The organism is Geobacter sp., assembly GCA_009684525.1.
Lineage (GTDB): Bacteria > Desulfobacterota > Desulfuromonadia > Geobacterales > DSM-12255 > Geoanaerobacter.
This window is the reverse complement of the sequence record WKKR01000001.1, coordinates 865070-980412: the sequence shown is the minus strand read 5'-3', so window position 1 is coordinate 980412 and position 115343 is coordinate 865070. Positions and strand designations below refer to the sequence as shown.

The window sequence follows — 115343 nt, the reverse complement described above, 5'->3', positions numbered from 1 at the left end:
TGATCGGATCAATGGTGCTCGCAGCTGCTCTTACGGGCTGCGGTGGGAGCGGAGGGGAGAGCGACCCGGTCGTAACCCCGGCTGTCATAGCTCCGGCAGCGACTGGGGCTTCGTACGTGGTTTTCGCCTGGAACGACCTTGGCATGCACTGTCTCAACCCGACCTATGACACTGCGGTCATTCTGCCGCCGTACAACACGGTATGGGCGCAGGTGGTCAAACGGGGGAACCCGCCGCAGATCGTTACCGCCGGTTTGACCGTTGAGTACCGGATTCTCAACAACACCGTATCGTCCACCAAGGGGACCTTCGGGCAATTCTGGACATATGTACAGCAACTCTTTGGTGTGACCCTTGCTCCGGATACGGGGCTCAACCTGGAAGACCCCGCGATTCACAACGGGCTCTCCGGCACCATGGTGGCAAAGACCGATCACTTTCAGGTGAATGGCATCCCCGTAACCCCCATTGACGATTCATTGGTCTGGAATCCCTACCAGGTCATCGAGGTTACCGTCAAGGACGGAACCGGCACCACCGTGGCTCAGACGCGGGCAACCGTTCCCACCTCCGATGAAATGAACTGCGCCAAGTGCCATGGCGCCAACCCCTTCCTGAATATCCTCCAAGCGCACGACGCGGATATCGGGACCACGCTGGTAGCCCAGCAGCCGGTCCTCTGTGCCAGTTGCCACGGCAGCCCGGCGCTTGGACAGAGCGGGAGCGGGACCTCGGGCAAATATCTCTCTGAGGCGATTCACGGTTTCCATGCGACCCGTGGCGCAACATGCTACGACTGCCATCCGGGGAATACGACCCAGTGCAACAGGAGTCTTGCCCATACGGCAGCGGACGGAAATTGTTCGAACGTCAGCTGCCATGGCAGTATGGCAACGGTCGCTTCGACGATCACTTCCGGGGCCAGGATACCTTGGCTGAACGAACCCAAGTGCGCCACCTGTCATGTGGGGATTGCGGAAGTGGACACCGGTGCGGTCCTGTACCGGAACGCCATGGGTCACGGGGGGGTCTACTGCGCGAGCTGTCACGGCAGCCCCCATGCCATGGTGCCGTCACGGCAGGCATCGGACAACTACCAGCCGCTTCAGTATCAGAGCGCTGTCCAAACGATCGGCAGTTGCGGCGTCTGCCATGCCGGATCGAAAGGTGCCGGGCTTGGCGAATTTTTGAGCCAACATGGCAGCGGCGGAATTGCCACGGCCTGCAACGTCTGCCACACGGTCGTATCCTCGGTGAATGCGGCTGACTGGCCGCACCAGTATCAATGGCTGAACCGGTAGCGCCAGCAGCTCGCTGACGCCAATGAGACGGGACCCTGATCCGGGCGGGATGTCAACTCGCCTGACGATCAAGGGTCCCGTTTGCATTCGCTCTGGTATCCCGTGGAAAATCCGTAACCCCTGCAGCGTATCGGGCGTATAATTGACGTAAGAGAAACGGCAGCCGTACCGGTGCCATATTGTTGTTGCGGAAGCTGTTCTTCGGTTCTGCAACTTCTGAAAGGAGAACGTCATATGTACGCCATTACCGGAGCAACGGGCAACATAGGAAGCAAGGTAGCCGATATTCTGCTGGACAGGGGTGAGAGGGTGCGGTTGATCGGCAGGGATGCAGGCAGGCTGCAGCGGTTCGTGGATAAAGGGGCCGAGGCGGCGGTGGGGGATCTGAAGGACACGCCGTTTCTGAGCAAGGCCTTTAAGGGTACCACCGCGGTATTCGCCATGATCCCCCCCAACGTGGCGACCGTCTATTTCCGTGCCTACCAGAATGAGGTCGGCACGAGCATTGCCACTGCCATCGTCAACGCCGGGGTCCCCTACGTGGTGAACCTGAGCAGTCAGGGGGCAGATCTTCCCGGAGGTACGGGGCCGATCGTCGGTCTCCGTGACCAGGAGGCCCGACTCAACGGGCTTGAAGGGGTGCATGTCCTTCATCTCCGCTGCACCTTCTTCATGGAGAACCTGCTCGCCCAGGTCCGGTTCATTCTCGAACGGGGCTATGCGGGATTGGCGCTGCGCGGCGACCAGCCGATCGCCATGATCGCCACCAAGGACATCGCGGCACGGGTCGTCAAGCACCTCGTCACACGGGACTATAGCGGCAAGACGGTGAGGGACCTGCTCGGCCAGCGCGATCTCACGCTGAACGGAGCGATCGCCATACTCGGCCGGCGGATCGGCCGGCCCGACCTCAAGTACGTGCAGCTTCCCAGCGAGGAGGCTGCCAGGTGGATGGTGTCGCAGGGGGTCAGTTCCGATGTGAGCAGGCTCTTTGTCGAGATGAGCCGGGGGCTGAACGACGGGATTTTTGCCGTCGGCCTGCAGCGGACCGCTGAAAATACCACACCCACGCGTATCGAGGAGTTTGCCGATACCTTTGCTGCAGCATACGAAGCCGCAACACTGCGGCATGCCGCGTAACCGGAAACCGATCCGGGTTTCCGGCTGTCATGGAAAAGCCCGCGCAAAGCGGGCTTTTCTGTTTCCTGCGAGAGAAAGATGGGCAGTGTTGCCCCGAAGGGGAGGTCGTTCAATCCGCGAAACACTCGTTCAACGCCATGCGGCGGTAGGCAAAGATCTCGGCCAGCCTGCCGGCGACCAGCGGGCTCAAGAGCCTGCCGAACAGCCCAAAGGGGAGCCCATAATGGACCAGGTCCAGCATCTCCGTTCCCGCGGCCGTCTCACGGAAATGGTGCTGGTGGTGCCAGAAACGATAGGGGCCGAACCGCTGCTCGTCCACGAAGAAGTATGGTTCTTCGGCATGGGTGATCTCGGTGACCCATTTCACCGGGATGCCGAGAAAGGGGGTCACGGTGTAGGTGGCGAGCATGCCGGCATGTACCTGGGGCGGCAGCTCCGAGATGATCCGGAATCCGAGGTCGGGTGGGGTGATGAGCGGCAGGTTTTCCGGGGTGGAAAAGAACTCCCAGGCCTGTCTCAGGGATACGGGCAGGAGCTGTTCCTGGCGCAATTCGTAGAGTTTCATGCGGTATTCCCCTTATCTGCCGGAGCAGGCGGTGCGGAGCTGCTCCCTGACCCCGGCCTTGCTGCAATTGTTGCACACTCGTCATCGAACCGAAACATGGCTGCAACCCGCGCCTGGTATCATGGCATCATGGAACAGACAGAGATGACAACGAGCAGGGAGTATCCCATGCGCCTGAAGCTGATGGACGATTACTACGAATGGTATTGCGAGTGGTGCGACACCCGCAACCGGACGGTCTGGGTGCGGGTTCACGAGGACACGGCCAACTGCGCCGCCTGCCAGCGCACCTCGCGTATCACCTGACCCGTCCCGACGCTCCCGGCCCTTGCGGCCTGGCCGGCGTCAGCTCCCCGAATCCTTCTCCAGGGCGCTCTCTATCCTGGTGCAGAGGGTCTTTAACACCTTGATCCGGGCGTAGTTCTTGTCGTTGGCCTCCACCAGGGTCCAGGGGACGATCTCGGTGCTGGTCCGGTCGATCATGTCGCAGACGGCCAGTTCGTACTCCTCCCACTTGTCCCGGTTGCGCCAGTCGTCATCGGTGATCTTGAACCGCTTGAACCCGATCTTTTCCCGCTCCTTGAAGCGCCTGAGCTGCTCGTCCCGGTCGATGGCCAGCCAGAACTTGACCACCACCGTGTAGTGGCGGACCAGTTGCTCCTCGTAGTCGTTGATCTCGCCGTAGGCCCGCATCCAGTCCGCATGGGAGCAGTACCCCTCCACCCGTTCCACCAGCACCCGCCCGTACCAGGAGCGGTCGAAGATGGCGAATCTTCCCCGGTGGGGGAGGTGGCGCCAGAAACGCCAGAGGTAGGGCTGTCGCTGCTCCTCGTCGGTGGGTGCCGCAATCGGGGTGACCCGGTAGAGGCGGGCATCCAGGGCCTGGGTGATGCGGCGGATCGCCCCTCCCTTGCCGGCGGCGTCGTTCCCCTCGAAGATCACCACCACCGAGATTTTCCTGAACTGGGGGTGGCGGGAGAGGCGATTGAGCCGTCCCTGCCACTTTTCCAGCTCTTCCTGGTATTCGCTTTTTTCCAGCCGTTTCGACAGGTCCAGGGTCTGCAGGATGCGCAAACCGTCGATGGCCAGGGTGATCGGCGGGTACGGTTCCTCGCGGACCGGCGCTTCCGGGGCGTCAAGCCGCTGGCGGAGCGCCTGCAGGACCGCCTTGCCGATGGTGAGATAGCGGTAACGGGGGTCGCTCCCCTCGACGATGAGCCAGGGTGCCTCGGGAGAGCTGGTGGCGCGGAGCATCCGCTCGGAAACCTGGTGGAAGCGGTCGTACATCTTGAAGTGCTTCCAGTCCGTATCCGTCACCCGCCAGCTGGTGGAGGGGTCCTTTTCCAGGGACTTGAGACGCTTTTTCTGCTGTTTTTCCGAGAGATGGAGCCAGAATTTGAGGAACAGTGCGCCTTCGTCGCAGAGCATCTTCTCGAAGCGGATGATCCGCTCCAGGTTCTGGTCGAGTTCGGCGTTCTTGATGCTGCCATAGACGTTTTCGATCAGGGGGGAGGAATACCAGGTGCCGATAAAGATGCCGATCTTCCCTTTCGGTGGGAGGTCCCGCCAGTAGCGCCACATGGGGGGGCGTTCCTGTTCCTCGTCGGTCAGCTCGCGGATGGCGTGGGTTTCGATATGGCGGGGGTCCATCCATTCATTGAGGATGTTGACGGTCTCCCCCTTGCCGGCGCAGTCCACCCCGGCGATCAGGATGATGACCGGGAACCGCTGCGACTGCAGCAGGTCGATCTGGGCATCCAGGAGCGCCTCCCGCAGGGGAGGGATCTCCCGCTTGTAGGTAGCCTTGTCGATCTTGTGGCCGAGCTCCGCTGATTCGAACATGTAGCCCTCCATCTGCCGGGGATCTCCGTTGTCGACCACCAGTGTACCACAGTATGGCGGGTCTGCTCGTTTGTCGTCCGTCAGGATGTGGCGCTGCCGGCTCCCTCCGGGACCGCCTCCAGCTCCAGCCCGAGATCGAAGGCGGTCTGGAGGAGGTCTCCCTTGGCCTGACCCCCGAACTGCTCGACCGACAGGTCGTCCCGGCCATGGAGGCGGATCTTGAAGATGTTCCGTTCCAGACGGCACTCAAGGGAGCTGACCGCACAGTTGCGGCGCCGGTCGAGCCCGTCGGCGAGCCTGAGGATACCGCCCAGGCGGGAGACCAGCAGCCGGTCCGCCGGCGAGAGCCGCATGTACTGGTCATGTTTCTTCTTGGGGAGCGATTTGCGGTGGTAGCGGGCCACGTGGGCAATCAGTTCCCGCTCCCGCGGGGTGAAGCCGAAGAGGTCCGCGTGGCGGATCAGGTGGTAGGAATGCTTGTGATGGCTGGAATAGTTGATGAAGTAGCCGACGTCATGGAGGATGGCGGCCGCCTCCAGGATGCGGCGGGCACTGTCGCCGAGTTTGTACGGTTTGGCCAGTCCTGCGAAGATCTCCAGCGACAGCCTGGCCACCTGGAGCGAATGCCGTTCGTCGAAGTGGCAGGATGCGGCAAAATCGAGGATCGACGCCCGCCAGGAGCGGCTCCGCTTCCCTGCGTCAACCAGCTTGTGCCGGTGGAGCCCCTTGAGGATCAGCCCCTCCCTGATGCCCCGCTCGTTGACCCGCAGGAGGTTGGCCTGGGCTATATCCATCAGCTCGTCCACCACCGTTACCCCGGCGATGATGATATCCGCCCGGTCCGGGTTGAGACCGGGGATGGAGCGGAGCTCGCGCGTGTTCTTGCGCAGCAGCATGGCCAGCAGGTGGACCACGTCGGAGCGGAGCAGTTCGTAACCATGGAGCGAGCCGTATTCCTCGCGGCGCGAGGCCATGATCATGGAGCCGATGGCGGTGATGGTGCCGCCTGACCCGATCAGGCCCGCCGTGGGGATCAGTTCGGAGGCAAAGGTGCTCTTGATGGTCTTGCGGATCTGGCGGCGCAGGCGCTGGTGCTCGCGGTCCGTTACCGGGTCGGAGCGGAGAAAGGTTTCGGTCAGGTAGACGGCGCCGAGCTCCAGGGAGGTGATCTCGTCAATGTGGTGGCCGACGGTGGTTACCAGCTCAAGGCTGCCGCCGCCGATATCGACCAGCAACTGCCGCGTCCCTTCCAGCTCGAAGTTGTTGAAGGCGCTGTAGGCGGCCAGTTCGGCCTCCTCCTCGCCGCTGATGACCCTGACGTCGAGCCCGGTCTCTTGCCGGATCGCCTCGATGAACGCGGCCCCGTTGGCTGCCTTGCGGACGGCGCTGGTGGCGACCGCTTCGATGGCGCGGACCCCGAACCCCTCGATGATCTTTTTCAGGCGGGAGAGGGCGTCCATGGCCCGTTTGCAGGCGGCAGGAGAGATGACTCCGTTCTGGTGAAGCCCTTCGCCCAGCCGCACGGCCACCTTCTCGTCGTCGAGCACCCTGGTGGTGCCGATAGGGTCGACCTCCACCACGATGCTCCGGATGGAGTTGGTGCCGATGTCGATGGCAGCGAGCCGTTCGGGTTTCACAATGATCTCCTCATCTGCTCACCCGTGTCCGGAAGCGGTGAGCGGCGCAGCATGGCGCTGAAGTCGGCGAACAGGGCATGCCGCAGCCCGGCGATCTCTGCCAGCAGGCGCGTTTTATCGGAAGTTTCCGGCAGCCGCTTGGCGACCATCTCCGCAAAGAGATCCAGGTCGTGCATGGTGCCCAGCAGGTCCTGGTAGGCCTTGACGATGGCCAAAAGCTCGGCGTGCCCGCTTCCGGCCAGTGGCGCCAGCAGCTCGTACCGGTACCTGAGCCGCTTGATGGCGATGCGCAGGCGGTGCAGGGCATCGACCTGCTTCTCATCGGTTGCCAGGGGGAGGAGCTCTGCCACTCCCTTCATCCGCTCGACGATCATTTCCCTGGCGAATGCGACGATCTGTGTGAACGGGTCGACCCGCTCGTTGGCAAAGAGGTCCGGCTCCAGGAGCAGAGCGTCGAGCTGCTCGCGCAGGGGGGCGAGGGGATGGCTCTGCAGGCCCGCTTTCAGGAGCTTCAGTTCCTGTTTTCGCTCCTGTTCCAGCTGCGAGAGCAGCCTGTCCAGTTCTGGCGCTCTCTGTCCGGAAGTGGCGCAGGAGCGGAAGAAGATCATCGCTTCGTCGGTGTTGCGCATGGTGCCGAGCATCCGGGTCAGATGCTTGGTGCGGGAGGAGATGCGGTCAAGGCTCTTGGAGGGGAAGCAGGGGGAGAAGAAGGCCAGTGCCTCGCGCAGGCGGCGAGATGAGACGCGGAGGTCGTGGATATCCTCTGCGTCGAAGGTTCTTTCGGCCCGATTCCAGCGCTGCTCCAGGTCGCATTTCCGCTCTGCGATCAGAGCCCGTGCCGCAACCCAGAGCGGTGCCGTCGGTTCGAGCCGCATCACGGCAACGTTTCGCCCGCCAGGCGGTCAAGCTTGCGGGCATGGCGAGCCGGGGGAGGGCTCTTCTCCACCTTTTTGCGCTGCCGGGGGGGCTCCCGCAGTTCTTCGGCCTTTTCCTGGAACTCCTCCATGATGTGGACGATCTGCTTCAGGTCCTTCATCCTTCCCTTGGCCGGTTTTACCTTCAGCTGCTTGATCCGGCGCAACCATTCAGGTGAAACGGCGCGCAGTTCGGCGACGGAGAGCGTCTCCAGCATCTCCACCAGCGCCTCCACCTCGCTCTCCTTCCGGATGATGAGTGCCTCGCCGACCTCGCGGATGATATTCCGCAGGTGGCGGAACTCGGCTACCATTTCCGCGAGCATCTCTTCCCGGTTGCGGCGATTCCCGTTTTCCATGGTCATACCCCCAGCCGTTCCAGCATCTTGGCGCTGATCTCCCTGGCCACCGACCTGACGGTCAGGTTGCCGTTCACCGCGGTAAAGTCGTAGTGTTCCTGCAGTCGCTCGAACTCCTTCTGGATCAGGCGCTGGTAGCGGATGAAACTGTCAAAGCTGTCGCGGGAGAGCCCCAGGTCCCTGCCCGACTCCCAGTAGTCCAGGGTGGAATTCTTGCTCAGGTTCCGCTCGATCAGCTGCGCCGGGCTCACCTTCAGGTAGATCACCAGCTGGGGGACCAGGGCGATCCCGTAGAGGGAGCGGACCCATTCGCGGTCGGCCCCCCGGACGATGTCGCGGGCCATGAGCGTGTAGATGTAGCGGTCGGCAATGACGAAAAATCCGGCCTTGAGCGCCGGCACGATCCTGTTTTCCAACTGGTCGGCAAAATCGGTGGCGTAGAAGAGGCTGCGGGTGATCTCCCCCAGCACGTTCCCCTGCTTGGCCTCGTTCAGCTCTTCGGAGACGAGGGTGGAGCGCCGCAGCCCGACATTGACCGTGCCGTGACCCCGGTTTTCCAGCTCATTGCGCAGGATTTCGATCTGGGTGGAACGGCCTGAACCGTCCGCCCCCTCGATGACGATCAGCTTGCCGGTCAGCTCCTCCGGGTTGATCCCCGGCAGTCCTTCTCCATAAAACCGCATGAATGATCCCTTTAGCTGATGTAGTCCAGAAAACTCCGGATGAGAAACTATCAGTATCCGCACCGGAAAGGAGGGATTTTTCGTTCTGGCAAGGAAATCAAGGGATTGCGCGGAGGCGTAGCAGCGCTACGCCGCACAAGGAATCCCGCAGATTGACACAGCCAGGGCGGAAAAGAACCCTTTCCGATTCAAATGCTGCTTCTGCGGCGGAAACGGGCCAGATCAATCCTCTCGCCGACGATCTCCCTGACCTGCTGCTGCTGGGTCTCGATGAGCGCCGTGCCGTCGATCTCCTCGAAGGAATAACTGTCTTTCATGTCCAGGTACTCCTGGTAGATCTTTCCCTGGAACAGGCTGAAACTCTCGTAAGGGTCGCGGGAGAGCCCCAGGTCCATGCCGGCCTCGTGGTACTTGAGCTGGGGCCGGCCGCCGAGAATCCTCCCGAGGGCGGTCTGGAGAGGGGTGTTGAAAAAGAAGGTGATGTCCGGCTTCCTGGCGAAGCTGTACAGCTTGTGCAGCCAGGGGCGGGGACAGCCGCGGACCGCATCGCGGGCGAATGCGGTATAGATGTAGCGGTCGCAGAGCACGATGAACCCGGCCTTGAGGAGCGGCAGGATCTGGCGCTCGTAGCGGTCGGCAAAGTCGGTGCTGTGAATGAGGCTGAAGGTGGTCGGGGTGAGGAGCTGGCGCTTTTTCCCCTTGCTGGTCGCCTTCTTCACCAGGAACGACGAGTTCCATTCGGAAAAAAAGACCTTGAGCCCCTTCATCTCCAGCCAACGCTTGAGCAGATAGATCTGTGTGGATTTGCCCGAGCCGTCCAGCCCTTCGACCGCGATCAGCCGGCCCGGCACCGGTTCGTCAGCACCGATTCCGATCATGCCAGTACCCGTTTCAGCGCCTTGCGGGTCTTTTTCAGCCCCTTGCGAACCCCGTCCAGGTCGGCTTCCACAATCTTTTCCATTCGGCGGCTCGCCTTGGTCAGCCCCTTGCCGGCCTTCTTGACCCGCTTGTGCAGCTTTTCCTCGACCCTGTCGAGGGTGTCGAGGGTCTGCACCAGGGTGCGGGTCAGCTTCTGGCCCGGTTTCCCCTTGAGCGCCTCGCTGAAACGCTCCTTGGCAGAGGTGGCGCACGATTGCACCGTCTCCCGCAACGTGGCGACATGCTGCTTCAATCCGGCGATCCGCTCCGCCTTGTCAGCCCCGAGTTTTTCGGCGAGTGCGGTTGCCTGTGCCAGGATGGCAGAAACGGAGCGGGGGTTGATCCCCTTGATCGAACGGAGCCCCTCTTCGCCGGCAACGACGATCTTCTCGTAGGTGTCCAGCCCGTTCTCCACGAGCCGGCGGGCGAGCACATCTCCCACCCCCTTCAACTGCCTGAGTTTTTCTTCCATAGCACCCACGTCATTCCCTCCTATCAGGTTGTTGAAAACGAAGTTCAGCGTAGCTAAAACCTCAGGTTGTTCAAAAACAGTCAGATCGGCGCACCCGCAGAAAGCCCTGCGGAGGCGTAGCAGCGCTACGCCGCACAAGGCGGCTTTCGAGGACGGCGGCGAGATGGCTGTTTTTCAACAACCTGCTATTGTCTGTTCGGCGCCTGCAGCCGCTCCAGGGCCTTGCCCCTGTCCGTCACGACCTTGCCGCCGCCGGTGACGAGCATGAAAAACTCCGCTTTCCGTTCAATCCGGTCAGGTTCGACCCTGAACGAGACAGCCCCCCCTTTTTTCAGCGAACAGGGGAGTTCCGCGTTGAGCAGGGTGCGCGCAACCATCCCCAGGTCCGGTTCGTGCCCGACCAGGGCTATTTCCTCGCACTGCGGACTGCTGCCGATGATGTCGCGCAGATCATTGATCGTGAATCCGGGGCCGAGAGCCGGGACAACCCGCAGATCCCCGCAAAAGCGGATAGTCTCGGCGAGGATCTCGGCTGTTTGCACGGAGCGGACCAGCGGGCTGGTATAGATGAGATCCGGCTCTGCCTGCTGCTTTTTCAGGGCTGCGGCGACACGGCGAAAGCGAGCCCGGCCGCGACAGGTCAGGTAGCGGAACGGCTCGGGGAATTCGGCGGTGCGCGGAATCGCCTCGGCATGCCGGATCAGGTGGATTGTCACAGATGATGCAATTTTCATGATTGATGGCTCTATTTAACCATAGGCAAGCTGTTTTGCAAGTGGGAATGGCATTCCATTGCCCATGAATTCAATGTTTTACACATTCGTAACATTTGCCGGCATTCCCTCGCGGAATCGTCATGAAAGTTTTCCCACTTTTTACCTGTCCTCCACACGGGTGCAACAATTGCCGTGTAGGCTCTCCACCATTCGATTCATATCATTTCACTGACAAAAGGAGAGCGAACAATGGGAAAGAACGAATCACTGCTTCGTGGCGTGGGGATCGGCGTCCTGGCCCTCACCCTTGCCTGTGCCGCACCGGCCATGGCCCGCGACCACGGACGGCACCACCACACGGCTGACCGCTGGCTGGCCGGCGACTTCCACAACCACACCTTCCTCACCGACGGCAGCAACATCCAGGCAGATGTCCTGAGTCATGCCTTCCAGTACGGCCTGGGCTGGATGGCCAACTCCGAGCATGGCGGCACGTCCGCCCGCACCCCGCAGGGGACGGCATGGCCCAGCGATACCGCCTTCCTCGGCAATCCGCCGGCCGGCAAGATGTGGCGCTGGCAGTCGCTCTGGCAGTATTCCTACCCGATCATCAGCGAGGCCCGCAGCACCTACCCGGACAAGCTGATCGTCCAGGGGTACGAGTGGAACGTGCCGACCCACGAGCATGCCAGCGTCGCCATTGTCGGCCCGGCAGAGGAAGGGGGCCAGGCAATCGCGCAGCATGAGTATCTGTTCGACGGCAGCGATTCCGGCACCACCAGCGACAGCTATCTCGACGTTTCCGGCAAGGTTGCCGCCAACAGCCACGACAAGGCCGTAGCCGGCGCCAAATGGTTGCAGGACAACTACCCGATGAGCAGTTACTTCCTGCTCAACCATCCCTCCCGCGCGCTCAAATACAGCATTGCCGATATCCGCGACTTCAACAACGCGGCACCGACCGTTGCCTTCGGTTTTGAAGGCATCCCCGGCCACCAGAAAGAAAGCAACCGCGGCGGATACGGCAACGCGAACGTGAAGGCCCGCACCTATGGCGGAGCCGACTACATGATCGCCAAGGTCGGCGGCCTCTGGGACGCACTGCTGGGCGAGGGGCGCCACTTCTACACCTTTGTCGACTCAGACTTCCACAGCATCGACGGCGATTTCTGGCCGGGTGAATACGCCAAGTCCTATACCTTTGTACGCGACATGGACCGCGACGGCGACCTGTCGCTGGGTGAGCTGGTCAGCGGTCTCCGCTCCGGAGCTTCCTTTGCCGTCCATGGCGACCTGATCGATGCCCTGGAATTCAGCGCCGAAAGCGGCGACCATGAAGCCCCCATGGGGAGCGAACTTCATGCCGAAGGCCGGAGCGTGAAGCTGAAGATCCGCTTCAAGAGCCCGGCCATGAACAACAACGGCGATGCGGTGGCAGTCGACCATATCGACCTGATCGCCGGCGACATCACCGGCCGGGTTGCCAAGTACCTGGACGACGGCGTGACCCTGAACCCCGACTACAGCAAGGATACCAACGACAGCAGCCGGGTGGTCGCCACCTTTAACCGTAGCGACTGGAAACAGGACCGCGACGGCTTCATGACCGTCGAGTACAAGGTGAAAAAGCTCGGCAAGGATACCTACTTCCGCCTGCGCGGCACCAACCTCCCGGCCAATACCCCGAACGAGACCGATGAGGCAGGCAATCCGCTCATCGACGATCTGGTCGGAGCCAATGACTCGGCAAAGGCCTATGCCGATCTCTGGTTCTACTCCAACCCGATCTTCGTCAAGGTTGCTCACTGCCGCTGAAATCTCCTTTCCCCGTGAAGTACATTCGGTCGGAGCTCCCCCTGCTCCGGCCTTTTTTTATCAGAAAACGCCGTAGTCAATGGAGTTGCGTGGCAATGTGAAAAAAGACCTAATACTTTATTGTAATAGGAGTAGCTCACTGGTGTTAGTGAATTTACTACCTGAAAAAATACCTGATAGGCCAATTGAACTATTATTTGAAACTGTTACAGTTACTTGCACATTATTTGCACATTATTTGTGGCATGCATGAATATTGATATAGTGGGATTTAGTGTCAATAATGAAGGGCATAAATATTTTGCATATGAAATATGACAATAAAAATGCTGCACGGTGTGTAGATGATATTGATCATTGTGTATATGCGAGCATATTAGAAAGCATAGATGACGACATAAACAGGATAAGGCTTGCCGCACAATGGCTCATAAAAAGGAATAGCACACTTTACATACAGAATAACTCAGACAACCTGAGAAACTACGTCATTTTAGATGAGGAGATAGAGTCTCTTCTATCATCTCCGGACGGATTCTCCACTGCTTCACCGGATCGCTCTGACAATGACGGGACTCTGGCCCTGCTACAGCAGTACAATGACCTCTGCGCACAGATCGATGCAAAAAAACGGATCACCGCGCAAACCGGCCCCGAACTCCCCGGCATGAAGCTGGCCCGGCTCTTCCGGCTCACACCGTTCGAGGAGATCTGCCTGGCCGTCTGTTGCGCCCCGGAGCTGGACAAACGGTACGAGCGGCTCTACGCTTATCTCCACGACGACCTCACCCTGAAACACCCCACCCCCGGCCTGATCATGGACCTCTTCTGCCACACGCCGCAGGAGCGAGTCGATGCCCGCCAGGCCTTTGCCGCATCCGCTCCCCTGCTCCAATACGGTCTGCTCATTGTCGGTGACCCCCCCCAGGGCTCGGCCTCCCGGCTGCTGTCTTGCCCGCTCTCCCTCGACCGGAGGGTTGCCGACCATCTGCTCGGTCTGAGCGGAATCGACGACCGTCTGGCGCGGTTTGTCCGGCTGGAGGACGCTGTGGTGGAACTGGGGCTGGTTACGCTTTCCGAAGAGGCCTGCGACCGGTTGCGGGGATTCGCCCGGCAGCACCTGGAGCGGTTCGACGAGACTGACCGGCATGTCGTGCTCCACTTCCACGGGACGTACGGCACCGGCAGGAAATCCGTGGCCAGGGCCATTTGTCACGACCTGGGGAGGCCGCTGCTTCTGGCCGATGCGGAACAGCTGCTGGACGGGCCGATCCCCTTTGCCGAAGCGGCACTGATCCTGGCCAGGGAGGCGGCGCTGCAGTCAGCAGTGCTCTGCCTGGAGCAGGTCGATTCCCTGGTGCACGACGAGGCCAATGCCCGGCGCCTGCGCCTCCTGGCAAAGATCCTGGGCGATCTGGTTCCGCTCACCATCCTGATCGGCAGCAAGCCATGGCAGCCGCGCGGGATGTTCGGCGATCACCTCTTCCTTGGCATCGACTTTCCGCTTCCCGACGACAGCGCCCGGCAACGGCTCTGGGAACAGGCGCGGATCAACGGCACCGGCAGGGTGGAGGGGGTCGATTTCGGGACCCTTGCCGGGACGTTCCGCTTCTCGCCGGGACAGATCCGGGATGCGACACGGGCAGCCGGGCATCTGGCCGCATGGCAACAGGGGGAGAACGCGCAGCGGGTCACCGCAGCCGAGCTCTATGCTGCCTGCCGCGACCAGTCGAACCAGAAGCTCTCCGCCCTGGCGCATAAGATCGAACCGGCCTACGGCTGGGACGACATTGTCCTGCCGGCCGATCATATGGACCAGCTTCGGGAACTCTGCAACCAGGCCAGGTACCGGCACGTGGTCTACGGCTCCTGGGGTTTCGGCCGGAAACTCTCCACCGGCAAGGGGCTGAACGTCCTCTTTTCCGGGCCTCCCGGCACGGGCAAGACCATGGGTGCCGAGGTGATCGCCCACGAGCTGGGCCTTGACCTCTACAAGATCGACCTTTCCCAGGTGGTGAGCAAGTACATCGGCGAGACCGAGAAGAACCTGGACCGGATCTTCTCCGAGGCGCGCACCTGCAACGCCATCCTCTTCTTCGACGAGGCCGACGCCCTGTTCGGCAAGCGTTCCGAGGTGAAGGACGCCCACGACCGCTACGCCAACATCGAGATCGGCTATCTGCTGCAGAAGATGGAGGAGTACGAGGGGGTCGCCATCCTGGCCACCAACTTCAGGTCCAACCTGGACGAGGCGTTTGTCCGCCGGCTGCAGTACGTGGTGGAGTTTCCGCTGCCACCGCTTGCCGAGCGGCGGCGTATCTGGGAAAAGGTCTGGCCCGATGCCGCGCCGCTCGATGCCGGGCTCGATCCGGAGTTTCTGGCGCAGCGATTCGAGATCGCCGGCGGCAATATCAGGAACATCGCCCTGGCAGCGGCCTTCATGGCCGCGGACGAGGAAGGCGACATAACCATGCAGCACCTTTTGCGGGCTACGCGACGGGAATTCCAGAAAATGGGGAAGATTGTCTCTGAGGGGGATTTTGGCACTGTCTGACAGTCGATCCCCGTGCGCGAGTGGAAAGAGGTCTACCATGAAAAAGTGCATGGCTGAGAGAGAAGTTGAAGCGGCTGAACTGCGCAAACAGGAGAGGTCCGAAGCCGAGACGGTCAGCGATACGGCAATCCAGAGCGGAGTGCGCGCACAGGGAGCCGTCGATTCGGCTGTCCCGGCGGGGCGCGGGAAACCCGGCATGCTGGAACATGCCGCGCTCGTTACGAGCATCTCCGGGAGACGGCCGGTGCAGGCGGCGCGACTCATGTGCGCCTTGCAGCACGATTTCGGCAACCGGTATGCCCGGAGGGTGCTGGCTCTTTCGGCACAGGGGGCGGGAAAGACCGATGTGACACCGGAAGTGGAAACCGGCATCCAGACTGCGCGGGGGGGTGGCCAGGCCCTGGACAGCACGGTCAGGTCCCGCATGGAGCCGGCGTTCAATGCGGATTTCAGCAATGTACGGGTGCATACGGGCGGCAAGGCCGATGGACTGAACCGGGCCTTGTCGGCGCGCGCCTTTACCACGGGACAGGACATCTTCTTCAAGGAAGGCGAATACAATCCCGCCAGCTCGACAGGGCAGGAACTGCTGGCGCACGAACTGACCCACGTGGTGCAGCAGGGTGGCGGGGTCCAGGGGAAATTCGAGGTCAGCAGCCCGGACGATGAGCAGGAGCGGGAGGCTGATGTCATGGCGCGCTCGGTGGTGGCGACCATGGCCGATCCGCAACAGCTTCATGGGGCAACGGCCGAGCATGGAGCCGCCCAGGCGCGCCAGTTTTCTCCCAAGGCGCTTCCGGCAGCCACCGCTTCACGGAAGCTGCAGCGGAGGATGGTGGCAACGGGCGATCCCCGCGGATTCGCGACCCTGGCCAATTCCATCATTGCCGTGCAGTACGAGGTGGTAGTCTCTGCCGCCGGGGTGGTATCCGTCAGGTCGACCAGTGTCCAGGGGCCGCCGACACCGGCGGCGCAGGAGCTGGTGAGCGTGCTCAACACCGTGATCGGCGACTCGAAGGCCACCACCATCGAATTCATCCATGGCACGACTTCGACCAGGGCCAGCGACCAGAACGTTATCGCCGGCAATTACGCCCTCTCCCGGGTCGATCTCGACGATCTGGCCATGGCCGGCGGATCGGCAGGGCGCGGACTGACCGCCGGAACCTGGCTGGCGCACGAGATCCAGGAACAGTACCGCAAACAGGCCCACGGCGAAGGCTACGGCGCTGCCCATGCGGCCGGGATGGCAACTGAGGAGCGGGCCTCCGGGGCGACGATCACCCCCGGCACCATGACCCAGATCAATGCCACCACCATCCAGTGGACCGACACCTACACCTATCCCGACGGCAGGCGCGAGGCCGTAACCGTGACCGTGACCAACGGGAACATCACCAACGTATCCAGAAGGGCACTGCCGTGATCCTTCCCCACTACCCGCAGGGGTGCCTGGCCGTGGCCTGCGCTGCGGTGCTGGCGGCGGCACCTGCACCGGTGGCAGCCATGGCAGTCGGAGGTGAACAGCATATGAAGCTATCGGTGGAAGGGCTCTCGAATGCGGATATCCAGTGGCAGGGTACACGCGCCGGCTTCACCCCGCAGCTGACCGGTGAAAAGGCCGGGGCCGTTGCCGGGATGGGGGATCAGGTCATCCCGCAGCTGTTGGCGTTGCTCGACGATGAACAGGCCTTTATTGCCGCCCATGTTCTCCTGACCCGGATCTCAGGGGTCGAATACCAGCCGTTTCCGCTCTGGAACGGCCTGGCACTCGATATTGCCGCCAACGGGACGGTGACCGTCGACCCGGCACAGAGATTTGCGCTGGCACGAAGATGGGGGCGCTGGTACAGCAGCCGGCCGCGCCCTGCTCTGCTTCCGCCCGAGGATTGAACGGCAGTGACCTGCATGACTATAGGCACGATAACGGGATGCCCATGATGCACAGAACAACCGACATTGCTCCTGCAGTCTCTGCACGACAGGCCGAGCGCCCGGAGCCGGCAGCGCAACCGGTCGCGGATGCGGCGGATATGATGCGGGGCTGTCCCGTATCCTTTGCCGGTGGGGGCGCGGGGGGGGCCGACCTGCGGGCACAGGCAGCTCTGGTGCGGCAGATGACGGAGCGGGCGCCCGTGGCAGCCGGACGGTTGATGCGTTCGCTGCAGCGTGATTACGGCAACCGCTATGTCCAGAGGATGCTGACCCGACAGGCAGACGCCACGACAGGCGTTGTCCAGGCGCAGCACGAAGAGGAAGAGGAGCCGATCCAGGCACGGAGCATTGCCGGAAAGCCGCTGCAGAGAAAGATCGTCATGGCCACCGGGGGGACCCCTGCCTGGCAGGAGATGAGAGCCGCCGATCGTCGCGCGTTTCTGACCCGACACGCCTCAACCTGGGGGCGCAGGGCGGATCGGCAGCTGGCGGCACGTATTGCCGAAGACCTGGCAGCCACTGGCGACGACCTGAGATTCGATAACGAGGCCGAACTGGCAAGGGAGATCAGGAAACGGATCGTCACGAGCAGTGTCATGGTCGAGGCCCAGATGCCCGCAAGCGGCGTCACCGGTTTTGCCTACCCGTTCCGGGGGGCTGCCCGCTACTACGGGCCCCGGGTGAATTATGACGCCCGTGACTACTGGCAGCCCAGCGTTCCGGACAATTATGCCCTGCGGCGTGACCGTGCGCGGCAGCAGAGAATGGATGCCGTCGGTCAGGACAACGACAAGGCCGCTGTCTACGGCGACCCCACCAAGCCGTATCGGTTCACCCTGACCACTCTCGGGCGAAGGAACCCCTACACTGCGCTGGTTTCGCTCTTCAACCCCCAGCCGGTGCACAAGAAGAGCCTGATCCACTGCGACTATTTCGTGACCCTGGTCCACTACCGCTCGTTTGCGGACGCCCTGACGCCGTCCGAGTTCAATCGCCGGGTCCAGGCCGGCACCATCCCCATGGTTCTCAAATGGGACGGCTTCGACGACATCGAAGCTTCAACGGCAACAGCCGCAGGCACCCACCTGCAGATGGTTATTCCGACCCGAAGGAACGACCTGGTCATAGGGGACCATGTCTATTTCTTCAACCACAAGGCCTATGACGTGCTCATCCAGGGGGTGGGAGGGGTCTGGCGGCTGGAGAATGCCATCCTGGTCGACCGTCTGAGGGGGGTCGACTATTTCCTCGGCCATGGCTCGGGATACGAGACCGAGGGGGGGATCAAGCGGAAGCTGCTCAGGGAATACAACAACCATGTGGCCCAGGCGCGGCAGATCATTGCCGCAACCGAACGGGGGAGCGCCAGGAGCAGGGCCGACGCCAGAACACGCCTTGCCCGGATGTTTCCGACCCTGGTCAAGCGGGGGAACGTGTACTACCTCGTCGGGGTCAACAGGGTCGGCGTTGCCATCAATGAGCCGCTGCGTTTCCTGACCGAGGCCGATATCCCCGGTCTCTACAGCCCGGATACCTATGTGAGTGCCGCAAATCCGGGTACGTTCTACATAGTCCGGCGGCCGGTGGAATCGCGCTGAGACGCGGCGCATCCGTACCGATCGCCAGGAGGAGCTTTTCGCGTCATGCTCGACGACCTCGATAAAACCTTGCAGGAACTGCTCAGGCAGGAGCTCCCCCCCGGCGTGGTGAGCCAGGTCTCCATCAGCTTCGCCCCGCCGGACGACCGCTTCCCGCCGTCGTCGGTGACGCTGCCGGCCATCGACCTGTTCCTCTACGACATCAGGGAGAACCGGGAGCTGCGCAACCGGGAGTGGGAGTTGGAGCGGCGCAGCGACGGCACGGGCCGGAAGCGGCGGCCGCCGGTGCGGGTCGACTGCTCCTACCTGATAACGGCCTGGCCCTCGGGTGCTTCGAGCACGCCGGCTTATGACGAGCATCGCCTGCTGGGAGAGGTGATGAAGGCGCTCCTGCGGCACCCCACCATCCCCAAAGAGCTCTTGCAGGGGACGCTGATGGGGCAGGCTCCAGATCTTCCCGCGGTCAGCCTGCTGCCGGGCCAGCTGCAGAGCATGGCGGAGTTCTGGCAGGCACTCGGCGGCAAGCCGAAGGCAGCACTCAACTATACCATTACCATCGGTGTGGAACCGTTCGCTCCGGAAGAGACCGGACCGCTGGTTACCGACAAACTGCTGAAGTTCAAGCAGGGGGTGGGGGAGGGATAACGAGTGGCGCAATGGGAAATAACACGGCATCAGGTGGCAATTGCGGGCAAGGTGACCGAGACGGCGACGGGAAAGCCGATCCCCGGTGCGCGGGTGGTCATCTCTTCGGCAACGGTGGCATGCGAAGTCATAACGGAATTGGACGGCCATTTTCACGTACTGGATCTCGCGGACGGGGAGTATGAACTGGAAGCGTCGGTATCGGTGCGGGGGAGCCGGTACGGAACGGCCACGACACAGGCGACCGTAGCGCGCAACGGCGTGGGGAGAGTCCTGATGGCTGTCGCAGACATGCAACTGGCTGTCATTCATTGACATAGCGACGTGAGGATGCACGAACAACATCAAAAAGGAGGAAGACATGGCTGAATATCTCGCACCGGGAGTCTATGTGGAAGAGGTGCCGTCAGCGGTAAAACCGATCGCCGGGGTCGGTACGAGCACGGCCGGATTCGTGGGGATTTCCGCGGATATCACGGGGACCGGCATGCCGGCGAAACCGGGAGGGGGGAATTACACCCAGGTTGCAGCCCTTGACCCTACGCCGATCAACAACTGGGAAGAGTTCAAGACCAAGTTCGGGGATTTCTGCGCTGCCAACCAGTATTTGGCCCATGCGGTCTACGGCTTCTTCAACAACGGCGGCACCCGCTGCTGGGTGACCCGGGTAACCACCGTGGATGACGTCGACAATGCCGTCGACCAGTTCAAGGATATCGACGAGATCGCCGTGCTTGCCGCTCCGCTTCCCCCCGACACTGCCCAGGACGCCCTCAACGCGGTCCATGCCACGCTGGTGAGCCACTGCCAGCTGATGGAAGACCGGGTGTCGATCCTCGACTGCGCCCGTGACATCGCCGACGACAACCTGGTGATTTCCACCGACGATTCGGGCATCTGGCGGCCGTCAGCCAATCCCAAGGGGTATGGCGCGTTCTATTTCCCCTGGATCGAGGTCTCCGACCCCCTCCAGCCGATGGGGACCAGGATAGCCGTCCCCCCCAGCGGCCATCTGGCCGGGATCTATGCCCGCTCCGATGCCCAGCGCGGCGTCCACAAGGCGCCGGCCAACGAGGTGGTGATGGGGGCGCTCGGGCTCAAGTACCGGATCGGCAAGCCGCTCCAGGGGAGCCTGAACCCGCGGGGCGTCAATTGCATCCGCGAATTCAACGGTACCATCAAGGTCTGGGGGGCGCGTACCCTTGCCTCCGACCCAAGCGGCGACCCTGAATGGGTCTACATCAACGTTCGCCGGCTCATCAACTTCATCCGCGAGTCCATTGACGAGGGGACCCAGTGGGTGGTGTTCGAGCCGAACGACCAGGCGCTCTGGGCCAAGATCAACCGGAACGTGACCGCATTCCTTACCAATGTCTGGCGTTCCGGGGCGCTGTTCGGCAGTACGCCCCAGGAGGCCTTCTTCGTCAAGTGCGATGCCGAGACCAACCCGCAGGAGGTCCGCGACCTGGGGCAGGTGGTCACCGAGATCGGCGTTGCCATTGTGAAGCCGGCTGAATTCGTCATCTTCCGGATCAGCCAGTGGGCCGGCCCGAGCAAGTAGGGGAAAGCACCCCCCATCTGCCCTTTGGGTAAGGGGTGGATGGGGGGAAACGGCAGTCAACGAACGGGGATTCCTGCATGCTTGGACAGCCCTATAAGACACCGGGTGTCTATATCCACGAGGTGGTGGTTGCCACCGAAGCGGAGTTGCAGAGTGGCGTGCCGCTCTTCATCGGCTATGCCGGCGACGGCATTGCCCGGGGGCTCACAGAGGTGAGCCAGTGGGAGCGGTTTGCCGCGCTGTTCGGCACGCCTGCCCCCGGCAGCTTCCTTGCCTATGCGGTCCGGGGTTTCTTTGCCAATGGCGGGAGACTCTGCTACGTCCTCTGCCTGGACAGGGCGGAACCGGTTGCCGGGGCGCTCGAACGCGCCCTGGCGCAGCTTGCCCATGAACTGCTGCTGGAAAAGGTCGATCTCATCTGCGCCCCGGACCTGCTACTCTTTCCGGGGCAGGAGACAGAGCTGCAGCAGAAGCTCCTGGATTTCTGCCGCATCGGCATCGGGGAGAGCGATTTCAACATCTTCGCCATTCTCGATCCGCTCCCCGCGGCGACCGCCGACACGGCCCTCGCGCAGCGGCAGGCGCTCACGGGAGACGACGGTGCGCTCTACTATCCCTGGATCAGGGTGGCGGACGGTCCTGCCGCAACCGACGGCTGCATCCCCCCCTCTGGCCACATCGCCGGCATCTATGCGCGCAGCGACCGGCAGACCGGCGTGCACAAGGCGCCGGCAAACGAGGTGATCGAAGAGGCGCTGGATCTGGCCACGAACCTGACCGACCAGGATCAGTCGGTGCTCAACCCCGGTCAGGTCAACTGCCTGCGGGTCTTTCCCGGCCGCGGCATCCGCGTCTGGGGAGCCCGGACCGTAAGCCGCGAACCTGCCTGGCTCTATGTCAATGTCAGGCGCCAGTTCCTCGCCATCAGCCGCTGGATTGCGCGGAAGATGGTTGTGATGACCTTCGAGCCCAACGACGCCGCACTCTGGATGCGGGTCAGGCGGGAGATCAACAGCTACCTGACCGGGCTCTACCGCAAGGGGGCCTTCCAGGGGAACAGCAGCGAAGAGGCCTTTTACGTCAAGTGCGATGCCGAGATCAACACCCAGGAGCGGCGGGACCGGGGCGAGCTGATCGTGGAGATCGGCCTGGCAACGGCGGTGCCGGGTGAATTCATCATCATCAGGATTGTCCAGGCCGAGGGGAAGGTGACCGTCACCCCGCAGACGGCACCAATAACGACGACGCCCGTCTCGAACCTCTCCGGTTTCGCATCGGCCACCGGCGTGGTGATCGCTGCCATTACGGAGAACCCGGCCGGCCCCGACCTGGCCGGAGAGCATCTCCTGCTGAGAAACCAGGGGAGCGCGCCGGTGGAGATGACCAACTGGGTGCTCAAAGACCGTGTCGGCCATCGCCTGCTCTTTCCCCGCTTCATCTTTCAGCCGGGGATGGAGGTCAGGGTCTGGACGAAAAGGGGGGACAACAGCCTCACCGACCTCTACTGGGGGCACCAGGCGCCGCTCTGGAACAATACCGGCGACGAGGCATACCTGTACGATTCACAGGAGCATCTGATCGCATCCTTTGAATATATTCGGAGCAACTAGAAACCAGCGGCTCGCTACACGAACAATTCATGTACGAAGCCATCAATCAAGGAGGAGTAAATCATGCCTACTGGAGAACGGAAAGATCCTTTTCGCGCCTACAACTTCCTGGTGGAGATCGACGGCATAACCCGGGCAGGGTTCCGGGAGTGCTCGGGCCTTGACACCACCCAGGACCCCATCGACTACCGCGAGGGGGGACAAGCGCTCCATGTCCGCAAACTGCCGGGGCTGGTCAAGTATTCCAGCATCTCGCTCAAGCGGGGCATCACCGACGACGCCGAGCTGTGGGAATGGCGGAAAAAGGCGATCGAGGGGAAGGTGGAGCGGAAGAACGGTTCCATCATCCTGTTGGACGACACCGGCGCCGAGAAACTCCGCTGGAACTTTGTCGAAGGGTGGCCCAGCAAGTGGAGCGGCCCGACCTTCAACGCTACCGGCAACGAAGTGGCCATCGAATCGCTTGAGATTGCCCATGAAGGGGTAGCCAAGGCATGACGCTCCAGACCGAGTTTCCCTTTACCCTTCCCCGGGGTTATGTGGATAGCGAGGGGAACCTGCATCGGGAAGGGAGCATGCGTCTGGCCACCGCCTTTGACGAGATCGCCCCCATGAAGGACCCGCGGGTGCAGTCCAATCCTGCCTACCTGGTGATCATCCTTTTGTCCAGGGTGATCACCAGGCTCGGCAGCCTGACCGCACTCAACCCGAAGATGATCGAGGGGCTCTTTTCTGCAGACCTGGCCTTTCTGCAGGATTTCTACCGCCGTATCAACGAATACGGCACCAGCAGGATGGAGGTGGGGTGCCCCCACTGCGAAGGGCGGTTCGAGGTCGAGGTGAACGGCTCGGGGGAAGCATAGGCTACCCCTCGGAGCGGCTCTCCGAGGAGGTAGCCTACATCGCCTATCATTTTCACTGGCCCCATGACGAGATCATGGGGATGGAGCACCGGGAGCGGCAACGCTGGGTGGACGAGATCGCCCGGATCAATGAACGGCTGAACGAAGAGAGATGACCATGGCATTAGGCAGCAGGCGCGACCCATACCTCAGCTTCAATTTCCTGGTGGAGCTGGAAGGGCTTCTGGTCGGTGGCTTCAGCGAGGTGTCGGGGCTCCAGGCAGAGATCGAGCTCCACGACTATCGCGAGGGGGGGCTGAACGACTATGTGCACCGCCTGGCCGGGCCGGTGCGCTACCCCGCCAACCTGGTGCTCAAGCGGGGCATCACCGACAACCAGGCCCTCTGGCTCTGGCACTGCGACGTGCGGCGCGGCATCATTGCGCGGCGCAACCTCACCGTCATCCTGCAGGACCAAACCGGCCAGCCGGTGAATTACTGGCACCTGGAACGGGCCTATCCGGTCAGATGGATGGGACCCGAACTGCGGGCTGACTCCAACACCGTAGCAGTGGAGACGCTGGAACTGGTCCACTGCGGATTCTCGACCCTGTAGGCACTGGCCATGGACGACACCACAGCTCGCCATACGGACGCACCCCCGGCCGGCACCGGCGGGGAAGACGGGACGCTTTCCCTGGCCAGATCCGTGCGGGGGCGCTACGACCGGCTTTCCCCCCTGCAGGGTGGCGGCATGGTAACGGGAATGGAGCGGCTGCAGAACATGGCCGAAGACGGGGCGTCGCTCTCCAGGGAGATCATCGGCCGCTGGAGCAACAGGGACGCTCCCGCTGTCCACGGACCGCTCCCCTTTCGGTCTGGCATCCGCCGCGCCGCGATACGGGACGGGGATGCTCCCGGTCTACTGGCCGCAGACCGGGAGCAATCGCCTCCACCGCTGCCTGCCGCTTTGGCGGTGGTCGGCAACGGCAGCGTCTCCGGGCGGATCGCTACGGATCGCGGGGTTTCTACATCCGCAAGGCTGCAACCGCGCCTGTCGGGCAGCATCGGTCAGACACTCGCCGGTTCCCCAGGCGCAAAGGCCATGAATGAGCGGCTTTCGCGCGCGGCAATGCCGTATGCCGCCGGCAGTCCGGCCATGGCAGAGCGTCCGGCAGAGCAGGCCGGAGCGGCAACCGGCCGGCACGTTGGGACAGGCCTGCCCATCTCGATCGGCAGGCCCGCGACGACCGATCAGCCCGGTGCCTGGTCCGGGGCGGTGCCGTTGCCGGCGGGAATGGGCGAGGTTTCCCATCCGTCAGTGCAGCGGGTAGAGGCGTCGATGAAGGCCGAAGCGGGGGCTCGTGTAACGGAACAGTTGTCGACGGCACGGGAGCAGGCGGTTTCGCCGCCATTACCCGGTCCAATGGGCCATGCCACCGCTCTTCTGCTCTCCCCGGCCGCCAGACCGGCCGGTGCCCGGCGCGAGGTCCAGTTGGTGCGCCTTTCCGACACGGCATCCCGCAAGAGCGGCAACAGGGAGACGGAGCAGTCAGGAGAGTCCGGAGAGCACAGCCGGGTGACCCGGGGCAGCGATGCCCCGGCCGGTGCCGCACCGAGCGGGAAGATCCCCGGTATTGGCGCGTCCGGGTCCCGTGCGGTAAGCGGTCACGATACACCCCTGCCGTTCAGCCGGGCGCAGGAGACCTCCACCGCAACGGATTCCGTGCAGCAGAGCCCCGTGTCCCTCGAATCGTCGGCTGCGCCTGGGTCTGCAGCAGCGGCCGTAGAGACTGCCGCTCCGTTTTCCGCCCGGTCGTTCGCCAAGGGTCAACCCTATCTCCTGCGCAGACTGCCGTCGGCAGGCAGCGCCGGCAGCGCGGGGACAGGCAGCAGCCAGGGGATCGGCAGCACCACTCCCGGCCGGCACGCGGAGATGCGGGCTGCGCCTGCTGCCGTGCAGAGAAAGACGGACGGCGCGGCGACTTCGTCGCTGTCGCACCGGTCAACGCTTTCCCCCTTGCCGCTGCAGCGTGATGCGGTTTCCGCCGCGCCAGCCGAAGCGGAGCAGCCGGTTCTGGCCGCTTCCCCGGCACAAGCCGCAGTGCCGTCGTCTCGCGACCGGGCTGTCGCGTCGGTTGCGGGCGTGCTGCCGTTATCGGCTCGGCAAGAGCGGTTGAACCGCACGATAGGGGGTTCCGCACTGGTGGAAAACGGTAGCGGGGCGGCAGCTCTTGCAGCGGCTCCCCGCACCCCGGCAACGCTGCCGCTGGCAAGAATGCCCGGAGCCGTTTTCCGCCAGATTTCCGGCTTCCCGCAGGCGATGGACGGGGCCCGTGCAGGCAATTCCGCTCCTCTGCAGCGCAGCGCGGAGCAGGAAACCACCTCTGCGACCGGGCCGGCAGCAGGGCAGGGAGCGCCGACTCCGGCAGCAGTGCCGGCGCCGGCTTTGCCGCTTCCGGGCGGGAACCCCGAGGGAATTGACCTGGAACGGCTGGCAGACCGGGTCTATGCCATCATCGAACAGCGGCTGATCATCGAGAAAGAGCGCAGGGGGCTTTGAGATGAGACTGGAAAAGGCGACCATTCAGAAGATCATCGCCGGGAGCCCCGAGACCATCGAGGTGCTGTTCAACCCCAGCGAGTACCGGCTGTCGGTGTCGAACCAGTTTGCCGAGGTCGCCATTCCCGGCCTGGAAGCACCGCCGATCCAGTTCGTCCGGGGCGGGGCGCGGACCTTGTCCATGCAGCTCTTCTTCGACACCTACGAGGCAGGGACCGATGTGCGGGAGCATACCGGCAGGGTGGGGCGGCTGCTCGATACCGACCCTGAGCTCCATGCCCCGCCGGTCTGCCTCTTCAGCTGGGGGACCTTCAATTTCCAGGGGGTGCTGGAGCGGGCCGAGCAGCGCTTCACCCTCTTCTTTCCCAGCGGCATGCCGGCCAGGGCCACGATCGATGTGACATTCAAGGAGTTCAGCGACCAGGGCCTGCGGATGGGGAAGCACCGCAGCGCCAATTTCGACAAGCGGCACACGGTCCGGCGCGGTGACACCCTGAGCAGCATCGCGGGGAGCGTCTACGGCGATCCCCGCAACTGGCGCCCCATTGCCGAGGCCAATGCCATGGACGACCCCCTGGCGCTGCAGCCGGGGCAGGTCCTGACCATCCCGGCCATCGAGTGAGACCATGACGAATGCGGCAGTCAAAGAATACGTACCCGGCTTCGTCATTAACGTTGGCGGCGTGGAGTTGCGTCACGGCTTTTCAGTGGATGTGCTGTCGCTCTCCCTGACCGATACCTGCAACCAGGCCGATACCTTCTCCTTCACGGTCAAGGAGCGGCATGGCGAGCAGGGGCGCTTTCCTGCCGGCGGGGCGCTCAAGTGGCTCGACAGCGGCACCCTGGAGGAGGGGAAAGAGGTTGCCATCGAACTCGGCTACCTGGGGAATATCAGCTTTCGTTTCCAGGGGGTAGTGAGCACGATGAGCCCCATCTTTCCCGAGAGCGGCGTGCCGACCATCACCGTGCGGGGGCAGAGCCACTACTGCAAACTGCTGAAGCAGAGCGACGCCAAGCCGTTCAAGGAGAAGACCGACAGCGGCATTGCCGGCGAGATCGCCACGCTCCTGGAACTCGGCTCCCAGGTCGACGAGACCACGGCCGAGCACCCGCTGGTCTCGTCGGGGAGCGGGACCTATGCCGCGATCCTGCAGGAGCGGGCCGGCCGTATCGGCTACGAGGTGGTGGTGAAGGAGAAGACCCTCTATTTCCAGAAGCCGCGCTACCTGGTGGAAAAGGGGGCGCAGCTCACCCTGGAATGGGGGCGGAGCCTGTCGAGCTTCACCCCGACCCTCTCCACCTACCGGAAGGTGACCCATGTCAAGGTCAGGGCCTCCCAGACCACCCTGGGCCAGGGCAAGGATGCGGTGTCGGCCCAAGTCGGGCCGGGTGAGGAGCGGGCGAAGCTCGGCAAAAAGAGCGCCTCGGAGATCGCCATGGCCCTGGCCGGGAAGAACGAACTGCTTGCCGAGGACCACCTGGCCGTCTCCCAGCAGGAGGCGCGGGAGGTGGCGCTGGCCAAGCTGGAGGCGAGCTCCCTGGAGTTCATTACCGGCAAGGGGACCTGCAAAGGCAACCCCGGCCTGAAGGCGAGGATGGTGATCGAGCTGAAGGGGCTCGGGGCTAGGTTCAGCGGTAGCTACTACGTCACCTCGGTGACCCATACCATTGACGGCTCAGGGTACCGTTGCGATTTCGATGTGAAGAGGAACGGCATATGAGCGTGGTCGACCTGTTGACGGCAACTGCGGCAGGGGGGAGGGGACCGGAGAGGATCTTCGGCGTGGTGGTCGGGATTGTCCGCGACATCAAGGACCCGGACGGGTTCGGCCGGGTCAAGGTCGACTTCCCCTGGATGGGTGAGGCGACCGAGGCGGTGACCGTCGGCGACCAGGACGACCGGGCGCACAGTTTCTGGGCGCGGATCGCCACCCTGTTCGCCGGGAGCGGTCGCGGCAGCTTCTTCATCCCCGAGGTGGGGGACGAGGTGCTGGTGGCGTTCGAGCATGGCGACCCGAACCGCCCCTTTGTCCTGGGGGGGCTCTGGAACAGCGAGGATACCCCGCCCGAGACCATGGACGCTGACGGCAAGAACCACCTCCGCTCCTTTACCTCGCGCAGCGGCCATGTCATTACCATGGACGACAACACCGACGACCAGAAGGCCAAGGTGGTGATCACCAGCCAGGGCGGGCACCAGGTGACCCTGGACGACGACGGCGGCAAGGGGAAGATCGAGCTGAAGACCAACGCCGGTCACCAGATCACCCTGGACGACGACGGCGGGACCCTGACCATCAGCGACAAGAGCGGCAACAAGCTGGAGTTCGACGCCAACGCCGGGTCGCTCACCGTCGAGGCTTCGGGCAACACCGATCAGACCGTGGGGGGGAACCTGAACATCACGGTGTCCGGCAGCGCCACCATTTCCGCACCCTCCGGCATCACCCTGGACAGCTCAAGCGTGAAGCTCGGCACCGGCGCCTCCCTGGCCCTGGCCAACGAGACGCTCCTGACCATCTTCAATACCCATTTTCATGTGGGCAACCTGGGGGCACCCACCTCGCCCCCCACGGTGCCGGCGATTCCGGGCGCCCAGAGCACCGTACTGATCAAGGGGGCATGACCATGGGCACCGAATTCCTCGGCACGGGCTGGAGCTTCCCGATTGGGCTGGCGGAAGATGGGGAGATCGCCCTTTCCCGCGAGGAGCAGTCGATCGGGGAAGCGATCCGGATCATCCTCGGTACCGCTCCCGGCGAGCGGGTGATGCGGCCGGACTTCGGCTGCGGCATCCACGAATACGTCTTTGCCCCCAACACGGTCCGTACCGCCGGGCTGATCCGCTTCCACGTGGAAGAGGCGCTGACCCGCTGGGAGCCGCGCATCGACCTCCAGGAGGTCCTGGTGCAGCCCGCACCGGACGACCCGGCCGTGATCCTCCTCAGCATCACCTACCGGGTGAAGTCCACGGACAGCCGCTTCAACATGGTCTATCCCTTCTACCTGGAGCGGGGTGGGGAGCCGTGAGCAGCGGAAGGATGGAGATAAAGAACAGCACCGGCCACGTCGTCACCCTCGACGAAGCGGCCATGACCATCAGCATCGGCGACGAGCAGGGGGACACCATCGTCTTCGATGCGAAGAACCGGACCCTGACCCTGGATGTGCGCAACGGGGTCGCCATCACCGTTGCCGGCGGCACGGTCTCCATCAACGCCCCGGCAGGGGTCACCATCCGAAGCGATGCCCTGCGCCTGGAAGGGGCGAGCATCGTTGCTGCGGGGACCAACCTCTCCCTGGAGGGGACGAGCGTCATGCTCGGTGACAGCGCAGCGGTCAGGCTGGTGAGGGAAGAGCTGATCGACCTCTACAACGGCCACCGGCACCTGGATGCGTCGTCCGTGCTCACCGGCCAGCCGACCCAGCAGGCAAGCAAGTCCACCTGCTGCACCAGCAAGGCAAGGGGTTCGTGAGGCAAAGGGCGGGGAAACGGTATGCTGCGTCGGCACAGGAGCCGGGGCAGGGGAAGCGGTGCAGTGTGACATCGAACCAGACGGAGGGAGCGGGATGAGCAGTTCGACTCCGCTATTGTACAGAAAATCGGCCGAGGAGGTCGTTGCGGACCTGCAGGCCGGGCTTGCCGTTACCGGCTGGCACAAGGCCCCCGCCACCGGGACGCCCGGTGCGGGCGAGGCCATGGTCCGCCTGTTCGGCCGCCTTGCCGACCTGATCGCCGCCAGGGTCAACCAGGTGCCGGAAAACCATTTCCGCGCCTTCCTGGAGACCGCCGGCGTCGATCTGCTCCCTCCCCGCCCGGCACGTTCGGAGATAACCTTTTATCCGGCAAAGGATGCACCGCAGGTGATCCGGGTCCCGGCCGGGACCCAGGTGGCGGCCAAGAAGAGCGGGGAGCGCCCCGAGATCGTCTTCGAGACCGAGCGGGACCTGAATGTCGTCAGGGCCGAACTCGCCTCCTGCATCGTGGTTGACCCGGTCCGGATCAGCGACCGGAGCGACCGGGCCAAGGGTGGGAGCGGCGACTCCTTTGCCGCTTTCCTGGGGGATGAGGAGCGTGGACGCATCCTCTACCTGGGGGACGATGCCCTGTTCGTCTTCCCCGACGACGTCAGTCGCGAACAGGGGACCATCACCCTGGAGGTGACCCTTGCCCGGGCCGGCCGGCCCGACCTGGACGGCTGGCGGGTCGAATGGCTCTATTTCGACGGCACTGCCTGGCAGGAGCTGGTGAAGCAGGGAGGCGGAATCGTCCGGGACAATACGGGCGGTTTCGCCGCAAGCGGCCAGATCGAATTCACCCGGCTCCCGGCCCTGGTGAAGTTCCCCTTCGACAAGCAGAGCGGGGCCTGGCTCGCCTGTCGCCTGACCGGCGGCAGCGGCCGCGACCACCTGCCGGTCGTCTCCATGCTCCGGGCCGGGCGGAAGATCGATATCCCCACGGCACCGGGCAAGCCGGCCGATGCGGCGTTCAGCGCCATCCATGCCGGCGTCGCCTTCATTCCGCTGGAGACCGCCGGGGAATTCTTCCCCCTGGGGCAGCGTCCGGGGCGGCTCGACTGCTTCTATCTCAAGGCGGACGAGGCCTTTGCCAAGGAAGGCGCGGAGGTGGAGATCTCCCTGGACCTGGTCGGGATGTCGGAATCGGAGCAGAGCGCCCTTTTGGCCGAGCCGGTCATAGAGTGGTCCTACTGCTGCAGCGACGGCTGGAAAGCGCTGGGGACGAGCAGCAGGGAAGGGGTCACCGGGGCGATCCTCGATTTTGCCGACCAGACCCATGCCTTCACCGATGGCGGCAACGGGGTGAAGGTCAGCTTCACCGTGCCGGCAAAGGGTGGCAGGTATCCGCTCTGGGCAGAGGCTGCGGTGGGGGGGCAGAAGGGGCTCTGGCTGCGGGCACGGGTCCTTTCGGGCGGCTATGGCCTGAAGCCCGCGGCAACGACCATCTGGGAGGCGCCCGCGGTCCTGGCGCCGAGCGTGAAGAACCTGAAGATCGCCTATGGCGGCTTCCAGAACACCTTGGCCTCCTTTGCCCTGGGGGATGTCGCAAGCCTGGTGGACAGCAGGTTCAGCCGGCACAGCTTCGCCGCGGCCGAGGGCGCCTTTGCGCCGTTTTGCAGCAGCTGCGACCTGCCGGCCCTCTATCTCGGCTTCAGTTGCGCCTTTCCCGACAACGAGTGGATACAGCTCCTCCTGGATGTGGACGAGGAGCGGATCGGCATCGCGGAGCTGCCGCTGTTGCTCTGGGAGTACTGGAGCAGCGAGCGGGCAGGCTGGGCCCCCCTGCCGGCATCCGACGAGAGTAACGGTCTTGCGGAGCGGGGCTATCTCGGCTTCAATGCGCCGCCCGACTTTGGAGCGAGCGTGGAATTCGGCAAGGAGCTCTGCTGGCTGCGGGTGCGGCCCCATCGTGACCCGCCGGTAGCCGTGGCTCCGGCCGACAGCGTTGTCACCCCCGGCGACGGCGGCGAGGCGGTGGTGACCCTGGATGCGTCAGCCTCCAGCGCCTGCAACGGCCAGGGGATCGTCTCCTATCGCTGGAACCTGCTCCCCCAGGAGGCCCATGGCGGCATGGACCAGCAGGTTGCAACCGGCGGGACCGAGGCGGTGGTGACCCTCGATGCCTCTGCCACGGCCGCGCAGAGCGGCCGGCCCATCGTCCGCTACCGCTGGCGGCTGGTTTCCTCCAGCCATCTGATCGCCCGTGCCGGAGGCGACCTGGTGATCACCACCGGCGGCACCGAGGCGACGTTCAGCCTGGATGCCTCGGCTTCCAGCAACGCCGCGGGCGGGGCGCTCCGTTCCTATATCTGGCGCAGGCAGCTCCCCGAAACCGTGGAGCAGCCGGCGACCCCATATCTGCTGGGAGTCAGGTGCAATACGGTGCCGGCCCTGAACGCCATGAGCACCACCGAAGAGGTGCTGGGCTCGGGTACCGGCAAGGCCGGCCAGCGCCTTGCCCTGTTGAGCGCGCCGGTCTTGGCGGATCTCAGGATTTACGTGCGGGAGACCGACCAGCCGCCGGCAGAAGAGCTCGATGCGCTATGCCGGGAGATCGCTGCGGACAGCGAGGACGACGACACGGCCCTCTATCCCCTTGTCAGCGAAAACAGCCGGGGGATCTGGGTGCGCTGGCGACGGGTGGATCATTTCTTCGCCTCCGGCCCGTCCAGCCGCCATTTCGTGCTCGACGCCAAGAGCGGCCTGGTCCTCTTCGGCGACGGCACGCGCGGCAGGATGCCGTCGCTTGCCAGGGACAACGTCAAGGCGGTCTGGTACCGCTCCCATCAAGGTGCTGCGGGAAACGTGGAGAGCGGTGCGGTAACGGTGCTGCGCAACCCCGGCGGCGACCTTGCTGCGGTGAAGCGGGTCGCCAATGCGGAAGCTGCCGTGGGTGGCGGGGATGCCGAGACCGTGGAGCAGGTCAGGGAGCGCGGCCCCAAGACCATCAAGCATCGCGGCAAGGCGATCACCCTGGAAGACTTTGCCTGGCTGGCCCGCGACGCCAGCGGCGAGGTGGCGGCGGCCTGGTGCCTGCCGACCCGCGACCGCGACGCCAAGATCCACGAGGGGTGGGTCACGGTGGTGATCATTCCCAAGGGGAGCGAGAGCAGGCCCTTCCCCCGGCCGGCCCTGCTCCGCCTGGTCAGGGAATACCTGGAGACCCGCGCCCTGGTCAACCTGCGCTGCGAAGGGCAGATCGTGGTCAAGGGGCCGGCCTACATCGAGGTGACGGCAACGGTCAAGATCGTTCCGGTCCATGCGGAAAAAGGGGACGAGGTGAAGCTGTCGGTGGACCAGCGGCTGGACGCCTATTTTCATCCCCTGACCGGCGGACCGCTGCGGCAGGGGTGGGAGCTGGGGCGCGACGTCTATATCTCCGAGGTCTTTGCCGAGATCGAGGCGGTCCCCGGTGTTGACCATGTGGCCGACCTGAGCCTGGACGGCTCGCTGCAGCAGTTCCGGGTGGAACTCCTCCCCCGGCAGCGGATCAGCCATGCGGCGCGCGCCGGGAGCAGGGTCGGGACCTTCGACGACCGTCTGCGGCTGATCCTGAGCGACCCGATCGAGCCGGTCCGAACCGTTGTGCCTCTGGTGCCGACGCCTGTGCAGCCGCTACAGGTGGCGCTCTACGGTTTCTCGGTGGGAGAGCGGGTCAGGATCGTGGACAGCGCGAACCGGATCGTCCTCGACGAGCTGGCCATATCCGCGCTCTCCGCGGCCAACGACAGCGTGACCCTCGTCCTCTCCCCATCCCTGACCGAGAGCCTGCCGCCGGCCGAGTCGCTGGCCATCCTCTCCGGCGACGAACGGGTCCGCATCCCCATTCTGGAGTGGACCGGCGGAGAAGGGGAGACGGTCACGGCCCGGCTCATGACCATCACGCCGGGGAGCGATACGCTCTGCATCGTCTCCGGGGGGGAACGCTATCCTGAGTTCGAGTTCATGGCAGTGACCGCGGTGGAACGGCGCAGCGACCGGGTCGTCATACCCGAAGGGCACCTGGCATATGCCGGCAGCCACGACATCGAGATGGTCCTGTGAGCGCGATGCCTATGAAACCGCCAATGGCGCCGATTGCCGCCGGCTGCCCCCGGTCCGGGCCGACACGGTTGGGAGCGAAACAATGACGATACCCCGTCTGGAACTGGATAACCGCACCTTCGACGATCTTGTCGAGGAGCTGCGGGCGCTGATACCCCGGTACTGCCCCGAGTGGACCGACCACAATGCCTCTGATCCGGGCATCACGCTCATCGAGCTCTTCTGCTGGGTTGCCGAGGGTCTCATCTACCGGACCGACCGGATTCCCGAAGCGAGCCAGCGGCGCTTCCTGGAACTGCTCGGCATTGGCACGGAAGGGTCTTTGGACGATGCCCGTGCCGCTGCCATCAAGGCGTTGCAGGGGCCGTGGCGGGCTGTCACCGCCGGGGATTTCGAGGAGCTGGTGCTGGAGCGCTTCCCCCAGGTGGCGCGGGTCCGCTGCCTGGCAGACCGGGCGCTCGATGCCGATGCTCCGGACGAGGAGCGGATCGGCCATGTTAGCGTCATCGTCGTCCCGACCGGGGGTGATGACCGGCCATTCCCCACGTTGGCGCTGCTGGAGGAGGTCTATCGCTTCCTCGACGAGCGGCGGCTCGTCACCTGCCGCCATCATGTGGTAGGGCCGCTCTACACCGATGTCTCCCTCTCCGCGGCAGTGGTCTGCAATCCCGCCATGATGGCGGAGGGGGTCCGGACGCGGCTCTATGAGGCGCTGCAGGGCTTTTTCGCCCCGGTCGCGCCGGCCGATGGCGTGGACAATCAGGGGTGGGCCTTTGGCCGGCCGGTCTACGAGTCCGAGGTCTATGCCGTGCTGGAGGGGGTCGAGGGAGTCGATCACGTCGAATCGCTCACCCTGCGCCGTCGGCAGGAGAGCCTCTGGGTGGAGAGCGGGAAGATGGTTGCCGTCGGCGACGAGAGCCTGGTCTTCTTCGACCAGGGCGCGAGTGAAATAGCCGTGACAGCAGCCAGGTAATGTCCATCCGGAAACCGAGGTAAGAGGGAACCTTATGTCAGACGTCATGCTCAACCGTCTTCTCGACCATCTGCCGGCCATCTACCGGGAAGACCCCTGGCTGGCCGGGTTCCTGCGCCCCTTTGCGCAGGTGTTCGGCGAGTTCGAGCGGATCCTTGCGGAACTGGACCGGTACGTTGTCCCGGAAAGCCGGCAGGAACCAAGATATGAGACCGACGCGGAGTTCCTCACCTGGCTCGCCGGCTGGCTGGCCCTGGAACTGGACGAGGAGTGGGGCGAGCAGAAGCGGCGGGAGAACATCCGCCGGGCCGTGGAGCTCTATCGCCGGCGCGGTACCATCGAGGGGCTGAAGGAGTATCTGCGGATCTACACCGGCTATGTGCCGGAGATCAGGGAATGCGTCTGGCCCGCCGGGATGCAGATCGGCGTGGCCTCCATGATCGGCGGCTTCACCCCCGAGATCGCGTTTGCCAGCTTTAGCGCAGAGCGGCAGGAGTTGGCCTGGCACGACTACTACGTGGTGACCGAGACCGGCGTCGGCGGCAGCGAATACTACTACCGGGCCGACAGGGTGGAGCGGGTGGACGTTGACCTGGCTGTTGGCCGGGTGACCGTGCTCTACATACCGCCCGACGACTACAGCGTGACCCAGCGCGTCCATCAGCCCGCCGTGGTGACCCGCCGGGACGGGCTTGCCGACACGGGCTACCTGTTCGCCGGCATGCCGGTGGGGGGCACAGGGGAAGAGACCGCGCGCTACCACGGCGACACCGTGCTGGTGGAGGAGGAGGGAGAGGTTCCGTACCGGTTCATCGTCGATGTGACCGTGCCGGCGGAGCAGCTCAAGACGGTCAGGGTGGAAAAGATCAAGGCGATCGTCGACCTGGAAAAGCCGGCCCATACCCTCTACTACCTCCGGCTGATCCCAGAAAAGTCAGGGGTGCGGCTCAACCCCCTGCAGATAGAGATTCGTTCCACCATAGAGTTAGATACCGTTATCGGATGATGTGCGGAAAGGAGCTGCCATGACCGAATTCAATGAATTCAGGAGAATGCATTATTTCAAGGGGTTTTTCACTACTGCCGAGGACTGGCAGGGGGAGCAGAACTACCACCGGGAAAAGCTGCGGCTGCATAACCGGGGGCTTCATACCCCCGGGGTGCTGCAGGGGGTGGGAGGCGATCTGCGGGTACGCTCCAGTGGCGGGCTCACCCTGCAGGTGCGCCCCGGTGCGGCCATCGACGGCGACGGCAACGAGATCAATCTGTCGCAGCCGCGGACCCTGACCATCCAGCCGGGTTCGACCACGCTGCCCCGGGTCTTTTATGTGGTCCTCAGCTATGGGGAACATGAGGACGAACCGACCCAGAACACGGCGGTCCCCGAGTACAGCGGCAACAAGCGGGTGGTCGAGGAGCCGGTGCTGGGGATCTCCGAGCTGCGGCCGGACAACCTCTCTTCCATCGAGCTTGCACGCATCGATCTCCAGCCGGGTGCCGTTGTCGTGAGCGATGCGGCAGATCCGGCGTCGCCGGTGGGGAACGAGATCGATCTCCGCTACGTGCCGGTCGCCGGCTCCCGCTGCGCTCCCGATGAAGATGCCTGGCTTCCCGTGGTGCTGCAGGAGCGGCTGATCCAGCTCATGGGGCGGACGCGCAAGGATTTCGCCGCCCTGGCCGGTCGCTTTCCCTCGCCGTCGGTGGAGGATGTTCGCCATGGCGCCCTGAGCATCGAGATGATGGCCCGGATCGGTTACCTGCGGGCGGGACAGGTGGCAGGCCTTTTGGCCGCGCTGGCAGATTGCGAGAGGGATGCCGGCCAGGAGATCGGCGTCGCCTATCCCGAACTGGTCCGGATGAAGGCCTACCAGGACTACGCGGATGCGGTCGACCGCCTGCTCGGCGATATCGGTCTGGGCGATCCGGATACGATCCTGACCAGCCAGGACGTGGTTGCCGAGGCAGCCAGGGAGCTTTCGGAGATCGTCATCCAGCTCCCCGAGGCCGAGGCCGGACCGCCGCTGGTGGTCGTCACGGCGGGAGCGGAGGGGGTGGCGAACCTCGACGCATCGGGCTCGCGGGCCTTTGGCGGCCGGACCATCAGCCGCTACCGCTGGGCCCTGCAGAGCAGTGCCGCAGCGCCGCTGGCCAGCGCCGGCAGCGACCTGACCCTCACCACCAACGGCGACGAGGCAACGGTGTCCCTGGACGGCTCGGGTTCACAGGCCGCGGCAGGCGGGCGGATCGTCAGCTACCGGTGGGACAAGAGGTAGGCAGAGTCGCACGTACGCATTTCAGATACGGTTTACCCAATACAGCGTAAGAGAAAGGAGTTTATGCCATGGCATTGACCAGATTTCCCATCGAAACCACAGATCCGCGGATTCAGGTGACGCTCCCCGTGGGGAGGCATGTCCTCGAACTGGTGGTAGAGGACAGCGCCGGCCTGAGGAGCGCACCTGACCAGGTCGTCATCGAGGTACGGCAGGAGGTGGTGCTGCCGACCATCACCGGCATCCTCCCTGTTTCCGGAACGCCGGGGAGCAAGGTGGAGGCGGTGATCAGCGGCACCAACCTGAGCGCCGCCACGGCAGTCACCTTCGACGGAACCGGGGTCACGGCGACAATCGGTGTCGGCGGCACAGCAACGAGCCTGCCGGTTACCGTGGGAATTGCCGCCGACACTGCGGCGGGATCGCACGGCTTTTCGGTGCGGACCCCTGCCGGCACGGCCAGCAGCCCTGCCGGCGTGGTCTTCTCGGTCTACGTGGAGCCGCGGGTCATCGATCCGCGGATCATCCCCACGCCACGGGTCGTGACCCCCGAACCGATCACTGTGCAGCCGATCACCACCGAACCGCGGTTGCTGTCGACCCAGCCCGTTACCCCTGAGATCACCCCGATCACTGCGGAGACGCGGGTGATAACGCCGGAGGTTACGCCGATCATCGCCGAGACCCGGATCGTGACCCCGGAGGTTACGCCGATCATCGCCGAGACCCGGCTGGTAACGCCGGAGGTTACGCCGATCATTGCCGAGACCCGGCTGGTGACGCCTGAGGTCACCCCGGTCATCGCTGAAACGCGGCTGGTGACGCCCGAGGTGTCTCCAACCGTAATCGAGGCGCGAGCCATAACACCGGTGGTTACCCCGGTCACCGAGACCAGGGCCATAACGCCGGTGGTGACCCCGGTCGTCACGGATCGGACCGTCACTCCGGTGATTCGCAAGACCGGCACAAAGGCGGCCACTGCCAAGCCCACGACCAGGAAAACGAAAAAATGACCCTTCTCCCTGCCGTTGCTTCCAGGCTCAGGGAGATGAACTTTGAACTCAACCGGCTGGAAACGGTCTTCCAGAAGGCGCAGCTGGTATCGATGCCGCTGGTGGTGCAGCTTTCCACCGGAACCCGGTGCAACCTCCGCTGCGCCTTCTGCACCGACCGGGGGCCGGCAACGGAGGGTCACTACCGGGATCTTACGCTGGATGAGTTCATCCCCCTGACCACGGGGATGGACTGCTCCTCCACGGTGCAGTTGTGGGGGTGGGGCGAGCCGTTTCTCAACCCCCATTACGGGGCGATCTTCGCCTATGTCACCGAACAGTATCCGGGCATCGAGATCAACGTCTCCACCAACGGCACCCTGTTCGACGAGGCGTGGCAGAGACGGTTTTTGGAGTACGGGAACTTTTCCCTCAATGTCTCCATCAATGCCGCAAGCCGTGAGACGTACCGGCTGGTGGCCGGCCAGGACCTGTTCGGGCAGATGGAGAGCAACCTGCGCCGGTTCCGCGAACTCCGTGAGGAATACCGCGGCCGGGCGCGGTCCCGTTTCACCGTCTCCTTTGTCGTGGTCCGGGACAACCTGCACGAGATGGCCGATTTCGTCGACCTGGCTGCCCGGTTCGCTGCCGACCATGTCCAGTTCATGGACCTGATGCATATCAATACCCACTGTCCCGATCTCTCCGCAGCCGACCGGGCCGCAGCGGTCAAGGAGCATTTCGGGGCCGCGTTGGAGCGGGCCGCGGCGCACCACATCGGCATCGGGAGCTTTCTCCCCTATGCCGGCAACGATTACCTGGCCATGGAGCGCTACGGCAGCGGCGCCCCCGTTGCGGACAACGGTACATGCATGGCGCTGCAGCCCTGCTATGAGCCGTGGCGGACCATGCTCGTCGGCACCGATGGCATGGCCACCCTCTGCTGCCGGTCCGGGGTGGTAACCGGCAACGTGCGGCAGGCAGGGATTGCGGGGGTCTGGAACGGGGAGACCTACCAGGCGTACCGGGGGGCTGTCAACAGCCCCGCGCCGCCGGAGGTCTGCCGCGTATGTCCGGTCAAGCTGGGGATTTCGAGCTGAACACTATGCTATCTGCGTCTAATGTGTTTGAATCTATTGGAATGTGGGGGGATTTATGGCTAACAAAACTGGTCTGGTAACAGCCAAAAGCCTCAATGTGCGGCCGGAGCCATCGACGGGAAAACCGCCGGTGGCGTCACTTGCCAGGGGGGCGAAGGTCGAGCTGCTGGAGACCGTGGGGGGATGGTACCGGATCAAGGCCGGTGCGGTGAGCGGCTATGTGTCGGCCGACTACATCACCGTGGTCGACGCGACGCCGGTGGCAGACTACCTGTGGGAGATGGAGGCGCTTCGCACGGCACAGCTGACGCCCCCTGCGGAGAAGGCGATCACCGTCCTCTCCAAACATACTGCGGCCCAGAAGATGACGGCCGGCATCTGGAACCGCCAGGGGGGGCTTCTGGAGATCCTCTGCGGCATCATCGAGGTGGCGCCCGCCTGCGGCGTGGCAGTGCTCTGCGTCGAGTCGGGCGGGGCAGGCTTCGACGCCAACAACCGGATGATCATCCGGTTCGAGAACCACATCTTCTGGAACCTCTGGGGGAAGAAGAACCCGGATACCTTCAATGCCCATTTCCGCTACAACCCCCAGAAGAAATGGCTTGGGCACCAGTTCCGCCAGGATGCGGCCGGGGCCTGGGCCGACTTCCACGGCAGTCAGGACGGCGAGTGGCGGGTCCTCGACTTTGCCCGGTCGCTCAACGAGAACGCGGCCCTGAACGCCATCAGCATGGGGGGGCCGCAGGTCATGGGGTTCAACTGCTCCCGGCTCGGTTACGATTCGGCCAGGGAGATGTTCGACCGGTTCTCCAGCGACATCCGCTACCAGATCCTTGGGCTGTTTGACTTCCTCCGGGGCCACGGCAGCACCTCGGCCATGATCGAGGCGCTGCAGCATGAGGATTACGTCAGGTTCGCCTCGCTCTACAACGGCCCCGGACAGGCACCTGTCTACGGCGCCCGGATCGAGAGCTACGTCAAGGCGTTTAGCAGTCTGAAAGCCTGAAAAGGCATGGAACCGCAGATACACGCGGATGCACGCAGATAAGGCAAACCCATTTGATCGAACATCTGCGTTCATCTGCGTGCATCTGCGGTTAATATTGTTTTGAAGAGCTGAAAGGAGACGTCACATGCTCGATCTGAAAAACTGCAAGGTCCGCTGGGATCGGGACAACTACGTCCCGAAAAAGGTGTACGGTTTCGAGACCGAGCCGCGCAAGGGGAAGCCGCAGGAGATCGCCGAGGCGTTTCTGCGTGAGAACCTGCAGGTGTTGAAGATCACCGCCCCCATGGAGGATCTCCGGTTCGAGCAGGTGACCGAGAGCCTGGGGGGTAAGGCGATCCTCTTCCAGCAGCACTATGATAATACCCCGATCCACGGCGCCTGGGTGGCGATCCATCTCAACAACGAGAACCGGATCTTCATGGTGATGAACGACACCGTCCCCGCGGTCAGCCTGGAAAAGAAGGTGGGGAAGCGGGCCAAGGCGGCCCTGGCCGAGGGGGAGATCGACCTGGTCATCGCGGCAAAGATCAAGGAGTATGGGACCCTTGCCACAGAGATCGTCAAGGAGCGGATGATCTACACCATGAAGGGGAGCTTCCGACCGGTCTGGAAGGTGAAGTTCGGCACCCAGCAGCCGGCCGGTTCCTGGATACTCTTTATTGACCAGGCAAACGGCCATGTCATCGACGAGCGGAACGTTCTGCGCAAGGCGTTGGGCAAGGGGCGGGTCTTCATCCCCAACCCGGTGGTGGCGCTGAACCGCGATGACCTGCTCGACCAGAAGGATGGGGACCAGACCGTCTTCGTGCCGGCCTACCGCACCGTGCAGCTCAAGGACCTGGAGCCGGGGGGGAACCTCAAGGGACCGTATGTGGACACCACCAAGACCCGCAACTGCGCCAGCTCGGAAACCTTCGAGTTTGTCTACGGCCGTAGCGACGAGCGGTTCGAGGAGGTGATGGCCTACTACCACATCGACTCGGTGCAGCGCTACATCCAGTCGCTGGGGTTCAAGGATGCCAAGGGAATCCTCAACCGACAGGTCCGGGTCAACGTGCATGGCACGCGGGAGGACAATTCCTACTACGATCCCTCGCCGGGGCGGCATGATATCACCTTCGGCGACGGCGGCGTGGACGATGCCGAGGATGCCGAGGTGATCATCCACGAATACGGCCATGCGATCCAGGATGCCATCATCCCCGGCTACGGCCAGAAGACCGAGGGGCGGGCCATGGGGGAGGGGTTCGGTGACTACCTTGCCGGCACCTGTTACTACCGCTACAAGACAGCTGCACGGAAGGTGAAGCTTGCCGAATGGGATGCCAAGGGGTACCAGGGAGGGCCGCAGGAGTGCCTGCGCCGCTTGGACAGCGACAAGCACTATCCCGAGGACATGGAAGGCGAGGAGCATGTGGATGGGGTGATCTGGTCTGCTGTGCTCTGGCAGGTGCGAAAGCTGCTCGGCGCAAAGAAGGCGGACACCGTGATCCTGGAGAGCCACTTCTATCTCAGCCAGTACGCCGATTTCAAGGACGGCGCCGAGGCGATCGTCATGGCCGAAAAGAACCTCTACGGCGGCAAGCGGACCAAGGCGCTGACGAAGATCTTCAAGACGAGGGGGATCCTGGCGTAGCCTGCGGACCATTTCCCGTTGCGATGTCGGGTCGTCTGTACCCAAAAGCCCCGGTTCTCGAACAGAGCCGGGGCTTTTTGCGTTTCGAGGTTGTCGTGCCTGTTTGGCGTTCCGGCGCAGTGCCGGTTTCAGGATGAGGGAATCTGGAGTGGTGTCAGGGTAGTGTCTCTAGCGTCCCTGAACCGGTAACCTATTGTTCCTGTGCCTTCTGATAGATGTATTCGTAATTGCCGGGGACATCTACCTTGTCGGTAATATCCTTAACAAAGGGGCACCAACTCCCCTCTGGGCAAGAAGGCGCATTTGCAACCCGGTAAATATGTCTCGGCTCGGCAACAAATGAGAGCGGAAGACCTTCTTTACCTCCAGCAGAGATTTCGTTCCATCCTCCTGCCCCTCTTGTTTGTTGCCAATAGGAAGCTCTGATCGAGTGTTTGCCCGTAGGGATTTCAAATATCCCGCACCAATTTCCATTGCTGTCTTCTATTGCAGACTTGTTCTTCCCATCAATGCTTTCAACATAATTTCCATACAGTGATCCTATTAGATATGCTGTATTGCTTCTCTGTAATACTGTACCAGTGTGTGTGTTACAGGTAGGTGGTTTGACACAGGATATAACACACATGCTAATAATGAACGAACACGCAAACATAATTATATATCTGGTCTGTTTCATAGTTTAAGCTCCTTTTAATTGAAATGACATACCGTTATAAACGAAGGCTAATGCATTTTATTTATAAAAATCACTGACAATATCGTCAAGCAAATGCCACCGGCAAATAATATTCGCATAACCAGGTACTCTCTCTCACTTATGGACTCCAATGACCTGAGAAGGCGCCAAATTACACAAATCAATACAATCAGAGGTCCCAGTCCGCCGATCAGCATTATAGGATTTTTCACTACCATATCCATGACTGACTCCCTGTTTTTTGGATGAATTCGATGAAGTCTATTCTCTGTTGGGCGTACATATTCTCAACACACAGTCTGAGCGCACGAGTCCCTCGAAGATATACAATACATTGATGACTGTAAATTAAAATTTTCAATGAGTTGATAAGCGATGAACCGGTAACCAATCCGGCATGTCACACAGTATCAGACCAATCTATCAGGTTGTGAGGTCGGACGAGTCGCTGCTGACTGCCGGAAGAGGTACCGTTTCCGCTCCGGTCTCCGCGTGCTGTAGCAATTTCCGGGACATGATCCCTCAATTATCCACCCTGCCTGAATCATTCAGGTATTCTGTAATGTGATCCCCGCAGATTCTCGTATCTTCCGGAATAATCGACAAAATTCCCCTGTACACCTTAATTTTATCTTGACCTGCCCGATAAGGAAAAGCAGTTAATGAAGATAACCATCGATTCGCTGGTCGGCCGGAGGTGTGGCTGCTGGTCTTGATGGGAGCCGGTGGCGGGCAGTACGGATTGGCGGGTTGTTTCATTAGCGAAAGGTTACGGAATTGTCATGTCATGACGTGCATCGTGCTGTTATTTAACAGGAAATGTTCAGTTTTCGACGCGGGAATGTGAGGGCTGCCGGTGAAGAACATGTAATTCCCGTTGGTTATCTTCTGTGAGGGGAAGGCATGTTTATTGCTCTAATGAATTCTAATGGAACGATAAACCGAATGATTACCCTATGCATGACGGTTTGACAGTTAAAAAACTGCATACAAATAGCATTAGCGCACTATGAGGTGCATCGGGGGAGCAAAGGTGCGAATGATGAGATTCTCGGGGAGAATATCCTTTGTCATTGGTTCGATCTTCCTTTTGTTGGCAAATCCGGGTGCCGGTTTTGCCCAGTTTCAGTGCTTCGACTGCCATGGCTCCAGAACTCCGGTCGATTACCGGCCTCTCGATGCACAGTATCGCAACATCACAACGGGCGGTTTCCCTGGCAATCACCGCCGCCATATTGCCGCACCGGGTAATCCGGCCTCCTGCGAGGTCTGCCACCCCGGCAGCGCAAGCTATACCAACAGCCACCGCGACGGCCTGATCCAGGTCAACTCCAACATCAATGCCTCCCCGGCCATCGGTCGATACAACAACTCCACCGCAGCGTTTCCCCAGACTCCCACCCCGGTATTGGGGACCTGTACGAACATAAACTGCCATTTCGAGACAGTAACTCCCCCATGGGGATCGCAACCGTTCAGTTCCTCGAGCGACTGCGCCAAGTGCCATGCCGCGCCGCCTGTCGACGGCAACCATGCCATCCACGACGCGTTCTATGGCCCCGGTGCTTCCTCCTGCAGCAGGTGCCATGCCGACCATGCCGGTGAGCCGTCCCCGTTTGCCCATGCCACGAGCGCCGGGAGGAGGAGTCTGGTCCTCAAGGGGTTCAGCTATTCCAAGCCGGGGAACATCGACTATCCCCATTATCTCCCCAGTCAGACCGCTGCTGCTGCGCGCAATGGCGTCTGCAGCACCATAACCTGCCACGGGAACACATCGGCGGCATGGGGAAGCGGATCAGCCTGTCTCGACTGCCATTCCGTCGTCCAGGGGAACCGGGCGGCAATTGCGCCGCAATTCGGGGCCAACTCCCACCATATCCAGGGGACGGTCACCAATGCGCACTGTTTCCAGTGTCACTGGGAAGCGAACAGCGACGGGAGCATCAACAGGACCTATCACCACGCCGGGACACCCGGCGCTCCGGTGGAGCTGGTCATCTACGGGGCAGGGGCCAGGCCGGTTGCGTACAGTGCGGGAGTAACGGCAATCCAGTACACGGGCAACGGCAGTCGGACCGAGATGCAGAAGCTGAACAGCCACTGCCTCGGATGCCACAGCGACCAGAACAACGCCACCATGCCGTTCGGCGACGGCAAGACCCCGCGCCAGTACGCCTGGGACGGCACCAGTGTTGCCGCGCGTTATGGCCAGACCGCCACGACGACCTGGGGCAAGTATTCCACAGTCACCAATGCCGCCCAGAAGCGCATCCGCAAGGCGTACTCGGCACACGGCAATGCAGCCGGCAACAAACGGGGCTGGAACAGCGCAACCGGCGTCGACGGTGCCATTGCCGATACCAGCAGCGGGGTGAATGTCCTCTGCTACGACTGTCACAACTCCCACGGTTCGACGGTCAACGGCACCACCACCCGCTACGCGAGCGCCACGGTAAACGGTGGGATACTGAAGAACACGATTGCCGGCCAGGGGGGCTATGCGGTTTCCTACCGGCCCTATACCGGCGGGAGTACGCTGACCAAGGACCTGCGCAACCCCGGTGCCAGCCTCTGTCTCGATTGCCATCAAAAACAGACTGCCGCAACAACGCCCTGGGGATATTCCGCCACGTTCGGGGCGCAACAACCGGTTCTCGGCTACTGGGATTCGCCGTTCATGGGGTACAGCACCAGCGGTGCGGAGCAGAGATTCCCGTTCAAGAAGAGAAACAGCACGAAGGGGGGGCATTTCGGTGCATCCCTGTCGCTTTCCACCAGCCCCATGGGTTCCATCGACGGTCTCTGTACGCCCTGTCATGATCCGCACGGCGTCAGCCCTACGCTCGGGAGCAACCAGCAGTATGCGGTCCCCCTGCTCAAAGGGACCTGGGTCACCTCTCCCTACAAGGAGGATGCGCCTCCGGGATCGAACGCCTGGCTGACCAATTTCGCCGGCTATGGCGAAGGGGTGCAGTACCATATCGACCAGAATACCTTTGGCTCCGGCATTCGGGGAACCGTGACCGGCATGACCCAGACCGTGGAACAGTCTTCCGGCCTCTGTCTCGGCTGCCACCCGAAGAGCAGCCTGACCGCAACGGCAAGTCCGGCCAGTCCCAACCCCTGGATGAGCAAGAACAGGGTTCATGAAGCGGTCAAGGGGTGGAAGAGCTCAGACAGCACGGTGCAGCACAACTATTCCTGTTCGAAGTGCCACTCGGCTCATACCAGTTCCTTCCTCCCCAGGCTGATGGTGACGAACTGCCTCGACAGCACGCATAAAGGGCGCACGGGGTACAACACCGCTCCGGTCGTATCGGGATCGAGTTCGGGCGATGGCGGCAGCGGGAGCGGGCGGGTCCCCGGCAGTTATGGCGGTGGCGGGTACGAGGATTTTGGCGACGGACTGCCTGGTCTCGCACCGCCGGGGGATGTGGGTGTGGCATGTCATGAGAGTGCCACGGCAAACGGGTATGGTTCCAACGGCACCAACCAGGCGTGGAATACGGTAACCCCCTGGATCGATACGACCCCGGCGATTACATCCGGACCGACTTCGGCTTCAGGCGGTCTGCGGCTGTTCATGCACATGGACGAAGCCGCCTGGAGCGGGGCTGTCAACGAGGTGGTGGACAGTTCGGGAGTGGGGAACAACGGTACCGCTTTCAATGGCGCAACCACGGTCAGCGGCGGCATAAGCGGCCGGGCCGCCAGCTTCAGCAATTCGTATGTGACGGTGAGTTATTCGTCCGGCGTCCCACCCATGGACAGCTTCACCATCGAAGCCTGGATCAAACCGACCGCAACCCATCAGATCGACCCGGAAGCCAATGCCGGGGTAGCCGGCACATATGGGCAAAAATACCTGTTCAAACCCGACCAGAGGGGGGCTGCGAACGGCGGTGCCGGGATATCGGTCGGAACCAATGGGGTTTCCGTTTACGAGCATGGCGATAATTATCTGGCTCCTCTGGCAGTCTACAGCGGGGCGATCAGTTCTACCCAGTGGACGCACCTGGCGGTGGTCTATGCGGGCAGGCAGCCGAGCATTTACATCAATGGCTCACTGGTGAGGTCCGGACTCCAGTCGCTGCGGTCGCACGTGTACGCTCCCCAGGCCATAGGGGCCGGTGATTACGGGTATTACTCCGGTCTGGCCGATGAAGTGGTGATGTATGACCGGCCCTTGTCGGCAGCAGAAATCCTGTCGCACTCTCAGATGAATTATACCGACCTCTGCAGTAGCGCCGAGGCGACCATCAACTGGACGACGAACCTCAACTCCAGTTCCTACGTGGATTATGGACTCACGGCGAGTTACGGTTCGACTGTCGGCAGCGACCAACTGGTTACCAACCACAGCGTGCAGTTGCCGAATCTTGCCAGCCAGACCCAGTATCACTATCGGGTACGCTCAAAAAGTGTTGCCGGGGTCGAGACTGTTTCCGGGGATTACCTCTTCCTGATGGGGTTCTGCAACAGCGGGTCGGTAACACCTCCCCCCGCGCCGGTTCTGACGGGACAATCCACCGGCTACGTGATCGGGACCGGTGTCACGGCAGGCATCACATTCGGTTGGAGCGGCGTCACGGCGCCGGATAGCGATGCGGTGCAATACATGGCAGAAGTCAGCAGTTCCGCCAGCTTTGCCACGATAGCTTACAGCTCATCCTGGCAGGCCGGGACCTCCTGGACCCAGGCGCTGCCTGCCGGCACCTGGTACTGGCGGATCAAGGCACGCGACAGTGTCCATACCTGGGCACTGTCCACCTCGGCTACGGGCAGCTTCGCCATCGTCGACCGGACGCCGCCGGCAACGACCCTGTCCGCGCAAGTGACCAGTTACGTCATCGGCAGCGGTGCCACCGCGAATATCGCCTTTGGCTGGAGCAGCGTCGTTGCTCCGGATGGCGATGCGATGCAATACCTGGTTGAGGTGAGCAGCAGTTCCGGCTTCGGCGCGATAGCCTACCAGTCGGCCTGGCAATCAGGGACCACCTGGAGTCAGAGCCTGCCGGTCGGCACCTGGTACTGGCGGGTCAAGGCGCGGGACAGCGTCCATGCCACGGCGCTTTCCTCATCGGCCACGAACAGCTTCGGCGTCGTCGACCGGACCCCGGCAGTGCCGACGCTGATCCATAACGAGGGGGCCGGGACCAACGGCGCCACCATCGCCTTCCAGTGGAACGCCGTGGCCTCCCCTGACGGCGATGCGGTCCAGTACTTTGTCGAGGTCAGCGATTCATCCGGCTTCTCGACTATCCTCTACAGCACGCCGTCCTGGCAGACCGGCACCGGCTGGAGCCAGACAATGCAGGTGGGAACCTACTACTGGCGGGTGAGGGCGAGGGACAGTGTTCATGCCACGGCCGTTTCCGCAAATTCCGCAACCGACAGCTTCAGTATCGTCACGACAAGCACCCAGACCTGGAGCACGCCCGGTTCCTATACCTTTCTCGTGCCGGCGGGAGTAACGACGGTTACGGCCAAGGTCTATGGCGGGGGTGGGGCCGGCGGTCTGGAGGACAATGTCTATAACCAGGAGGCCGGTGCAGGCGGCGACTATGTTTCGACACCGATTGCCGTCACTCCCGGTTCCCAACTGACCATCTACGTTGCCGGCGGCGGTGCCACGGCCAGCAATTACGATACCACGCCGGGCACCGGCGGTTCGGGCTATCACCCCGGCGGGACAGGCACTTATGGCGAGGCGAATGGCGAGGCATGGTCCTTCGGTGGATCGGGTGGCGGCGGGTCCAGTGCGGTAACCCTGTCAACCACCCTGCTGGCCGAGGCTGCAGGGGGGGCCGGCGGCAGGTCCTCCGATTACGATGATTATGACTACTGCTATGAATCAAGCTGCGGTTTTTATTACGGCGGGACTGGTGGAGCCGGTGGCGGCACCAACTATCCGGCAGTCACGACCGTGGGTGGTGGCGGTGCAGGCGGTTACTACGGCCAGGCCGGTTCCGGCGGCTCGGTCACCATTGTCTGGTAAAGAACGGGCTGCCAGTGCGCGCCCTGGAAACGTCGATCCGGGAGGGGGTGAATCCCTATGAAAAAGAGGTATGTAACACCGCGGGTGGTGGGAAGCGCAACCGTGCACCCCTGCTGACGGAGCTGACTCAGCCAATGCCCCTTCTGCCAAGGTTCCCTTGTGGAAACCATTGTCGGCAAAGGGGCAGGGGGCCAACCCGAACGCCTGTTTCATCGTGAAGAACACCGCTGGTTGTCATCATTTCAGCGTAGATCCCGGATGACACGACTTCCCTTACGGTCAGGGGGAGTGATAGTGTTGCCCATTCGGGCCGTGGTTGCTTGCATTCGGCATGCAAGGCAGTTAAGCTTTGGTACGGCAACATGCCCTGAAACCACCCATCCCGGAAGCGATCATGAAACTTTGTATTATCCTCGCCGTCAAGGACCCGAAACGGCAAGCTGCGTACCGCGAAGCCTTCGAAGAATATGCCGACTGCGTGGTCGTGGATGCCCTGCGCCTGATCCCCGGCCTGACGGGAAAGGCGGCGTACCACGGCATCCTGATTGACCTGCCGCTGAACGTCAGGGCCACCTACCTGGAAAAACTCCAGATCTCGGATTCTCTCGCGGTCATCCCCAATGCCATCCTGAACCTGAGCCCGAAGAGCGGAGCCATCAAGCTGCTCATGGCAGCGGGAGGAGACGGCTCGGCCTCAACGCTGGCCCAGTTCATCTCCCTCTGTACCGCCACGGTCCCCAGGATCGTCTATCCTCACAACCGGGTCCCCCTGAACCTGAACGCCCTGCTTTCACCCGCGCCGGCATTCGGTGTGGATGCCGAAAAGGCCTTCACCATGAACGTTTCGGAAGGGGGTTGTTTCCTTGCGACTCCTGCCGGCCGATTTCAGCCGCAGGAGACCGTCTGGATCGATTTCGTGGGGGTAGATAACCGTGCGACAGTGAAGGGGAGGGTCTGCTGGCGGCGCGAATGGGGCGCGGCCCATGCGGCGCCCGGCATCGGCGTCTGTTTCGAAGCCATTGACGTGGCACTGCACCGCGAACTCATGGTCCTTGTGGAGCGGACCAAGGCGGAGAGCAACAAGCGGCTTTTCGTCTGATCTTCGACAAGCACCCCCTGCCCGAGATTGGCGTCACGCGCCGGCGTACCCACCGAGAAACGGCCCTGCGTGTCTGCGCCCGGATTCCCGCTCAGATCTGGTAGTCTTCCACGAAGAGATGCACCTTGCGCGGCCGTGCGTAGACCCTTTCCCCGATGCTGAGACCGAGGCGATCGGCTGTTTCGCGCGGCAATTCCGCCTCGACTTCTTCGTTGTTCGTTGCGAGGTGCAGACTCACCCGCACCAGTGGTCCGACTGCGTGCAGGGAGCGGACCGACGCCTGCAGGGCGGCAGCGTCCGAACGGGACCGTTCGATCTCGATGTCGTGCGACCTGACGTAGCCGATCGCCGGCGTGTTGTCGGCGTCGGCATGTTCCGGAGACGGAAGTGCCATCCCCCCCAGCACCGCTTCCCCCTGGTGCACCCTCCCATGAAACAGGTTGACGCTGCCGAGAAAGTCGAACACGAACGGGGTGGCCGGATGCTGGTAGACCGTGTCGGGGGACCCTTCCTGTTCGATCCTGCCGCTGTTCATGACCACGATCCGGTCTGCCACTTCCAGGGCTTCCTCCTGGTCATGGGTGACAAAGACGCTGGTGATATGGATTTCGTCATGCAGACGCCGCAGCCAGCGCCGCAGTTCCTGTCTGACCCCGGCATCGAGTGCCCCGAACGGTTCATCCAGGAGCAGCACTTTCGGTTCGACCGCGAGCGCCCTGGCCAGCGCCACCCGCTGCCGCTGACCGCCTGAAAGTTGCGACGGATACCGGCTGGCGAGGTTATCCAGCTGGATCAGCCTGAGCAGGTCGTTGACCTTTTCCCTGATCTCCGCTTTGTTGGGACGTTCGCTACGTGGCTTGACCTGCAGACCGAAGGCGATGTTGTCGAAAACGGTCATGTGTCGGAATAGGGCATAGTGCTGGAATACGAAACCTATTTGACGTTCCCGCACGTTCTTGCTTGCTGAGTTGCCGTTGAAGAGAATTTCACCCGCGTCCGGCGATTCAAGACCGGCAATAATCCGGAGCAGGGTTGTCTTGCCCGACCCGGACGGGCCGAGCAGCGCCACCAGTTCACCCGAAGGTACCCGCAGGTTGATGTCGCTGAGGGCCTTGAAGCTGTCGAACGATTTTGATACGGAGTTGATCTCGATACTCATCGGTATGTCCCTTTCGTTCTAGCTGTCCGACAACTGTCGGCGCAGCTTCCACTCTGCGGCCGTCTTTACCGCCAGGGTCGCCAGCGCCAGCAGGGCCAGCAGGGATGCAACGGCAAATGCTGCGACGTAGTTGTATTCGTTGTAGAGAATTTCGACCTGTAGCGGGACGGTGTTGGTTGCACCCCGGATATGCCCCGAAACGACGGAGACGGCGCCGAATTCTCCCATTGCCCTGGCGTTGCACAGGATCACTCCGTAGATGATGCCCCAACGGACATTGGGAAACGTAACGCGGAGAAATGTCTGCAAGCCCGTTGCGCCGAGCGTTATGGCAGCCTCTTCCTCGTCCTTTCCCTGAGCTTCCATGAGCGGTATCAGCTCCCGCGCCACAAATGGGAAGGTGACGAAGAGTGTTGCCAGCACGATCCCCGGAACGGCAAATATGATCCGGATATCCCTGGGGTACAGCCAGCTGCCGAACCACCCCTGCAATCCGAAGAGCAGGACAAAGATCAGACCCGAAATAACAGGGGAAACGGAAAAAGGCAGGTCTATGAGCGCGGTCAGCAGGTTCCTGCCAGGAAAATCGAATTTTGCGATTGACCATGCTGCGCAGATGCCGAAGACAAGATTCAACGGGACGCTGATGGCAGCCGCAAGCAGGGTGAGACAGACGGCTGCTCTGCTGTCCGGATCTCCGAGCGCAGTCAGATAGACCTGCCATCCCTTTGCCAGGGCTTGGTCGAATACTGCTGCCAGGGGTGAAATCAAGAACAGGGTCAGGAAGAAAAGTGCCGCGGCGATCAGCAGTCGCCGTGTCACTGCCGGTTCCTGCCGCATCCTGTTGCCATGGTTCGGTCTCTGTCGCATGGGGCTGTCCTTGCCGTTACGTTGCATATCTGCGGCTCCATCGCTGAATATGGTTGATGATGAGGAGCAGCGCGAACGATGCGGTCAGCATGACCGTGGCTAAGGCTGTCGCACCGGCATAGTCGTACTGTTCAAGTTTGGTGACGATCAGAAGCGGGGTCACCTCCGAAACCATGGGCATGTTGCCGGCGATGAAAATCACCGAACCGTATTCTCCGACTGCCCTGGCAAATGCAAGGGCAAATCCGGTGATGATTGCCGGCAGCATTCCGGGGAAAATCACGCGCGAGAAGATCTGCCAGCGATTTGCCCCCAGGCATGCCGCTGCTTCTTCAATCTCCTGCTCCAGCCCTTCCAGAACTGGCTGTACCGTACGAACCACAAAGGGGAGGCCGATGAAGATCATTGCGACCAGAATGCCCAGCGGGGTGAAGGCCACTTCTATCCCCATGGGTGCCAGCAGCCTGCCGATCCAGCCGTTTGCCGCGAAGATGGTCGCCAGGGTTATGCCAGCCACTGCTGTGGGGAGTGCGAATGGCAGGTCGATAAGAGCGTCTGCCAGTCGTCTGCCCGGAAACCGGTAGCGGGTGAGAACCCAGGCCACCAGAGTGCCGCAGACGGCATTTACCGTTGCTGCCAGAAGGGCGGAGCCGAAGGTGACCCGATAGGATGCCATCGCGCGCGGCGAAGTAATCGTACCGACAAAGTCCGGCCAGGATAGGGTGGCGGTTTTGCACAGAAGAGATGAGAGAGGGATCAGAACGATCAGGCAGAGGTAGAAGATTGTATAGCCGAGCGCAGGTCTGAACCCCGGTAGGATGCTGTTACGATGGGTGGCACGTTTTGTCATGATGTTTCTCCTCGGGACCGTTCTATTTCCCGGCTGAATAGATCCGGTCAAACAGGCCATTGTCGGCAAAATGGGTCTTCTGGGCGTTTTGCCAGCTGCCGAAAATTCCGTTGACTGTCACCAGTTTCACCTGCGCGAAGGCCCCGGAGTATTTCCTTGCCACAGATGGATCGGTTGGTCGATAGTAGTGCCTTGCCACGATATCCTGCCCTTCGGGTGAATAGAGGTACTGGAGATATGCCTCAGCAACTGCACGCGTTCCCTGTCTGTCTACCACTGCATCGACCAGCGCCACCGGCGGTTCAGCCAGAATGCTGATCGAGGGGACGACGATTTCAAAGCGATCCTTCCCATGTTCCCGTGCAGCCAGAAACGCCTCGTTCTCCCACGCCAGCAGCACATCCCCGATACCGCGCTGGACAAATGTAGTTGTTGCCCCGCGTGCCCCGGCGTCGAGGATCGGAACGTTGCGGTATAGCCTGGTGACAAAATCCTGTGCCGTCCTCGGATCGCCGTTTTTCAGGGTTAAGCCGTAGGCCCAGGCAGCCAGGTAGTTCCAGCGCGCACCTCCGGAGGTCTTGGGATTCGGGGTGATGACGGAGATCCCTGGGCGTACCAGATCGTTCCAGTTCCTGATCCGTTTCGGGTTCCCCTTGCGGACCAGGAACACGATGGTCGAGGTGTAGGGTGAACTGTTGCGGGGAAGCCGCTGCTGCCAGTTTTTGGGGATCAGTTTAGCCCTGGAATGGATCTCGTCGATATCATTGGCCAGGGCCAGGGTCACGACGCTCGCCTCCAGGCCGTCGATTACCGCCCTGGCCTGCTTGCCCGAGCCACCGTGTGACTGGCGGATAGTCACTTTTGTACCGGTCCTTTTCAGCCAGTAGGCACTGAAGGCCCTGTTGAAGTCCTGGTAAAGCTTCCCGGTGGGGTCGTACGAAACGTTCAGCAGGGTTGTTTCGGCGCTGGCAAGTCCGTGAACGGGCAGCAGGGCGGCGAACAGTGTGACGGCAATATGTCTGTAGAGATTCATCGTTTCCCTGTCCGGAATAATCTTATTGTCCCATCAACTATGTAGTCTAAAAAGGTAAAATAAGAGCCTACGAAGCGCAGATCGACACTGCAGCATATTTCGGAGAAGGGATAATCCCTGGCCAAGCCGGCTGTTGATTCGCTGATGATAGGTGTGCGATACTGCTCCCTTTTTTTGTACATGTGTGATTTCTCCCTTTCTCCGGAAGTTGAGAGTACTGGTTCTGAAGACGACGCTACCTGAATGCTTCCGTCCGATTGGGTCAGTCGCTCGCTTCCGCCGGCTCGTTGCATGGTGACGCGAGTACTCATGGCGATACGGTGAACTCGGGGTCGGCTATCTTTGCCGGTGACATACGTGAGAGAAACAGTGCCGCACCACTTCGGTGGCGGCTGAATTCCAGATACAGGTTGTGCTCGTAGGCGATCAGTGCCAGAGGTTCGACCTGATGAGGGCTGCGCAGCTTGAAGAGAACCTTGTTTCCAGTGGTCAGGAAGTCGAGGAGATAGCTGCCGATGGAGAAAATGGGCTTATCCGGCTCCTGGGTCAGGTCGACCCAGCTCCCTTCATCGTCTTGAAAGAGTCGCTCGTCTATGTTTATGGTACGAACACCGGCCATCCTTTCGGCATCGATGGCACGGACAATGCCACCGCCACCTATCTGCAGGTTAGTCTCTATGACAAAGCGGCCGAGTGCCGCATTGTCGCTGTAGAGATCGGCAGCCAGTGGCGACTTGAGGGCGAACAGCACCGTCCCTACTTCGGTGGGGAGAAGTTCCGTTGCATGACGCTCACGAAGTTCCAGAGTCGACGAATCGAGCCGTTCCTCGATGGCTGCCACTGTCGCAGTCACCTCGGCAGTTGCCAGCTTCAAATTAACCGTGGCACCGGTCTTGAGATGTTCTGGCGCAAGCCAAAAGACGCTCGCCCTGAGCTCATTCCCGACTCCTGCAGGGGTCTGGCTGTGGCAGAGCAACTCGCCACGTTCTATGAACAGTTCATCCTCGGTAGTGAAGCCGACGCAATCGCCTGCCAAGCCCTGGCCGAGTTCAGGTGCCAGCCATTGCTCCACGCTCCTGACCCGTGAAACTGCACCAGAAGGGAGGAATACGATGCTGTCGCCGGTCCTGATCCTGCCACTCTCGACGCGGCCTACATAGAGACGTCGATCGTCCCACTTGTAGACATCCTGGACCGGCAGCCTAAGGGGGAGGTTTCCGTCGTCACGAATCCTGACGAATGCATCCAACGCCTCCAGGATGGTAGGACCCTCATACCAGCGGGTGTGACCCTGCCGCTGGGCGATATTTTCACCATCACGGGCAGAGATGGGGATGACACCGGTCGGTACCAGTCCAACATTGTGGAGAAAGGAGCAGATATCGCTTTCCACTGAGCGGAAGGTCCGCTGGTCATACCCGATCCGGTCGAGTTTATTCACTGCCACGACCACTTGCTTGATACCGAGAAGAGAGAGGACATAGGCGTGACGTCGGGTCTGCTCACGTACCCCTTCACCGCCGTCCACCAGAAGGATGGCGGCATCGGCGCTGGCCGCTCCGGTGATCATGTTTTTCAGGAATTGCTTGTGTCCCGGTGCATCAATGATCTCGTAGGAACGGCTGGCAGTGGCAAAATAGGTGGATGCCGTGTCGATAGTGATATTCTGCTCGCGCTCTTCTTCCAGTGCATCCATCAGATAGGCGAATTCGAATTCCCGCCCCTGTGCCCGGCAGGTCGCCTCGATCTCCCGGTAACGACTTTCAGGGATGCAACCGCTGTCGTAGAAGAGCCTGCCGATGAGGGTTGACTTGCCGTGATCCACATGGCCGACGATGACGATTTTCAGTGTTTCAGAGCTCTGCATGTTTCTTCTCCTCGTCTGTATTACTACTGGTCCGTTCTATCCAACCTCCTCCCAGCATGGTGGCATCGTGGTAAAAGACAACTGCCTGTCCGGGGGCGACGGCCTTGACCGGGGCTGGAAGGCTGACGATGGCACGGTCAGGGGCAACGATGCGTATCCGGCAGTCGACTGGTGAGAATCGGTACCGGGTCATGCAGGTAGCCGCAAAACTCTTCTCTGGCGGGGAAACGATCCAGTTGACCGAGGTAGCCGACAGTGCAGAGATGAAGAGCTTGTCTTCCGTTCCAACCGTGACTGTAGCGGATACCGGGTCGATGGCCGTCACGTAGAGCGGTTGTGCCTGCGGGATGCCAAGCCCTTTGCGCTGGCCTACGGTAAAGCGGTAATACCCGTCGTGATGTCCCAGGATCTTGCCGCTGCCATCAACGATGGGGCCTGCCTTTCCTAAACCCCGTTCACGCCTGATGAATGCGGCATGGTCACGGTTCGCCACGAAACAGATATCCTGGCTCTCCTTTTTGGCGGAGACCGGGAGATTCTTCTCATGGGCTATCCTCCGCACCTGTTCCTTGGTCATCTCCCCGAGAGGGAAGAGAGTATGCTGCAATTGACTCTGTGTCAGCGAGAACAGCACGTAGGACTGATCTTTGGAGCGATCTGCGGCTCTCATGATGTGAAAGCCCGCCAGTCGGTCGCGCTGCTGCCGCACATAGTGGCCTGCGGCCAGATAATCGGCACCCAATAGCCGGGCTTTCTCCAGCAGAATCCTGAATTTCATCTGTTCGTTGCAGCTGATGCACGGATTCGGTGTGCGGCCATTCAGGTATGCATCGATGAACGGCTCCACCACCAAGGTACGGAATTCCTTTTCCAGGTTGAGGACGTGAAATGCGATTCCCAGCCGGTCTGCTACCCGCGCCGCATCCATGACGTCCTCAAGGGTGCAGCAGGGCCGGTACGAGCCCGGCAGGGCAGCTCCGTTGTCCCCTTTGTCCCACAACTGCATGGTGATGCCGATGACATCGAATCCCTGGGATACGAGGAGCGCCGCTGCCACCGACGAATCGACCCCGCCGCTCATGGCCACCACTACCCGCCTGTTTGAACCGTTTCCCGACATGCTTGTCCTTTATCTCGAAAGTGACTTCGAAGCCCGGTCAGCGCTGGTCTTGCACGCCTCCTGCTGTCAACAGTTGCCATACGGTGTCACATGTAGCCCTGGGCGCGCAGCTTCTGCATTGCATAGGCATTTTCCTGGTCCTGGGCCCTGCCTGCACGCTCAGGTGTTTTGGTAGCCCTGAGTTCGTCGATGATTTCGGCGACCGAGACCGCCTTTGAATCGATCGGAGTGGTGCACGGCATGCACCCCAGAGAGCGGAACCGCTTGCCGTCCCTGGCGAAATAGAGGGGGCAGATCTCTATTGCTTCCTGCTGGATATATTCCCAGATATTCAGTTCGGTCCAGTGCAGGATCGGGTGGACACGGATATGGGTGCCGGGAGCAAAACTGGTGTTGAACTGGTCCCAGAGTTCGGGAGGTTGGTCCTTGTAGGTCCACTCCGAGTTCTTGTCCCGTGGCGAAAAAACGCGCTCTTTGGCGCGGCTCCCTTCCTCGTCGCGGCGGATACCGAGGAAGAGGCCGTGAAAGTCGTGCTCTTCGATTACCCGGGTGAGCCCGTCTGTCTTGAGCTTTTTGCAGCAGACCAGCCTACCCTGGGCCGGTCCCATGCCGCTGGCAATGGCCTCCTCGTTTCTGCCGACAATCAGTCGAGCTCCCCATTCCCGTACCATCCGATCCCGGAATTCGATCATTTCCGGGTACTTGTAGGTCGTGTCGATGTGGATCAGAGGGAAAGGGAGCTGCCCGAAAAAGGCCTTACGTGCCAGATGGATCATGACCGTGGAATCCTTGCCGATCGAGTAGAGCATGGCCAGGTTATCGAATTTACGATATGCCTCGCGGAAGATGTAGATGGAACGGTTTTCCAGTTCCTTCAGATGGTTGTACATGGATGATCTCCTCGTTGGCTGTTATAGGGCGCAGTAATGCTTTGTTATCGTCGATGCAAGCCGCATTCTCTGTGCTCGGGATTTTCCCACCACCAGCGACCGGAGCGCGGGTGCTCGCCTGGTGCCACAGGACGGGTACAGGGGGCGCAGCCGATGGACGGGTAACCTTGTCGGTGCAACCGGTTTACGGGCAGACGATGGGCATCTGCATACGTCCACACCCGGTCGCTGTTCCACTCAAGAAGCGGATTGATCTTCAGAATGCCGCCATGAGCCGTGTCAATCTCAATGGGTGAGATGCTCTCCCTGGTCACCCCCTGGTCGCGGCGCAATCCGGTGATCCAGCCCGCAAGACCGGTAAGAGCTCTTCCCAGGGGCTCTATCTTGCGGATTTGGCAGCACTGGTGGCGTTTTTCCAAGGACTCCCGAAAGGATAGCGGTCCCTCCCGGCTCAGAAGCGCTTCAACGGCCTCACGGTCCGGAAAATGCCACGCAATGTCCAGCCGGTAGCGCTCGGTGATTGCAGCGGCAACCTCATAGGTCTCTTCGGGAAGTCTTCCCGTGTCCAGAGCAAATAGGGCAATCGGCAGATCGAGGACGTGGAGCATGTCGATGATCACGATATCTTCAACCGAAAACGAACAGGCAAGGCTGACCGGTCCGGCGGCCGCTGCAATCCCGGCCAGAAGGATATCCTCTGACGATGCATTACGCGGGAGCTGCGGGATGTCGCTGCGTAGTTTTTCTGGCATGATTCAGCCCTCCTCGTCAGTCCCTTTCAGGATCGAGAGCTCGTAGTGTCCTTCAGATTCGCGCAGTCCGAGCAGACGGTGGCCTTCTGCCTTGAGGCTGCGGGGGATGTTTTTGAGCGCCTCGCCGTCTTCGAGCAGGAGTATGATCTCTTCACCTGGCGCAATCTGTTCCAGGGCCAGTTTGGCTTTGACGAAGTTGGTCGGGCAGCAGACTCCTCTTAGGTCGATTGTATTCATAGGTTCTTCCTTCCTGACCCTACCTGGGTATCGACAATCTGTGGCGGAATGGTCTCGGTTACCACATGGTCGGGGAATTTTATCCGCAGTCTGGCAAGCAACGAATCCGGCCCTTTCCTGAGAAGAACGTCACCGAGCCGTATCCTGCCGAGACCTTCAGCGTTCTCGCAATACCAGGATAGGACTTCGCTGATGAAAGCTACCACTTCCTCTGCCGGCAGGAAGGATGCGTACAGGGTGCCCACCAGTGGGTGGCGACCCCATTTGCCGCCGATGCGCACCATGTAGCCCCTACGGCGAGCTTTCCACGCATCGGTCGGGCAGACCTTGATGCAGTCGCCGCAATGGGTGCAGGCAGAGCAGTCTCTGACAGGTCTTTTGTCTCCTGACATGGTGATGGCCTTGTCCGAGCATGTTTTGGCGCAGAGGCCGCACCCGATGCATGCATCGGGCTGCAGTTCCGGCTCGACTGCTCCCTGGAATCCCACATCATTAATGGCGGACTTTGGGCAGTCGAAAGGGCAGCCCGCAAACCCAACCTTGAACTTGTGGTGGCCGGTGGGGGTGCCGAACAGGTGCTGATCAACCTCCATGGCGGATTTCTGCGTGTCGATCAGACCGTTGGGGTTGTACTCGCATCCGCCACAGGCCGTTGGGACCCGCAGTCGTGCTCCACAAGTGGCGACCTGTTGGCCTGCCTCTTCCAATTCCTCGACAATTGCGTCGAAATGCCTGCAATCTATGTTGATGAGCTCGATCGATTGCCGAACCGAGAGATGAACGAATTCACCACCGTATTTATCCGCAACAGCGGCGATCTGTTTCAGCCGGTTGACCGCGAGTCTTCCCCCTGGCACCCGCAGTCGCACGGTGAAGAGGTCTTTGCCTTTTTCCTTGATGAATCCGCCTGATTTCAGATTGGCCAAATCGATCTTCTTGGTGTTCCTGGACATCTATCATCCCTCCGCGAAAGGTGTTGATCGGCCGGCGTTTCTGGGCAATACGTCATAGCGCCTGTCAGCAGCGGCGGTCTGTAATCGTTGTTTCATCTGCCGCCATGATGGTTGGGTGACCACCGCATCAGGCGATCCCAGCCCGCAGACATCGATGATGATCAAATAATATAAATTATAAATCTATCGATTAAGTAGGATATATTGTGAAAAAATATGCCGCTGCTGTGTTCCCTCACTTAAGAAGAAGGTGATGACATGTGCGAAGCGGTCAGTTACAGAAAACGTGTAATATCTATAAAGACTATCAATGTAATAGATTGTATATAGAAAACTTGAGTGGATTGCAAGGGAAATTTTCAAGCCTTGGTTAAGCTAGCGAACTTTATCGAGTATCCGCAGCAGCCCGTCCAGGATCGTTGCGGGGTGCGGGGGGCAGCCGGGGATGTAGAGGTCGACGGGCAACAGGCCGTCGATGCCGTTGTGGACGGCCTCGGCGTCCTGGAACGGTCCGCCGTTGATGGCGCAGGCGCCGCAGGCGACAACGATCTTCGGCGCAGGAATGGCTTCATAGGTCTGCAGCAGGGCCAGCCGCATGTTTTCGGTCACCGGGCCGGTCACCCAGAGCCCGTCGGCATGGCGGGGGGAGGCGACGAACTGGATGCCGAAACGGCCCAGGTCCCAGCCGATGGTCGAGAGTACGTTGGTGTCGGCTTCGCAGGCGTTGCAGCCGCCCGCGCTGACTTCGCGGAACTTGAGGGAGCGGCCGAACAGCTTGCGCAGGTCAGGGGGGAGGGGGGCGGCGAAGTGGCGCTCCGCTCCGGGCCGTACCAGGAGGTCGTCCCGTTTTGTCACGGCGAGCCGGTAGTCAGTGGTGAACGAGACGGGGCCGGCAAGGCACTCGGCGCAGAACAGGCATTTCCCCAGGTCCAGGCAGCCGCCGTCCGTGTCGGAGAGCGCACCGAACGGGCATGCGTCGCTCCCGGCGGTCAGGGCTCCCGGTTTCAGGTCGGGATAACCGCGAAGCCGGTCCGACATCTTGAGCGGCGCCTTCGGGTACGGCATCGTCCTGTGCCCCTGCTTGATCCGGGCGATGAGTGCGTGAATCATATCCCTATCCTTCCTCTTCCTTGTCGCTTGAATGGCCGAGTTTCGCGGAGATCCGGGCTGCCGTCTCCCTGACCAGAGGGATCAACGAGCCGTTCAGGCGTTCCTCTCCCATCCTGAAGGCGGGCAGCGAGACCACTACCGCCGCGATCACCTTCCCCGTGTGGTTCCGTATCGGTGCCGCAACTCCGCACACCCCCGTTTCCAGCTCTTCATGGTTGATGGCGATCCCTTGGGCGGCAATCCGGGCCAGGTGCTCTTCGAGTCGTCTCCGATCGACGATTGTCGCCGGCGTGTAGCTGACGAATTCCAGCCCGTCCAGGTATTCGCGGAGCTTGTCCGGGGGAAGATAGGCAAGCTGTGCCTTGCCGCCGGCCGAGCAGTAGGCCGGGAGCAGCGAGGCGAAGCGGGAGACGACCCGCACCGGGAGCCTGGTTTCCAGCTGATCCAGGTAGGCGCATTGGTTGTCGCGCAGCATGGCGATATAGACCGTCTCTTCGCAGGCCTGCCACAGTTCCGCGATGAGGGGGCGGGCCTGATGGAACAGGGCAGCCTGGCGGATGAACGTCTGGCTCAGTTCCATGGTGCGCAGGGAGAGATTGAAGTGCTCGGTCAGCCTGTCCTTTTCCAGGTAGCCCCGGCGCTCCAGCGTCGCTGCCAGGCGGACGGTCATGTCCTTGCTCAGGCCGAGTTTCCTCCGGATGGTATCGATCGGCAGACCGTGCGGGGCATGGGCCGCCAGTTCGAGCAGGTCAAAGGCATTGACCACCGACTGGATGACATAGTGCGATTTATCGTCGTGGCGTACCCATGCCTTGGCTGTATCGTCCTTCTTATCCCCTGTGGTACTCCCCAGTTTTCGTGCCATGTATGATAGGTCTCCTACAGGTCGAACCCGCAGTACGAGAGGTTGAAGCTCTTGTTGCAGAGCGGGAAGTCCGATATCTGCTGGCCGCGCAGCGCCATGGCCAACCCCTGCCAGTTGTGGAACGACGGATCGGTAATCTTGTAGCGCCGGAAACGGCTGTTGGCGTCGGTCAGGGCCACATGGCAGATCTCGCCACGCCAGCCCTCGGTCAGAGCCACGGCGCACCGGTTGGCGCCGATGGCCGGGACAGCCACGCGGTGGCCGCCGGCCGGGAATTGCCGCAGCTGCTCGGTGACGAAATCCAGCGATTTCTGTGCCTCCTGCCAGCGGATCACCGTTCTGGCGCAGACATCGCCGTGGTAGCCGGTCACGACCGGGATATGCACCATCCGGAAGATGCCGAAGGGGAAATCCTGCCGCACATCGCGCTTTAAGCCGGATGCCCTGGCCGCCGGTCCCACCAGCCCCAGTTCCGCCGCAAACTCCTGCGGCACGGCACCGGTCCCCTCCAGCCGCCCCATCACCGACGGCGTGCTCCAGAGCAGGTCGATCGCCGTGGTCAGCTCGCTGCGGGCGGTGTCCAGGCTTTTCAGCAGACCGTTTCGCAGCTCCTTGTCCAGGTCGAAGATCGTCCCGCCGGGGCAGAGAAGACCTCGGCCGAAACGGCTGCCGCAGAGCACTGCGCTCATGTTGAGAAAATCACCCCTGATACGCCCGCAGAAAGAGGCTGTCGGCAGGTAGCCGACGTCGCCCGCGATTGCTCCCAGGTCGCCGGTATGGTTGGCCAGCCGTTCCAGTTCCAGGGCGATGCCGCGAAGTGCCTGGGCGGCGGCAGTAGGGCGAACACCCGCCAACGCCTCCATGACCATGCAGTAGGCCTGCCCATGGCCGATGGTGGTGTCGCCGGCAATGGTTTCCATCTGGAACAGCGAGCGGGGGTGGGGGCCGCCGATGAGCATCTGCTCGATCCCACGGTGCTGGTAGCCCAGGGAGATCTCCAGGTGAAAGACCTGCTCGCCGTGACACTGGAAGCGGAAGTGCCCCGGTTCGATGATGCCGGCATGTACCGGCCCGACCGCGACCTCGTGCACCTCCTCACCGGCCACCTGGTAGAAATCCATCACCCCGACCCGGATCTGCTCGGTACGGGAGCGGCCCCAGCCGTCCCGGTCGGGGATGAACGCCTGGTGGAAACGGACCGGCTTGTACCAGGGGTGGTCATCCATGACCAGCCCGCACTGTTCGGCGATCTCCCGCTCGAACAGCTGCAGTTGCGGGTAGTGGCGGGAGAGGGAGGGAAAATGATCGTGCGTGGCAATGGTCTGCATCATCCCCAGTTGCCCCTCGGACCTGGCGGCCAGGAGGCAGAACAGGGCGGTCTTGTCCCCTTCCGGGACGCCGAAATAGGAAATGACCCGCCACCCGCGATCCAGGTGATCCCCCAGGGTCTGCAGAAACTGGTCGGGTCCGGGGGCTGGGATGTCGCCGATCGGCAGTGCCGAACCATTGTAGAACGTCAGCAGGTCGCTCATGGCCGGGCCTCCAGCAGGGCGGCGCCTTCCCGCAGCAGTTGCAGCAGCGCATCAGGCGGCCAGACCCCGAGAAACAGGATGATCAGCATCATGACGAACGGCGGTCCCACGGTCAGGAGCCGATCCCGGTACTCGCTTTTTTCCAGGTCGGCAGGAGGGGTCCCCATGACCAGGGGGAGGACGGTCAGTGCCATGCCGATGAAGACGATGGACAGAAAGACCAGGAAGAGCCCACCCACCAGGTAGCGTCCTTCGATGAAGGCGCTGCTGACGATGGTGTATTCGCTGATGAAGGGGGAGAAGGGGGGCGAGCCGGTGATGGCGATGAACCCGGCGAGGAACAGCCCTCCCGACCAGGGGAGGCGGGTCAGCGCACCCCGGACCAGATCGGTGGTTTTACTGCCGTAGGAGCGGTGGATGTTGCCCGAAGAGAGGAAGAGCACCCCTTTGGTCAGGCCGTTGTTCATGAGGTGAAACAGGGCGCCGAAGAGCGCACCTTTGCCGAGGCCGAGCCCAATGGCCAGGATTCCCACGTGCTCGACGCTGGAATAGGCGAGCATCCGCTTGAAGTCGGCCTGTTTGGCCATGAAGACGGCGGCAAAGGCCATGGATATCAGGCCGAGGCTGATCAGGGCGTTCTGGAAAAAGACGATCTCCTTACCCGACGAGAGACAGAGCTGATAGACCCGCAGGATGGCCAGAAAGGCGCAGTTGACCAGGCCGCCGGCAAGGAGGGCGCCCACGAGCCCCGGCGCCTCGCCGTAGGCATCGGGCTTCCAGGTGTGGAGCGGCGCCAGGCCCATCTTGGAACCGTAGCCGACCAGCAGGAAGATGAAGGCCGCATGGAGCCACCCCTGGTTCAGATCCTTGGCGGATGCCTTGAGCGAGCTTAAGAGCAGGGTCGCCTCCAGGTGGGCGACATGGGTCGAATAGGCGAGAAAGAGCAGCCCCAGGAGGGCCAGGGCAATGCCGACGGAACAGATCAGCAGGTATTTCCAGGTCGCTTCGATGGAGCGGGCGTTGCGGTTGAAGTAGATGAGAGGCGCCATGGTGACCGTGGTCGTTTCCACGGCAACCCACAAGAGGCCCAGATGCTGGCACATGGTTGCCAGGGTCATGGCCGACAGGCAGGTAAGGAGCCCGATGCAGAGCACGCGGTTGGAGCGCTCCTGGCGATAGGCGAGGTAGCCCACCGAATAGACCGCACAGACGGTGAAGAGCATGCTGATGCAGAGCAGGACGATCTTGCCGAGGGGATCGAGCCAGATCCAGCCGCCGGGAGAGGGGGGCGGCGCATTGCCCGCCAGGTAGAAGGCCATGAGCAGATGCGGTATTGCCACTGCCGGGAGGACCAGGGGGCGATAGCGGTTGTCCGGAACGATCCAGGCAACGAAGGCTCCCAGCAGAGGCAAGAGGACGAAAAGGTAGAGCATCTGCTACTCCTCCTTGAGTGCCCGCAGGCGCGAGGTGTCGATGGATGAGAATTCGCGGCTGATGTGGTTGATGACGATACCCATGACGAAGATACCCACCAGGAGGTCAAGGAGCGCCCCTGCCTCGACCATGACCGGCATCGCCTCGGTGAGGAGCAGGCCGAAGATGAAGATGCCGTTTTCCAGGACCAGATAGCCGATGACCTGCGAGATGGCCTTCTTGCGGGTGGTCAGGATCAGGAAGCCGGACATGAGCGTGGCAATGGAGGCCGGGACAAAGAGCAGCTCCCGGTGTTCCGGGGCCAGCGGGAGTTTCTCGGCAAAGACAAAGGCGAGGGTGGTGAAGATCGCCCCTAGGATCAGGGTTGGCACATAGCCGATGAACGGTTCGATCTCCCTCCGGATCTGGGCCTTGCGCACGGCATCGTTGATCAGGTAGGGGATCACGATCCCTTTGGCGAGGATGATGCCGCAGGTGATGCCGGCCAGATGCCAGGAAAAGGGGTGCACCAGCCCCGGAAGCAGGCCGAGGACCACCCCCTGGACCGCGACCGCCCGGATGCAGAGGGCCATCCGGCTTGAGCCGAGCATGACGAAGTTGATGAGCATGACCAGCACCAGGAGCTGGTCGGCGAATGAACCCATGGGTCACCTCAGGATCAGAAGCATGGCAAAGGCCGAGAGGATGGTCGCGGCGATCAGGAGCTGGGGGATGCGGATCAGGCGCAACCGGGCCATGATCGATTCGACCACGCCGATCAGCACGGCCAGGAGCACCATCCCGACGACGAAAACGCCCCAGTCGCCGAGCGACGAACCGGTCCTGGCGGGGAGGGCGATATTCATGAATATGGCGCCGAGCACGAAGAGTTTCATGGCTGCGCCGTAGAGGATATAGCCGAATGCGGGGCCGCTGTGATCCAGCACCATCACCTCGTGGATCATGGTCAGTTCCAGGTGGGTGTTGGGATCGTCGAACGGGATGCGGCAGTTCTCAGCCAATAGGGTGATGAACAGGGCGCCGACCAACAGGAGCATGGAGGCGCCGGCAGTGATCCAGATGTCAGGGGATGTATAGGTCAGCATGGTCGAAAGGGTCAGGGATTTGCTCATGCGGGCCAGGCTGATCAGGGCGAAGAAGAGGGTCGGTTCGACCAGGCAGGAGAAGGTCACCTCCCGGGCCGCCCCCATCCCCTCGAAGCTGGAGCCGGTGTCAAGCGCCGCGGCAGTGGTAAAGAAGCGGGAGAGGCCGAACAGGTAGGCGAAGAGGATCATGTCGCCGGTAAAGGATACCGGCGCGCTATGGTTGCCCAGCGGCACCAGTGTCGCCGCGACCAGGGTTGCCGCCAGGGTGACCACCGGGCCGGCCCTGAAGATCCAGGTCGTGGTTTCGCTGAAGACCGACCCTTTCTGCAACAGTTTCACCAGGTCGTAGTAGGGCTGCAGAAAGGGGGCCCCGACCCGGCCGGCAAAGGCGGCCTTGGTCTTGCCGATGATCCCGAGCAGCAGGGGGGGCATGAGCAGAATCAGGGAGAAATGTATGATCGTGTCGGTCATGAATAACGATCCTCTGTGAAAAGCCGGCGCTTCAGCGGCCCGAAGTCAGGCATCAGTGTCGCCACATCATCAGGACGAACAGCGTGGCAAAGATGTAGAGCATATAGAGATGCATCTGGCCATGCTGCATCCTGCGCAGATAGGAAAATGCCAGGCCGATGGCCTGGAAAACCGGAATAAGCACCCGGTCGAGGATGCTTTCCGTTGTTGCATAGCAGAAACGGGCCGCTGCGGGAAGCGGTCCCGAAAGGGACGGGCCGCTGCGGCTGACCGTGACAAAGGGGGCGAACAGGTTCGAGGCCATCTCGGCAAAGGATGTCCCGGTGTATTGCATGCGCGCCGTCGGGGCCAGGTAGCCGCATCCCCAGGTGGCGGCGGTTGCGCGGGGGAGCTTGACGGTCTGCCGCGTGTAGAAGACCCCGATCGCCAGGATGAGCAGGAGCAGCGAGAGATTGAGCAGGGTGAACGAGGCCAGCGGCACGCTGCTCTCCATCTGGTCGATAATTGCCGTCGGGAGCTGCGCATATGAAGCCACTGCCGGCGTGACCAGCCTGAGGAGCAGTTGGCCGCAGACCCCTGCAACCAGGCAGAAGAGGGCGAACAGCGACATGGGTGCGAGCATGGCAAGGGGGGGCTCGTGGGCATGGGCAGCTTCCGGGGACCGGGGGGAACCGAGGAAGATGGTGCCGAACAGCTTGATGAAGGTGATGACCGCAATCCCGCCGACAAGCGCCAGAAGGGGTGCAACCAGCGCCAGGGCCGGCAGTGGCGAAGAGATCGCATCGTTGAATGCGCCGAGGTAGAGGAACAGTTCGCCGATGAAGCCGTTCAAGGGGGGGAGACCGCAGATGGCCAGCGAACCGGCCAGAAACAGCGGTGCCGTCCGCGGGAGCCGGCGGGACAGCCCTCCCATCCGGTCGATTTCCCGCGTGCCCGTCGTATGGATGATCGCCCCTGCGCCGAGAAAGAGGAGCGGCTTGAACAGGGCGTGGTTGAGGATATGGATGAAGCAGCCGGTCAGGCCGAACGCCGCGAGCAGGGGGGTATTGGTCTGGATGCCGATCAGCGCCATGCCGAGGCCGATGAAGATGATGCCGATGTTTTCTATGCTGCTGCAGGCCAGAAGCCGCTTGATGTCACGCTGCGCGGATGCCAGCGCAATGCCGGACAGGGCGGATATCCCTCCCAGGCAGAGGATAAGCCAGCCGAGCCAGGCCGGCGGCAGGGAGAAAAAGGATACGGTCCGGATGATGCCGTAGACCCCGATCTTCAGCATGACCCCCGACATCATGGCCGAGACGTGGCTCGGGGCATTGGCGTGGGCAGAGGGGAGCCAGATATGGAGCGGCATGATGCCGGCCTTGGCGCCGAATCCGATCAGTGCCGTTACCAGGATGACCGTGGCCAAGCCCGGGTCGGGCGAAAGTGAGTGGGGAACGGGGAAGGCAAAGGAGGCAGTTGTGCCGCGCAGCATGGCAAACAGGATGAACAGCGCCATGGTGCCGATATGGGTGGCGATCAGGTAGACCATGCCCGCCCGCTGGACATCCGGGTCGCGCTGGTCGGTGGTCAGGAGGAAAAACGCCGAGAGCGCCATGATCTCCCATGCGATGAGCAGGACAACCCCGTTGCGCGCAAGGACGACCAGAGCCATGGCGGCTGACAGCAGGCCGAAGAAGAAGGTGAGTTTTTTCTCCGAACCGGGGTGTTCTCCGGCGGGCCAGTAGGCAACGGCATAGACGGCACAGCAGCCCGAAGCCAGGAACAGGGGGATAAGAAACAGCGCGGAGAGGGGGTCTGCAGAGAATTCGCACGGTCCGAAGGGGAGGTGCCAGTCAAGGAGATAGCCGGCGGTCGAGCTGCCGGTCACGACGGTCAGCACAGCAGTGCCCGTACCCAGCAGGGCGGCAATGACGCAGATGCCGGTTGCGATCAGCTGTCCCCATCCCGGTTTCTTGATGAACAGGCCGGGAAGCCCCGATATTCCGAAGAGGACGACGGAAGCGACCATCCCGGCGAAAAGGTAATCAGTTATCTGCCAGCCAGCTGCCATGAAAGATCCCGTATGGGTGTGCATGTCGTATATGTCTGAATGAAATGAAGTGTCGTACGACATGTATGACGACGAAAAAAATCCTAACACTTTCCTGAAAAAAATGGTATAAAAATTTATGCGTCATTAATTATCTGTGACGTACAGGAGTTGAATATGCCGAATACGCGATTGAACATAACCCTGCCCACGCCGATCGTCGACGACATCAAGGCGCTTTACGGACAACGCGGTTTGAGCCAGTTTCTGGAAGAGGCGGCCAGGGAAAAGCTTGCCGAGGTGAAGAAGAAGGCCTACAAGGGGCTGATAGAAGGATACCGGGCCACTGCCGAGGAGACCGTCGAGATGTTGAAGCGGCTGGAATCGGCGGTTACGGAGGAGCGGGATGTTTAAGCGGGGAGGCATCTACTCGGTGAATCTCGCCCATGACGAGGAGCGGGGCAAGGAGACCTGTCCCTGCCTGGTCGTGAGCAACAACATCAGCAACGAGTTCTCGCCGGTGATCACCATTATCCCCCTCACCTTTTCCTGCCTGGAAAAGATCTACGAATTCGAGACCCTGCTGCCGGCTGCCAACAGTGGCCTGGGGCGGGATGCGAAAATCAGTTCGCATATTATCATTACCATAGACAAGACCAAGGTCGTGGGGGACCGGCTCGGTTTCCTGACCAAGACGCTTCTGAAAAAGGTGGACAAGACGCTGCGGTTTCAGCTCGATCTCTGACGGGGGCGGCTCAGGGCAGGCAGGGAGTTATCATACATGCATCTCAAGACAGCAGACGTGGCCAAGGCGCTGAACGTCGACGAAAAGACCGTTATGCGCTGGATCAGGAAGGACCGTCTTCCTGCGGAGATGGTCAGCGGCGATTATCAGATCAATCGCGTCGACCTCCTCGAATGGGCTACGGAGCACGGGCTGAAGGTCGATCCCTCGATCTACCGTTTGCTGGATGAAGAGAACGTTGCATTGCCGCTGCTCAGCGAGGCGATCGAAGCGGGGGGGATCCACTGCAATGTTGCCGGTAGTGATGTGCAGACGGTCCTGCAGAACGTGGTCGACCTCTTGAAACTGCCGCCGGAGCTCGATCCCGAATTCATCCTGCAGGTGCTGCTCGCCCGCGAGGCCATGGGGACCACCGCAATCGGCGACGGCATCGCCATCCCCCACGTCCGCAACCCCCTCCTGCTGCAACTGCCGGTGCCGCAGATCAGCCTCTGCTTCCTGGCCCAGCCGGTCGACTTCGGCGCCATCGACGGCAAGCCGGTGCAGATCCTCTTCACCATCACCAGCCCGACCGTGAGGACGCATCTTCACCTGCTTTCCAAGCTCGCCTATGCCCTGCGGGACGGACGTCTGCGCCAGGCGCTCAAGGAACCCTGCCGTATCGATGCGATCATGGCCGCGGTAAGGGAGATCGAGCACGACATCGGGAAAGGTGCTTCATGACGGCCGGTTTCCCGGACATGCTTCCTGCCCCGCTGCTGGTCGGCGCTGCACTCCTGGCTGCGCTTTCCGGCGCGCCGCTGCTCGTCCGGTCGTTTCCCGTCGCCTTTGGCCAGCGGCTGGCTGCCCTGCTCATGTCCGTTGCCGCGTTGGCCGGCCTGGCCGGAGCCGCCATCACCCTCATCTTCAGAGTCACCGCGACCTATGAGCTTGCCTGGTCGCTCCCGTTCGGCGCCATGACCTTTGCCGTCGACCCGCTTTCCGCACTCTTCACCATCCCCGTCCTTCTCGTTTCGCTCTGCTGCGGCATCTACTCGCTCGGCTACTGGCCGGCCCGCGAGCATCCGCGCACGGTCCGCAAGCTGACCTTTTTCCTCGGCCTGCTCGTGTCGGCCATGCTCTGGGTGGTTCTGGCCCGGACCGCGATCCTCTTTCTCTTTGTCTGGGAAATCATGGCGCTGGCAGCCTATTTCGTCCTGACCACCGACGATGCCGATGCCGCCGTGCGGGATGCAGGGGCGCTCTACCTGATCTGCACCCATGTCGGTACCCTTGGCCTGTTCGCCCTCTTTTCCCTGCTCAAGGCCGAGACGGGCAGTTTCGCCTTCCCTGCCGTTGCATCGGTCAGTGCCGCCTCTCCTTACGCCGTGGCGATCTTTCTCCTGGCCCTGTTCGCCTTCGGTTTCAAGGCCGGCATCATGCCGTTCCACGTCTGGCTCCCCTCTGCCCATGCCAACGCCCCGAGCCACGTCTCGGCCATCATGTCGGGCGTTATCCTCAAGATCGGCATCTACGGCATGGTCAGGACCTTTTCGTTCTTTACCGGCATCCCGCAGTGGTGGGGGATCACGGTTCTCGTCCTCGGCATCGTCTCTGCCATCGGCGGCGTCGTCTTTGCCCTGGGACAGCACGACATCAAGCGTCTGCTCGCCTACCACAGCATCGAAAACATCGGCATCATCGCCATGGGGATCGGCATCGCCCTTCTGGGCATTACCAATGGGTCGGCGCTGCTGGTGCTCTTGGGCATGGGTGGCGCCCTGCTGCACGTCATCAACCATGCCACCTTCAAGGCGCTCCTCTTCCTCGGCGCCGGCTCGGTGATCCATGCCGTAGGTACCCGGGAGATCGACCTGATGGGGGGGCTCTTGAAGCGGATGCCCCGGACGGCCCTCTTCTTCATGATCGGTGCCGTGGCGATCTGCGGGCTGCCACCTCTGAACGGTTTTGTCAGCGAGCTGCTGATCTATCTGGGATTTTTCAACGGCGCCATGAACGGTGCGGGTGCCGGCGTTGCGGCCGCTGCCCTGGCGGCACCAGCCCTGGCGCTGGTCGGGGGGCTGGCTGTGGCCTGCTTCGTCAAGGTATTCGGCGTGGTCTTCCTCGGGGTTCCCCGCTCCGAGGCATGCGATCATGCGCATGAGCCGGGGAGAAGCATGCTCCTCCCCATGGCGGTGCTGGCCGTTGTCTGCGGGGTGATCGGTTTTGCCCCCGTTCTGGTCGCACCGCTCCTGGATGCCGCTGTTGCCTGCTGGCAGCCGGGGCTCGTTGTCAGCGGTTCCAGTCTGCTGTCCGCGGCACCGCTGGCGTGGATATCCATCCTGGCGGCGGTATTGGTCTGCCTGGCGGCCCTTTTGTATCGGCTGCGGATGCGCAACACCGCCGCAACGACATCCGTCACCTGGGGATGCGGCTACCTGGCACCGACGGCACGGATGGAGTACACTGCCTCATCGTTCGCGGAGATGCTGGTTTCCCTCTTTGCCGGGATTCTCCGCCCGGATACCCATCTCCCTTGGATCGCCTCTGCCTTCCCCCGGACCAGCCATTTTGCCAGCCATGTTCCGGAAACGGTTCTCGAGCGGATCTATCTGCCGCTGCTCGCCTGGGCGAACGAGAAGATGGCGCCCATCAGAAAGCTGCAGCATGGCCAGCTCCATCTCTACATCCTCTATACCCTGCTGACCCTGATCGCCCTCATGATAGTCCCCGCATAACAGAGCCGCACCCTGCCGTATGAGAACGGAATAATAAAGTTATACACCGCACATTTGATGCCGGCTTACCTGCCCATGGTCTGTAACCCACTGCCAGGTGGCGTTCTACGCCGATACCCAGCCGAAAGGCCCTGTATGTATATTCTATACGTAACCATGCTCCCCTGTATCCCGCCGTGACCCTGGTCTGAGCGCCTCTCACGCAAAAGACGCCTGTCTTTCAATACTTAAAAATTATTTATAAATAAAAATACATTGTGGCATGCCGGATGCAAATTACATAATCAAAACAAACACCATCCAGGTGAAATTCTAAGGAGGACGCCATGAAAACTTTAACCACTCTCTTCGCAGCAGTAGCAGGGATCGCTCCGGCAGCCACCGCATTTGCCGCCTCGGGTGCACGTGAAGACAACAGCGGGATCTACTCCACCATATTCCTCGGCCTCTGTGCCCTGATCGTGGTCGGACAGCTGGTGCCGGCAGCGATGGTGATGCTGGGATTCGCCAAGGGCATCCGGAAGGAAACCAAGGCAACCGAACATGCATAGGGGGTGATGATGCAGCAAAAAAGGTCGCAGCAGACGCTGAAAGGGCCACTCAAACGGGTGGCCCTTTCTCGTTTCGGCATGTTGTGACGGATGGACGCTAGGCAGCCTGCTCCAGCGGTTCGGCAGCGTAACGGGCGATCACCTCTGCGTAGTGTTCGCCATAGCCGGCCGGGACCCGCGACTCGGCAGCATCGTATTCCCGGATGATGTCGTCCCGCATCTCTTCCGGGATGACCCGCTCGGCCAGCGGATAGAGGATCTGGTCCTCCTTGGATATATGCTCCCGCAAAAGCGACACGTACGCAAGGGCAAAGGAGGCTATCTCCTCATCCCGGTTCTGATCACCCCGCAGCGCAGCCAGCGTGGCCTCTTCCATCTTGCGGACAAAGGCCCGGCCATGGTCGTGTTCCATCAGCATGGCCGCCACCGGGCTGTTTTCCCTGGGCATGCCGTTTTCCACCAGGGCCCGGAACAGGACGTCCTCTTCCTTGGCATGATGGAACCGGTCGGCAAAGTTGCGGATGAAATCGACGCCGTCCAGGTAGAAGCGATAGGTGCGGTAGTTCCCGCTACGGGTCAACATGGCGTTTCGCTCCAGGATGTCGAGCATGCGCAGGATCAGTCGATGCTCCGCCACCAGGTTCTGTGTGATATCCCTTTTCATATCCCGTTACCTCCGTTCGCCGTTAATGCCGATGGTTACCGTCTCCAGGGGGATATCCTTCCCCGATTGGGCTAGCGCCTGCCTGACCAGGATGTCCAGTCCGCGGCAACAGGGGACTTCCATGATGGCGACCGTGATGCTTTTGACGTCGTTTTCGCTGAAGATGGTAGCGAGCTTGGCCGTGTAGGCTTCGGTTTCATCGAGCTTCGGGCAGGCGATTGCCAGCGCCTTCCCTTTCAACAGCTCCCCGTGAAAGCTCCCGACGGCAAAGGCCACACAGTCGGCTGCGATCAGGATGTCGGCGTTTTTGAAGTAGGGGGCTGTCGGCGGCACCAGGTGAAGCTGTACCGGCCACTGCCGCAGTTCCGATGGCTGCCGGCCGGCTGCCGGTGCCTGTGTTTCGTTTCGTTCGATGACTCGTGCCATGCTGCCGGGGCAGCCACATCCAAGATTTCCCATGAGGTGTCTCCTTTTTTTATACTGTCTTTTCGTTCAGATAAGATTCGATGTCGATGGCGACTGCCGCCTCTGCTTCGGGTGTCAGGCCATGGATCTTGACCACGTCCTTGAGCAGGCAGATGCCGACCTTGCAGGTGACGCAGCCGATGTCGTAGCGAGCCAGGATTTCGCCGATGGCCGGATCGGTTGCAATGACGTCCTGGATGGCTTTGTCGCCGAGTCCCTGTGGCAGGTTCATGTCGTCCTCCTTGCTGGTGATGATGTCACCCTATCACCCTTTACGACTGGAGGTTATGACCTGAATCAAAAGATGGGGGAAATCCGGGGGGGGTGAAAAAGGGGGGATCAGGGGGAGAAAGGGGCGAAGCGGTCGAGCCAGCCGTCGAATATCCTGAGCTTGTGTTCGCCGAAGTTCTGCAGTCCGGTGCGGACGGCTTCTATGTCCTTTTCCCTGGTAAGGGCACCGGTCTTTTTGGAGTAGAAGAGGTCTGCGAAGCAGATGATTTCCTCCTCCACCGTGGTGGGGGCCATGGTTCGCAGCGGCAGGGGGAGGCGCTGGGCCGCGATGTCTTCGACGGTGAGGCCGACGCCGATGTGCCGCTCGCAGACCAGGGCATGGCGCGGCAGCCCTTCGGCTTCGAGGATGGCGCGGCCGTGGATGCCGTGGGTGATGTAGGGATCGGCGCCGAAGCAGCAGATCCTTGGCGCGTCGATGCGGCAGATGCCGATATCGTGGAGCAGGGCGGCTTCCTCCACGAACTGCACGTCAACCGGGCAGTCGAGCGCAAGGGCAACGCCGACCGCCTTTGCTGCCACCATGCGGCTGTGCTCGACAACGATCCGGAAGGCATCCGGATTGGGAAAGTAGCGTGCCAGGAGGGCAAGGGTGTCCATGGGTACTCCGTTCGGGGATGGTCGTAGTATGGAAGAGGAGCGGGCAGACTGTCAAGAGGGGCGTAACCGCCCGACAATCCTTGACCTGTGGCGGGTAATCGGGTATGGTAGCCGGACGGCGCCCGAAACAGGCGCTATCCCAGGAGCATACACCCGCGAGGTGCCGCATGACCCGTCCCAGCTGGGATGAGTATTTCATGGAGATCACCCACCTGGTGGCCAGGCGCTCCACCTGCCTGCGGCGACAGGTGGGCGCAGTGCTGGTCAAAGACAAGAACATCCTTGCCACCGGCTACAACGGTGCCCCATCGGGCATTGCCCACTGTCTGGACGTAGGCTGCCTGCGCGAGCAGCTGCAGGTCCCTTCCGGCGAGCGCCACGAGCTCTGCCGCGGGCTGCATGCCGAGCAGAATGCCATCATCCAGGCAGCCAAGCACGGGACCTCCATCGAAGGGTCCATCCTCTACTGCACCACCATGCCCTGCATCATCTGCTCGAAGATGATCATCAATGCCGGGATTCGCCGGATCGTCTATCAGGAAGGGTATGCCGACCAGCTGGCAGCAGCGATGATCGCCGAAAGCGGCATTGCGGTGGAGCATTTCGTCCCGGCGCCTGCCGGGGAGGCTGCCCCATGAAATGCCCCTTCTGCGGTTTCGGCGACAGCAAGGTGGTCGACTCCCGGCCGGACAAGGGAGGGGCGACCATTCGCCGCCGGCGCGAGTGCGAATCGTGCAGCCGCCGCTTCACCACCCATGAGCGGGTGGAGGAGATCCTGCCGCTGGTCCTGAAAAAGGATGGCCGCCGCGAGAGTTTCGACCGCCAGAAGCCGATCTCCGGCATCCAGAAGGCGTGCGAGAAGCGGCCGGTCTCCATAGAGGCGATCGAACAGATGGTGGACCGCCTGGAGGTGCGTCTGCAGGAGAGCGGCGAACGGGAGGTGCCGAGCGCCTTGATCGGCGAATGGATCATGAACGAGCTGCACGGGCTGGACCAGGTGGCCTATGTCCGGTTTGCCTCGGTCTACCGGTCGTTCAAGGATATTAACGAGTTTATGGCAGAACTCCAGGACCTCCTCAAAAAGTAATCGGCTTCGATAAAAGTCCATCTGCGGCGTTGCGCGTCGGGGCGAGACGCTCAACGTACCTGGGGTACGCCTCGCATCTCTCCCCTTGCGCTGCCTTGCATCTGGAGCTTTTCTCGAAGCCTTGGAAAAGGGTGAATGGTGTCGGAACAGCAACACGAACGGTTCATGCGGCAGGCGTTGGTTCTGGCCCGCAAGGGGGTAGGGAGGACTTCGCCCAATCCGGCGGTCGGCTGCGTCGTGGTGCACGATGGCGTGGTGGTCGGAACCGGCTGGCACCGCAAGGCAGGCACCCCCCATGCTGAGGTCCATGCCCTGCTTGAAGCCGGCGAACAGGCGCTGGGGAGCGATGTCTATGTCACCCTGGAGCCGTGCAGCCATTTCGGCCGGACTCCCCCCTGTGCCGATGCCCTGGTGGCGGCTCGGGTCGGCCGGGTCTTCGTCGGTATGGTCGACCCCAATCCGCAGGTCTCCGGCAGCGGCATCGCCCGCCTGCGGGAAGCCGGTATCCCGGTTGTCACCGGGCTGCTGGAGGATGCCTGCCAAGAGATCAACCGGCCGTTCATCAAGCAGGTGACCACCGGCCTCCCCTATGTGACCCTGAAGAGCGCCATGACCCTGGATGGCAAGACTGCCACTGCCAGCGGCGATTCGCGCTGGGTGACCGGTGAGCCGGCCCGGCGCCATGTGCATCGCCTGCGCGCGATCTCCGATGCGATCATGGTGGGGGTGGGTACCGCGATTGCCGACGATCCGCAGCTCACCAGCAGGATCCCCGGTGGCCGCGACCCGCTCCGGGTGGTCGTTGACAGCCGACTCCGTCTGCCGTTGACCTCGCGCTTGCTGGGCCTTCAGTCGCAAGCCGCCACCCTGCTGGCGACCGTGTCGAAGGATGCGGAAAAGATAGCCCGGCTCCGGGACCGGGGCGCCGAGGTGCTGGTCTGCGCCGAACGGGAAGGCCGGGTCGATCTGCACGACCTGCTCGCACGTCTCGGTGGCCGCGGCATCCAGTCGATCCTTCTGGAAGGCGGGGCCGAACTGGCCGGCGCCATGCTTCGCCAGCAGCAGATCGACCGTTGCCTGTTCTTTTATGCGCCCAAGCTGGTGGGGGGGGAAGGGTTTGGCCTGTTCTGCGGCGCCGGGGTCGGGAGGATGGCCGATGCCGTCCCCCTGCAGCGGATCGGCATCCGGCGCATCGGCACGGATATTCTCGTCGAGGGAGAACCAGATTATTCATGTTTACCGGACTGATCGAGGATGTGGGGAGGGTGGTGCGCCTGGAGCGACGCGGCGCTGCAGCCCGTCTGATGGTGGCTACCGGCCTGCCGCTGGCTGAGATCGCCCTGGGCGAATCGGTGGCGGTCAACGGCGTCTGCCTCACTGTGGTTGACCGGGGCGAGGGGGCGCTTGCCTTCGACGTTTCCCCCGAATCGCTCCGTGCTGCCGGCTTTGCCGGGCTCTCAGCCGGGAAAGAAGTGAACCTGGAACGGGCGCTCAGGCTCGACCAGCGGCTCGGGGGGCACCTGGTTTCCGGTCACGTGGATTGCGTGGCAACCGTAGCCGAACGGCGCGAGGTTTCGGGCAATATCGTCTTTGTCTTCCATCTCCCGCCTGCCTACGGCCGCTACCTGGTGGCCAAGGGCTCGGTGGCCATCGACGGCGTCAGCCTGACGGTGAACGAGGTTACTGCCGACGGGTTTTCCGTGAACGTCATCCCCCACACTGGCAGTGCAACCACGCTGCAGCGGCTGAAACCGGGCGACGAGGTGAACATCGAGGTCGACATCCTGGCCAAGTATGTGGAGCGTCTGCTGGGGGGGAAGGATACCGGTCGCAGCGGCGGTCTCTCCCTTGAGGCGCTTGCACAAGCGGGTTTTTTGTGAGATAAACATCTGTTGACGAACTGACGGGAGCAAAGCATGCCTGTTGCCAAGATTGAAGACGCTATCGAGGAGATCCGCAAGGGGAATATGGTCATCCTGGTGGATGACGAGGACCGGGAGAACGAGGGTGACCTTACCATGGCCGCCGAGATGGTCACCCCCGAGGCGATCAACTTCATGGCCCGGTTCGGTCGGGGCCTGATCTGCCTGACCATGACGGCGGAGCGGTGCGACCATCTCCGCCTGCCGCTGATGGTTGCAACCAACACCTCGTCCTTCGGCACTGCCTTCACGGTCTCCATCGAGGCCAAGAAGGGGGTCACCACCGGCATCTCCGCGGCGGACCGCGCCCACACCATCCTGACCGCCGTTTCCGACGGCTGCAAGGCGGAAGACCTGGCCCGTCCCGGCCACGTGTTTCCTCTGCGGGCGAAGCCGGGCGGCGTGCTGGTCCGGGCGGGGCAGACCGAGGGCTCGGTGGACCTGGCGAGGCTGGCCGGGCTCAAGCCGTCCGGCGTCATCTGCGAGATCATGAACGACGACGGCACCATGTCCCGGATGCCCGAACTGCGCAAGTTCGCCAAGGAGCACGGGATTAAGATCTGCACCGTTGCCGACCTGGTGGCCTATCGCCTGAAGCACGAATCGCTGGTCAGGCGCGCGGCCGAGGTGAAACTCCCCACCACCTATGGTGGCGACTTCCGCGCCATTGCCTTTGAGAACGACATCGACAAGCTGGAGCATCTTGCCCTGGTCAAGGGGGATGTGCATGGTGAAGAGCCGGTACTGGTGCGGGTCCATTCCGAATGCCTCACCGGCGATGTCTTCGGTAGCCGGCGCTGCGACTGTTCGGACCAGCTCCATGCCGCCATGGAGATGATCGAGCGTGAGGGGAGGGGCGTGGTCCTCTACATGCGTCAGGAGGGGCGCGGCATCGGGCTGATCAACAAGCTCAAGGCCTATGCCCTGCAGGACGAGGGAAAGGACACGGTGGAGGCCAACCTGGCCCTCGGTTTCAAGGCCGATCTACGCGATTACGGCATTGGCGCGCAGATCCTGGTCAACCTCGGGGTGAAACATATCCGCCTGATGACCAACAACCCGAAGAAGATCGTCGGGCTCGAAGGGTACGGCATCGACATCGTGGAGCGCGTTCCCATCGAGATGGTGCCGACCAAGAGCAACATGGGATATCTGAAGACCAAGCGGGAAAAGATGGGACACCTGCTGGAAAATATTTGAGGGAGGGGTTATGCCGAAGTATTTTGAAGGGAATCTGGATGCCAAGGGGTTGCGGTTCGGCATCGTGGTCGGACGCTTCAACAGCTTCATCGGCGAGCGGCTGCTGGAAGGGGCCATGGATGCACTGTTACGGCACGGTGCCGATGACGGCAACATCGCGGTCGCCCGGGTGCCCGGCTCCTTCGAGATACCGCTGGCAGCCAAGGCCATGGCGGAGACCGGCAACTACGACGCACTGATCTGCCTCGGCGCGGTGATCCGCGGGGCAACCCCGCATTTCGACTACGTGGCTGGCGAAGTCGCCAAGGGGATCGCCCAGGTCTCCCTTGCCACCGGCATGCCGATCGCTTTCGGCGTCCTCACCACCGATACCATCGAGCAGGCCGTTGAACGTGCCGGCACCAAGGCGGGCAACAAGGGGTTCGATGCTGCCGTGACCGCCATCGAATCGGCCAATCTGCTCAAGGGGCTCAAGTAGTGGGGGCTCGCCGCGAAGGGCGTGAGCTGGCTCTGCAGGCGCTCTATGCCATCGATATGAACCCGATGTCGTCTGCCGGAGCCCTGCGGCTCTTCTGGGAGGAACACCAGGCTTCCGAGGGGATCAAGGAGTTTGCCGAGCTGCTGGTAAAGGGTGTCGACGAGCATCGGGCAGAGCTTGACCAGCGGATCAAGGAGCAATCCAAGAACTGGTCCCTGGGGCGGATGGCGAAGGTCGATCTCAACATCCTCCGCATTGCCGTCTACGAGCTTGCCTACCTGGGCGACATCCCCAGGAATGTGACCATCAACGAGGCGATCGAGATCGCCAAGAAATTTGGCAGCGAGGACTCCCCGTCCTTTGTCAACGGCATTCTCGACGAGCTTGCCGCCGGCCTGCCTGATAAACCGAACAGCCCGTAACCGGTGACCCTGCCCGTTTCTGCAACGGGCGCGGGTGTGCGGGCGGGCGTCATGTGAGAGGAAGTCATGGATGAGATAAAGATCGGCCTGATCGGTTTCGGCACGGTCGGTGCCGGCACTGCCAAGCTGTTGCTGCAGAATGCCCGGCTCATTGAAGAGAAGACCGGTGCGCGTCTCTGCCTGAAAAAGATTGCAGACCTGGACATCACCACCGACCGCGGGATTACACTGCCGGCAGGGGTGCTCACCACTAGCGTCGACGAGATCCTTACCGACCCGGAGATTGCCATCGTCATCGAGCTGATCGGCGGCTACGAACCGGCAAAGAGCTTCGTGCTCCGGGCCATCGAGCATGGCAAGCACGTGGTGACGGCCAACAAGGCCCTCCTTGCCCTGCACGGCGAGGAGATCTACGCTGCAGCGGCGCGCCGTGGCGTGGAAGTGCTCTTCGAGGCTGCCGTCGGCGGCGGGATACCGGTGCTGTCGGCCATCAAGGGGAACCTGGCGGCAAATCGGTTTGCCACGGTCCTGGGTATCCTGAACGGCACCTGCAACTATATCCTGACCAGGATGACCCAGGAGGGGGCCGAATTCGGTACCGTCCTGCGCACTGCCCAGGAGCTGGGCTATGCCGAGGCCGATCCGACCTTCGACATCGAGGGGATCGATACCGCCCACAAGATCAGCTTGCTGGTGTCGCTCTGCTTCGGCACCAGGGTGAATTTCGCAGATATCTACACCGAAGGGATCAGTTCGCTCTCCTCGCTGGACATCAACTTTGCCCGCGATTTCGGCTACAAGATCAAGCTGCTTGCCATCGGCAAGTGCGACAACGGCCAGGTGGAGGTGCGGGTTCACCCGACCATGATCCCGGTGAATCATCCGCTGGCAGACGTGGACGGGGTCTTCAACGCCATCAGGCTGACCGGTGATTTTGTCGGCCAGGTAATGTTCTACGGTCGCGGTGCCGGCATGGAGCCGACCGCCAGCGCCGTGGTGGGGGACGCGATCGAGCTGTCGCGGAGCATCCTGGCTGGTGCCGGTCGCAGGGCCGCCCCCCTCGGCTTCTTGGATGCCGAGGTGAAGAGCCTGCCGATAAAGCCGATCGGCGAGGTTGTCGGCAAGTACTATCTCCGCTTCAGCGCAGCGGACCAGCCGGGCGTCCTGGCCCGTATCTCGGGAGAGCTGGGGCGGTACGGCATCAGCATCGAGTCGATGATCCAGACCACCCGCAGCGTCCAGGAATCGGTCCCCATCGTCATCATGACCCACGAGGCGCGGGAGCAGGATGTACGCGACGCCCTGGCCGCCATAGACGGCTTTTCCGACATCATCCGCGAAAAGAGCAACCTGATCAGGATCGAGGATAACCTGGCCTAGCGGTTGCGAGAGTAGCGAGATAACAGACGAACAAAAGGCCCTCATGCGAGGGCCTTTTGTTATTTCAACGGGACAATGGTGCTTCCCTGCTGGGGGATCAGCTCGGTGAAGTAATGGATCGAGGAAAAGGTGTCGGAGCGCTGCGGCGCCAGGGCCGAACTGGAGCGGCTGACAAAGAAGAGGTGGCGGATGCCGTACTGTTGCGCGGTACCGAGGTTGGTTTCGCTGTCTTCGCCGAGCAGGGTGCGGTCCGGCTCAAAGGGGACCTTGTCGCGGAGTTTCCCCCAGAAGGCCACCTCTTCCTTGGGGTGCCCCAGGTCATGGGCCGAGACGATGCCGGTGAAATACGGACCGAGCCTGGTTTTACGCAGCTTCAGGTCGAGAGTCTTGCCATGGGCATTGGTGACGAGCCAGCTCTCTTTGCCGTGCTGGCTCAAAAAGAGCAGGAATTCCACCACGCCCGGATGTACGGCGATCAGGTGGTCGACCTCCTGCTTGAGGAGCGGGATATCCAGGCCGAGCTGCTCTGACCAGTAATCCAGGTCGGTCCAGTTGAGGGTCCGCTCCTGGGAGCGGAACATTGCGTAGAGCCGCTTTTTTGCCTGGTCGAGCGGGACGCGGTGTTTTGCGCCCCAGGTTTTGGGGACATGCTCCAGCCAGAAATGGTCGTCGAAGTGCCGGTCCAGGAGCGTGCCGTCCATGTCCAGGAGCACGGTGTCGATATCGCGCCAGTCCAGGCTCATGGGGAGGCGTACCAGGACGTAAGGCCGGTGAAGAGGCGTTTATCTCCCATCGGTCAGTGCTGTACGCGGCATTTTTCGATGATGAAGCGCCGCACCTGCTCCAGGTCGGCATCCATGACCTCGCAGCGGCTGGGGAGTCTGTCGATCCCCTGCAGCGAGGTCGGCAGAGGGGGCGCCGCTCCGGTGGCCTTCTCGACCGCTTCGCCAAACTTTGCCGGATGGGCCGTGGCAAGACAGACAGCGATCCGGTCAGAGGCGACGGCATCCTGGGCCGCCTTTATCCCGACTGCGGTATGCGGGTCGAGGAGGTAGCCGGTCCCCTTGTGAAACGCCTCGATGGTTGCCAGGGTCTCTGCCTGGTTCACGGAGCGGGTGAGAAACTCCTCCCTGACCTGCGCCATCTCCGCTTCGGTGAATTCCATCCTGCCGGATGCGGCGAAATCGGCAAAGGCCTGGCGCACCCGGGCCGGGTCCTCTCCGAACAGGTAGAAGAGGTAGCGCTCGAAATTGGAGGCGACCTGGATGTCCATGGAGGGGGAAACGGTGGAGACCACGGTCCCGACGGAGTAGTCTCCCGAAGAGATGAACCGGCTCAGGATGTTGTTTTCGTTGGTGGCCAGGAGCAGCTTGTCGATGGGGAGCCCCATCCGTTTTGCCACGTAGCCGGCAAAGATGTCGCCGAAGTTGCCGGTAGGGACCGCGAAGACCACCTGCTCGGTCTCCTGTCCGGAGACCCGACACCAGGCGTAGAAGTAATAGACCACCTGGGCCAGGACCCGCGCCCAGTTGATGGAATTAACCGCCCCCAGGGAGTACTCCTCCTTGAAGGCGAGGTCGTTGAAGAGCGCCTTGACGATGTTCTGGCAGTCGTCGAAGGTGCCGCGCGCCGCTATGTTGTGCACGTTGGGATCGGTAACCGTGGTCATCTGCAGCGCCTGGATTGGCGATGTTTTCCCCTGGGGGTGGAGGATGAAGATATTGATGTTCTCCTTGCCCCGGACGCCGTGGATGGCAGCGCTTCCCGTGTCGCCCGAGGTGGCGCCGACGATGTTCAGCTTCTGTCCGCTCTCGTGCAGGAGGTATTCGAAAAGGTTGCCGAGCAGTTGCAGTGCCACGTCCTTGAACGCCAGGGTCGGACCGTGGAACAGCTCAAGGATGTACAGCCCGTCCTGGTGGACCACCGGCGTGATCTCCGGGTGGGTGAAGGTCGCATAGGAACGGTCGATCAGCCGCCGTAGATCATCGGCTGGGATATCGTCGGCAAAGAGCGACAGTACTTGGAATGCCAGCTCCTGGTAGCTGAGCTCCTTCCAGGAGGCGAGGGTGGCCTGGTCGATGACCGGGATCGCCTCCGGCAGCAGGAGGCCGCCGTCGGTCGCAAGCCCCATCATCACTGCCTCGCGGAATCCGACCGGTGCAATGCCCCCTCTGGTGCTGATGTATTTCATGGTGCGTCTCCATGGTGAAAGATATCGCAGTTGCGAAGAACAACAAAGTTTAGCAGGAAATGGGGGAAATGGGAAGGGGCGGAAACGCACCGGATTCCGGTGCCGGGGAGGGGAAAAGAAGAGGGCCGCTACTCGTGCGGCCCTTTCAGGTGCTGCCTCTTTCTGTTGTCATGTCACCTCCTCTATGCTTCCGTTTTGGCTTCCTTCCTCAGGCCCTTGGCGAATCCCAGCATGACCATGGCGGCCGGTACGAGCTGTCCTATGACGATCAGGGCGCAGAGGCCGAGGAAGATGGTTGAATAGATGCCGCTGTTGTCTTCCCGTGCGCCGGAAGCTGCGAAAGCGGTTGCGGTCGGTGCGAGTGCTGCGATGGTTGCGCTGATCAGGGATTTCATGACATCCTCCTTTATGTTTGTCCTGCTGGCGTTTGCTTTTGTAATAGGTTATTGCAGCAGGCATACCAAGATTAACAAATAATTATAAAATGTATATAATGTGCTGGAATCATGTGCAAAATGATTTTTCGGCCCATGGGGGGGACAGGTTGGAACCGATGGGGAGCGGAACGTCTTGTATGAAAAAGCCATACGGAAAATATGGGGGATGGCAGGATAAACCGTTGCTGGATGCAGGTCTACGGGGATCGGGTCAGATGTGCGGGAGTGTTATACTGTACAAAAAAATGTGCAGCAGCGAGGGGATTGCCAGGGTCAGGATTCCTTATCGTCTTCCAGCTCGATCAGTTCATCGTCGAGCAGGTCTTGGATCTCGTCGCCCCCCAGCTTATAGAGCCGTAACTGGGAGTCGCGCAGTCCGGGGTTGGTCAGGACGATCTCCCGGTAAAGGGTGATGGCATCGTCGGGGCGGTCCAGGCACTCGTAGAGGAATGCCAGCTCGTATTTGAGATTGAGCCGGGATTCGGTCGAGAGTGACGCGAGTTGAAGCCCCTTGCTGAAGGCCTCCTCAGCCGCGGCAAGGTCTCCCTTGTCCCGCCAGCAGATCCCTTCCAGGCAGGCGCAGTCGGCAGCCCTGGCAGGATCGACCGAAGCGGCACGGAATTCGGCCACGGCATCGTCGAATAGACCCATCTCACGGTAGGCTATCCCCAGATCGTAGTGCGATTCGGTGTCGGTCGCATCCAGCTGCTCGCCGACTCCTTTCTTGAAGGCGGTAAAGAGGTCGTCCAGGTCGTATTTCCCCGTGCTTGCCTGGCTCTCCTGTCCCTGCGCAGTTGGTGGACTTTCCTGGAGGAAATCGCGGAAATCGGGTATCTCGTCCAGGGAGAACAGGGATTCTCCTGCCTCTTCCGGGCCGGCGCTGCCCGATGTCTGCACCGGCTCGAAGGACTCGTCGGCAGCAACCCCGTCCTCTGTAAGGTTGAGAGAGGAGATCAAGGCATCGATGCCCGTTGTCGTGGCTTCCCAGTCGAATGCGGGATTCTCGGGGGCTTGGAACTGTTCCGGTTCTTCCTGAACGAAAGGAGGCTGGATCGGCTCTTCTTCCGGCAGGAGGAATGCCTCCACCGGCAGCGGGTCGAGTATGGTCAGGGTAACCCGGAGCGGTTCCATGGCATCTTCGGTGTTGCCCGGCTCCAGTGTCTCGTCTGCAGCCCCCGGCAATACATCGTCAAACCGGATAGCCCCCTCGTCGATGTCAGGGATTGGGAACGGCTCGCCGGCCGGCACTTCGCCAGCTTCCGGGGAGGGTTCGACACTGGTCATTGTCTCTGTTTCCGGCAGGGAAGCGGGCATATCGTCGTCAATGCCGAGGTCGATCTCTTCTTCCCATTCGGGGATCGGTTCGTCTTCTCCGGTTGCAGACAGGGGGATCTTCCGTTCCGGCGCTGCAGAGAGGTTGGCCAACTCGTCGTCCGGCGCGGTAAGAAACGGTGAGAGTGCCTCATCATCCGGTCCGGACAGATCGGGCGACCCGGCTGCCGGTTCCTCTGCCGTTTCCTGCGGGGCAAGAATGGCGAGATGGGCGTTAACTGCCGCAAGCTTGTCGCTGTCGCCTGTCTCGGCATGGAGCCAGGCCAGCCCCTCCAAAGGCCTGGTATCGTGGGGCGCCTGGTCATGCAGCCCGGTATAGAACCGCTCCAGTGCTTCGCCGCGACCGTTTGCCAACAGGAAGGATCGGAATGCAGCGAGGATTTCCAGCGCCTGTTCCAGATCTCCGGTGGCGATGGCAAGTTCGATGAGTTCTTCTCGTGGACGGCATTCGTCGGGAAAGCGCTGGCAGAGCAGAGTGAGGATATCCCGGAGCTGCCCCGAATCGCCGGATGTGCGGAGTGCGTCGCTCAAGAGGTACCATGCCGCCAGATTGGTTGAGTCGTGGGCGATGATTTCCCTGAGCGTGGCCAGTGCCGGCGTGGTTTCGCCGCGCTGGATCTGGGCGGAGACCAGATTGAGGATGATCGAGCCCTTGTTCGGATAGAGGGCGGAGATGCGGTCGCAGAGCTGGGTCAGGGGGGTCTTATCTGCCTTGCCCATCAGCTGCTGGGCCAGCTGCAGGTAGTATTGATAGGCTTCTTCCGGCTGGTTGGCCGCATGGAAGGTTTCCGCGGTCTTCAGCAGGGTGTTGAGGTTGGCGGGATCGACCTCCCGCATCCGCTCCAGGACCTTCAACGCCTCCCCATGTCTCCCGTCCTTGAGGTAGCCGTTGAGAAGCTGGTTGAACTCGGCCAGGGCATTGCCGGTCAGCCCCTGCTTGACGTTGAGATCGGCCAGGGTGAGGGTGATCCTGGTGTTGTCCGGAGCGAGGCGTTGAATCTGCTTGTAAAAGGCGATCGCCTTGAGGAAGAAGGAGCTGTCGGCAAAGTATTTGCCGATGGTTTCGTATTCGGCAATGGCCTCTTCCTGGCGGTTGACCCGCACCAGGAGCTCAGCCAGCCGCTGCCTGACCTTGATGTCGCCGGGATCGAGCGCGATGGCCTGTTCCAAGTCCTTCACGGCCTTGTCGATCTGGCCCTTGATGATAAACTTCTGCGCGCTCTCCAGGAATTTGTCTTTTTTGGAGCTCAACGGATACCTTCACGAGGAGTTGGACTGATAGGGTAACGGACTGAAAATAATGGAAGAGGTGGGGCATGTCAAGGCGAAACGGGGGAAGCGCTTCCTTCAGCTCCGGAGGCGATCGGTGCGCAATGCCTTCAGGAGAGCGGTGAGTTCACGGCGCTCTCCCCTGCCGAGTGGCCGGTCGTGGTAGACTGCGCTGCTGTACAGCTTGGCGAAGCGGACGGCGCGCGGATCTTCCATACGTGTTGCCAGGTCGAGGATACCGGTCTCCGGCGGCATCTCCCCGCCCGGTTCGACCAGTGCGATAAATTGCCTGAGCAGCCGTTCTTCAGGGGAGAGACGGTGTCGTCGGGCCAGGAGCAGGACGATAGAGACGGCTGCCACTGCGAGCACCGCCACGAGTCCGTTTCGGCGCAGGTTTCTGGGCATCGTCAACCGGTGTATCTGCTCCCCGGCCCTGTTAACCAGTTGCAGCTGCCGTTCGAGATCATAGGTGATGACGGCCAGTTCCCAATAGTAATTGAGCGTGTCGGCCATGGTGGCAAGGCGTCTCGACAGGCTCCGGGTCCGCTCGTTGCCGAGCTCGGCAAAGCCGGATGCCCAGGTGCTCGGGTCCACGGTTACCCACCCCTTTCCCTCCAGGTAGATCTCGGTCCAGGCGTGGGCCAGCTCGTCGGTGATGACGTAGTATCCCCCCAGTTCGTTGTAGTTGCCGCCGTAGTAGCCTCCCACGACCCTTGACGGCACTCCGGCACCCCGCATGATCAGGGCAAGGGACGAGGCGAAGAATTCGCAGTAGCCCTGTTTGCGGTCAAAGAGAAACAGGTCGAGGGAGTTGCTGCCGGTGGGGAGGTTCGTGGTGGCATACCTGAGATCGAGGGAGCGGAAGAGCTCCTGTGCAAGAGAGAGACGCTCCCGGTCGGTCTTCCCTGTGCTGCCTATTTTCGCAGCTGCGGCGGCAAGGCGTGGCGGCAGGTCTTTGGGCAGGCGGAGATAGAAGTGACGATCGATGGGGCGCCGCAGCGCCAGGGTATCGCCGGGAGCCGAGAATGCCTCGTACGTGGTCCTCCGCCGGGTCACAGCAGGGGAGGTGGTCACCAGGTCGCCCGCGGTGGTCGATCTGACCCCCGAGATCCTGGCGGTCACATTGATGCCGGGGAGGTAGGGGAGTTTGCCCGCCTCGGGAAAGATGGCCTGCCGTATCAGGGCACCCCTGGGCCGGATCGACTCCTCACCGGGGGGCGGGGGCTGCCGTACCCATGCACCTGCCGAATAGCGGTTGAAGACGACGGCGCGCCAGTACAGCTGCTGGCTGCCCAGCGGCGTCATTGCGGCGCGAAAGACGATGCCCCGACCCGCATCGATGGTCGGTGTGCTGCCGGGCTGCACCCGGTCGCTCAGTCCCGACGCTTTCCGTCCCTGGCCTGGCATGGTGTCCCAGAGCGGGATCTGGGTCCTGGGGAGGATGGCGAAGAAAAAGAGCATGAGCAGAAGGCTGGCGCCCCCGCTGCAGGCGATCACCTTCCCCAGGGTTGCCAGCTCGGGGCGGCTGAGCGCTAGCAGAGGGTCGGTTTCGTGGAAGGTCAACAAGACCAAGGCCGAGACGATTAGGACCAGGAGCAGCACCAGTGCGACGAGAAACAGGGGGCTCAGGCTGAACAGGGTGGAGGCTGCCAGGCAGAAGAGCGCCAGGGCGCAGGTCTGCAGGTAGGCGCGGTTGCTCCGTTCGCCTGCCAGGCGCACAGCGAGAAAGATCGCGAGCAGGTTGGCCGCCGGAACCACGACGTTGTCGCGGCCGAAACGGAGGGCATAGAAGAAAAAGAGCAGCAGCGAAACCGCGGTGAAGAGGGTTGCCGGGGGGCGAATCCCTTTGCGCTGCAGGATCAGGCCCGCAATGGCTGCAGACGGCAGGATGACCCTGGGGAGTGGCTCCAGATGCGGATAGAGCGGGAGCACCCCGATGAGGGCGATCAGGAGGACCAGGATTTCAAGCAGCCGGTTGAGTCGCATCATAGAGCGCCAGTTCCGTGAGCAGTCGCAGACGGTGATTCCGTCCGCTTGCGGCCGGGATTGTTCTTCCCGCAGCCAGTTTGAGCCCCACCGCCCGGTTTTCCTGACAGAAGCGGTTGATCTGATGGGCGGCAAGGGAGAGCCGTTCCTCCAGGGGGAGCGCCGCGGCTACGGTCAGGTCGATGATGACCGGTTCGTTGCGAGCGGTTCCCAACTCCTTGACCTTGAACCCTTCGTGGCGGGCCGAAAGACGCCAGTGGATCAGCTTGAGCGGCTCGGTGCCGGTATAGTCCGCGATGGTGACCATGTCGCCGTCTATGCCCCGTTCGGTCCTCTGGATCTCGCCGGTGCTGTCGTCCCTGACGCTGAAGGGGGCATGCGCTGAGGCCAATGGGGCCGGGAACGCCACTGCCTCGCCGTCGCAGTCGATTTCCACGCAGCGGACGAAGAAATTCACCGGGAATGGCGAGCAGATTCTGGCTGCGCCGGCAGCATGCCTCCCCCGGCCGGAAAAGGTGTGCAGGAAAGAGGTGGCCTGTGTGGCGCTTCCATTGACGACGGTGAGACTGCACGATGCCCCGAGGATCTGGATCCGGAGCAGGTAGGAGGGGAGCCGGGGTTTCAGGTTGGTGATACGGATGGTGACCTGGGTCGGCCGGCCGCTGTAGAGTTCGTCCGGGAAATGGACGCTGCAGTCGAGCCAACGGATGTTGAGCCATCCCAGGAGGCCTGATGTGGCCATGAAACCGAGCAGGATGGAGACCAGCAGGTAGAGGAGGTTGTTGCCGGTATTGACCGCGGCAAAACCGAGCAGGAGGGTGGTGGCGACGTACAGAGCGCCGGTCCTCGTGATGCTCAGGCCAGCGGGACGGGCACGTTTCTGAGGACGGAGCGTAAGATCTCCTCCTTGTCCAAGTGTTCGTTTTCGTTGCGGCAGACGAGTCGATGCGCCCCGACCGGGATGGCTACGGCCAGGACATCCTCGGGCGCCACGTAGTCACGGCCGTCGAGGAAGGCGTGAGCCCGGGCAGCCTGGGTGATGTTGATGCCGCCGCGGGTGGAGATGCCGGCCGCGACCAGCGGATGTTCGCGGGTGGCGATGATCAGTTTCATGATATAGCCGGTGATCTTGTCCGACAGGTAGACCTGGTCGCGAATGGCGCGCTGGGTCGAAAGGATCGCCTCGGCGGAGAGGAGCGGCGGGATCTCACGGATCTCGTCACGGATGCTGCCATGTCTGATGATCGCCTGTTCGACCTCCTCAGGCGGGTAGCCGAGGCCTGTCCTGATCAGGAAGCGGTCCATCTGCGATTCGGGCAGGGGATAGGTGCCGACCTGTTCGGTCGGGTTCTGGGTGGCGATCACCAGGAATGGCACGGGAAGCTGGTAGGTGACCCCTTCCACGGTGACGCGCCGTTCCTCCATCGCCTCCAGCATGGCGCTCTGGGTCTTGGGCATGGCGCGGTTGATCTCGTCCGCCAAAAGGATGTTGTTGAAGATCGGGCCGCGGATGAAGGTGAAGCGGTTTTCGTCGCGGTTGAAGATGGAGAGGCCGGTAATGTCGGATGGCAGCAGATCGCTGGTGCACTGGATCCTGCCGAAGGTGAGGCCCAGAATCCCCGCCAGGGTCAGGGCCAGGGTGGTCTTGCCCAGGCCGGGGATATCTTCGAGGAGAATATGGCCGCCGGAAAGGAGGGCGATGAAGGAGAGCTTCACGGCCCGGACCTTTCCCTGCAGGTAACTGCCGGTGACGGTCTCGATGGCGTTCAGGATGGCGTCGCGCTGCGGATTGCTCATGGGAATCCTCGTGCCGGGATGATTCCCATTGTACCACACCCGGCAGCAAGGTGAAGGGGCAGACCTATCCTGCCGGAGCGGAGAGGAGGTTGAGCGGCGCGTTGAAACGGATGGGTGCCGTGAAATAGCCGCCGGCAAAGTGCTCGGGAAGCGGCGGGACAGGGCTGGCCGCCTGGAGCGATTTGAGCACTGTCCGGTCGTACTGGGGGTTGCCGGAGCTCTGGATGACCCTGGCATTGACGATCTCGCCGTTTCGGGCCACTACGATGTTGATGATCGCACCCCTGGCGCCTTCGAAATGGCCGCCGTCCACCCACCATTTTTCGTTGATCGTCCTGAGCATGTCGAGATAGTACTCGCGCATGTCGTCACGCAGGCTGCGACCGTCTGCCAGGGTACTGAAGTGGCCGTTCATCAGGCCGAGGCCAAAAGAGGCCTTCTGCAGGGCTTCTGGTTGCTGGGCCGCGGAACTGACAGCATTTTTCAGTGTTTCCGTGAGCTGTTCCGCCTCGCTGGGGGGAGGAGCGGGTTGCGGCTCCGGCTCCAGGGGAGTTTCCGTAGTTTCGGCCATGGGGGCCGGTGGAGCCGGGGGGGTCTGTGAAGTGGCCTTTTGTGCGGCAGGGGAGGGGGACTCGCTCATGGTGAGATCGATGAAGTTGATGGTGGGCATGCCCCGCTGTCCGCCATTGCCTGAGGTGATGCAGAGGGCGAAAAGGGTATGGACAACCAGTGAAATGACCAGCATCCTGGGGAAGATGACGGGGGTCGCAGGGGTGCCTGAAGTGGGCTGGAAGGTGTCGAGTTCATATTCCATGGGGTTTTCCGCGATGCTCCCTCTGTCGAGATGGTTTCATTAGAATTGATCGTAGCACAAGGCGAGCCAAGATAACAAGAAAACAGGGCTGCCGTGCGGCAGCCCTGTCAGGGCGTCAACTGCTGGATGTAGGTTTGACTCTCCAGCCGGTTCGGGCGGATACGGCTAGTTGTTCTGCGCGTCCACCACGGCAATGGCTGCCATGTTGACGATGTCCATCACGTCGTCACCGCGCTGCAGGACATGGACCGGCTTGTTCATCCCCATCAGGATCGGACCGATGGCATCTGCGCCCCCCAGGCGGGTGAGGAGCTTGTAGCAGATGTTGCCGGAGTTAAGGTCCGGGAAGATGAGGATGTTGGCCGCACCCTTCAGGCTGGCAAAGGGGTAGTTTTCCGTGAGGATTTCGGGCATCACCGCGGTGTCGGCCTGCATCTCGCCATCCACGGTCAGCTCGGGGGCGCGCTGTTTGACGATCTCGGCAGCCTTTTTCACTTTGATGGTCTGGGGATGCTGTACCGATCCGAAGTTGGAGAACGAGAGCATGGCAATCTTGGGCTCGATATCCAGGAGCCTGGCCTTGTCGGCTGCCAGGATCGCGGTTTCGGCCAGCTCTTCCGGTGTCGGCTCGATGCAGACGGTGGTGTCGGCCAGGAAGAAGGTCCCTTTTTTGAAGACCATCACATAAAGGCCATGGACGCTGGAAAGCCCTTCTTTCTTGCCGATCACCTCCAGGGCCGGGCGGATGATGTCCGGATAGTGGGCATCGATCCCGGAGAGGAGGGCATCGGCATCGCCGCACCGCACCATCTCGCAGCCGAAATAGGTGCGGCCGCGCCGTCTGATCATCCGTCTCGCTTCGGTCAAGGTGATCCCTTTCCGCTGCCGCTGCTCGAAGAGCGCCTGGGCGTACCGCTCCGTGTCGGGTGTGTCGTCCGGGTCGATGATGGTGACGCCGTTCAGGTCGAGATTGAGCCGATCGATAGACTTCTGGATCTCGACGCGGTTCCCCAGCAGGATGGGATAGGCGATCCCCTCCTCGATCATCACCTGGGCGGCACGGAGGATCTTTTCGTGCTCCCCTTCGGGGAGAACCACCCGTTTCGGATCGGTCTTGGCCTTGTTGATGATCATCCGCAGGGTTTCCTTGGCCTTTCCCTGCAGGGTTTCCAGGTGCTCCAGGTACTTTTCCATGTCTGCAATGGGCAGGCGGGCAACCCCCGACTCCATGGCCGCCCTGGCAACGGCCGGGGCAACCCGCAGGAGTGCCCTCGGGTCGAAGGGTTTGGGGATGATGTACTCGCGGCCGAATTCGAATTTCTTGTTGCCGTAGGCCCGGCAGACCGAATCGGGGCAGTCTTCCTTGGCCAGTTCGGCCAGGGCCAGGACGCAGGCTTTTTTCATCTGCTCGTTGATGGTGGTTGCCCGGACATCGAGGGCGCCACGGAAGATGAACGGAAATCCGAGGACGTTGTTCACCTGGTTCGGATAGTCGGATCGGCCGGTGGCCATGATGGCATCGGCCCGTACTGCGGCGACCTCTTCCGGGGTGATCTCCGGGTCGGGGTTGGCCATGGCGAAGATGACCGGATTAGGGGCCATGCTCTGGATCATTTCCGGGGTAAAGGCGCCCTTGCTGGAAAGGCCGTAGACCACGTCGGCCCCCTTCATGGCATCTTCAAGGGTGCGTGCATTGGTCTCGATGGCGAACCGTTCCTTGTACTCGTTCATCCCGGCTGTCCGGCCCTTGAAGATGACCCCCTTGGTGTCGCAGAGGATGAGATTTTCCTTTTTCGCACCGAGTGTTATGGCCATCTGGGCGCAAGCGATGCCCGAGGCGCCGGCGCCGTTGACGACGATGCGGATATCCTCGAACTTTTTCCCCACCAGCTCCAGGGCATTGGTGAGCGCCGCTCCGGAGATGATGGCGGTACCGTGCTGGTCGTCGTGGAAGACCGGGATGTTCATGGTCTCCTTGAGTCTCTCCTCGATGTAGAAGCACTCGGGGGCCTTGATGTCTTCCAGGTTGATGCCGCCGAAGGTCGGTTCCAGCAACTCGCATACCCTGATGATCTCATCCGCGTTCTTGGTATCGACCTCGATATCGAAGACGTCGATATCGGCAAAACGCTTGAAGAGGACGCCTTTCCCTTCCATGACCGGCTTTCCGGCCAGCGCCCCGATGTCGCCCAATCCCAGGACGGCCGTGCCGTTGGAGAGGACTGCGACGAGATTCCCTTTTGCGGTGTATTTGTAAGCATCTTCAGGGTTTTTCTCGATCTCCAAACAGGGTTCGGCAACCCCTGGTGAGTATGCCAGCGAAAGATCGCGGGAGGTGAGGCACGGTTTGGATGAAATGACCTCGATCTTCCCTTTGCGACCACTGGAGTGATAATCCAGGGCTTCCTGTTTCTTGCTCATTACGCTACCTCCTTGCGGAATTTTACTGAGGGTAAAAATTGACTGGGCTGCCATGGAGGGGATTTTACTCGTAAGGTGTGCTCCAATCAAAAGTTGTTCTACATTATTGCCAGTTACGATGCGAAGTCAAGACTTTATTCTGGGTAAAATAAAATAATGCCGCAGATTTTGCGTGGTTGTTACGGCCAAGGGTTGTCAAACGGGAGTTATTCGTTAGTATTTATTTTCAATCATACCCGAACAACCTGCTTTCGGTAGGTGGTGTCACAACTTTTTTGAAAAAGGTGAAGAACTCCGTATGGAACTACTGCGGGCGCCCTGGCGCATGGGATATATCACGGCGGACAAGGTTGAGGGGTGTATCTTCTGCGTGGGGGACGATGCGGAAGCCGACCGTGAGCGGCTCATCGTCCACCGGTCGCAGCACACGTTCGTCATGCTCAATCTCTATCCCTATACCAACGGTCATCTGCTGGCAGTCCCCTTTCGGCACACCGCCGAACTCGACCATCTGACCGACCCGGAAATGCTCGATTTCATGAAGACGGTTCGCCTCTGCCGAGCTGTCCTGGCTGCGGCATCCACACCCCAGGGGTACAATCTGGGCATGAACCTGGGCAGGGCAGGGGGCGCCGGGGTTGATGAACATCTCCACATGCATGTGGTCCCCCGTTGGAATGGCGATACCAACTATATGTCCGTAGTGGCAGAGGTGAGGGTCGTTCCCGAGGCGCTCCTGGTTACCTACGACCGGCTGCGCCCCCTGTTCGACGAGATCTCGTTGGGCGGTGCGGTATGAGCGGGCGAGCGGCTGTTGTCGGGATCGATATCGGCGGTACCAATCTTCGCTTTGCCTTGGTAACGGCGGATGGCGACGTCTGCTCCCGGCTCCGACTGTCGACGGAGACGACTCGTGCCGGCTTTCTCCATCAGTTGACTGCAGGTATCCGGGAACTGCAACAGCAGGCGCCGCAGCTGGGGTGTCGTCTGGTGGCCGCAGGCGCCGGTGTGCCGGGGCTGGTCACCCGGAGCGGGGAGATCCTGTCGTCGGTGAACCTGCCTCATTGCGAGGGGGTAAACCTGGCGCGGGAACTGACGCAGTCGGCCTCTCTTCCGGCGGTTGTCGGCAACGATGCCAATGTTGCCGCCTGTGGCGAGCAACGGTTCGGGGCAGGGAGGCCGTATCGTTCATTTCTCATGGTAACGCTCGGGACCGGTGTGGGTGGCGGTCTGATCCTCGATGGCCGCCTCTGGACCGGAAGCGACGGTTTTGCCGGAGAATTCGGTCATATGACCGTGGAGCCCGACGGAAGGCCGTGCCCCTGCGGGAACCGGGGGTGTCTGGAACAGTATGCCTCTGCCACTGCCCTGGTGGCAGCGGCCCGTGAAACGGCACTGCCCCGCAGAGTGGCGGAGAGCGCTGAGTCTCTCGCCGATGCGGCCCGTTCCGGAGATCCCGGGGCCATGGCGCTTTTTGCCCGAGCCGGTCGCTATCTCGGTATTGCCTCTGCAGCGGTGATAAACCTGCTCAATATCGAGGCGATCGTTGTCGGTGGGGGGGTGGCTGCGAGCTTTCCGCTGTGGGGTGAGGCAATGCGCCGGGAGATCCACATGCGGGGCTTCAGGCCGGCGGTGGCACGGGTGGCGGTTGTCAGAAGTGAACTGGGTGATGATGCCGGAGTGCTGGGAGCTGCTGCCCTGGCCTTTGCGGACTATGATGCAGCTGTTGAGACCGTTGCAACAACAGAGTAGATGCCAGGAGGCATGAATCGTATGGCGAAAACCATTGGAATCCTGACGGGTGGCGGGGATTGCCCTGGTCTGAACGCCGTTATCCGCGGTGTGGTGAAAGGTGCCCTGTTGCACAGGAACTGGCAGGTGATCGGGATCGAAGACGGCTTTGACGGCCTGCTCGATGAAACGAAAATCAGGCCGCTTGGGCTGGACGACGTGCGGGGCATCCTGCCGCGTGGGGGGACGATCCTGGGGACGACGAATAAGGGCACCCCATTCTCCCGTGTAATTGAAAAAGACGGAAAGAAGGAAATCGTTGATGTCACGGACGAGGTTGTCCGGACCATCAGGAAAAAGGGAATCGACGCCATTGTCGTGGTCGGCGGTGAAGGTTCGCTGGCGATTGCGTTGCAATTGATGCAGAAAGGCATTCCTGTGGTCGGGGTGCCGAAGACCATCGACAACGATCTGATGGAGACCGATGTTACCTTTGGCTACAATACGGCGCTGGAAACCGCGACTGATGCGCTGGACAAGCTCCATTCCACTGCGGAAAGCCACCACCGGGTCATGGTGATGGAGGTGATGGGACGGTATGCCGGCTGGATTGCCCTTGAATCCGGAATATCCGGCGGTGCCGATGTCATCCTCATCCCGGAGATCCCCTTTACGGTGGAGAAGATCTGCCAGGCGATCGATCAGCGCCGTCGTCGCGGCAGCCGCTTCAGTATCCTCGTTGCGGCCGAGGGTGCATTCCCCAGCGGTGGCGACCGGGTTGTGAAATCGGGGGCATCTGCCGGTCAGCCGGTGGAACGCCTTGGTGGGATAGGCGATTATGTTGCGGCACGGATTGCCACCTGCCTGGACATGGATACCAGGGTAACCGTTCTCGGCCATCTGCAGCGGGGCGGATCGCCATCGACCTTTGATCGCTGTCTGGGGAGCCGCTTCGGGCTCAAGGCGCTTGAGTTGATCGAGGCGGAGGCCTATGGGCAGATGGCATGCCTGCGAGGAACCAAGATCCGTTCGGTTGCCATTGAACAGGCGATACGGGAATTGAAGCTCGTGGATCCGCACGGGGAAATGGTCCAAGCTGCCGAAGAGCTGGGGATCATGGTTGGCCGTTAGCCCGGCGCCATATCCTGCTCGCATGTTGCGCCAACTCTGTGCTACAGTTCCGGATCGATAGTCCGACAAGTAATAAACATATGTCGGTTATGTAATGGATTGAAAATATCCAGGGGAGGATCTGGGCATTATTATGCAAACGAGCCAATCGTTAAACGGCAGGAAGATTCGGTATGCGGCCATTGGGGTTGCCCTTGGCGTCAGTGCTCCGGTGGTCTGGGCATTTATGCAGGCAATGCTCTTTGCCAATGGCGAGTCATTTTTCGTGCGACTTCTGGCGGATCTTTCCCGGAGCCCCTATCATGCCGCGCTCTATACCTATATGGGGATAGGAACAGCCATGGTGATGGGGGGGCTCGGCTTTTTCCTCGGCAGGAGCGGTGATGTGCTGCAGGAGAGGGCTGTCCAGCTCGATGACCTGAACAATCAGGTTGCCTCCCAAAAGGAGATTTTCGAATCCCGCTTCAAGGCCCTCGACAACAACATCAAGAACTTTCACCAGATCAGCAGCCGTATCCAACGCACCATCGATCTCCAGGAGGTGCTGTCCCTCTGTGCCGAGGGCCTGAGCGAGATCCTCGGGTACGAGCGGGTCAACATCCTGATGATCGACGAGCTGCGCACATCCCTGCGCTTTGCTGCTGCCAACCGTAGCGAAGGGTTTGACCCCTCCTCCGTGGTCCTCCCCCTTGACGAGAGGGTCGGCATAATCAACAAGGCCATTGTGGAGAAGCGGCCCTACCTTGTGGAAGATATCAGGAGCATGCCGCCAGAGTATCATATCCAGCCCCCGTACGATGGACTGGCGCCCATCAGGTCGCGCAGTTTCATCCTCTGCCCCATTGTCATCAAGGGAGAGTCGGTTGGTGTCTTTGGCGTGGACAACAAGTTTTCCAAGAGAGATCTCAACGATTCGGACGTGGACACGGTCAAGCTCGTTGCTGACCAGGCAGCATCTGCCATGACCCGGATCAACCTGCTCAAATCCATTGACACCCTGACGGTGGAGTTGGGGAATACCTTTGCCGGTCTGCTGAAAAACCGCGAGGAATATGCACGCAACGTATTGAACCTGAAGGGGTACGTTGATTCCTTGACCGACAATACCGCCCATATTGCCGGGGCTTCCGAGAGCGTGCTTGCAGCGGTCGACGATACCAGTTCGGCAGTGGGCGAGATCTCCGTTGCCATCGAACAGGTCTCCCGCAATCTGGATGCACTGTCGGAAACAGTGGAAAAATCGGTCTCCGCCATGGAAGAGATCAATGCAACCATTGTCAACGTGGAAAAGAACACGGTCGTTTCCCATCAGGTCTCCAGCCAGGTAAAGGCCCAGGCAGACCGGAGCAAGGCGGTTGTGGAAGAGACCATAGCCTCCCTGGCGGAAATTCAGTGTTCGGTCGATCTTTCCTACAAAGGGATCAAGCGCCTTTCGGAAAACAGCAGCCGGATCGAGAGTATTGTCGGTGTCATCAACGACATCACCAAACGGACCAATCTTCTGGCCCTCAATGCTTCCATCATTGCGGCGCAGGCGGGCGAATACGGCAAGAGCTTCGGTGTCGTTGCCGACGAGATTCGCAACCTGTCGCTGCAGACGGGCCAGTCCACCGGCGAGATCACCGGCATCATCGAAGAGATCATGACCGAGTCCAGGACGGCGGCGAGCAATGTCACCCTGACCAAGGAGCTGGTGCAGAAAGGGGTGCAACTGGGGCAGGAGACCGGTGCCGCCCTGCAGGTGATCCTCAACAGCTCGAACCAGGCCATGGATATGACCCACCAGATCAGGATCGCCACCGAGGAACAGGCCAGGAGCGTCCAGATGGTCACCCGGTCCATAGAGGACGTCAGCGCCATGACCTCGCAGATCTTCACCGCCTCCAAGGAGCAGGCAAATGCCACCCGGAGTATCCTGCGTGCCATCAACACCATCAAGGAGATGACCCAGGAGATGGTGGGTGCCACGGGACGCCAGGTGGATGACGGCAAGGAGATCAAGCATGCGGTCGAATCAGTCGGCAGAATGGTGCTCGGCATCTTCGAGGACCTGGAGAAACGCCGCGATGACAGTGCCGCCGTTGTCAAAGAGTTGGAATTAATGAAAGAGTTCGGCGAATAAGTTGAAAAATTAATCTGGACAAACATAAACCTGATATGTTACATCCTCAGGCAGATGGGGTTTGGCCCGCTACATGAGCGGAGCAGCTACACGACCCCCATCTGCCTTTTTTCATACATACCGCCTGGATTCGTAGAGAACCGGGACGGACGGCAATAGTCAACGCTTTTTCCGGGACATTGAGTGTCCCGAGCGTGTCGAACAACGCCCTCCGTTTTGGTGGGCGTTTTGTGTTTATGGGGTTCAGATGCGCAAGCAGACAACCATTCTCGATATCCAGAAGATGAAGGCTGAAGGGACCAGGATCAGTGTCCTGACCTGTTACGATTATCCTACTGCCCGGATACTCGACGGTTGCGGTCTGGATATCCTTTTGGTTGGCGACTCGCTCGGGGTGGTCGTCGCCGGCCATGAGAATACCCTGCCGGTAACCCTCGATGAGGTGATCTATCACACCCGGGCCGTGATGCGCGCACAGCCGCGTGCCCTCGTGGTGGCGGATATGCCGTTTCTTTCCTATCAGGTGGATGTCGGGCAGGCGCGCCTGAACGCCGGCCGGCTCATCAAGGAGGCCGGAGCCGCTGCGGTAAAGCTGGAGGGGGGCGCCAACATGGTCGACGCCATCCGGGCTATCGCTTCCATCGATATACCGGTCATGGGGCATATCGGCCTGACCCCCCAATCCATACACCGCATGGGCGGTTACCGGGTGCAGGGGAAGAAGGAGGAGCACGCCGAGCAGCTCGTCGTCGATGCCCTGGCAGTGCAGGAAGCAGGGGCCTTTGCGGTCGTGCTGGAGGGGATCCCCCAGAAACTCGCCAGGAGGATCACCGAGCAGCTCTCCATCCCGACCATCGGCATCGGTGCCGGGCCGGGATGCGACGGACAGGTCCTGGTGCTCCACGACATCCTGGGGCTGTGCGAGAAGTATTCACCAAAATTCGTCAAGAGATATGCGGATGCCCGTTCCCTCATTGCCGATGCAGTGAACGCCTACATTACCGAGGTCAAGAGTGGCGAGTTCCCCACGGAAGCTCACTCGTTCAACTGATATGCGTATTGTCACGTCCATAGCAGAGATGCAGTCCATTGCCCGCACCACCCGTGGGGCAGGCAAGAGCATTGGCCTGGTGCCGACCATGGGGTTTTTGCACCAAGGTCATGCCTCACTCATGAGTGAGGGCCGAAAGCGCTGCGACCTGCTGGTCACGAGCATCTTCGTCAATCCGACCCAGTTCGGGGTGGGGGAGGACTTCGAACGGTACCCACGGGACATGGAACGTGACTCGGCACTGGCTGGAGAGGCGGGTGTCGATCTGATCTTTGCGCCGACTGCGACCGAGATGTACCCTACGGGGTTTGAGACATTCGTCGACGTCGAAAGGCTTACGCTTCCCCTCTGCGGTGCCAGCCGTCCCGGGCATTTCCGGGGGGTCACCACGGTTGTCTGCAAGCTCTTCAACATCGTGCAGCCAGATCTGGCTCTGTTCGGCAAGAAGGATTTCCAGCAGCTTGCTGTGATACGCCGCATGGCGGCCGATCTGAATATGGCTGTGGAGATCGTGGGGATGCCGATCATCCGCGAGCCTGACGGTCTCGCCATGAGTTCGCGCAACAGCTACCTCTCATCTGCAGAGCGCCGGAGTGCTCTCTGTCTCAACAGGGCCATTGCTGCGGCCCGTACTGCCTTTCGCGCTGGCGAGACCTCGGTGACCCGTCTCCGTGAACGCGCAGAAGCCATCATTGCCGAAGAACCCGCAGCTCTCATCGACTATCTGGAGTATCGCGATGGCGACACTCTGGCGGAATGCAGCCAGGCAGATCACCGTACCCTTCTGGCGTTGGCTGTGAAAATTGGACAGACCAGACTAATCGACAACGGAATTATGGGGGAGGATGACTGACATGCAAAGAAAGATGCTGAAGAGCAAGATTCACCGCGCAACTGTTACCGGTGCCGACCTGCACTACGAGGGGAGTGTAACCATTGATCTCGACCTGATGGAAGCGGCCGATATCATACCCTACGAAGCTGTCGCCATCTGGAACGTCACCAATGGCAGCCGTCTTGAGACCTACGCCATCGAGGGAGAGCGAGGTTCCGGGGTGATCTGCCTGAATGGAGCTGCAGCGCGCATGGTGGCACCGAAGGACCTGGTGATCATCGCCAGTTTTGTCGACATGGAGAACGAGGCGGCGTTGAACCATGAGCCAAAATTGGTCTTTGTGGATGACAAGAACAGGATGCTGCCGAGCCGCAAAGAGGACGCCGGCCAGGCAAAGCTGAAGAAGGTCGCCTGGTAGCCACAGGGGCGGGAATCGATAGACCGGGGAGGCTGTGACCGGGACACTATGGCATGTTTCCTCGGGAAAACGACTCAGGGCAAACGGGACAAATCCCCTTTGCCCTTTGTTTTTCCCCCTGGTACACTCTGAGTAGAACAGGAAGGGGACTGATGTAATGGGTGCCATGAAGATCATTGCCGCTTCAATGCTCTACACCTCGGGCAGGCCACCTCTGGAAGGTGGCGCGGTTGTCGTGCGAGACGGAAGAATCATCGCCGTCGGTTCGCTGGATGACATGAAGTCGGAGTTCCATCTTCCGGTAGAGGAATATCCCGGTTACGTCATTATGCCGGGGATGGTCAATGCCCATACCCATCTGGAACTGACTCACTTCCCAGCGTGGAAGCTGCGCAAAGGGCTGGATTATGCCCCCAGGACCTACGTTGACTGGATTATCCAGGTCATAAAGCTGCGACGCGGCCTGGACAGGAGCGAGCTGGAACACTCAGTACGGGAGGGGGCGCGAATCTCTCTGGAGAGCGGGACCACAACCATTGGGGAGATTCTCACCGATCTTTCCCTGCTCACCCTGTATCGGCAGCTGGGTGTCTCGGGGCGCATCTATTGCGAGGCCATCGGTCAATCGGCGCAGCAGGGTCTGGAGCGGCGTACTGCCATTGCCGAGGCGCTCACCTCCTTTTCTGGGGACTCTCTTTCCCCTGGCATATCCCCCCATGCACCGCATACCCTTTCCGGGGAGTTCCTGGGAGATCTGGTTGCGTTGTCCGAGCAGCGCTCCCTTCCCCTGATGATCCATCTTGCAGAATCTGCGGAAGAGGTCGAATTCTGCTTCGACTCAAGCGGCAAGATCGCAGAGCAGCTCTATCCCTTTGTCGGCTGGGAGTCGTATCTCCCGGCACCGCGCCGTGTATCCCCGGTAGGTCTGCTTCAGGCGGCAGGTGGGCTTACTCCGCGAACATCTGCTGTCCATTGCGTCCATGTCACGCCGGCAGACGTCGCCTGCATGAGGGAGTATGGGGCAAGCATCGTACTCTGCCCGCGCAGCAACGAGCGGCTCGCCGTCGGTGCGCCCCCCTTCATGCTGTTCAAGAGTGCGGGCATTCCCCTTGCGGTGGGGACCGACTCTCTGGCGAGTAATGATTCCCTGTCTGTCTGGGACGAGATCCGCTATCTCTATGAGCGTTTTCCCCGGCTCTTTTCCCCTGACGAACTCCTGGCGTTGGCAACTGCGGGAGGAGCCCGTTCCCTGCACCTGGAACAGGAGGTCGGTACGCTCGAGCCGGGACGACTGGCCAACATCCAAGTGATTCAGCCGGCAGGTCCGCTCGACAAGGGGCGGGTGGCGGCTACCCTCCTTGAAACCGGGTCTCTGCACGCGGTTTACCGCACGGGTGAGGTCGTCCATTCGCTCTGACCTCCCGCCGTAACCCTTTCCCTTGCAGTCCCCAGGCCTCTCTGCTACTATCTGGCCATGGCAGAGAAGCTCATCAGTAACAATAAAAAGGCTTACCACGATTATTTCATCGAAGAGAAATTCGAGGCAGGGATTGTCCTGCAGGGGACCGAGGTAAAATCGCTCCGTCTCGGCAAGGCAAACCTGAACGATGCATTTGCACTTGTGCGCGGGGGGGAGATCTTTCTCCATAACCTGCACATCTCGCCCTATGATTTTGGCAATCGTGAGAACCACGACCCTGACAGGGTGCGCAAGCTCCTTTTCCACAAGAACGAGATCGGCAAGCTGTTCATCAAGACCCAGGAGCGGGGCTATTCCCTGATACCCCTGCGGCTCTATTTCAAGGACGGCTTGGTGAAGGTTGAGCTGGGGTTGGCCAAAGGGAAGAAGCTGTATGACAAGCGTGATGATCTGAAGAAAAAGGATCAGAAACGGGATATGGCCCAAGCTCTGAAGGAGCGGCAGAAAGGGTGATGGCTGTTCTTGTCTGTTTACTTCAGGGGTTTGAACACGTATAGTAAAGAAAGAGGTAGAAAAAACAATATGGGGGTGTCCAGGTTTCGACGGGGATAATAAGCAAAGGTTGCATGCCGAGGTCCGGGTGGCTCGTTAAACAATCCGGGGCGATATAGACGCCGATAACTATAATTACGCCGTAGCAGCTTAATAACCTGCTACCGATTCTCCGACTCTCTCCCGCGGGGGAGGAAGAATCGTCATTTTAGTGGGATAGCTGATGGGAGCGCCTGTGGCCCGGATGCGAAATCAAAGCAGGATCGCTCCCCGGAAATCCCGGCCAGTGGAGTTTCGGGTGGTTAAACCAAATACTGGTATAAGCATGTAGACGCCTTCTGTGGATGATCTTCGGACGCGGGTTCGATTCCCGCCACCTCCACCAATTAACTGAAGCCCACAAGCTGAATCAGAACCCGCTAGAAATGGCGGGTTTTTTGTTTAAATGCTTGTGTGTGGTACTTTTTGGGAAAACTGGTAATTGACTGGTGGGTAAATTTTTGACTGCGAAGGCAGTTACCCTCAAACGGAGGGATATGGTTTTGAAGGGTATTGATTTAGAGCTTTATTATTACAAGACAAACCTTACAAAATGACAGAAGGCGTCATATGAAAATAATTTTAAATTGGCATGCAAATCCGTTTTTGGATTAAATTTAAGCAGCCCCTGAGGAAGACTTTTGTTTCCAGTGATGTAGATTGGAACGGTCATCTGATAAACATGACTAGAATTCAAACTCATGGCTTTGCCTGGGTACATGACAACATTATTTAGCACTGAGTTAGTGTGAAAAACATCAAGTTTCTGACTGCACAAATACCAAAGGGCCACCCGAATGGATGGCCCCTTTGGTATTGTCGGATTTTTTTACAGTCTACTTCTTTGACCGCCTGCGACCATAGACGCCGAGTCCAAGAAGACCAGCACCGAAGAGAACGATGGTGCCTGGCTCAGGAACTGGAGCTGCAATTGCAAAGTCTTGGTCTCCACCTAAACTGGCAACCGTCTGCTCATTCCCTCCAAGAAAAATGTAATTCGCATCCATCCCCGCTAGTTGGTAAAAAAGATCAAAACCTACATATGACGGCGCTACTGTTTGGGTAATTGTAAAGTCAATACCATCTACTCCTTGTACAATGTTAGAAAAATAGATGTCGCCGATTGAACTTGAAAGATTAAAGTCATTAGATTCAAAAGAAAATGTAGTGAAAACTCCGGTGTTGTTTTGAAGGGCAATAGTTCCAGAAAAGACAGTAGTACCTGAATTTGTACCATCCATCCATCTTATATGCCAAGAATTGCGTTCAGTGTTATCAGTCCAAATATAATATCCAAAATCAGAAGATGGAGTGTAAGTTGGAGTACTTTCAATTGCTGTAGGCGAAATAACACCCCACTCTGCTGGTAAAGCCAGAGCAGTGCCTGCAGACATCATAATCGCTACTCCTGCCAGTAACGCCGCCAGATTTTTCATTGTCGTTTCCTCTCGTTTCTTTGAAATGCGATCCGAAAACCGCTTGAAATTCAGAATGCTATAATGAGTATGCAATGCTGATGCCAATGTGTATGTATGTGATATTACGGGTAAACAAAGGTAGGTTTAAAAAGAAGGAGATGTTGTGTAAGGAGTTCCGACATGTGCCAGAGATCACCAGAATTCCCACCTGCCAGTTTGCAAAACGTAAAGTCCGAGCATGAAATTGGTGACTGCATGGGCCAGTATACATTGGGCAATACTTCTGGTGCGATAGAGAAGGATGTTGTAACATACACCAGCCATAATGCCGGCAAGCCAGAGATTGTGTTCAAGCCCGAACATGATTGCACCGATTAGAAATGAAGACAGGCTAAACTTGCCGATCTTAACAGATTGAAAATCCTGAGAAATAAGATATCTTAGAAGCCATGATCGCCAAAAAAGTTCTTCCATTATCGGTACGATCAGAGAAGCACCGAACATGCGGAAAACGATGAGTAGGTATTGTGTAAAGTAATCCGACACGAGTGTTGGATTATATCCTCTGACGGTGCCGATTGATGCCCACGTCCAATCCAGATGAATCCAGAGAATAAATACGATTATCCCCGTTATCAAGCTGAGGAGGGTAGACGATAACTTCCTGAAGTCGTGAAAATGTAATTCTATGTAATTCCCCCATAACATTAGAATTAACAACCCGGTGGACAGGGCCTTAACAGGATAGATATAGATGGCAATGCTTTCTGGGAAATGGAATGTTTTGTTGATGACTGGGTTCCGTAGCATCTCTTCCAACGCAATAAATGCCATGAAGAGAGCGAAAGGAGCGATTCTCGTAAAAGAGGAGTTTTTCACTAACTTTCTAATATTCATTCTAACCCCATTCCCCGTATATACTGTATAGTCTAGGAGGCTCGAATAGCACAATTTCATTTGATTCGCCAATAAATCTTTGTTAGACATAACTTGTATCCTTGCTGCATCTGTAACCAGCAGCGGATTCACGTACTAGCAATATTAGGGGGCAACTGTGGCAAAATCAATTCTCATTCTGATTGCTGTATTGATGCTTTTGGGTTGCAGTGGCAAGTCGAAGGAAGAACTGTTTGAAAAGGGTATGGCAGAGCTTGGGAATGGCAATCCGAATGGTGCGATTGTCTTTTTCAAGAATGCACTCGAGGTTGATCCGAATTTTGCGAGTGCGCGAGAAAAGCTAGCTGTTGCTTACATTGAAGCTGGTCGTTTTGCAAACGCTGAGCGAGAACTAATGAAGCTGGTTGTGCAGATGCCCCAGAAGATCGAGGTCAAACTACAACTTGCCAAGGTCTACAATTCGATGCACAGGTCGGACGATGCGCTGAAGGTTCTTAATGAATACTTGGCGAACAGGCCTGCTGATGCTGATGCACTGGAGTATAAGGGCATTGCGTTTGCCCAGAAGAAAGACGGTATTGAGGCAGAGCGATTTTTGTTGGAGTCAATCCGTGCCAATGCGAAGCAAGCGACAGCCCGGTTAGAGTTGGCAAAACTATATGCTTCATCAGGTCGGGATGCGGATGCCTTGAAGCAGATCAATGAAATTATTGCTGCCGAACCGAAGAACAGCAAGCCCTATTATTTACTAGCCCAGATTGAAGCATCCCGTGGGAACAAGGCCAAGGCGCTTGATATCTATAAGAAAGTTGCCGAGAGCAGTAAATCTGATCCAATGGCTTATTACCGGATGGGGATTCTGTATATTGAACAGCAAGATTTGACGAATGCCGAAAAAATTGTGGCTAACATGAAACAACTCTTTCCCAAAAAAGGTGAGACCGCACGGCTCCAGGGAATTCTTGAACTGAGAAAAAAGAACTATTCCGAAGCGCTCGCTTCTCTCATGAATTCAGTCAAAATCCAGCCTAATATTGAGGGATATTATTATTTGGGGATAACGCAATATTCCATCGGCGAGCTAGAAAGTGCCTTGAGCCAGTTTAGGGCAATTATTGATCGGCTGCCGTCTCATTCCCGTTCTCGATTGATGATCGCCATGATCCTGCTGCAGCAGAAAAGAACGGATGATGCAATTACTGAGGTCCGGAAAGTAATCGAGCTAGATCCGAAAAACGGTTTGGCGCATAACTTGCTCGGCAGTGCTTATTTAGCTAAAGGGCAAGTCGAAGATGGGATGCGGGAGTTAACTCGTGCTACTGAGCTAGATCCCGCCATTGTTGATGCTCATGTGAAGAAGGGTCTCGTGGATCTTGGGAGAGGGCGTGAGCGCGAGGGTGAAGCAGAGCTGTTAACTGCCGTAAAGGTAAACCCTGAACTGTTGAATTCACGTCTATTGTTGTTCAGTTATTATATGAAGAAAAACAATCCTCGTAAGGCTGAAACCACGCTTTTGCAGGGGCTTGCTGGAAAGCCTTCGGATGCGCCGCTCTACAATGCTCTGGCTGGCGTTAAGCTTAGTCAACACAAGATCGACGAAGCTCTACAGAATTTTAGGTTAGCAAAAGAGCGCGATCCTGCATTTTCCCCAGCGTATTTTAATCTAGCAACCTACTATGTTGCGAAGGGTGAGCACGATAAAGCCATTACCGAATACCAGGCCGTTCTCAGCAAAGACCCAAAGAATCTGCGAGCCCTGCTCGGTTTAGCTGCCATCTATGAGTTGAAAGGGCGCGAAAAGGAGGCACTGGATTCGTACCTTCGCGCTAAGGACACTCGACAGGATGCTGCATATCTCGCTTTGGCAGGGTATTATTCTAGGAAAAAGGATGCTGGAAAGGCTCTCAATATTTTGGATGATGCCTTGAAGGTAAACAACAAAAACCTTGCAGCCATGGAATCTAAAGGCAAGTTGCTGACGGCAGAGAATAAATACAAAGATGCCCTGAGAGTTTACGATGATATGGAACAAGTAAACCAGGGCGCAGGGATCGGGTTGAAAATTCAAACCTATATGGTCATGAAGAATGTGCCGAAGGCCGTTGCGGAAGCACAAAGAATGATCACCTTGAATCCAAATGCTGCTGCAGGTTACATGATTTTAGCGGCGATCCATGAAAGCCAGAACGATCTATCCCGTGCTGTTGATGAACTGAAAAAGGGAATCAGAGTCGAACCCCAAAACCTGCAGGCCAAGGTCCAGCTGGGAAATCTGCAAGCACGCAGGAAGGATTACTCTTCAGCCATTGCCATATTGAAAGAGTCGATTCGCAATAATTCCGAATATGCGCCGGCCCATTTCGCCCTTGGAGCGGTTTATGAACAAACCGGCAAGAAAAAAGAGGCAGTGAATAAGTACCGTGATGCTTTGACCAAGTCTACCAATTATGTACCTGCTCTGAACAATCTGGCGTATCTTCTTGCTGAAGGGTATGGTGACAAAGAAGAGGCCTTACAGTTGGCTATTTCAGCGTACCGGGCAGAACCGGGCAATCCAGGCGTTCTTGATACGTTGGGATACTCCCTACTTAGAAATAATAAGCATGCTGATGCTGTAAAGGTCTTGGAGAAAGCAGCAGCATTGTTACCAAACAATCCTACAGTTTTGTATCATTATTCTCTTGCCTTGAATGGAAAAGGCGAAAAAGTTAAATCTATGGATATTCTTAACAAGGCGCTTCAACATGGTGCATTCCCTGAGTCGGCTTTAGCGTTACAGTTGCGGAGTCAATTATCCCAAGCAGGGAAAGGGCAAAGCGTTAAGTGATCAAACGTGCAGTCTTCCTGATAGCAGGGGATACCCTGGCAGCACTTGTCGCTCTGTCTGCGGCATATTTGATCAGATTCGGGTCTGTTTCGCAGCTGCATGATTTTTCTCATCAGCATCAACTGGGGATTTTCATGTTCGTTGCAGCACAGATATCTTCATCGTTTCTTGTTGAGCTCTACGCGCTTTTTTCCGAGAACGGCAAAAAAGAACTTGCGATCCGCATCATTATATCCATAGTTGTTTCATTCTTTATCCTGACAGCAATATTTTACCTTTCTGACTTTGCTCCATATGGTCGAGGGGTATTGGCAATAGCCCTTATAATGTTTGCCTTGCTGCAATTTTCCTGGCATTCACTTTATCGTATCCTCTATGGTCTTCCCTGGATGTCTAGAAGGGTTCTTGTGCTCGGTACAGGACCCTTGGCGCGACAGATTGGCAATCTCATTGAGAAAAAGAAACTGAACTATCAATTAGCCGGATATGTTAATTGTTCATCTGAGCCAGTGATGGTGCCGTATCATTGCATTATTAACTCAGAAAATGGTCTGCTTGACGCTATTAAAAATGTTGGTGCGCACAAAATTGTCGTTTCGTTATCAGAACGACGGGGGATGTTCCCTCTTCAAGAGATGTTGAGCTGCAAACTATCCGGTATCGAGGTTGTGGATGCACCATCGTTTTATGAACAGATGACTGGGAAACTCCTTTTGGAGAATATTACGCCCAGTTGGTTTATTTTTTCACATGGATTTCAGGTTACTTTTGCTTTGCGGGCATTGAAGCGGATGGTAGATATTTCCAGTGCTCTAATCGGGTTGCTTTTCACTTTCCCGGTTTTCCCAATAATTGCTTTGTGTATAAAGCTGGACTCACCTGGGCCGATTTTTTTTCGTCAGGTGAGAGTTGGCGAGAGGGATCGCCCCTTTACTCTGCTCAAGTTCCGTAGCATGCGCCAGGACGCTGAAAAAAAAAGCGGCGCTGTATGGGCTGTTGAAAACGATCCGCGTGTAACCCGATTTGGAGAGTTCCTGAGAAAAAGCAGAATCGACGAAATTCCTCAGCTGCTCAATGTTATTCGTGGGGACATGAGTTTGGTCGGCCCCCGACCGGAGCGACCGGAATTTGTTGGCAAACTCAAAGCAGTTATCCCATACTATTCAGAACGACATTACGTGAAACCGGGTGTTACCGGGTGGGCGCAGGTCAGTTATCCTTATGGTGCATCAGTGGAAGACGCTATAGAAAAGCTTCGCTATGACCTATATTACATAAAAAACATCTCCCTTCCATTTGATATATTGATTATACTTGAAACAATTAAAGTTGTTTTATTTCGCCGGGGTAGTAGATAAACAAAAGGAGTCGTTCATGAGGCAAGCGTTAATAACGGTTCTGTTTTTGATGATATTCCCAGTTGCTTCTTATTCAGCTGATTATGTGATCGGAGAGGGTGACGGATTGGATATTGCTGTTTGGGGAGTCCGTGAGCTTAATGCGAGTGTCAGAGTGAGACCAGATGGTAAAATTACCTTACCAGGTCTTGGCGACGTAATAGCAAGTGGCTTAACTCCAAAATCTCTGCAGGATGTCCTCTCGGAAAAACTTAAGGAGCTTGTAAAAAACCCGATAGTTACAGTAACTGTCAGAGAAATAACAAACAGTCGAGTTTATTTTTTTGGAGGGGGTATAAATTCAGGCGTCTATGACCTTAATCGCAGGACAACGTTATTACAGCTTTTATGTGTTGTAGCGGGCAACAATGGTCCAGCAGCCAGTGCTCCTGTTGCTGGGGCACCAGTAGCACGATCTCCAGATTTCAAGAAAGCGTATTTACTGAGAAATGGCAAGAAAATAAAAGAAGATTTTTACAATCTGTTTATTACAGGTGATGTGTCAGAAGACATAATTATTGATTCCAATGACTTGATTTTTATTCCTCAGCTTCAGGATAAATCCGTTTATGTATTTGGTGCAGTAAATGCCCCAAAGGCCATAGAGTACAGGGAAGGGATAACAGTGATGGATGCAATTCTCGAAGCAGGTGGATTCACAAGATTTGCGAGCCAAAATGATACCGAAGTGAAGAGGAAGTCTGGAAGTAAAGAAGAAACAATACAAGTGAGAGCTAAAGATATAACAAAAAGTGGTGATATGTCACAAAATATTAAGCTTAAATCTGGTGATTATGTAATTGTCAAAGAAAGTATTTTCTAGAGAGAGCGAAATGGAAAATCAAAATATTGATTATAACGGCATAATTAGGTTGGTGCTAAAAAAACGGTGGGTATTCGTATCAACAGCATTATCGATTATGACAATCTCAGTTATTATAAGTTATCTCCTCCCTAAGATTTATGAATCTAAAAGCACAGTTTTTATCGAGAAAAACGTAATTAGTGAACTTGTAAAGGGCATTGCAGTTACCCCGTCAATGGAACAAACTTTAAGAGTCTTAAAAGTAGCGATGACAAGTCGACCTTTGCTAGAAAAGGTTATCAATGAACTTGATATGATTAAAGGCAAGGGGCCTAATGAATTACCAGAATTACTCGAATTGATAAATAAAAACATCACAGTTACAGTAAATAGAGACAATACGATGTTTATAATATCTTATCTAGATAAGGACCCACGACTTGCGAGGGATTTTGTTAATACACTAGTTAAATCATATATTGAACAAAATGTATCATCAAAGCGAGATGAATCATATGGCGCCATTAAATTTATGACTGAACAGTCTGACGCTGTTAGAAAAAAGATTGAGGCAATAGATAAGGAAATAAATCAATACAAAGTTCAACAAGGAGGAGTGATTAATATTGATGAGTCGAGGCTTTTTACTGAAATAAACGCAGATCAAACGAGACTTCATGAAGTGCAGTTACGTCGTAGGCAGTTGGAAGGTTTGAAGCCCGTTACGCGTAGAGAATCTGATCCTCTAAATAATCAGTTGATAACACTTCAGCGGCGTTATGATGAGTTGCGTTCACAGTTTAACGAGAATTATCCCGAGTTGATCAGGATTCGAGGTGAAATTGAAGTACTCCAAAAACAAATCAAAACCAGACCTCAAAATTCTCCTTCTCTAATTGATCCTGTTGAAATAGCAAGGATTGAGGCTGAACTGAATGCATTGAAAATATCCGAACAGACTTTAGCTCGCTCTATATCAATCAATCAGAATTTACTTAAGAGAATACCTTCTGCTAAAGCCAATCTGGAACAGATGGAAGCTGAACGAAGGAACCAGAAGGCTTTGTACGATCAACTTTTATCTAGGCAAGGGCAATCAGAAGTGTCAAAGCAGATTGAAGTCCAAGACAAAACAACAACGTATCGTATTGCTGAACCAGCAATAATTCCAGTTAAACCGGTTAAGCCTAATCGAATTAGGATTATGTTGTTAGGATTAATCGCTGGAATAGGTGGAGGGATTGGGCTCCTTTTGGGAATTGATTTCCTTGATAAGTCAATCAAAAATGTAGACAGTGTTAAGTTACTTGGTCTGCAGATTCTTGCGATAGTGCCACAGATACCCGATTATGAAAAGGAAATGAGAACGCAACGAAAAAATCGGATTTTGACAGTTTTATCTTCAAGTTATTTAGGCATAATCTTATTCGTAATCGCCATGGAGGCAGCTGGTTTGCCATATATGGACAAAGTTTTCGCTCTTATTACTTCCGGTTTTTAATGAGGTAATCACGTGAGTAGAATAGAAAAAGCTCTTGAAAAAGCATCCCAGTTGAGGACAAAGTCGCCTAGGCAACAGACCACCAGTATGGTTAAAACAATTGAGTCAGCAATTGAAAATACGGTTGATATATTCCCAAATCAAAAAAAAACGGATGTTCTCCTGGTTTCTAACCCTTTACTGGTTGTCTCAACGGATCCTTCATCACATATTGCAGAAGAATATCATAAGTTGAAAAGTGTAATGATCTCGCTCGCACGAAAAGATGAGATCAATAATGTTGTGATGATTACCAGTGCCCTACCCGGCGAAGGGAAAACCATCACGTCAATCAATCTTGCGTTGAGCCTTGCAAAGGAGATTGACAGCACAGTTCTGCTGATTGACGCTGATTTGAGGAAACCTTCTATCGCTGATTATCTGGGAATACCTGCAAATCTTGGTCTTACCGATATCCTTGAAGGTCGAGCTGAAATCGAAGAGACTTTGTTGCGCACAGGAGTAGGTAAATTGGTTGTTTTGCCGGCTGGTAAGGTGGCAATAAATCCGGTTGAACTTTTTTCATCCAACCGTATGTCACTGTTCGTTCAGGAGATCAAGCATCGATACCCTGACCGTTTTATTATATTTGATGCACCCCCGATACTTCCTTTTGCGGAAACAAGAACTCTTGCTAACCTCGTAGATGGAGTGATTCTTGTAATTAAGGAGAGATTGGCCTCTGTCGCAAACGTTACTGAAGCCATATCTTCACTTAGTGATACTCGAATTCTCGGAGCTGTTTATAATGAGGTAGAAGTGTCTGTTAGTCTTGATAGATATAGTCATTACTACGGTGGTTACCGCTATAAAAAACCTGCTCCTGTTGAAGGCGAAGCTGTAGTTCCGGAGACTCGATGAATGTATGAAGAATATTTTAAACTCAATGTAAAGCCATTTGACCTTGTGCCAAATCCAAAATTCCTGTTTATGAGTAAGTCTCACAAAAAGGCTCTTACTTATTTGGATTACGGTATACGCGAAAGAGTCGGATTTATTCTATTGACTGGCGAGGTTGGTTCAGGGAAAACGACTATAATCAGGGATCTCATAAAGAAACATCATGGTGAGGTTGTTATATCGAAGGTATTTAACACGAGGGTTAATTCTGAACAACTTATTGCTATGATTAACGATGATTTTGGTATTCCCGTTTCTGGTAAGGATAAAACTATGATGCTTCGAGATCTAAACGATTTCTTAGTAGAGCAGTACGCCCGTGGAAATTCGCCAGTACTGATTATAGATGAGGCCCAGAATCTCACACAAAAACTTCTTGAAGAAATCAGGATGCTTTCCAATCTTGAAACTGACAGCTCGAAACTATTGCAGATAATACTCGTTGGCCAGCCTGAACTTCGATCAACCATGAAATCTCCTGTCCTGAGGCAATTGCGTCAGCGGATCAGTATTAACTGCCATCTACAACCTCTCTCGAGGCAGGAGGTTGAGCAATATATTCTCTATCGTCTCGAAGTTGCTGGCAATCGTGAGGCTGTAACATTTTCACCTGGAGCATTTGATCTTATATATTCAAGCAGTCGAGGAATTCCAAGAATAGTTAATATTTTGTGCGATTTCCTATTGATATCTGCATTTGCCGAGGAGACGAATACGCTGGATGATGAAATGGTTCATGAGGTTATCGGTGAGCTTGATGTGGACCAGCAGTTTTGGCATGTGGAGGTTGATGAAGCATGCGCAAAGAATCCAGTACAAGTCGATACTGGCGAAATTGCTCGAGCACTCCAGATGATAAATCGTCGTCTCGATTCTATCGAAAAAGATTCCCGAAGCTATTCTGACTCAATAGTTAAAGAGTTTGGGCAGAAGCTTACAGATTTGCAAAATGCCTTCATGTTTCATGTTAAAGAAACTGATGCTGCCGTCACTTCAATGGGTTCCAAGATAGACAGGCTACGTTCCATGCTTGATGATCCTGGACAAGATGGGGGAGATAAGAAGACGGGCCTTGTGAAAAAATTGATGGGGGCATAATGTTTTTTGATAAGTCATATGATCGGACATGTAGAAATAATTTGAGAAAGCTACGGAATAACGCGATTACAGTTTTTTGTTTGGTGTTATTTTCTTTGGTTGAACCCGCGTGCGCCGAATATCAGATTGTTCCTAGAATTGATGTCAGCGAAGAGTATAACGATAACCTTTTTCAAACTGAGACAGACCGTAAGACAGATTATATATCACGCATTCAACCTGGCATTGCTTTTCGCTATACTGCTCCATTATGGGATTGGGATCTTTCCTATGGCTTCGATTTCCGCCGATATGCAAAAAGGCTTCGTGAAGATGAGGAAACTCATAATTTTACCGGGACCAGTACTATCAGGCTAATAGATAATTTTATGTTTATCGATTTAAGAGATACATATAGTCGCGTTTCACTGGATGTTACCAGGACTACTACCAGTGACAGCCTTTTTGTTAATCAAACTGATTCCAACGTATTCACTGCTTCTCCGTACTTTGTTTTGCATCCATCAGCTTCAGTGACTGTCCGCACTGGTTACACCTATATAGATACATGGTATAAATATACAAATGCAGAATCAAGGAAACAGCACTCAGGTTTTATTGATGCATCGTATGAAATGACGTCCAAGTTTTTCCTTAACAGCTCATATAGATTGGACAGAGAACTTGCCAATACTTTTAAGTTTTATCGACATGAAGCGACTATCGGGACACGTTACGAATATGCAGAAAGGTCGTTTATTACAGCCCAGGGAGGAATTACAAGTGAAGAGTATGACAGTGTCGATACAAATGCTTATACAACCAGCCCGTATTGGAATATTGGGATAACTCACACATTTGATACAGTTACAGCTGCGTTATCTTCCAGTGTAAGATATGCCGATGATCCTCTTGGTGGTTCTCTAAGGGAAAATATTTATGGATTCTTGACAATTCAGAAAAGTCTGAAGAAGGGCACTATTACAGTTAACTCGTCATATTCAGAATATTTTGATGGCAAAACAGATGTCAAGACAGGTGAGCGGCTGGTTGCCGGCATGAACGGAGTTTATGAAATAATGGAACATTTGGACTGTAGACTAAGCTTCAATTTCGTGAATTACAGAGATCTTACTCTCAATGGCACAACCAAAAGATATTATGTTGACAGTGGACTCAGATATTCATTTGGGAACAACCTTTCCATTGGAATGTCTTATGGTTATGCCAACTATGAGTCTGCACAGATTACCACTGACAACATGCATGGGAATCGAGTTATTTTAGATATATCAAAGGTTTTCAACCAGTAATGCTTAATGCATTGACCATAGATGTGGAGGATTATTTTCAAGTTAATGCATTTGCACCATATTTATCACGTGACAAATGGGATTTAATTCCGCTCCGGGTTGTTGATAATACCCTTCGTATTCTGGAGATGCTTGATGCTAATAATCTAAAAGCAACATTTTTTATCCTGGGTTGGGTAGCCGAAAGAGAGTCGGGTCTGATAAGAGAAATTCAGCGCAGGGGGCACGAGATAGCTTGTCATGGTTACGGACATGAGTTGATATATGATATTGGGCCAGAACGATTCAGGGAAGACCTCAGGCGTGCTAAAGGGATAATTGAGGAGTTGATTGGATCTAGAGTTTTCGGATACCGTGCCCCAAGTTACTCAATAACTGAAAAATCGCTCTGGGCTCTGGATATACTCATTGAAGAAGGTTTTACCTATGATTCTAGTATATTCCCAGTCTACCACGATACATATGGTGTGCCGAATTCACCACGTTTCCCTCATTGTATCAAACGTGAAGCTGGTTCTATAATGGAATTTCCACTGACAACATATCCGATCAGCTTCGGTAAAAAGGAATTCCGCCTTCCTATAGCAGGTGGAGGGTACCTAAGACTGTTCCCCGCTCAATTTCTTGTGCGAGCCATTCGTTCAATAAATATAATTGAGAATCAACCCGCAGTCCTTTATTTCCATCCATGGGAAATTGACCCCCAACAGCCTCGCATTAAGGCGGGTTTAAAGTCCCGGTTTCGGCACTACCTCAATCTTGCCGGAACAGAGGACAAAGTGAAGCACATTATCGGATCGTTGAATTTTAGTACAATGACTGAAACTCTGGCAGTAACTGTATGAATATTTGTTGCATAGGTAATGAAGAACATCAAATTTGGGATGATTTCATATCTCGTCATCCATCCGCCACATCCTACCATCAATATTCTTGGCGTAAGATAATAGAAAACAGCTTCGGTCACCCGTGCTATTACCTGGTGTTGTGGGCAGACAGTGGATTGGTCTCTGGTATATTGCCGCTTGTCCATATGAAAAGCATGCTATTTGGCAATTCCCTAGTTTCATTGCCCTTTGTTAATTATGGCGGACTGTTATGTGATTCTACTGACGCAGAGATTGCTCTGCTTAGAGAAACTGAGGCACTTCGTCAATCACTCGGTTCAGATCACGTCGAACTACGTCATATCGGGTCTGAGAAAGAACAACTTCCGTCACGGAAACGCAAGGTAACAATGATCCTTTCTCTGAACCAGGATGAGTCTGCTCAGTGGAAAGGGTTCAATGCAAAACTTAGAAACCAGATTCGAAAAGCAGAGAAGAGCGGACTTGAGCCTATAATCGGCCATTTGGACTTACTCGATGGTTTTTATGATGTCTTTGTCCGCAATATGCGAGACCTTGGAACTCCAGTTTATTCTAAGGAGTTTTTCAAGAACGTGCTAGAAGAGTTTCCTGACTCAAGTCGAATTATTGCAGTTAGGCATAAGGGGAAGGTCATCGCTGCTGGGATTGCCATCTGGTTCAGGGACACTATTGAAATCCCGTGGGCTTCGTCCATAGCTGATTACAGGAACTATTGTCCCAATAATATGCTGTATTGGGAGGCGATAAGGTTTGCTATCGGAAAAGGGTTTTCAAAATTCGATTTCGGTCGTTCCACACCTAATGAAGGTACCTACAATTTTAAGAAACAATGGGGAGCAGAACCAGTACAACTTTACTGGCAGTATCTGTTGGCAGAGGAAAAGCAACTGCCGAATCTGAATCCGAATAATCCAAAGTTTGGCATTGCAATCAGTGTTTGGAAAAGGCTCCCTGTTTGGGTG

Annotated in this window: 103 protein-coding genes, 1 other RNA gene and 2 pseudogenes (2 of these 106 running past the window's edge); 64 read left to right on the top strand and 42 right to left on the bottom strand. The window is 59.3% G+C overall.

Annotated features, from left to right (window positions below; all coding sequences use genetic code 11):
- Both GJT30_04340 and GJT30_04335 read left to right on the top strand, forming a co-directional pair.
- Nucleotides 1-1301 carry the 3' portion of a hypothetical protein gene (locus tag GJT30_04340; GenBank protein MSM38837.1) on the top strand. It extends 28 nt beyond the left edge of the window, so only the last 1301 of its 1329 coding nucleotides appear in the window; its start codon lies off the left edge, out of view; the stop codon is at nt 1299-1301.
- A 234-nt stretch (nt 1302-1535) separates the two neighbouring features.
- Nucleotides 1536-2441 carry an NAD(P)H-binding protein gene (locus GJT30_04335; GenBank protein MSM38836.1) on the top strand — a complete coding sequence of 302 codons (906 nt, stop codon included), beginning with the start codon at nt 1536-1538 and terminating at the stop codon, nt 2439-2441.
- A gap of 109 nt (nt 2442-2550) precedes the next feature.
- Here the strand turns inward: GJT30_04335 and GJT30_04330 are convergent, their stop codons facing one another.
- Nucleotides 2551-3006, bottom strand: coding sequence for a hypothetical protein (locus GJT30_04330; GenBank protein ID MSM38835.1), 456 nt, complete (start codon nt 3004-3006; stop codon nt 2551-2553).
- A 96-nt stretch (nt 3007-3102) separates the two neighbouring features.
- Between GJT30_04330 and GJT30_04325 the strand changes: the two genes are divergently transcribed.
- Entirely contained in the window at nt 3103-3312 is a 210-nt protein-coding gene (locus GJT30_04325; protein ID MSM38834.1) for a hypothetical protein, read from the top strand.
- Nucleotides 3313-3351: 39 nt separating this feature from the next.
- Here GJT30_04325 and pap read toward each other — a convergent pair whose 3' ends face one another.
- The 8 genes from pap to GJT30_04285 form a co-directional block, all read right to left on the bottom strand.
- Nucleotides 3352-4848, bottom strand: coding sequence for a polyphosphate:AMP phosphotransferase (gene pap, locus GJT30_04320; GenBank protein ID MSM38833.1), 1497 nt, complete (start codon nt 4846-4848; stop codon nt 3352-3354).
- A gap of 80 nt (nt 4849-4928) precedes the next feature.
- Nucleotides 4929-6485 (bottom strand): HD domain-containing protein, encoded by a 1557-nt coding sequence (locus GJT30_04315; protein MSM38832.1) that lies wholly within the window; start codon nt 6483-6485, stop codon nt 4929-4931.
- Nucleotides 6482-7363, bottom strand: a complete 882-nt coding sequence (locus GJT30_04310) for a CHAD domain-containing protein (protein MSM38831.1) — start codon at nt 7361-7363, stop codon at nt 6482-6484. Before GJT30_04310 ends, GJT30_04315 begins: the two co-directional genes overlap by 4 nt.
- Nucleotides 7360-7758, bottom strand: coding sequence for a hypothetical protein (locus GJT30_04305; GenBank protein MSM38830.1), 399 nt, complete (start codon nt 7756-7758; stop codon nt 7360-7362). The genes GJT30_04310 and GJT30_04305 overlap by 4 nt, the downstream gene beginning before the upstream one ends.
- Nucleotides 7759-7760: 2 nt before the next feature.
- Entirely contained in the window at nt 7761-8441 is a 681-nt protein-coding gene (locus GJT30_04300; GenBank protein MSM38829.1) for a thymidylate kinase, read from the bottom strand.
- A 188-nt stretch (nt 8442-8629) separates the two neighbouring features.
- On the bottom strand, nt 8630-9319 hold the full coding sequence (locus GJT30_04295; GenBank protein ID MSM38828.1) for a thymidylate kinase: 690 nt from the start codon (nt 9317-9319) through the stop codon (nt 8630-8632).
- Nucleotides 9316-9840, bottom strand: coding sequence for a helix-hairpin-helix domain-containing protein (locus GJT30_04290; protein MSM38827.1), 525 nt, complete (start codon nt 9838-9840; stop codon nt 9316-9318). The genes GJT30_04295 and GJT30_04290 overlap by 4 nt, the downstream gene beginning before the upstream one ends.
- Before the next feature lie 176 nt (nt 9841-10016).
- Entirely contained in the window at nt 10017-10547 is a 531-nt protein-coding gene (locus tag GJT30_04285; GenBank protein MSM38826.1) for a phosphohistidine phosphatase, read from the bottom strand.
- Nucleotides 10548-10796: 249 nt separating this feature from the next.
- On the opposite strand from GJT30_04285, the gene GJT30_04280 reads away from it, so the two are divergent.
- The 27 genes and pseudogenes from GJT30_04280 (at nt 10797) to GJT30_04150 (ending at nt 41216) form a co-directional block, all read left to right on the top strand.
- On the top strand, nt 10797-12362 hold the full coding sequence (locus GJT30_04280) for a hypothetical protein (GenBank protein ID MSM38825.1): 1566 nt from the start codon (nt 10797-10799) through the stop codon (nt 12360-12362).
- 283 nt (nt 12363-12645) lie between these two features.
- Nucleotides 12646-14916, top strand: a complete 2271-nt coding sequence (locus GJT30_04275) for an AAA family ATPase (GenBank protein MSM38824.1) — start codon at nt 12646-12648, stop codon at nt 14914-14916.
- Nucleotides 14917-14953: 37 nt separating this feature from the next.
- Nucleotides 14954-16342: a DUF4157 domain-containing protein gene (locus tag GJT30_04270; GenBank protein ID MSM38823.1), complete on the top strand. Its 1389-nt coding sequence runs from the start codon at nt 14954-14956 to the stop codon at nt 16340-16342.
- Nucleotides 16339-16809 (top strand): hypothetical protein, encoded by a 471-nt coding sequence (locus tag GJT30_04265; GenBank protein MSM38822.1) that lies wholly within the window; start codon nt 16339-16341, stop codon nt 16807-16809. The genes GJT30_04270 and GJT30_04265 overlap by 4 nt, the downstream gene beginning before the upstream one ends.
- A 44-nt stretch (nt 16810-16853) precedes the next feature.
- On the top strand, nt 16854-18449 hold the full coding sequence (locus tag GJT30_04260) for a hypothetical protein (protein MSM38821.1): 1596 nt from the start codon (nt 16854-16856) through the stop codon (nt 18447-18449).
- A 45-nt stretch (nt 18450-18494) separates the two neighbouring features.
- The gene (locus tag GJT30_04255; GenBank protein ID MSM38820.1) at nt 18495-19094 is read left to right on the top strand and encodes a DUF4255 domain-containing protein; all 600 of its coding nucleotides are present in this window, start codon (nt 18495-18497) and stop codon (nt 19092-19094) included.
- A gap of 3 nt (nt 19095-19097) precedes the next feature.
- A complete protein-coding gene (locus GJT30_04250; protein ID MSM38819.1) occupies nt 19098-19409 on the top strand; it encodes a hypothetical protein in 312 nt (103 codons plus the stop codon).
- Between the two features lie 46 nt (nt 19410-19455).
- Nucleotides 19456-20655 (top strand): phage tail sheath family protein, encoded by a 1200-nt coding sequence (locus GJT30_04245; protein MSM38818.1) that lies wholly within the window; start codon nt 19456-19458, stop codon nt 20653-20655.
- Nucleotides 20656-20732: 77 nt separating this feature from the next.
- Nucleotides 20733-22265: a phage tail sheath family protein gene (locus GJT30_04240; GenBank protein ID MSM38817.1), complete on the top strand. Its 1533-nt coding sequence runs from the start codon at nt 20733-20735 to the stop codon at nt 22263-22265.
- Between the two features lie 63 nt (nt 22266-22328).
- Nucleotides 22329-22763: a phage tail protein gene (locus GJT30_04235; GenBank protein MSM38816.1), complete on the top strand. Its 435-nt coding sequence runs from the start codon at nt 22329-22331 to the stop codon at nt 22761-22763.
- Entirely contained in the window at nt 22760-23128 is a 369-nt protein-coding gene (locus GJT30_04230) for a phage tail assembly protein (GenBank protein MSM38815.1), read from the top strand. Before GJT30_04235 ends, GJT30_04230 begins: the two co-directional genes overlap by 4 nt.
- The gene (locus GJT30_04225; GenBank protein ID MSM38814.1) at nt 23071-23283 is read left to right on the top strand and encodes a hypothetical protein; all 213 of its coding nucleotides are present in this window, start codon (nt 23071-23073) and stop codon (nt 23281-23283) included. The genes GJT30_04230 and GJT30_04225 overlap by 58 nt, the downstream gene beginning before the upstream one ends.
- 2 nt (nt 23284-23285) lie before the next feature.
- The gene (locus GJT30_04220) at nt 23286-23723 is read left to right on the top strand and encodes a phage tail protein (protein MSM38813.1); all 438 of its coding nucleotides are present in this window, start codon (nt 23286-23288) and stop codon (nt 23721-23723) included.
- A 9-nt stretch (nt 23724-23732) separates the two neighbouring features.
- The gene (locus GJT30_04215) at nt 23733-25670 is read left to right on the top strand and encodes a hypothetical protein (GenBank protein MSM38812.1); all 1938 of its coding nucleotides are present in this window, start codon (nt 23733-23735) and stop codon (nt 25668-25670) included.
- 1 nt (nt 25671) lies between these two features.
- A complete protein-coding gene (locus tag GJT30_04210) occupies nt 25672-26292 on the top strand; it encodes a LysM peptidoglycan-binding domain-containing protein (protein MSM38811.1) in 621 nt (206 codons plus the stop codon).
- A gap of 4 nt (nt 26293-26296) precedes the next feature.
- Nucleotides 26297-27391 carry a hypothetical protein gene (locus GJT30_04205; GenBank protein MSM38810.1) on the top strand — a complete coding sequence of 365 codons (1095 nt, stop codon included), beginning with the start codon at nt 26297-26299 and terminating at the stop codon, nt 27389-27391.
- A complete protein-coding gene (locus GJT30_04200) occupies nt 27388-28296 on the top strand; it encodes a phage tail protein (protein MSM38809.1) in 909 nt (302 codons plus the stop codon). The genes GJT30_04205 and GJT30_04200 overlap by 4 nt, the downstream gene beginning before the upstream one ends.
- A gap of 2 nt (nt 28297-28298) precedes the next feature.
- Entirely contained in the window at nt 28299-28700 is a 402-nt protein-coding gene (locus GJT30_04195) for a baseplate protein (protein MSM38808.1), read from the top strand.
- Nucleotides 28697-29146, top strand: coding sequence for a hypothetical protein (locus tag GJT30_04190; GenBank protein ID MSM38807.1), 450 nt, complete (start codon nt 28697-28699; stop codon nt 29144-29146). Before GJT30_04195 ends, GJT30_04190 begins: the two co-directional genes overlap by 4 nt.
- Nucleotides 29064-33233 carry a putative baseplate assembly protein gene (locus tag GJT30_04185; GenBank protein MSM38806.1) on the top strand — a complete coding sequence of 1390 codons (4170 nt, stop codon included), beginning with the start codon at nt 29064-29066 and terminating at the stop codon, nt 33231-33233. Before GJT30_04190 ends, GJT30_04185 begins: the two co-directional genes overlap by 83 nt.
- Nucleotides 33199-34206 (top strand): hypothetical protein, encoded by a 1008-nt coding sequence (locus GJT30_04180; protein ID MSM38805.1) that lies wholly within the window; start codon nt 33199-33201, stop codon nt 34204-34206. The genes GJT30_04185 and GJT30_04180 overlap by 35 nt, the downstream gene beginning before the upstream one ends.
- Nucleotides 34207-34240: 34 nt before the next feature.
- A pseudogene (locus GJT30_04175) lies at nt 34241-34555 on the top strand (hypothetical protein).
- 676 nt (nt 34556-35231) lie between these two features.
- Nucleotides 35232-36479, top strand: coding sequence for a hypothetical protein (locus tag GJT30_04170; protein MSM38804.1), 1248 nt, complete (start codon nt 35232-35234; stop codon nt 36477-36479).
- 68 nt (nt 36480-36547) lie between these two features.
- Nucleotides 36548-37492: a hypothetical protein gene (locus tag GJT30_04165; GenBank protein ID MSM38803.1), complete on the top strand. Its 945-nt coding sequence runs from the start codon at nt 36548-36550 to the stop codon at nt 37490-37492.
- Nucleotides 37489-38571 (top strand): radical SAM protein, encoded by a 1083-nt coding sequence (locus GJT30_04160; protein ID MSM38802.1) that lies wholly within the window; start codon nt 37489-37491, stop codon nt 38569-38571. Before GJT30_04165 ends, GJT30_04160 begins: the two co-directional genes overlap by 4 nt.
- Nucleotides 38572-38626: 55 nt before the next feature.
- Entirely contained in the window at nt 38627-39577 is a 951-nt protein-coding gene (locus tag GJT30_04155) for a DUF3380 domain-containing protein (protein ID MSM38801.1), read from the top strand.
- A gap of 127 nt (nt 39578-39704) precedes the next feature.
- Nucleotides 39705-41216: a hypothetical protein gene (locus GJT30_04150; GenBank protein ID MSM38800.1), complete on the top strand. Its 1512-nt coding sequence runs from the start codon at nt 39705-39707 to the stop codon at nt 41214-41216.
- 190 nt (nt 41217-41406) lie between these two features.
- On the opposite strand, the gene GJT30_04145 is transcribed toward GJT30_04150, so the two are convergent.
- Nucleotides 41407-41895, bottom strand: coding sequence for a hypothetical protein (locus GJT30_04145; protein MSM38799.1), 489 nt, complete (start codon nt 41893-41895; stop codon nt 41407-41409).
- A gap of 1030 nt (nt 41896-42925) precedes the next feature.
- Between GJT30_04145 and GJT30_04140 the strand changes: the two genes are divergently transcribed.
- Nucleotides 42926-47914: a CxxxxCH/CxxCH domain-containing protein gene (locus tag GJT30_04140; GenBank protein ID MSM38798.1), complete on the top strand. Its 4989-nt coding sequence runs from the start codon at nt 42926-42928 to the stop codon at nt 47912-47914.
- A 394-nt stretch (nt 47915-48308) separates the two neighbouring features.
- Nucleotides 48309-49013, top strand: coding sequence for a hypothetical protein (locus GJT30_04135; GenBank protein MSM38797.1), 705 nt, complete (start codon nt 48309-48311; stop codon nt 49011-49013).
- 91 nt (nt 49014-49104) lie between these two features.
- Here GJT30_04135 and cysA read toward each other — a convergent pair whose 3' ends face one another.
- The 17 genes from cysA to GJT30_04050 form a co-directional block, all read right to left on the bottom strand.
- Nucleotides 49105-50172, bottom strand: a complete 1068-nt coding sequence (gene cysA / locus GJT30_04130; GenBank protein ID MSM38796.1) for a sulfate ABC transporter ATP-binding protein — start codon at nt 50170-50172, stop codon at nt 49105-49107.
- 18 nt (nt 50173-50190) lie between these two features.
- The gene (gene cysW / locus GJT30_04125) at nt 50191-51042 is read right to left on the bottom strand and encodes a sulfate ABC transporter permease subunit CysW (GenBank protein MSM38795.1); all 852 of its coding nucleotides are present in this window, start codon (nt 51040-51042) and stop codon (nt 50191-50193) included.
- A gap of 16 nt (nt 51043-51058) precedes the next feature.
- Nucleotides 51059-51952, bottom strand: coding sequence for a sulfate ABC transporter permease subunit CysT (gene cysT, locus GJT30_04120; protein ID MSM38794.1), 894 nt, complete (start codon nt 51950-51952; stop codon nt 51059-51061).
- Entirely contained in the window at nt 51915-52925 is a 1011-nt protein-coding gene (locus GJT30_04115) for a sulfate ABC transporter substrate-binding protein (protein ID MSM38793.1), read from the bottom strand. Before GJT30_04115 ends, cysT begins: the two co-directional genes overlap by 38 nt.
- 307 nt (nt 52926-53232) lie before the next feature.
- Nucleotides 53233-54792, bottom strand: coding sequence for a GTP-binding protein (locus GJT30_04110; protein MSM38792.1), 1560 nt, complete (start codon nt 54790-54792; stop codon nt 53233-53235).
- Nucleotides 54779-55912, bottom strand: a complete 1134-nt coding sequence (gene mnmA / locus GJT30_04105; GenBank protein MSM38791.1) for a tRNA 2-thiouridine(34) synthase MnmA — start codon at nt 55910-55912, stop codon at nt 54779-54781. The genes GJT30_04110 and mnmA overlap by 14 nt, the downstream gene beginning before the upstream one ends.
- Before the next feature lie 86 nt (nt 55913-55998).
- Nucleotides 55999-56802 (bottom strand): sulfate adenylyltransferase subunit CysD, encoded by an 804-nt coding sequence (gene cysD / locus GJT30_04100; protein MSM38790.1) that lies wholly within the window; start codon nt 56800-56802, stop codon nt 55999-56001.
- Nucleotides 56803-56846: 44 nt separating this feature from the next.
- Nucleotides 56847-57554 (bottom strand): phosphoadenylyl-sulfate reductase, encoded by a 708-nt coding sequence (locus GJT30_04095; GenBank protein ID MSM38789.1) that lies wholly within the window; start codon nt 57552-57554, stop codon nt 56847-56849.
- Nucleotides 57555-57557: 3 nt separating this feature from the next.
- Nucleotides 57558-57791, bottom strand: a complete 234-nt coding sequence (locus tag GJT30_04090) for a sulfurtransferase TusA family protein (GenBank protein MSM38788.1) — start codon at nt 57789-57791, stop codon at nt 57558-57560.
- A complete protein-coding gene (locus GJT30_04085) occupies nt 57788-58744 on the bottom strand; it encodes a 4Fe-4S dicluster domain-containing protein (protein ID MSM38787.1) in 957 nt (318 codons plus the stop codon). Before GJT30_04085 ends, GJT30_04090 begins: the two co-directional genes overlap by 4 nt.
- 375 nt (nt 58745-59119) lie before the next feature.
- The gene (gene nuoB / locus GJT30_04080) at nt 59120-59854 is read right to left on the bottom strand and encodes an NADH-quinone oxidoreductase subunit NuoB (protein MSM38786.1); all 735 of its coding nucleotides are present in this window, start codon (nt 59852-59854) and stop codon (nt 59120-59122) included.
- 4 nt (nt 59855-59858) lie between these two features.
- Nucleotides 59859-60719 carry a helix-turn-helix domain-containing protein gene (locus GJT30_04075; protein MSM38785.1) on the bottom strand — a complete coding sequence of 287 codons (861 nt, stop codon included), beginning with the start codon at nt 60717-60719 and terminating at the stop codon, nt 59859-59861.
- 14 nt (nt 60720-60733) lie between these two features.
- On the bottom strand, nt 60734-62251 hold the full coding sequence (locus GJT30_04070; protein MSM38784.1) for a hydrogenase: 1518 nt from the start codon (nt 62249-62251) through the stop codon (nt 60734-60736).
- Nucleotides 62248-63684: a hydrogenase gene (locus GJT30_04065; protein MSM38783.1), complete on the bottom strand. Its 1437-nt coding sequence runs from the start codon at nt 63682-63684 to the stop codon at nt 62248-62250. The genes GJT30_04070 and GJT30_04065 overlap by 4 nt, the downstream gene beginning before the upstream one ends.
- A gap of 3 nt (nt 63685-63687) precedes the next feature.
- Nucleotides 63688-64329, bottom strand: a complete 642-nt coding sequence (locus GJT30_04060) for a hydrogenase (protein ID MSM38782.1) — start codon at nt 64327-64329, stop codon at nt 63688-63690.
- A 3-nt stretch (nt 64330-64332) separates the two neighbouring features.
- On the bottom strand, nt 64333-65241 hold the full coding sequence (locus tag GJT30_04055) for a hydrogenase (GenBank protein ID MSM38781.1): 909 nt from the start codon (nt 65239-65241) through the stop codon (nt 64333-64335).
- 52 nt (nt 65242-65293) lie between these two features.
- On the bottom strand, nt 65294-67294 hold the full coding sequence (locus tag GJT30_04050) for a hydrogenase (GenBank protein MSM38780.1): 2001 nt from the start codon (nt 67292-67294) through the stop codon (nt 65294-65296).
- A gap of 156 nt (nt 67295-67450) precedes the next feature.
- Between GJT30_04050 and GJT30_04045 the strand changes: the two genes are divergently transcribed.
- From GJT30_04045 to GJT30_04025, 5 genes are all read left to right on the top strand, one after another.
- Nucleotides 67451-67687, top strand: coding sequence for an antitoxin (locus GJT30_04045; GenBank protein ID MSM38779.1), 237 nt, complete (start codon nt 67451-67453; stop codon nt 67685-67687).
- Nucleotides 67680-68018: a type II toxin-antitoxin system PemK/MazF family toxin gene (locus GJT30_04040; GenBank protein ID MSM38778.1), complete on the top strand. Its 339-nt coding sequence runs from the start codon at nt 67680-67682 to the stop codon at nt 68016-68018. Before GJT30_04045 ends, GJT30_04040 begins: the two co-directional genes overlap by 8 nt.
- 36 nt (nt 68019-68054) lie before the next feature.
- Nucleotides 68055-68741: a helix-turn-helix domain-containing protein gene (locus GJT30_04035; protein MSM38777.1), complete on the top strand. Its 687-nt coding sequence runs from the start codon at nt 68055-68057 to the stop codon at nt 68739-68741.
- Nucleotides 68738-70735, top strand: coding sequence for a hydrogenase (locus GJT30_04030; GenBank protein ID MSM38776.1), 1998 nt, complete (start codon nt 68738-68740; stop codon nt 70733-70735). The genes GJT30_04035 and GJT30_04030 overlap by 4 nt, the downstream gene beginning before the upstream one ends.
- Before the next feature lie 326 nt (nt 70736-71061).
- Nucleotides 71062-71286 carry a hypothetical protein gene (locus tag GJT30_04025; GenBank protein MSM38775.1) on the top strand — a complete coding sequence of 75 codons (225 nt, stop codon included), beginning with the start codon at nt 71062-71064 and terminating at the stop codon, nt 71284-71286.
- A gap of 97 nt (nt 71287-71383) precedes the next feature.
- On the opposite strand, the gene GJT30_04020 is transcribed toward GJT30_04025, so the two are convergent.
- The 4 genes from GJT30_04020 to GJT30_04005 form a co-directional block, all read right to left on the bottom strand.
- Nucleotides 71384-71950, bottom strand: a complete 567-nt coding sequence (locus GJT30_04020) for a cation-binding protein (protein MSM38774.1) — start codon at nt 71948-71950, stop codon at nt 71384-71386.
- Between the two features lie 6 nt (nt 71951-71956).
- Nucleotides 71957-72409, bottom strand: coding sequence for an iron-sulfur cluster-binding oxidoreductase (locus GJT30_04015; protein MSM38773.1), 453 nt, complete (start codon nt 72407-72409; stop codon nt 71957-71959).
- Nucleotides 72410-72425: 16 nt separating this feature from the next.
- A complete protein-coding gene (locus tag GJT30_04010; GenBank protein ID MSM38772.1) occupies nt 72426-72647 on the bottom strand; it encodes a hypothetical protein in 222 nt (73 codons plus the stop codon).
- Nucleotides 72648-72754: 107 nt separating this feature from the next.
- Nucleotides 72755-73303, bottom strand: coding sequence for an HDIG domain-containing protein (locus tag GJT30_04005; protein ID MSM38771.1), 549 nt, complete (start codon nt 73301-73303; stop codon nt 72755-72757).
- Nucleotides 73304-73470: 167 nt separating this feature from the next.
- On the opposite strand from GJT30_04005, the gene GJT30_04000 reads away from it, so the two are divergent.
- The 8 genes from GJT30_04000 to GJT30_03965 all read left to right on the top strand — a co-directional run bounded on the left by GJT30_04000 (nt 73471) and on the right by GJT30_03965 (nt 79792).
- Nucleotides 73471-73941, top strand: coding sequence for a cytidine deaminase (locus tag GJT30_04000; GenBank protein ID MSM38770.1), 471 nt, complete (start codon nt 73471-73473; stop codon nt 73939-73941).
- The gene (gene nrdR, locus GJT30_03995; GenBank protein ID MSM38769.1) at nt 73938-74390 is read left to right on the top strand and encodes a transcriptional repressor NrdR; all 453 of its coding nucleotides are present in this window, start codon (nt 73938-73940) and stop codon (nt 74388-74390) included. The genes GJT30_04000 and nrdR overlap by 4 nt, the downstream gene beginning before the upstream one ends.
- 135 nt (nt 74391-74525) lie before the next feature.
- The gene (ribD, locus tag GJT30_03990) at nt 74526-75638 is read left to right on the top strand and encodes a bifunctional diaminohydroxyphosphoribosylaminopyrimidine deaminase/5-amino-6-(5-phosphoribosylamino)uracil reductase RibD (GenBank protein MSM38768.1); all 1113 of its coding nucleotides are present in this window, start codon (nt 74526-74528) and stop codon (nt 75636-75638) included.
- A complete protein-coding gene (locus GJT30_03985; protein ID MSM38767.1) occupies nt 75623-76270 on the top strand; it encodes a riboflavin synthase in 648 nt (215 codons plus the stop codon). Before ribD ends, GJT30_03985 begins: the two co-directional genes overlap by 16 nt.
- Nucleotides 76271-76306: 36 nt before the next feature.
- The gene (locus tag GJT30_03980; protein ID MSM38766.1) at nt 76307-77512 is read left to right on the top strand and encodes a bifunctional 3,4-dihydroxy-2-butanone-4-phosphate synthase/GTP cyclohydrolase II; all 1206 of its coding nucleotides are present in this window, start codon (nt 76307-76309) and stop codon (nt 77510-77512) included.
- A gap of 10 nt (nt 77513-77522) precedes the next feature.
- Entirely contained in the window at nt 77523-77990 is a 468-nt protein-coding gene (locus GJT30_03975) for a 6,7-dimethyl-8-ribityllumazine synthase (GenBank protein ID MSM38765.1), read from the top strand.
- Nucleotides 77990-78412, top strand: coding sequence for a transcription antitermination factor NusB (nusB, locus tag GJT30_03970; GenBank protein ID MSM38764.1), 423 nt, complete (start codon nt 77990-77992; stop codon nt 78410-78412). Before GJT30_03975 ends, nusB begins: the two co-directional genes overlap by 1 nt.
- Before the next feature lie 66 nt (nt 78413-78478).
- Entirely contained in the window at nt 78479-79792 is a 1314-nt protein-coding gene (locus tag GJT30_03965; GenBank protein MSM38763.1) for a homoserine dehydrogenase, read from the top strand.
- A gap of 59 nt (nt 79793-79851) precedes the next feature.
- On the opposite strand, the gene GJT30_03960 is transcribed toward GJT30_03965, so the two are convergent.
- From GJT30_03960 to GJT30_03920, 9 genes are all read right to left on the bottom strand, one after another.
- On the bottom strand, nt 79852-80535 hold the full coding sequence (locus tag GJT30_03960) for a GMP/IMP nucleotidase (protein MSM38762.1): 684 nt from the start codon (nt 80533-80535) through the stop codon (nt 79852-79854).
- Nucleotides 80536-80588: 53 nt separating this feature from the next.
- Nucleotides 80589-81983 carry a threonine synthase gene (locus GJT30_03955; GenBank protein ID MSM38761.1) on the bottom strand — a complete coding sequence of 465 codons (1395 nt, stop codon included), beginning with the start codon at nt 81981-81983 and terminating at the stop codon, nt 80589-80591.
- A 182-nt stretch (nt 81984-82165) separates the two neighbouring features.
- On the bottom strand, nt 82166-82378 hold the full coding sequence (locus GJT30_03950; GenBank protein MSM38760.1) for a hypothetical protein: 213 nt from the start codon (nt 82376-82378) through the stop codon (nt 82166-82168).
- 315 nt (nt 82379-82693) lie between these two features.
- The gene (locus tag GJT30_03945; GenBank protein MSM38759.1) at nt 82694-85003 is read right to left on the bottom strand and encodes a tetratricopeptide repeat protein; all 2310 of its coding nucleotides are present in this window, start codon (nt 85001-85003) and stop codon (nt 82694-82696) included.
- 96 nt (nt 85004-85099) lie between these two features.
- The gene (locus GJT30_03940) at nt 85100-87010 is read right to left on the bottom strand and encodes a DUF3488 domain-containing protein (GenBank protein MSM38758.1); all 1911 of its coding nucleotides are present in this window, start codon (nt 87008-87010) and stop codon (nt 85100-85102) included.
- On the bottom strand, nt 86985-87866 hold the full coding sequence (locus tag GJT30_03935; protein MSM38757.1) for a DUF58 domain-containing protein: 882 nt from the start codon (nt 87864-87866) through the stop codon (nt 86985-86987). Before GJT30_03935 ends, GJT30_03940 begins: the two co-directional genes overlap by 26 nt.
- Nucleotides 87863-88804, bottom strand: a complete 942-nt coding sequence (locus GJT30_03930; protein MSM38756.1) for an AAA domain-containing protein — start codon at nt 88802-88804, stop codon at nt 87863-87865. Before GJT30_03930 ends, GJT30_03935 begins: the two co-directional genes overlap by 4 nt.
- A 64-nt stretch (nt 88805-88868) precedes the next feature.
- Complete coding sequence (locus tag GJT30_03925; GenBank protein MSM38755.1) at nt 88869-89618, bottom strand: TonB family protein; 750 nt, start codon at nt 89616-89618, stop codon at nt 88869-88871.
- 165 nt (nt 89619-89783) lie between these two features.
- Nucleotides 89784-92039 (bottom strand): phosphotransacetylase, encoded by a 2256-nt coding sequence (locus tag GJT30_03920; GenBank protein ID MSM38754.1) that lies wholly within the window; start codon nt 92037-92039, stop codon nt 89784-89786.
- A gap of 298 nt (nt 92040-92337) precedes the next feature.
- On the opposite strand from GJT30_03920, the gene GJT30_03915 reads away from it, so the two are divergent.
- The 10 genes from GJT30_03915 (at nt 92338) to ssrA (ending at nt 101684) form a co-directional block, all read left to right on the top strand.
- Nucleotides 92338-92838, top strand: a complete 501-nt coding sequence (locus GJT30_03915) for an HIT domain-containing protein (GenBank protein ID MSM38753.1) — start codon at nt 92338-92340, stop codon at nt 92836-92838.
- Nucleotides 92835-93791, top strand: coding sequence for an ROK family protein (locus GJT30_03910; protein ID MSM38752.1), 957 nt, complete (start codon nt 92835-92837; stop codon nt 93789-93791). Before GJT30_03915 ends, GJT30_03910 begins: the two co-directional genes overlap by 4 nt.
- A gap of 21 nt (nt 93792-93812) precedes the next feature.
- Entirely contained in the window at nt 93813-94901 is a 1089-nt protein-coding gene (locus tag GJT30_03905; GenBank protein ID MSM38751.1) for an ATP-dependent 6-phosphofructokinase, read from the top strand.
- Between the two features lie 133 nt (nt 94902-95034).
- Entirely contained in the window at nt 95035-97023 is a 1989-nt protein-coding gene (locus GJT30_03900) for a GAF domain-containing protein (protein MSM38750.1), read from the top strand.
- Nucleotides 97024-97270: 247 nt separating this feature from the next.
- Nucleotides 97271-98074 carry a 3-methyl-2-oxobutanoate hydroxymethyltransferase gene (gene panB, locus GJT30_03895; protein ID MSM38749.1) on the top strand — a complete coding sequence of 268 codons (804 nt, stop codon included), beginning with the start codon at nt 97271-97273 and terminating at the stop codon, nt 98072-98074.
- 1 nt (nt 98075) lies between these two features.
- A complete protein-coding gene (locus GJT30_03890; protein MSM38748.1) occupies nt 98076-98927 on the top strand; it encodes a pantoate--beta-alanine ligase in 852 nt (283 codons plus the stop codon).
- A gap of 1 nt (nt 98928) precedes the next feature.
- Nucleotides 98929-99327: an aspartate 1-decarboxylase gene (locus tag GJT30_03885; protein MSM38747.1), complete on the top strand. Its 399-nt coding sequence runs from the start codon at nt 98929-98931 to the stop codon at nt 99325-99327.
- Between the two features lie 166 nt (nt 99328-99493).
- Complete coding sequence (locus GJT30_03880; GenBank protein MSM38746.1) at nt 99494-100744, top strand: amidohydrolase family protein; 1251 nt, start codon at nt 99494-99496, stop codon at nt 100742-100744.
- A 57-nt stretch (nt 100745-100801) separates the two neighbouring features.
- Nucleotides 100802-101260, top strand: a complete 459-nt coding sequence (smpB, locus tag GJT30_03875) for an SsrA-binding protein SmpB (protein ID MSM38745.1) — start codon at nt 100802-100804, stop codon at nt 101258-101260.
- A gap of 71 nt (nt 101261-101331) precedes the next feature.
- Nucleotides 101332-101684, top strand: a transfer-messenger RNA (tmRNA) gene (gene ssrA / locus GJT30_03870).
- Nucleotides 101685-102174: 490 nt separating this feature from the next.
- Here the strand turns inward: ssrA and GJT30_03865 are convergent.
- Nucleotides 102175-102267, bottom strand: a pseudogene (locus GJT30_03865) (PEP-CTERM sorting domain-containing protein).
- 681 nt (nt 102268-102948) lie between these two features.
- The gene (locus tag GJT30_03860) at nt 102949-103653 is read right to left on the bottom strand and encodes a CAAX prenyl protease-related protein (GenBank protein ID MSM38744.1); all 705 of its coding nucleotides are present in this window, start codon (nt 103651-103653) and stop codon (nt 102949-102951) included.
- Between the two features lie 157 nt (nt 103654-103810).
- Between GJT30_03860 and prsT the strand changes: the two genes are divergently transcribed.
- The 9 genes in view from prsT to GJT30_03815 are tightly spaced (at most 16 nt apart) and all read left to right on the top strand, a layout consistent with a single transcriptional unit that may run on beyond the window.
- Complete coding sequence (prsT, locus tag GJT30_03855) at nt 103811-106480, top strand: PEP-CTERM system TPR-repeat protein PrsT (GenBank protein MSM38743.1); 2670 nt, start codon at nt 103811-103813, stop codon at nt 106478-106480.
- Nucleotides 106477-107838 (top strand): TIGR03013 family PEP-CTERM/XrtA system glycosyltransferase, encoded by a 1362-nt coding sequence (locus GJT30_03850; protein ID MSM38742.1) that lies wholly within the window; start codon nt 106477-106479, stop codon nt 107836-107838. The genes prsT and GJT30_03850 overlap by 4 nt, the downstream gene beginning before the upstream one ends.
- A gap of 16 nt (nt 107839-107854) precedes the next feature.
- Nucleotides 107855-108700, top strand: coding sequence for a sugar ABC transporter substrate-binding protein (locus tag GJT30_03845; protein MSM38741.1), 846 nt, complete (start codon nt 107855-107857; stop codon nt 108698-108700).
- 10 nt (nt 108701-108710) lie between these two features.
- Complete coding sequence (locus GJT30_03840) at nt 108711-110183, top strand: chain-length determining protein (protein ID MSM38740.1); 1473 nt, start codon at nt 108711-108713, stop codon at nt 110181-110183.
- 12 nt (nt 110184-110195) lie between these two features.
- A complete protein-coding gene (locus GJT30_03835; protein ID MSM38739.1) occupies nt 110196-111083 on the top strand; it encodes a polysaccharide biosynthesis tyrosine autokinase in 888 nt (295 codons plus the stop codon).
- A complete protein-coding gene (locus GJT30_03830) occupies nt 111084-112220 on the top strand; it encodes an AAA family ATPase (GenBank protein MSM38738.1) in 1137 nt (378 codons plus the stop codon). It abuts the gene before it with no gap.
- The gene (locus GJT30_03825) at nt 112220-113512 is read left to right on the top strand and encodes a TIGR03016 family PEP-CTERM system-associated outer membrane protein (protein ID MSM38737.1); all 1293 of its coding nucleotides are present in this window, start codon (nt 112220-112222) and stop codon (nt 113510-113512) included. The genes GJT30_03830 and GJT30_03825 overlap by 1 nt, the downstream gene beginning before the upstream one ends.
- On the top strand, nt 113512-114357 hold the full coding sequence (locus GJT30_03820; GenBank protein ID MSM38736.1) for a DUF3473 domain-containing protein: 846 nt from the start codon (nt 113512-113514) through the stop codon (nt 114355-114357). The genes GJT30_03825 and GJT30_03820 overlap by 1 nt, the downstream gene beginning before the upstream one ends.
- Nucleotides 114354-115343, top strand: partial view of a FemAB family PEP-CTERM system-associated protein gene (locus tag GJT30_03815; protein MSM38735.1) — the 5' portion only. It continues 42 nt past the right edge of the window; the window shows 990 of its 1032 coding nt (coding positions 1-990); it begins with the start codon at nt 114354-114356; its stop codon lies off the right edge, out of view. The genes GJT30_03820 and GJT30_03815 overlap by 4 nt, the downstream gene beginning before the upstream one ends.

What these genes read in the sequence shown, in the direction of transcription:
- GJT30_03910 (MSM38752.1), top strand. Translation starts at nt 92,835, where the DNA reads ATGAGCGGGCGAGCGGCTGTTGTCGGGATCGATATCGGCGGTACCAAT.
- GJT30_04055 (MSM38781.1), bottom strand. Translation starts at nt 65,241, where the DNA reads ATGACCGACACGATCATACATTTCTCCCTGATTCTGCTCATGCCCCCC.
- GJT30_04280 (MSM38825.1), top strand. Translation starts at nt 10,797, where the DNA reads ATGGGAAAGAACGAATCACTGCTTCGTGGCGTGGGGATCGGCGTCCTG.
- GJT30_04145 (MSM38799.1), bottom strand. Translation starts at nt 41,895, where the DNA reads ATGAAACAGACCAGATATATAATTATGTTTGCGTGTTCGTTCATTATT.
- GJT30_03820 (MSM38736.1), top strand. Translation starts at nt 113,512, where the DNA reads ATGCTTAATGCATTGACCATAGATGTGGAGGATTATTTTCAAGTTAAT.
- GJT30_04095 (MSM38789.1), bottom strand. Translation starts at nt 57,554, where the DNA reads ATGCCAGAAAAACTACGCAGCGACATCCCGCAGCTCCCGCGTAATGCA.
- GJT30_04270 (MSM38823.1), top strand. Translation starts at nt 14,954, where the DNA reads ATGAAAAAGTGCATGGCTGAGAGAGAAGTTGAAGCGGCTGAACTGCGC.
- cysT (MSM38794.1), bottom strand. Translation starts at nt 51,952, where the DNA reads ATGGCCTGTTTGACCGGATCTATTCAGCCGGGAAATAGAACGGTCCCG.
- GJT30_03840 (MSM38740.1), top strand. Translation starts at nt 108,711, where the DNA reads ATGGAAAATCAAAATATTGATTATAACGGCATAATTAGGTTGGTGCTA.
- GJT30_04085 (MSM38787.1), bottom strand. Translation starts at nt 58,744, where the DNA reads ATGTCCAGGAACACCAAGAAGATCGATTTGGCCAATCTGAAATCAGGC.
- GJT30_04210 (MSM38811.1), top strand. Translation starts at nt 25,672, where the DNA reads ATGAGACTGGAAAAGGCGACCATTCAGAAGATCATCGCCGGGAGCCCC.
- GJT30_04070 (MSM38784.1), bottom strand. Translation starts at nt 62,251, where the DNA reads ATGAGCGACCTGCTGACGTTCTACAATGGTTCGGCACTGCCGATCGGC.
- GJT30_04075 (MSM38785.1), bottom strand. Translation starts at nt 60,719, where the DNA reads ATGGCACGAAAACTGGGGAGTACCACAGGGGATAAGAAGGACGATACA.
- GJT30_04015 (MSM38773.1), bottom strand. Translation starts at nt 72,409, where the DNA reads ATGGGAAATCTTGGATGTGGCTGCCCCGGCAGCATGGCACGAGTCATC.
- GJT30_04060 (MSM38782.1), bottom strand. Translation starts at nt 64,329, where the DNA reads ATGGGTTCATTCGCCGACCAGCTCCTGGTGCTGGTCATGCTCATCAAC.
- GJT30_03915 (MSM38753.1), top strand. Translation starts at nt 92,338, where the DNA reads ATGGAACTACTGCGGGCGCCCTGGCGCATGGGATATATCACGGCGGAC.
- GJT30_04260 (MSM38821.1), top strand. Translation starts at nt 16,854, where the DNA reads ATGATGCACAGAACAACCGACATTGCTCCTGCAGTCTCTGCACGACAG.
- cysA (MSM38796.1), bottom strand. Translation starts at nt 50,172, where the DNA reads ATGAGTATCGAGATCAACTCCGTATCAAAATCGTTCGACAGCTTCAAG.
- nrdR (MSM38769.1), top strand. Translation starts at nt 73,938, where the DNA reads ATGAAATGCCCCTTCTGCGGTTTCGGCGACAGCAAGGTGGTCGACTCC.
- GJT30_03985 (MSM38767.1), top strand. Translation starts at nt 75,623, where the DNA reads ATGTTTACCGGACTGATCGAGGATGTGGGGAGGGTGGTGCGCCTGGAG.
- GJT30_04115 (MSM38793.1), bottom strand. Translation starts at nt 52,925, where the DNA reads ATGAATCTCTACAGACATATTGCCGTCACACTGTTCGCCGCCCTGCTG.
- GJT30_04040 (MSM38778.1), top strand. Translation starts at nt 67,680, where the DNA reads ATGTTTAAGCGGGGAGGCATCTACTCGGTGAATCTCGCCCATGACGAG.
- GJT30_04065 (MSM38783.1), bottom strand. Translation starts at nt 63,684, where the DNA reads ATGCTCTACCTTTTCGTCCTCTTGCCTCTGCTGGGAGCCTTCGTTGCC.
- GJT30_04020 (MSM38774.1), bottom strand. Translation starts at nt 71,950, where the DNA reads ATGAAAAGGGATATCACACAGAACCTGGTGGCGGAGCATCGACTGATC.
- GJT30_03950 (MSM38760.1), bottom strand. Translation starts at nt 82,378, where the DNA reads ATGAAATCCCTGATCAGCGCAACCATCGCAGCACTCGCACCGACCGCA.
- GJT30_04150 (MSM38800.1), top strand. Translation starts at nt 39,705, where the DNA reads ATGCTCGATCTGAAAAACTGCAAGGTCCGCTGGGATCGGGACAACTAC.
- GJT30_04000 (MSM38770.1), top strand. Translation starts at nt 73,471, where the DNA reads ATGACCCGTCCCAGCTGGGATGAGTATTTCATGGAGATCACCCACCTG.
- GJT30_04045 (MSM38779.1), top strand. Translation starts at nt 67,451, where the DNA reads ATGCCGAATACGCGATTGAACATAACCCTGCCCACGCCGATCGTCGAC.
- GJT30_04330 (MSM38835.1), bottom strand. Translation starts at nt 3,006, where the DNA reads ATGAAACTCTACGAATTGCGCCAGGAACAGCTCCTGCCCGTATCCCTG.
- GJT30_04135 (MSM38797.1), top strand. Translation starts at nt 48,309, where the DNA reads ATGAAACTTTGTATTATCCTCGCCGTCAAGGACCCGAAACGGCAAGCT.
- GJT30_04215 (MSM38812.1), top strand. Translation starts at nt 23,733, where the DNA reads ATGGACGACACCACAGCTCGCCATACGGACGCACCCCCGGCCGGCACC.
- GJT30_03920 (MSM38754.1), bottom strand. Translation starts at nt 92,039, where the DNA reads ATGAGCAAGAAACAGGAAGCCCTGGATTATCACTCCAGTGGTCGCAAA.
- GJT30_04275 (MSM38824.1), top strand. Translation starts at nt 12,646, where the DNA reads ATGAAGGGCATAAATATTTTGCATATGAAATATGACAATAAAAATGCT.
- GJT30_04025 (MSM38775.1), top strand. Translation starts at nt 71,062, where the DNA reads ATGAAAACTTTAACCACTCTCTTCGCAGCAGTAGCAGGGATCGCTCCG.
- GJT30_04305 (MSM38830.1), bottom strand. Translation starts at nt 7,758, where the DNA reads ATGGAAAACGGGAATCGCCGCAACCGGGAAGAGATGCTCGCGGAAATG.
- GJT30_04185 (MSM38806.1), top strand. Translation starts at nt 29,064, where the DNA reads ATGCGTCGTCCGTGCTCACCGGCCAGCCGACCCAGCAGGCAAGCAAGT.
- GJT30_03960 (MSM38762.1), bottom strand. Translation starts at nt 80,535, where the DNA reads ATGAGCCTGGACTGGCGCGATATCGACACCGTGCTCCTGGACATGGAC.
- GJT30_03905 (MSM38751.1), top strand. Translation starts at nt 93,813, where the DNA reads ATGGCGAAAACCATTGGAATCCTGACGGGTGGCGGGGATTGCCCTGGT.
- GJT30_04140 (MSM38798.1), top strand. Translation starts at nt 42,926, where the DNA reads ATGAGGTGCATCGGGGGAGCAAAGGTGCGAATGATGAGATTCTCGGGG.
- GJT30_03980 (MSM38766.1), top strand. Translation starts at nt 76,307, where the DNA reads ATGCCTGTTGCCAAGATTGAAGACGCTATCGAGGAGATCCGCAAGGGG.
- mnmA (MSM38791.1), bottom strand. Translation starts at nt 55,912, where the DNA reads ATGTCGGGAAACGGTTCAAACAGGCGGGTAGTGGTGGCCATGAGCGGC.
- GJT30_03975 (MSM38765.1), top strand. Translation starts at nt 77,523, where the DNA reads ATGCCGAAGTATTTTGAAGGGAATCTGGATGCCAAGGGGTTGCGGTTC.
- GJT30_04300 (MSM38829.1), bottom strand. Translation starts at nt 8,441, where the DNA reads ATGCGGTTTTATGGAGAAGGACTGCCGGGGATCAACCCGGAGGAGCTG.
- GJT30_04255 (MSM38820.1), top strand. Translation starts at nt 18,495, where the DNA reads ATGCTCGACGACCTCGATAAAACCTTGCAGGAACTGCTCAGGCAGGAG.
- GJT30_04200 (MSM38809.1), top strand. Translation starts at nt 27,388, where the DNA reads ATGAGCGTGGTCGACCTGTTGACGGCAACTGCGGCAGGGGGGAGGGGA.
- GJT30_03930 (MSM38756.1), bottom strand. Translation starts at nt 88,804, where the DNA reads ATGAGCAATCCGCAGCGCGACGCCATCCTGAACGCCATCGAGACCGTC.
- GJT30_04220 (MSM38813.1), top strand. Translation starts at nt 23,286, where the DNA reads ATGGCATTAGGCAGCAGGCGCGACCCATACCTCAGCTTCAATTTCCTG.
- GJT30_04195 (MSM38808.1), top strand. Translation starts at nt 28,299, where the DNA reads ATGGGCACCGAATTCCTCGGCACGGGCTGGAGCTTCCCGATTGGGCTG.
- GJT30_03890 (MSM38748.1), top strand. Translation starts at nt 98,076, where the DNA reads ATGCGTATTGTCACGTCCATAGCAGAGATGCAGTCCATTGCCCGCACC.
- GJT30_04180 (MSM38805.1), top strand. Translation starts at nt 33,199, where the DNA reads ATGCCGGCAGCCACGACATCGAGATGGTCCTGTGAGCGCGATGCCTAT.
- ribD (MSM38768.1), top strand. Translation starts at nt 74,526, where the DNA reads ATGGTGTCGGAACAGCAACACGAACGGTTCATGCGGCAGGCGTTGGTT.
- GJT30_03885 (MSM38747.1), top strand. Translation starts at nt 98,929, where the DNA reads ATGCAAAGAAAGATGCTGAAGAGCAAGATTCACCGCGCAACTGTTACC.
- GJT30_04230 (MSM38815.1), top strand. Translation starts at nt 22,760, where the DNA reads ATGACGCTCCAGACCGAGTTTCCCTTTACCCTTCCCCGGGGTTATGTG.
- GJT30_04160 (MSM38802.1), top strand. Translation starts at nt 37,489, where the DNA reads ATGACCCTTCTCCCTGCCGTTGCTTCCAGGCTCAGGGAGATGAACTTT.
- GJT30_04030 (MSM38776.1), top strand. Translation starts at nt 68,738, where the DNA reads ATGACGGCCGGTTTCCCGGACATGCTTCCTGCCCCGCTGCTGGTCGGC.
- GJT30_04010 (MSM38772.1), bottom strand. Translation starts at nt 72,647, where the DNA reads ATGAACCTGCCACAGGGACTCGGCGACAAAGCCATCCAGGACGTCATT.
- GJT30_04205 (MSM38810.1), top strand. Translation starts at nt 26,297, where the DNA reads ATGACGAATGCGGCAGTCAAAGAATACGTACCCGGCTTCGTCATTAAC.
- GJT30_03830 (MSM38738.1), top strand. Translation starts at nt 111,084, where the DNA reads ATGTATGAAGAATATTTTAAACTCAATGTAAAGCCATTTGACCTTGTG.
- GJT30_04165 (MSM38803.1), top strand. Translation starts at nt 36,548, where the DNA reads ATGGCATTGACCAGATTTCCCATCGAAACCACAGATCCGCGGATTCAG.
- GJT30_04245 (MSM38818.1), top strand. Translation starts at nt 19,456, where the DNA reads ATGGCTGAATATCTCGCACCGGGAGTCTATGTGGAAGAGGTGCCGTCA.
- nuoB (MSM38786.1), bottom strand. Translation starts at nt 59,854, where the DNA reads ATGATTCACGCACTCATCGCCCGGATCAAGCAGGGGCACAGGACGATG.
- GJT30_04295 (MSM38828.1), bottom strand. Translation starts at nt 9,319, where the DNA reads ATGATCGGAATCGGTGCTGACGAACCGGTGCCGGGCCGGCTGATCGCG.
- cysD (MSM38790.1), bottom strand. Translation starts at nt 56,802, where the DNA reads ATGTACAACCATCTGAAGGAACTGGAAAACCGTTCCATCTACATCTTC.
- GJT30_04325 (MSM38834.1), top strand. Translation starts at nt 3,103, where the DNA reads ATGGCTGCAACCCGCGCCTGGTATCATGGCATCATGGAACAGACAGAG.
- GJT30_03925 (MSM38755.1), bottom strand. Translation starts at nt 89,618, where the DNA reads ATGGAATATGAACTCGACACCTTCCAGCCCACTTCAGGCACCCCTGCG.
- GJT30_04235 (MSM38816.1), top strand. Translation starts at nt 22,329, where the DNA reads ATGCCTACTGGAGAACGGAAAGATCCTTTTCGCGCCTACAACTTCCTG.
- panB (MSM38749.1), top strand. Translation starts at nt 97,271, where the DNA reads ATGCGCAAGCAGACAACCATTCTCGATATCCAGAAGATGAAGGCTGAA.
- GJT30_04240 (MSM38817.1), top strand. Translation starts at nt 20,733, where the DNA reads ATGCTTGGACAGCCCTATAAGACACCGGGTGTCTATATCCACGAGGTG.
- GJT30_03880 (MSM38746.1), top strand. Translation starts at nt 99,494, where the DNA reads ATGAAGATCATTGCCGCTTCAATGCTCTACACCTCGGGCAGGCCACCT.
- GJT30_04170 (MSM38804.1), top strand. Translation starts at nt 35,232, where the DNA reads ATGACCGAATTCAATGAATTCAGGAGAATGCATTATTTCAAGGGGTTT.
- GJT30_03940 (MSM38758.1), bottom strand. Translation starts at nt 87,010, where the DNA reads ATGATGCGACTCAACCGGCTGCTTGAAATCCTGGTCCTCCTGATCGCC.
- pap (MSM38833.1), bottom strand. Translation starts at nt 4,848, where the DNA reads ATGTTCGAATCAGCGGAGCTCGGCCACAAGATCGACAAGGCTACCTAC.
- smpB (MSM38745.1), top strand. Translation starts at nt 100,802, where the DNA reads ATGGCAGAGAAGCTCATCAGTAACAATAAAAAGGCTTACCACGATTAT.
- cysW (MSM38795.1), bottom strand. Translation starts at nt 51,042, where the DNA reads ATGCGACAGAGACCGAACCATGGCAACAGGATGCGGCAGGAACCGGCA.
- GJT30_04335 (MSM38836.1), top strand. Translation starts at nt 1,536, where the DNA reads ATGTACGCCATTACCGGAGCAACGGGCAACATAGGAAGCAAGGTAGCC.
- GJT30_04110 (MSM38792.1), bottom strand. Translation starts at nt 54,792, where the DNA reads ATGCAGAGCTCTGAAACACTGAAAATCGTCATCGTCGGCCATGTGGAT.
- GJT30_04090 (MSM38788.1), bottom strand. Translation starts at nt 57,791, where the DNA reads ATGAATACAATCGACCTAAGAGGAGTCTGCTGCCCGACCAACTTCGTC.
- GJT30_04050 (MSM38780.1), bottom strand. Translation starts at nt 67,294, where the DNA reads ATGGCAGCTGGCTGGCAGATAACTGATTACCTTTTCGCCGGGATGGTC.
- GJT30_03955 (MSM38761.1), bottom strand. Translation starts at nt 81,983, where the DNA reads ATGAAATACATCAGCACCAGAGGGGGCATTGCACCGGTCGGATTCCGC.
- GJT30_04005 (MSM38771.1), bottom strand. Translation starts at nt 73,303, where the DNA reads ATGGACACCCTTGCCCTCCTGGCACGCTACTTTCCCAATCCGGATGCC.
- GJT30_04155 (MSM38801.1), top strand. Translation starts at nt 38,627, where the DNA reads ATGGCTAACAAAACTGGTCTGGTAACAGCCAAAAGCCTCAATGTGCGG.
- GJT30_03900 (MSM38750.1), top strand. Translation starts at nt 95,035, where the DNA reads ATGCAAACGAGCCAATCGTTAAACGGCAGGAAGATTCGGTATGCGGCC.
- GJT30_04035 (MSM38777.1), top strand. Translation starts at nt 68,055, where the DNA reads ATGCATCTCAAGACAGCAGACGTGGCCAAGGCGCTGAACGTCGACGAA.
- GJT30_03965 (MSM38763.1), top strand. Translation starts at nt 78,479, where the DNA reads ATGGATGAGATAAAGATCGGCCTGATCGGTTTCGGCACGGTCGGTGCC.
- GJT30_03825 (MSM38737.1), top strand. Translation starts at nt 112,220, where the DNA reads ATGTTTTTTGATAAGTCATATGATCGGACATGTAGAAATAATTTGAGA.
- GJT30_03845 (MSM38741.1), top strand. Translation starts at nt 107,855, where the DNA reads ATGAGGCAAGCGTTAATAACGGTTCTGTTTTTGATGATATTCCCAGTT.
- GJT30_03860 (MSM38744.1), bottom strand. Translation starts at nt 103,653, where the DNA reads ATGAATATTAGAAAGTTAGTGAAAAACTCCTCTTTTACGAGAATCGCT.